Source organism: Mesorhizobium sp. BHscii, assembly GCF_053848065.1.
On record NZ_JBSPKW010000008.1, the window covers coordinates 1 to 111,365 of the forward strand.

A 111,365-nucleotide genomic window follows, 5' to 3' on the forward strand; every position below is an offset into this window, starting at 1 on the left:
CCGAGTGCTCACACTACTTCAAAAACTCCGGCTATGACCGAAACTAATCTCATCCCGCTCTAGACCACTTTACCAAGCGCCAGCACAGCGGGTTCGGAACCTGCATCGGCTTCCAGCCCGGATTGGTGCTCGCATGCAAGATGTGACCAGCCGCGCCCGGCGGTCTAGTTTTCGGGTCTCTGGCTAAAATCCGGCACGATGTGCGGGATGTCGTCGATGCCGAGGCCGAGCCCCCTCGTAATGCCATAGAAGATGCCAAGAAGAACCATCGTGACGATTGTCGTCCGCAGCACGGCGCGCAGCATATGCGATCCGCGCGGCGCGCTGGGTACAGTGCCCAGCGTCACGTCCTCATCCTCGTCCTGCGTCCTCAGACTGAACGGCAGGATGGCGAACAGCACTACCCACCATGTGATGAAGAACAGGGCGAGAAACGAAACCCAGCTCATGCTTGCTCCAGTTCGACCAGCGTGCCGAAGAAATCCTTGGGATGCAGGAACAGCACCGGCTTGCCATGCGCGCCGATCTTCGGGTCGGCGTCGCCAAGGACGCGTGCGCCGCTGGCCTTGAGATGATCACGCGCGGCAAGAATGTCGTCGACCTCGTAGCAGACATGATGCATGCCGCCCGAGGGGTTCTTCTCGAGGAATGCCGCGATCGGCGAATCCTCGCCGAGCGGCTCCAGCAATTCGATCTTGGTGTTGCCGACATCGACGAACACCACCGTCACGCCATGCTCCGGCAACGCCTGCGGCGGGCTCACCTGAGCGCCGAGCGTATCGCGATAGGCCGCTGTCGCCGCGGCCAGATCCGGCACAGCAAGCGCGACATGGTTCAGGCGTCCGAGCATAGGTTTTCCTCAGGGCAGTAAGGCAATAGGGCAGTATGGGAGTAGGGAAAAACTACTTTCTTCCCCTACTGCCGTACTGCCCTCCCCTATTCCCTTACCTTGTGACGAACACCGTCACCAGCGGCTTCTTGCCCCACGCTTCATTGGCGGCGCCGCGGACGGCGCGGCGCACTGCCTCCTGCACGAGGTCGAGATCTCTTCGGCGCTGACGGGGGATGGAGTCCACGGCGCCGATTGCCGCATCGATCATCAGGTCTTCCAGGCTCTCGCCGCGGGCGTCGGCCTCGGCGACGCCGATGGCGACCAGATCGGGATCGCCGGCGAGCTCATACTTGTCGTCGAGCACGACATTGACCGCGACATGGCCGGCAAAGGACAGTTTGCGCCGGTCGCGAATGCCCATCGCCTGGTCGGTGCCGATCAGCCTGCCGTCCTTGTAGATACGGCCGAACGGCACCTGGTCGATGATCGTCGCCGCACCGGGATAGAGCCGCAGCATGTCGCCGTCGCGGACCTGCGCCACCTGGCCGATGCCCGACACCGACATCAGCGACCCCTGCGCTACAAGATGCGCCGCCTCGCCATGCACCGGCACGCCGATCTGCGGGCGCACCCATTGATACATCTTGCGCAATTCGCTGCGGCGCGGATGGCCGGAGACGTGCACCAGCGCATCGCCGTCCTCGATGATCTTGATGCCGAGATCGATCAGCCGGTTCTTGATCTCGAGGATACCCTTCTCGTTGCCGGGAATAGTGCGCGAGGAAAACACCACCGTGTCGCCTGCTGTCAGCGACACCGATTTCATCTCCTCGCGCGACAGTTTTGCCAATGCCGCAAGCGGCTCGCCCTGGCTGCCGGTGCAGATGATGACGAGGTTTTCGCGCGGGATGAACCCAAAATCCTCCTCGGCGATGAATTCGGGCAGCCCGTCCATATAGCCGAGCTCGCCGGCAACATCGATGACGCGCTTCAGCGAGCGGCCGAGCACCAGGCACTGGCGGCCGGCGTCGCGTGCCGCCTTGGCAATGGAGACGATGCGCCCGACATTGGAGGAAAAAGTGGTGACCGCGACACGGCCCTTGGCGCTCTGGATGACGCCCTTGAGGCCCTCGCCCACCGCCACTTCCGACGGCGACTCCCCTTCCCGCAGCGCATTGGTGGAATCGCAGATCAGCGCCAGCACGCCGTTGTCGCCATAGGCGCGGAAGCGGGCCTCGTCGGTCATCGGCCCGATCGTCGGCGCCGGATCGATCTTCCAGTCGCCGGTGTGGATGACGGTGCCGGCCGGCGAGGTGATCGCCAGCGACATCGGTTCGGGGATCGAATGCGCGACAGGGATGGCCTCGATCTCGAACGGGCCGACACTGAATGTTTCGCCGGCGCGGTAGATCGTCACCGGGATCTTCGGTGCGCCCTGCTCGCCCTGCCGCTTGGCTTCCAGCAATCCGGCCCCGAACGGCGTCATCCAGACCGGCGCCTTGAGCTTCGGCCATGTATCGAGCAGCGCGCCGTAATGGTCCTCATGCGCGTGCGTGATGATGATGCCGCGCAGATTGGCGACGTTCTCCTCGATGAAGCGCGTGTCGGGCAGCACCAGGTCGACGCCAGGCAGGCTGGCATCGGGAAAGGTGACCCCGACATCGACAACGATCCATTCGCGCGCATTGGCCGGGCCGTAGCCATAGAGAGCGAAGTTCATGCCGATCTCGCCGACGCCGCCGAGCGGCACGAAGACGAGTTCGGCGTTTTCCGCTGTCGCCATGATCTTTCCTTTCCTGGCGGTCAAGCCAGGCCCTTCAAAACTGGGGCCCGTCAAACCTGACCCGTCAAACCTGGGCCGACGCGACCGCACCGAAATGCACGTCGCCGGCGGCGATCGTCAGAACCGAACCCTTATCGTCGCGGATCACGAAACGGCAGTCCTCGTCAATGGTCTCGAACGTGCCGCGCACCACATTACCGTCAATTCTGACAGCAACCTGCCCGCCAAGCCCTGCCGCGCGCGCCAGCCAGCGCCGCCTGACGGCGGAAAGCCCACGCCCATCATTCCACAGCCGCGCATTCTCGCTCCAGGCATCCGACAGCGCCAGAAACAACGTCTCGGCATCGCAAGCAGCGCCCAGCGCGCTAAGCGATGTCGCCGGATAAGGCAAATCTTTGGGATAAGCCACAACATTGACGCCGATGCCCACCGCCACCGCGAAGCGATCGCCTTCGAGTATGGCCGTTTCCAGCAGGATGCCGGCAAGCTTGGCGCCGGAGGCGAGCACATCGTTCGGCCATTTCAGCTCGAAACGGTTCTTCCCATCGCTGCCGCCGTCGAGGCCGATTGCGATCCTGCCCTTCGGCACGACGGCGTCGAGCGCATCGGCCAGCGCCAGGCCGGCGACGAAGCCGAGCGTCGCGGCCAAGCGAAGCTCGGCATTGGTGACCACCAGCAGCGTTGCCGCCAGATTGCCCTCGGGCGTCGCCCAGACCCGGCCGCGCCGGCCACGTCCGCTTTCCTGTTTTTTTGAAACGACCCAGAGCTTGCCCGGATCTCCCGCCCGCGCATGGTCCAGCGCCAGCGCATTAGTGGAACCGACGGTGTCATGTGCCTCGAGCCGGAACCCTTCCGAGGCCGCTGTTGGAGCCAGCCGAAATGCCATCCCGTCAGAAAAACGTCTTGGCGGCGGCTTCGGCATAGGTGCCGATCGGCCCGCCGATCAGCACATAGAACAGCACGAAGGCGCCGCAGACGCCGAGCACCACGCGAAGTTCGGTCGCCATCGGCACGAAGCCGCCGACCGGTTCGTCGAACCACATGATCTTGATGATGCGCAGATAATAATAGGCGCCCACCACCGAGGCCAGCACGCCGATGATCGCCAGCGCGTAGAGGTTGGCGTTGATGGCGGCGAGGAACACGTACCACTTCCCCCAGAAGCCGGCGAGCGGCGGGATGCCGGCCAGCGAGAACATCAGGATGGTGAGGATCGTCGCCATGATCGGATTGGTCGACGACAGGCCGGCGAGATCGCTGATCTGTTCGACATTGCCTTCCTTGCGCCGCATGGCGAGGATGAAGGCGAAGGTGCCGAGCGTCATCACCAGATAGATCAGCATGTAGATGGCGACGCCGCGCACGCCGGCTTGGCTGTTGGCGGCGAGACCGACCAGCGCGTAGCCCATATGGCCGATCGAGGAATAGGCCATCAGCCGCTTGATGTTGGTCTGGCCGATGGCCGCGAAGGCGCCGAGCGCCATCGAGGCAATCGAGATGAAGACGATGATCTGCTGCCAGTCGGCGGCGATCGGCTTGAACGCGCCCATTGTGACGCGCACGATCAGCGCCATTGCCGCCATCTTCGGCGCCGCCGCGAGGAAGGCCGTCACCGGCGTCGGCGCGCCCTCATAGACGTCGGGCGTCCACATGTGGAACGGCACCGCCGATATCTTGAAGGCGAGGCCGGCCAGCACGAAGACCAGGCCAAAGACGAGGCCAAGCTGCCGCTCGCCGCCGCCCAACGCCGTGGCGATCTCCTGGAACCCGGTGTTGCCGGTGTAGCCGTAGACGAGGCTGATGCCGTAAAGCATCATGCCTGACGACAGCGCGCCGAGGACGAAATATTTCAACCCCGCCTCGGTCGAGCGCAGATTGTCCCGGTTGATCGCCGCCAGCACATAAATCGCCAGCGACTGCAATTCGAGGCCGAGATAAAGCCCGATCATGCCGTTAGCCGAGATCATCAGCATCATGCCGAGCGTGCACAGCAGGATCAGCACCGGATATTCGAACTTGTCGAAATGCTCCGCCTTGGCGAAGCGCATCGACATGACCAGCGTCACCGCCGACCCGATCAGCGCCAGCACCTTCATGAAGCGGGCGAAGGGATCCTGGACAAAGGCCTCGCCATAGGCATTGCCCTGCCCGGTGGAAAAGATCGTCCAGACGCCGGCAATCACCAGGACGGCGACGGCAAGGCCGCTCACCGTGGTGGTGGTGTTTGCGCGCGAATAGGCGCCGAGCATCAGGAGCGCCAGGGCGCCAATGGCGAGGATCAGCTCTGGTGTCGAGAGCGACAGGCTGGAGAGAAGGTCCGGCGTCATGGTTCGCAAACCTCCCAGTCAGTTCGCCGCCGCGGTCTGCGCGGTGTCGATGGATGCGGTGACATTGGTGACGAGCGCCTTGACCGATTCGGCCGTCGCATCGAAGACCGGCGCCGGGTAGACGCCGAAGAAGATGACCAGCACCACCAGCGGATAGATGATCACCTTCTCGCGCGTCGACAGGTCGAGCAGGCCTTTCAGGCTGTCCTTGGTCAGTGCGCCGAAGATCACCCGGCGATAGAGCCAGAGCGCATAGGCCGCCGACAGGATGACGCCGGTGGCGGCGAAGAACGCCACCCAGGTGTTGACCCGGAACACGCCGAGCATGGTCAGGAACTCGCCGACGAAGCCGCTGGTGCCTGGCAGGCCGACATTGGCCATGGTGAAGATCATGAACACGGTGGCGTATTTCGGCATGTTGTTGACCAGCCCGCCATAGGCGTCGATGTCGCGCGTGTGCATGCGGTCATAGATGACGCCGACACAGAGGAACAGCGCGCCGGAGACGAGGCCGTGCGACAGCATCTGGAAGATTGCCCCCTGGACGCCTTCCTGGTTCATCGCGAAGATGCCCATGGTGACGAAGCCCATATGGGCGACCGACGAATAGGCGATCAGCTTCTTCATGTCCTCCTGCATCAGCGCCACCAGCGAGGTGTAGATGATGGCGACGACGGACAGCGCGAAGACCAGCGGCGCGAACATCTCAGAGGCGATCGGAAACATCGGCAGCGAAAAGCGCAGGAAGCCGTATCCGCCCATCTTCAGCAGGATGGCGGCCAGGATCACCGAGCCGGCCGTCGGCGCCTCGACATGGGCGTCCGGCAGCCAGGTGTGCACCGGCCACATCGGCATCTTCACGGCGAAGGAGGCGAAGAAGGCGAGCCATAGCCAGGTCTGCATGTTGGCCGGGAAGTTGTGCGTCAGGAGCGTCGGGATGTCGGTGGTGCCGGACTGGAAGAACATCGCCATGATAGCGAGCAGCATTAGCACAGAGCCGGCCAGCGTATAGAGGAAGAACTTGAACGAGGCGTAGACGCGCCGCTTGCCGCCCCACACGCCGATGATGATGAACATCGGGATCAGGCCGGCTTCGAAGAAGACATAGAACAAAACGATGTCGAGCGCGCAGAACACACCGATCATGAGCGTCTCCAGCAGCAGGAAGGCGATCATGTAGGCCTTGACGCGTTTCTCGATCGATTCCCACGAAGCCAGGATGCAAAGCGGCATCAGGAAGGTGGTCAGGATGACGAACAGCATGGAGATGCCGTCGACGCCCATATGGTAGGAAATGCCGGAATCCAGCCAGGCAAACTTCTCGACGAACTGGAAGCCAGGCTCCGAATTGTCGAACCCGGTCCAGATGAACAGCGAGATGATGAAGGTGATGCTCGTCGTCCACAACGCGATGGCGCGGATGTTGCGGCGGGCATTCTCGCTGTCGTCATTGATCAGCAGAATGAACAGCACACCAACCAGCGGCAGGAAGGTGACCAGCGAGAGGATCGGCCAGGCGGTCATCAGAGCATCATCCAGGTGACGAGTGCGGCAACGCCGATCAGCATGGCGAAGGCGTAGTGATAGAGGTAGCCGGTCTGCAGCTTGACGACCCGGTTGGTGACATCGACGACGCGCGCCGAAACGCCGTCCGGACCGAGCCCGTCGATGACAGTGCCGTCACCGGTCTTCCACAGAAAGTGGCCGAGGCGTTTTGCCGGCCGCACGAACAGGAGGTCGTAAAGTTCGTCGAAATACCACTTGTTGAGCAGGAAGGCGTAGAGCCCGCGATGCTGCGCCGCCAAATTCTTCGGCATTTCCGGCGCGCGGATGTAGAATTGCCAGGCAATAGCAAAGCCGATCAGCATGGCGACAAACGGCGCCAGCTTCACCCATAATGGCACTTCGTGCATGTCGTGCAGGATGTGGTTTTCCGGGAGCGTAAACAGCGACGCCTTCCAGAACTCGGCATATCCCTCGCCGATGAACGCGCCATGGAAGATCACGCCGGCGAACAGCGCGCCCGCCGCCAGGATGTACAGCGGCACCAGCATGACCGGCGGCGATTCATGGACATGGTGCATGACCTCGTGGCTCGCCCGCGGCTGGCCGTGGAAGGTCATGAAGATCAGCCGCCAGGAATAGAAGCTGGTGAAGCAGGCGGCGACGACCAGCAGCACGAAGGCAAGGCCGGCAACCGGATTGTGCGCGGCAAAGGCGCTTTCGATGATCGCGTCCTTGGAGAAGAAGCCGGCGGTGCCGATGACCGTCACCGGAATGCCGACGCCGGTCAGCGCCAGCGTGCCGATCACCATCATCCAGTAGGTCTTCGGAATGAGCGCCCTGAGGCCGCCCATCCTGCGCATGTCCTGTTCGTCGGAGACAGCGTGGATCACCGAGCCGGAGCCGAGGAACAACAGCGCCTTGAAGAAGGCATGCGTGAACAGATGGAAGATCGCCGCGCCATAGGCGCCGACGCCGAGCGCTACGAACATATAGCCGAGCTGCGAGCAGGTCGAATAGGCGATGACGCGTTTGATGTCGTTCTGGACGAGGCCGACGGTCGCCGCGAAGAAGGCGGTGAAGGCGCCGATGAAGGTGACCACGATCAGCGCCGAATGCGACAGTTCGAACAGCGGCGACAGCCGCGCCAGCATGAACACGCCGGCGGTCACCATTGTGGCGGCATGGATAAGCGCAGAGACCGGCGTCGGGCCTTCCATGGCGTCCGGCAGCCAGGTGTGCAGCGGCACCTGGGCCGACTTGCCCATGGCGCCCATGAACAAAAGCAGGCAGACGACGGTCATCGCGGCCTGCTTGTCGAGCGCATAGCCGAGGAAGGTCAATACTGCAGCGCCGTCGGGGGCGCCTTCGGCCGGAATGAATGTCGCGGCATTAGCGAATATGGTGCCGAGATTGACCGAGCCGAACAGCACGAACACACCGAAGATGCCGAGCGCAAAGCCGAAATCGCCGACGCGGTTGACGACGAAGGCCTTGATCGCGGCGGCATTGGCCGACGGCTTTTTGTACCAGAAGCCGATCAGCAGGTAGGAGGCGAGACCGACGCCTTCCCAGCCGAAGAACATCTGCACGAGGTTGTCGGCGGTCACCAGCATCAGCATGGCGAAGGTGAACAGCGACAGATAGGCGAAGAAACGAGGCCGGTTCGGGTCGTGATGCATGTAGCCGATCGAGTAGATGTGGACCAGCGCCGACACCGTGTTGACCACGACCAGCATCACCACCGTCAGCGTATCGATGCGCAGCGCCCATGCGGCCTCTAACCCGCCCGACTGGATCCAGCGCAGCACCGGCACGGTGAACACCTCGCCCTCGCCGAAACCGACGGCGAAGAAGGCGACCCACGACAGCACGGCTGATATCACCAGGAAGCCGGAGGTGATGTATTCGGACGCCTTGGCGCCGAGCGACGTGCCGAACAGGCCGACGATCAGGAAGCCGAGCAGAGGAAGGAAGACGATGGCCTGATACATGGTGGTTTCCGTCAACCCTTCATCATGTTCACGTCTTCGACCGCGATCGAACCGCGGTTGCGGAAGAAGACGACGAGAATGGCGAGGCCGATCGCCGCTTCAGCCGCTGCGACCGTCAGCACGAACAGCGCAAACACCTGTCCGACGAGATCGCCGAGTGCTGCCGAGAAGGCGACGAAATTGATGTTGACCGCGAGCAGGATCAGCTCGATCGACATCAGGATGACGATGATGTTCCTGCGGTTGAGAAAAATGCCGAACACGCCGAGCGTGAACAGGATCGCCGATACGGTCAGATAGTGCGCGATGCCGACGATCATCTCAGATCCCCTCGCCCGTCTTGACCTTGCGGATTTCCATTCCCGTTGCCGGCGTGCGGCCAACCTGGGCTGAGATCGACTGCCGCTTGATCCCCGGCTTGTGGCGTAGCGTCAGCACGATAGCGCCGATCATGGCGACCAGCAGCACAAGGCCTGCAATCTGGAAATAGTAGAGGTAGTCCGTGTAGAGGATGTCGCCGAGCGCTGCCGTGTTCGAGCGCGCGGCAAGGTCCGGAATGGGCTTCGAAACCGTCGCGGCCAGTTGCGGCGCGAACGTATAGCCGCCGAGCACCACGATCAGCTCAGCCGCCAGGATCAGCCCGACCAGCGCGCCGATCGGCGCATATTGCAGGGCGCCTTCCTTCATTTCGGCGAAATCGACGTCGAGCATCATGACGACGAACAGGAACAGCACCATGACCGCGCCGACATAGACGACGAGCAGGATCATCGCCAGGAACTCGGCGCCGGTCAGCATGAACAGGCCCGCAGCGTTGAAGAAGGTCAGGATCAGGAACAGCACCGAATGCACGGGATTGCGCGCCGAAATGACCATGAACGCCGACGCCACCGCGACAAAGGCGAAGAGGTAGAAAAAGGCCGCCTCTAGTCCATTTAGCATGGGTTCCCCCGGGGTTCCTGTCGGACCGGCTTTCGCCCTGTCCGTTGTGTGCTTCGTTCCGCCTCCGGTGCCGAAGCCGCGTGTTCCTAGCGCATGTTCCGATCGGGTTGAAAGACCCGATCGAAAGAAACATGCGCCACTCTCTTACTTCGGAGGATGATCTTTGTCCGAAAAGTCTGCAACTTTTCGGGATCATCCTCTGAACGAGGCCTCTCGCCCCGTCCATGCGTCAAAGGTCAGCGATACGGCGCATCCAGCGAGATGTTGCGCGCCAGTTCGCGCTCCCAGCGGTCGCCATTGGCCAGCAGCTTGTCCTTGTCGTAATAAAGTTCCTCGCGCGTCTCGGTGGCGAATTCGAAATTCGGCCCCTCGACGATGGCGTCGACCGGGCAGGCCTCCTGGCAGAAGCCGCAATAGATGCACTTCACCATATCGATATCGTAACGCACCGTGCGGCGCGTGCCGTCGTTGCGGCGCGGGCCGGCCTCGATGGTGATGGCCTGCGCCGGGCAGATCGCCTCGCACAATTTGCAGGCGATGCAGCGTTCCTCGCCGTTCGGATAGCGGCGCAGCGCATGCTCGCCGCGGAAGCGCGGGCTGGTCGGCCCCTTCTCGTGCGGATAGTTGATCGTCTCCTTCGGCGCGAAGAACTGGCGCATCGACAGGAAGAAGGCGCTGACGAAGTCCTGCAAGAGCAGAGACTTGGCGGCTTGGGCTAGAGCGGACATCACGCAAACCCCGTGATCTTGAGGAACGCGGCGACAATCACCACCATCGCCAGCGAAATCGGCAGGAAGACCTTCCAGCCGAGCCGCATCAGCTGGTCGTAGCGGTAGCGCGGCACGAAGGCCTTCACCATGGAGATCATGAAGAACACCAGGCAGACCTTGAGCACGAACCAGATCAGACCCGGCACCCAGGTGAAAGGAGCGAAGTCGAAGGGCGGCAGCCAGCCGCCGAGGAACAGGATGGTGGCCAGCGCGCACATCAGCACGATGGCGACATACTCGCCGAGGAAGAACAGCAGGAACGGCGTCGACGAATATTCGACCATATGGCCGGCGACGAGTTCCGATTCGGCTTCGACAAGGTCAAAAGGCGGGCGGTTCGTTTCGGCCAGCGCCGAGATGAAGAAGATGACGAACATCGGGAACAGCGACAGCCAATGCCAGTCGAGGAAGGTGTTGGGCAGGCCAACCCGCGTGCCCAGCCCATCCTGCTGCGACAGCACGATGTCGGACAGGTTGAGAGAGCCGACGCAAAGCAGCACGGTGACAATGACGAAGCCGATCGAGACCTCGTAGGACACCATCTGCGCCGCCGAGCGCAGCGCGCCGAGGAACGGATATTTCGAGTTGGACGCCCAGCCGCCCATGATCACGCCATAGACCTCGAGCGAGGAGATGGCGAAGACATAGAGGATGCCGACATTGACGTTGGCGATCGCCCAGCCCTCGTTGACCGGGATCACCGCCCAGGCCGAGATCGCCAGCACTGCCGAAACCAAAGGCGCCAGCAGAAAAACGCCCTTGTTGGCGCCGGACGGAATCACCGGCTCCTTGAACACGAACTTCAGAAGGTCGGCGAAAGCCTGCAGCGTGCCCCATGGACCGACGACGTTCGGGCCGCGGCGCAGCTGCACCGCCGCCCAGATCTTGCGGTCCGCGTACAGGATGTAGGCGACGAAGATCAACAGCACGACGATCAGCACGACCGACTTCAACAGGATGAGCAGCGCCGGCAGCACGTAGAAGGAGAAGAAGGTGTCCATGCTTATTCCGCCGCCTGCCTGAAGCCGTTTTTCGCCAGCGCCGAGCATTCCGCCATCACGGCGGAAGCCCGCGCGATCGGGTTAGTCAGGTAGAAATCCTTGACCGGCGAGGTGAAGGCGCCCTTGTTCAGCCGCCCGCCGAGCTTCGCCACTTTGGCGACATCGTCAACGTTGCCGGCCGCCACCTGGTCGATGCGGGCAAGATGCGGGTATTCCGAATAGAGTTTCGCGCGAAGCTGCGGCAGCGAATCGAACGGCAGCTTCTTGCCCAGCACATCCGACAGCGCTCGCAAGATCGCCCAGTCCTCGCGCGCATCGCCCGGCGCGAAGCCGGCACGGTTGGTCTGCTGCACGCGGCCCTCGGTGTTGACGTAGGTGCCCGATTTTTCGGTATAGGCGGCGCCCGGCAGGATAACGTTGGCGCGGTGCGCGCCCTGATCGCCATGCGTGCCGATATAAACGACGAAGGCGCCGCCGGTCTTGGCCATGTCGATCTCGTCGGCGCCGAGCAGGAACAGCACGTCCATATCGCCCAGCATTCCGGCGACGTTTTTGCCGCCCTCACCCGGCACGAAGCCGACATCGAGCCCGCCGACACGCGCCGCCGCAGTGTGCATCACGGCAAACCCGTTCCAGTCGGCTCTCGCGGCATTGACGGCGGTGGCGAGCTTCGCCGCCTGGCCGAGCACGGCCGCGCCATCCGAGCGTGCCAGCGCACCCTGGCCGACGATAACAAGCGGATGCGTCGCTTTCTTCAGCACCTGGAAGAACTTGCCGTTGCCGTCGGCCAGATCCTTCAGCGATTCCGTTCCGGCGCCGAGCTGCTCATAGTCGTAGCGCGTGTCGCCGACATCGCCGATAACGCCGACCGGCAGGTTGCCGACCCGCCAGCGCTTGCGGATGCGGGCGTTGAGCAAGGACGCCTCGAAGCGCGGATTGGCGCCGATGATCAGCACCGCGTCGGCCTGCTCGATGCCCTCGATGGTCGGGTTGAAGATATAGCTTGCCCGGCCGAGCGACGGATCGAGCGCGGCACCGTCTTGGCGGCAGTCGGTGTTCTTCGAGCCGAGCGAGGCCATCAGCAGCTTAAGCGCATAGATCTCCTCGACGGCGGCGAGATCACCTGCAATGGCGCCGATCTTGTCGGGTGCAGTGCTCGACACCGCTTCCTTGATCGCGGAGAAAGCCTCGGCCCAGCTTGCCGGGGCCAGCTTGCCGTTCTTGCGGACGTATGGCCGGTCGAGGCGCTGGGTGCGCAGGCCGTCCCAGATGAAGCGGGTCTTGTCGGAAATCCACTCCTCGTTCACCGCCTCGTTGGTGCGCGGCAGGATGCGCATCACTTCGCGGCCTCTGGAATCGACGCGGATCGCCGAGCCGACAGCATCCATCACGTCGATGGATTCGGTCTTGGTCAGCTCCCACGGCCGTGCCTGGAAGGCGTAGGGTTTGGAGGTCAGCGCGCCGACCGGGCAAAGGTCGATGACGTTGCCCTGCAGTTCCGAGGTCATCGCGCTTTCGAGATAGGTGGTGATCTCGGCGTCCTCGCCGCGGCCGATCAGGCCGAGCTCGGAAATACCGGCAATTTCGGTGGTGAAGCGAACGCAGCGCGTGCAATGGATGCAGCGGTTCATGATCGTTTTGACCAGCGGCCCGATATACTTGTCTTCGACCGCCCGCTTGTTCTCGTGATAGCGCGAGGAATCGACGCCGAACGCCATCGCCTGGTCCTGCAGGTCGCACTCGCCGCCCTGGTCGCAGATCGGGCAATCCAGCGGATGGTTGATCAGCAGGAATTCCATCACGCCTTCCCTGGCCTTCTTGACCATCGGCGTGTTGGTAAAAATTTCCGGCGTTTCGCCATTCGGTCCGGGGCGCAGGTCGCGCACGCCCATGGCGCAGGACGCCTGCGGCTTGGGCGGACCGCCCTTCACCTCGATCAGGCACATGCGGCAGTTGCCGGCGATCGACAGCCGCTCATGGAAGCAGAAGCGCGGCACTTCCGCGCCGGCGTCCTCGGCTGCCTGCAGCAGCGTGTAGTGGTCGGGTACAGTAATCTCTTTCCCGTCGACCTTGAGCTTTGCCATGTCGTCTCAAACCCCTGCGGACATTCCGCAATCTTTCTTTCCGGGGCGCAACCAAACCGCGCCCGGCATTGAATTCAATGTTTGGCCGCGGCCAGCACCGCCGCCTGGCCAAGCCAGTCGTCGCGCTCGATGCGGCCCTTGAACGACAGATAATCGTCGACCCAGGCGATCTCTTCCGGCGTCCATGCCGCAATCTGGCCGTAGGTCCAGATCCCCAAGCCGTTCAGCACCTCTTCCAGCTTCGGCCCGATCCCCGATATCGCCTTGAGGTCGGCCGGATTTGCCGGACGATCCATGGCCTTGGGCTGCTTGAAGTCCTCGGGCATCAACCCGGTCGGAGCGGCAGCCGCATCCACCACGCTCCGTGTATTATCCAAGCCGCTCGCCGCTATGTCATTCACGTTCCTGGCGAAGGACTGCGCATCGGCGATCAGGGTTTTCGTCGCCGCGCGCGCCTTGGTCGAGGAGCTTGTCCCTGTCCCGGAAAAGCGTTCGACCCTGGCATCGAAATCGTCGACGATCGGCTGGAAAAGCCGCTGCGAGGCCTCGGCGGCGCCCGAGAGCACGCCCATCCACACCCCAAAGGCATGATTGGCAAGCCCGAAGCCGAGCGCCGACAGCGCCGCCGCACCCGCAACAGGGTGCGCCAGGAGATTGACGGCGCTGGCCATCTCCTTCGGCATAATCCTGGTCAGGTCCTGGTTCATCTTCTCGAACGGGTCCAAATCTGGCGTCAAATGATCGGGTCTCGAATTCAGCGACATAGGTGGTCTCCTGGTCGTTTCTTCCGTATGCCCCGGCCTGTTTCCTCAAATCGGGCACTTGCCCGTATTTCAAATCGGGCGTTTGCCCGTATTTCAAATCGGGCGTTTGCCCGTATTTCATTTGGGCGTTCGCCCGTATTTTCTTGTTTATTCCGCCGCAACCATCACCGGCTCTGCGCGGTGCGCGTTGCGCGAAAACTCGTCGATGCGCCGCTCCACCTCGCCGCGGAAATGCCGCATCAGGCCTTGGATCGGCCACGCCGCCGCGTCGCCCAGCGCGCAGATCGTGTGGCCTTCGACCTGTTTGGTCACGTCGAGCAGCATATCGATCTCACGCTTCTGCGCCTCGCCGCGCACCAGCCGCTCCATCACCCGCCACATCCAGCCGGTGCCTTCGCGGCAAGGCGTGCATTGGCCGCAGCTCTCGTGCTTGTAGAAGTAGGAAAGCCGCGCGATCGCCTTCACGATATCGGTCGACTTGTCCATGACGATGACAGCCGCCGTGCCGAGGCCCGATTTCAGGTCGCGCAGCGCATCGAAATCCATCGGCGCGTCGATGATCTGCTCCGCCGGCACCAGCGGCACCGAAGCGCCGCCCGGAATGACCGCCAGCAGATTGTCCCAGCCGCCGCGAATACCGCCGCAATGCGTCTCGATCAGCTCGCGGAACGGGATCGACATCGCCTCTTCGACGGTGCACGGATTGTTGACGTGGCCGGAGATGCAGAACAGCTTGGTGCCGACATTGTTGGGCCGGCCGAAGGACGAGAACCAAGCAGCGCCGCGGCGCAAAATGGTCGGCGCAACCGCGATCGACTCGACATTGTTGACCGTCGTCGGGCAGCCATAGAGGCCGACATTGGCTGGAAATGGCGGCTTCAGCCGCGGCTGGCCCTTCTTGCCTTCGAGGCTTTCGAGCAGCGCCGTTTCCTCGCCACAGATATAGGCGCCGGCGCCATGGTGCATGTAGATGTCGAAGTCGTAGCCGGACGTGTTATTCTTGCCGATCAGCTTGGCCTCATAGGCCTCGTCGATGGCGCGCTGCAGCGCCTCGCGCTCGCGGATGAACTCGCCGCGCACATAGATGTAGGCGGCGACCGCGCCCATGGCGAAGCCGGCGATCAGGCAGCCCTCGACCAGCGTGTGCGGGTCGTGGCGCAATATGTCACGGTCCTTGCACGTGCCGGGTTCGGATTCGTCGGCATTGACGACGAGATAGCTCGGCCTCCCGTCGCTCTGCTTGGGCATGAACGACCATTTCAGCCCGGTCGGGAAGCCGGCGCCGCCGCGGCCGCGCAAGCCGGATGCCTTCATCTCGTTGACGATCCAGTCGCGCCCCTTGGCGATGATGCCAGGCGTGTTGTCCCAGGCGCCGCGCGCCATCGCGCCGGCCAGCGACTTGTCGAAGCGGCCGTAGATGTTGTTGAAGATGCGGTCTCTGTCCTGAAGCATTGTTCGTTCCTCAGACCGGTTTCTTGCCGGTGGGCCGATTCTTGTCCATGAGCGACGGCTTGGCCGGCTTGGCGGCTACCTTCTTGCCGCCAGCGCCCAACGGCGCATTCTTCAATTCCGGCGCCTTGAAAGCTGCCGCTGGCTCAGCCTTGGTCTTGGGACCGCTGCGCTGTTTCGAAACCTTTTCGACCTCCGGCGCGGCCTTGTTGGCGTTGGCCGCCGAATGCCGCGGTGCGGCGACGCTCGCCGCCTTTTCCGTCTCTGGTGCGACCTTCGTCGGGGAAGGCGACCTCAGCGCCGGGCTGGTTTCGGGCGCATCGGTCTTCGGCTTGCTGGCTTTCGATGGCGCGACAGGGGGAGCCGGTACCTGTGCGGCCGGAGCCGCCGGCGTTGCGACAATTGCCGCTGGCGCGGCCTCCCTGGCAGCCTTGGCGGCTGCCTTGGCTTCCCTGTCGCGGGTCGTCTTCAGGATCGCCTTTTCGCTCTTCAGCGTCGTCAGGCCGGTGATCGGCTCGGAGGTGATGCGGCCGTTCTGCGGACCCGGCGTCACCGAGGCGCCCTTGCCGGCGTCGTAGAGATCGATGATCTCGGCAAGCCGCTCCGGCGTCAGGTCCTCGAACGTGTCCTTGAAAATCATCACCATCGGCGCGTTGACGCAGGCGCCAAGGCATTCGACCTCCTCCCACGACAGCGTACCCTTGTCGTTGGTGTGGAACTGGTCGTGATGGATCTTCGACCGGCACACGTCCATCAGCGCTTCCGAGCCGCGCAGCATGCAGGGCGTGGTGCCGCAGACCTGGATATGCGCGCGGGTGCCGACCGGATTGAGCTGGTACTGCGTGTAGAAGGTCGCGACTTCCAGCCCACGGATGTAAGGCATGCCGAGCATATCGGAGATCGTCTCGATCGCCGCCTTGGTCACCCAGCCTTCCTGCTCCTGCGCCAGCATCAGCAAGGGAATGATCGCGGATTGCTCGCGGCCCTTCGGATATTTCTTGATCCATTGCTGGGCCGCTGCCGCATTCGCCCGGTTGAAGGCGAAGGAGGCTGGCTGGAGGCTGGCTTCTGCGAGACGGCGGACTGACATGATTTTCGCTTTGTTTGCTTCTTACTGAACCGAGCCAGAGACGCGATAGCAGTTCTCAGATTGCCCTAACACGCACACAAACTCTTCTTTCCCGCGCTTCAGGCGGATGTATTCGTCATAACGATCGTCAACCCAAGAGACACAGTAAGGCCGTGGCCGGCTGGGCACCTGGGCAAGGAACGAGTCCAACTGGCACTGCGGGAAGGAATGAAGAACAATCCCCTCATCCATCGGTGCATGTCTCTCGAACGTGCGCCCCATCAATAAGTCACCTTCCGCAACCAGCTCAAACCCAATCTTGAGCAGATCTCTCGACAATAGCCGACCATCGGGGCCCCAAGCAGGGACTTGGGCCGCCATCGTCAGGACCGCTGCGGTGACAAGCGCGTTCATTGCTAGCGGTCAACCTCCCCGAAGACGATATCGAGTGAACCCAACACGGCGGTGACGTCGGCCAGCATGTGGCCGCGGCACAAAAAGTCCATGGCCTGCAGATGGGCAAAGCCTGGCGCGCGCAGCTTGCAGCGATAGGGTTTGTTGGTGCCGTCCGAGACCAGGTAAACGCCGAACTCGCCCTTCGGCGCTTCAACGGCCGCATAGACCTCGCCCGCCGGCACGCGGTAGCCCTCGGTGTAGAGCTTGAAGTGATGGATCAGCGCTTCCATCGAGCGCTTCATCGCCGCGCGCTTTGGCGGCACCACCTTGCCGTCGAGGTTTGACACCGGCCCCGTGCCTTCTTTGCCGAGCAGCAGGTCGACACATTGGCGCATGATCTTCGCCGACTGGCGCATCTCTTCCATGCGCACGAGATAACGGTCGAAACAGTCGCCGTTCTTGCCGATCGGAATGTCGAAATCCATCTCGGCATAGCATTCGTAAGGCTGCGACTTGCGCAGATCCCAGGCGACGCCGGAGCCGCGCACCATGACGCCCGAAAAGCCCCACGCCCAGGCGTCGGCCAGCGAGACGGTGCCGATGTCGACATTGCGCTGCTTGAAGATGCGGTTGCCGGTGAGCAGTGCGTCGAGATCGTCGAGCGATTTCAGGAACGGGTCGATCCAGTTGCCGATATCCTCGACCAGCTGCTGCGGCAGGTCCTGGTGGACGCCGCCGGGTCGAAAATAGGCTGCATGCATGCGCGAACCGCTGGCCCGCTCATAGAATACCATGAGTTTTTCGCGCTCGACGAAGCCCCACAAGGGCGGCGTCAGCGCGCCGACATCCATCGCCTGCGTCGTCACATTGAGGATGTGCGACATAATGCGGCCGATCTCGCAATAAAGCACGCGGATCAGCTGGCCGCGCTTCGGCACTTCGATGCCGAGCAGTCGCTCGGCGGCAAGCGCGAAGGCATGCTCCTGGTTCATCGGCGCGCAATAGTCGAGCCGGTCGAGATATGGCACCGCCTGCAGATAGGTTTTGGCTTCGATCAGCTTTTCAGTGCCGCGATGCAACAGCCCGATATGCGGATCGACGCGATCCACGACTTCGCCATCAAGCTCCAGCACGAGGCGCAAAACGCCATGCGCCGCCGGATGCTGCGGGCCGAAATTGATGTTGAAGTTGCGAACGGAGGTTTCAGCCATTTACTGCTTTGCCTTCTCATCCCCCGGGAGCACGTAATCCGTACCTTCCCACGGAGACAGAAAATCGAAATTGCGGAATTCCTGCTTCAATTCCACCGGCTCGTAGATGACCCGCTTGGCCTCGTCGTCGTAGCGCACCTCAACGAAACCGGTCAGCGGAAAATCCTTGCGCAGCGGATGACCCTCGAAGCCGTAATCGGTCAGAATCCGCCTGAGATCGGGATGGCCCGAAAACAGCACGCCATAGAGATCGTAGGTTTCGCGTTCGAACCAGTCGGCGCCCGGAAACACACCGGTGATCGATGGCACCATCGTCTCTTCGTCCGCCTGCACCTTCAGCCGGATACGAACATTCTGCTTCGGCGACAGCAGATGATAGACGACGTCGAAGCGCTTGGCCCGCGACGGATAATCGGCGCCGCACACATCGATGATCGAAATGAACTGGCATTTTTGATCGTCGCGCAGGAAGGTTATCACCTCGATCAGATCGTGCGGCTCGACCAAGATGGTGAGTTCGCCATAGGCAAGCACCGCCTCGCCGATCCGGCCGTTCAGCTTCTCTCCGAGATAGGTCGAGAGTTCACTCAAGGACTGGCTCATGCCGCTCACCGTTCGATCGTGCCGGAGCGGCGGATCTTCTTCTGCAGGAGAAGAATGCCGTAAAGCAGCGCTTCCGCACTCGGCGGGCAGCCGGGCACGTAGATGTCGACCGGCACGACGCGGTCGCAGCCGCGCACCACCGAATAGGAATAATGATAGTAGCCGCCGCCATTGGCGCAGGAGCCCATCGAGATGACGTAGCGCGGCTCCGGCATCTGGTCGTAGACCTTGCGCAGCGCCGGCGCCATCTTGTTGGTCAGCGTGCCGGCGACGATCATGATGTCGGACTGGCGCGGAGACGCGCGAGGAGCAACACCGAACCTCTCCGAGTCATAGCGCGGCATCGACGTGTGGATCATTTCGACCGCGCAACAGGCGAGACCAAAGGTCATGAACATCAGCGAGCCGCTGCGCGCCCAGGTGATCAGCGCCTCGGTGGAGGTGACGAGAAAACCCTTGTCGGCCAGTTCGTTATTGATCTCGAGGAAGAATGGATCATTCGCCCCCACCGGCTTCCCGGTGCTGGGGTCGAGAATGCCCTTCGGCTTCGGCGCGACGAGCGTGCCGGAATTGTCGCTCAATCCCATTCCAGCGCTCCTTTCTTCCATTCATAGGCAAAGCCGATGGTCAGCACCGCCAGAAACACCATCATCGACCAGAAACCGAGCATGCCGATCTGGCTGAAAGACACGGCCCACGGGAACAGGAAGGCCACTTCCAGATCGAAGATGATGAACAGGATTGACACCAGGTAGAAGCGGATGTCGAACTTCATGCGGGCGTCGTCGAACGAATTGAAGCCGCACTCATAGGCGGAAAGCTTTTCCGGATCTGGGTTGCGGAAGGCCACCAGGAAGGGGGCGGCAAGCAGCGCCAGGCCGACGACCAGCGCCACGCCGATGAACAGGACGATGGGCAGGTACGAACTCAACAATGCGTTCATGCTGCAGCTTTCCGTTGGCGGCCAATCCACTCTGATTACAGCACCGGACCCACTTGCGGAAGCGTGACAGTTTAACCACTGAACCGTTTTAGGAGGCTCTATGCTGCAACGCGGCGAGGGTTAGCGCAGCGCTTTCGGCGAAGCAAGTCAAACCTTGTTCAAAACACGGTGCCTGGACGGCATATCCGGATAAACTGGTCCGATCCGCTCCTGTTTGATTTCTTTCGACTTTTACTCCAGTTTTCTCTCCTGACATAGATGCCGCGAAAACCCTGCTAGCATGGCGCGGAATCATCGTCCAAACCTTGGGTCGAACGCCAACAGAGTGCCGTCTGCATGAAGGAAAAAATCTCGCTCGCCATGGCCCGGCGCATCGCGCTTGCCGCACAGGGGTTTGCCGATCCTCGCCCTAACAGCACGCCTGATCGCCGCCATCTGGCCCGCGTCCTTGCCCGCACCGGCCTGCTGCAGATCGATTCCGTCAGTGCGGTGGTGCGTGCTCACTATATGCCGCTCTATTCGCGGCTTGGCCCCTACCCGCTTGCGCTGCTCGACAACGCCGCCGTGACGCGCAAGCGCAAAGTCTTCGAATATTGGGCGCATGAAGCCTCCTTTCTGCCGGTCGAGACCTATCCACTGATGCGCTGGCGCATGGAGCGGGCCGAGCGCGGCGAGGAAATGTATAACGGGCTGGCCAAGTGGGGCCGCGAACGCGCCGCCTACATTGAAGACATCTATCGCGAGGTCGTTCAACGCGGCCCGATCGCCGCTTCCGCCTTGGAAGGCCAGAAAGGCTCGGGCGGCTGGTGGGGCTGGAGCGATGCCAAGCACGCTTTCGAATGGCTGTTCTGGGCTGGCCGCATTACCACGGCGTCGCGTCGTGGCTTCGAGCGGCGCTACGATCTGCCGGAGCGAGTGCTGCCGCCTGCGATACTTGCCCTGCCAGTGCCCTCCCCTGAGGATGCGCACCGCGAATTGCTGCGCATTTCCGCCCGCGCCCACGGGGTCGCGACGGCGGGCGACCTGCGCGATTATTTCCGCCTCTCTCCAGCCGACATCAAGGGCCGGATTGAGGAACTGGTCGACGCCGGCGATCTTTTGCCCGTACGCGTCGAAGGCTGGGACAAGCCTGCCTATCTTTACAAGGACGCCCGTTTTCCGCGCAAGATCGAGGCACGCGCGCTGCTCGCTCCGTTCGATCCGGTCGTCTTCGAGCGGTCGCGCACGGAAAGACTGTTCGACTTCCGCTATCGCATCGAGATCTACACCCCCGTCGAAAAGCGCCAGTACGGCTATTATGTGCTGCCGTTCCTGCTCGGCGAAAGGATCGTGGCGCGCATCGACCTCAAGGCCGACCGCCCCGCCGGCGTGCTGCGCGTCCATGCCGCCTATGCCGAGCCCGGCGCCCCGCCGAAAACCGCCGCCGAACTCTTCGAGGAGTTGAAGCTGATGCAGGGTTGGCTGGGATTGGAGCGCATCGACGTGACTCCGGCCGGCGATTTGGGCCCCGCACTGGCCAGTTTGACAGATGGCCAATCTTGACGGCGTCTGCCATAGACACTTGGGAAGCTCCGTAGGTCGTGCAATGCCATCGCACAAAGTTCTCGACTTGATCTACGATGCGCTGATTGCGCATGGAATGAACGCGATACGCGGGCAGCAGGATGTCACGATCCAGTCAAAGCACCTTCGCTTCGAGGCGGAGGTATTCGACAAGGACCATCAAGGCCCTGACCATCGGCTGGTCCTGGAAATCTACGTTTTCTCGGCGTTGCTTAATACTCAGCCGGTCATTGAATCCTTTGCAGGCTTCGGCGACACGCGCGAACAAGCATTGAATCAGGCGTTTGCAAAATTTCTCGGTGGCGTATTCCATGTGGTCATCGAGGGACTAGCTGATCATGTCTGCGACAACATGCAGGCCGAAGTCGAAATTTGGCGGCGAAACCGTGCCAGTTGGAAGTTCTGGCGAAACAATGTCAGTTGGAAAATCTATGGCGGACCGGTCATCTCCCAAGCTACTACGGAGCTGTGCTCACTGACCCGGGGGTACCCGGCATTCTATGCCCAGTTGGAAAAGCTGTTCACGGCTTCCGTGCCCCCCGGCAGTCATTTTGTGCGGACCTTTCTGGCAGGCTTGAATGGAACGCTTATTAGCGCTGAGGTTCTTCTGGACAACGAGGTTTGGCCAGAAGGCGAAAATCTGGCTGTCCGTCAGGATTGGGACTACGGCGATGGCTACCAAGCAATCCGGCAAGTTATCCTGGCACTGCCGGAGGGCGGGGCGGGAGAACAGTTGGAAGACGAGCATAGCAGTCACGCGTTGACAGGCCCATACCCACAGGCCTAAATCCAATCCAGACGGTCTCCTCTCGGCAAAGGGAGGAGCCAAGAGGGAATGCGGTGCGAAATTCCGATTTCAAATCCGCGGCTGTCCCCGCAACTGTAAGCGACGAGCCAAGGCCGAAAACCACTGGGACGGTCCCGGGAAGGCGGCACCAAGGCGATGACCCGCGAGCCAGGAGACCTGCCGTCTAGGACATAAGAATCCGATCGCCTGGCGGGTTTTCCGGGCAAGGAGCCTGATTTGGAACGCGACAGCAGTTTTTCGGCTGAGACAGCGGACGTATTGCCCGATAGTGATCCCCTGGCCGGCATCACGGTGATTGTCTGCGCCTCCTGCCGTGACGAGACCGGCTCCGACGCCCATCCCCGCGCCGGCGAATTGTTGGCCGAAGACACGCGCCGAGCCGCTTCCGGCGAAAATGTCCGTATCCGCAGCGTCGAATGCCTCGGCAACTGCAAGCGCCGGCTGAGCGCCGCGATCCTGCGCGACGGCTGCTGGAGCTATGTCTTCGGCGACCTGACCGCGACCAGCGGCGCCGATCTCGTCACTGGCGCAAAGCTCTTCGCCACCTCGACGGACGGTCTCATTCCATGGCGCGGCCGCCCCGATAGTCTGAAGCGCGGCCTCGTCGCCCGCATCCCTCCCCTCGACCTTTTGAAGGACCTGACATGACCGCTTCCGTTTCCCGCGTGCCCTGCACCGTCGTCACCGGCTTCCTCGGCGCCGGCAAGACGACGCTGATCCGCCATCTGCTCGAAAACGCCGGGGGCAAGCGGCTGGCCATCATCGTCAACGAGTTCGGCGACATCGGCATCGACGGCGAGATCCTCAAGGGATGCGGCATCGACACCTGCCCCGAGGAGAATATCGTCGAGCTGGCCAATGGCTGCATCTGCTGCACCGTCGCCGACGACTTTGTCCCGGCGCTCGACCAGATCCTGTCGCTGACGCCGAAGGTCGACCATATCCTGATCGAAACCTCTGGGCTGGCTCTGCCCAAGCCGCTGGTCCAGGCCTTCCAGTGGCCGTCGGTGAAGAGCCGGGTGACCGTGGACGGCGTCGTCGCCGTGGTCGACGGACCGGCGCTGGCCGAAGGCCGCGTCGCCAACGACATGGACGCCCTGCAGGCGCAGCGCGCGCAGGACGAGACGCTCGACCACGACGACCCGGTCGAGGAGGTGTTCGAGGACCAACTCGCTTGCGCCGACCTGATCATATTGTCGAAGAGCGACTTGATGGACGCCGCCGGTTCGGCCCGCGCCAATGCCATCATCGGCGAGCACACCGCGCGCGCCGTCAAGATCGTGCCGACCTCGCAAGGTAAGGTCGATCCGTCTGTGCTGCTCGGCCTCGGCCTTGCCGTCGAGGACGACATCGAGAACCGCAAGACCCACCACGACGACGAACTCGACCACGAGCATGACGACTTCGATTCCTTCGTCATCAACATTCCGTCGATCGCCAATCCCGATGAGCTGGCTTTGCGTGTCGCCACGGCGGCGGAGGAAGAGAACGTGCTGCGCGTCAAGGGTTTCGTCGACGTCGGCGGCAAGCCGATGCGGCTGTTGCTGCAGGCTGTCGGTCCGCGCGTCAATCACTATTACGACCGCGCCTGGACCGCTGAGGACGACCGCCGTTCGCGTCTCGTCGTCATCGGTCTGAAAGGGCTGAACCGCCCGGCCATCGAGCGTATCCTCGCCGGCTGACCCCAGGCACGAGCCGCGATGCACATACTCACCACAACATCCGCCTCGCTCGACGATCTCGCCGAGCCCGTTGATCTCAGGCAGACGCCTGCGGATGTCGTGGCGCTGTCCTTCACCGACAGCGATCTGGCCGGGCTGGCGGCGGCGTGGAAAACAGATGCGGATCGCCTGCCGTCGATGCGCCTTGCGGCTTTACGCGACCTGCGCCATCCCATGTCCGTCGACCTCTGGATCGACAGCGTCGCCCGCCACGCCAGGGTTATTTTGGTTCGCATTCTCGGCGGCTATGACTGGTGGCGCTATGGCTGCGACCAGCTTGCCTCGACCGCCCGCGCACGCGGCATAAAACTGGCGCTGCTGCCCGGCGAGAGCCACGACGAGGATCTGCGGCTGATCGAATGCTCGACGCTGCCCCGCGAAGAGCTCGACGGACTGCTCAATTATTTTCGCGAGGGCGGCCCGGCCAACATGACGGCGCTGGTGCAGAGGCTGGCCCGGCTGGCGGGATCGGACATGGCGGTCGCGGAGCCGGTCAGCGTGCCGAAGGCGGGCTATTATGAGCCGGGACGCGGTGTCGTCCCCCTCCCCCTTGAGGGGAGGGTCCGGCCGCAGGCCGGGGGTGGGGTCCGCTCTGAAGTGCGCCGACACCCTGAAGCGCTTCGACAGAAAGAAACGTCGCGCACTGCCGCAACGACCCCACCCGGCCCTGCGGGCCACCCTCCCCTCGAGGGGGAGGGATACGCCGCGCCTGTCATTCCCATCCTGTTCTATCGCTCGATGCTGCTCGCCGCCGATGTCGCGCCCATCGACGCTCTTTTTGAGGCGCTGAGCGCGCGCGGAATGGCCCCCGTCCCCATCTTCGTCTCCAGCCTCAAGGACCCAGCATCGCTCGCCTTCGTCGAAACCGCGCTCGCAGCGCTGAACCCTGCCGCGATCATCACCGCGACGGCTTTCGCCTCCGGCGCCGAGCCCGGCGTCGAAACCCTGTTCGACCGCGCCGGCGTGCCGGTCTTCCAGGTCATCGTCGCGACGACTCGTCGTGACATCTGGCAAAACAATCAGCGCGGGCTGGCGCCCGCCGACCTCGCCATGCATATCGTATTGCCGGAGCTCGACGGCCGCATTCTGGCCGGCGCCATTTCCTTCAAAGGCGAGAGCGAAACCGACCCGGCACTGGCCTTCCGCGCCTTCGCCAACCGGCCGGAGCCGGACCGCGTCGCGCAGGTGGCGAACCGTGTCCAAGCCTTCATCCGCCTGCAGCGCACGCCGCGCGCGGAACGCAAGCTCGCCATCCTGATCCCCGACTATCCGAGCGCACCCGGCCGCACCGGCTACGCCGTCGGCCTCGACGTGCCGTCCAGCGTGCTGGCAATGCTGCACGACCTGAGCGAACAGGGCTACGCCGTTGAAGGGATTCCGCAAACGCCGCGTGAGTTGCTGGATGAACTGGAGCGCAGCGAAGGTGGATTGGGACTAGGGGACTATCTCGACCTTTCGGCGGAATTGCCGGCTGAGGCAATAGCTGCCGTGACGGCCGCGTGGGGGAATGCGGCAGATGAGACAGGTTTGTGCGACGCACCCCCCTCTGTCCTGCCGGACATGCCCGGCAGGACAGAGGGGGGTGTTCAAGCGCCCACCACCGCAAATTTCCCCTTCCGCGCCGCCAGCTTCGGCAACATCACCGTGGCGCTCGCGCCTGACCGTGGGCGCTCACTCGACCGCCGCGCCGACTACCACGACCCGACATTGCCGCCGCGTCATGCGCTGATCGCCTTTGGCCTCTGGCTGCGCAAGACAGTCGGCGTCCATGCCCTCATCCATGTCGGCGCCCATGGCACGCTGGAATGGCTGCCAGGCAAGACAGTTGCACTCAGCGAAAACTGCTTCCCCGAGATCGTCACTGGCCCCCTGCCCGTCGTCTATCCGTTCATCGTCTCCAACCCGGGAGAGGCAGCACAGGCCAAGCGGCGCATTGCCGCCGTCACCCTCGGCCATTTACCGCCGCCGCTGACCGGCGCCGGGCTCGATGAGAACCAGCACCAGCTTGAACGGCTGGTCGACGAATACGCCCAGGCCGACGGGCTCGACCGCCGCCGCCGCGATCGCCTGGCGAAACTGATCGTCGAAACCGCACAAAAGACCGGCCTCGCCTCCGAAGCCGGCGTCGCCGGAACCGACGCGCCCGACGAGGCGCTGCGCCGCATCGACGCCTGGCTCTGCGACCTCAAGGATTTTGCTATCAAGGACGGCCTTCACATCTATGGCCGCTCAGCCGAGGGTGAGACCGATCCGCTGCGCGAGCAAAGTGCGGCGGCCGAGAAGGCGGCAGTCATCGCAGTGCTCGACGGCCGCCATGTCGCTGCCGGTCCGGCCGGGGCACCGGCGCGTGGCCGGCGCGATGTGCTGCCGACCGGCCGCAATCTGTTCACATCAGATCCACGCAACATGCCGACGCCGACATCCTTCGATCTCGGCAGGGTGGCGTCCGACGAGGTCTTGCGCAGCTACATGCAATCGCATGGCGACTGGCCGCGCTCGCTGGTCATCGACCTCTGGGGCTCGGCCTCGCTGCGCACCGGCGGCGAGGAGATCGCGCAAGGCCTGGCGCTGATGGGCTGCCGGCCGCAATGGGACTCTGCCACCGGCCGCGTCACCGGCATCGAGGTGCTGCCGCCGGCAACGCTTGGCCGCCCGCGCGTCGATGTCACCTGGCGCATATCAGGCCTGTTTCGTGATATGTTCCCGACCCAGATCGCGCTGATCGATGCTGCCGCCAGCGCCGTCGCCGCCCGCGACGAGGGCGCTTCGGAAAACCCGCTCGCGGCCAAGACCCGCGCCGAGGGGAAGATCAGCCCGCGCATTTTCGGCACCTCGCCCGGCACCTACGGCGCCGGCGGCGAGGATTTGCTGTCGAGCGGCGACTGGGCCGCGCGCGAAGAGATCGGTCGCGCCTATCTCGACGCCACCTCGCATGCCTATGGCGGCGCCGACGGCGAAGGTATCTCGGCGCCCGGCGCGTTCGAGGATCGTGTCGCCGAGGCCGACCTTCTCGTCCATACGGGAGATGATCCCGGCCGCGATATTTTGGAAGGCTCGGCCGACGTCGCCTTCATCGGCGGTTTTTCGGCGGCGCTTGCGGCACTCGGCAAGAATGCCGACGTGATCGTCCTCGACACCACGGATCCGCAAAAGCCGAAGCCGCGTTCGGTTGGAGAAGCCGTATCTCGGGTAGTTCGCGCCCGCGCGGTCAACCCGCGCTTCATATCAGGCCAGATGCGGCACGGGCCGCGTGGTGCTTCGGAATTCGCCGAGACGGTCGACCGGCTGGTCGGCTTCGCTGAGACCACCCATGCCATATCGGGCACGCTGATCGAGGTCGTGCACGACGCCTATCTCGGCGATCCCGTGGTTCGCGCCTTCATCTTGCGCGAGAACCCTTCCGCCGCGAAGGTGATCGCCGAGCGGTTTCTGTCGGCGCGGCGGCGCGGTCTCTGGCATCCGCTACGCAATTCCATCGATGACGACCTCGCCGCACTGATCGCAGAGGCCCAGGCGCTGGGGGTGGCCGCATGAACGCCTTCTCACGTCGCGGTGCCTGCCCCGCTTTGTCCGCGCCGATGCAGACCGGCGACGGGCGTCTGGTGCGGCTCAATCCGGTCGCCGGAGGACTCTCGCCGAAGTCCTTGCTCGGACTCGGTGAATCCGCCTTGCGGCATGGCAACGGCATCATGGAAGTGACCGCACGTGGTAGCCTGCAGATACGCGGCCTGACGCCGGCAAGCGCCCGGCTGCTGGCGGTGGAGGTCGATGCAACGGGTATCGCCGTACGCACCGGCGTGCCGGTCGAGACCGGGCCGCTTGCGGGGCTCGATCCCGAAGAGATCGCCGATCCGCGCCCGCTGGCGGAGCGGATTCGGGCGGCAATCGAGGACGCCGGGCTGGGACAGCGCCTCGGGCCGAAGGTTTCGGTCATTGTCGATGGCGGCGGGCGGCTGACCATGGATGCGGTTTCGGCCGATGTCAGGCTGGCTGCGATGCGGATTGATGCGGGTGTCCAGTGGCTGGTAGCCGTTGCCGGCGACAGGCAGAATGCGACGCCGCTCGTCATGGTCGAGGAAGATGCGGCCCGTGATATCGCCGTCGCGATTCTAAGAATGGTTGCCGAAAAAGGCCGTGAAGCCCATGCAAGGGATTTGTCGGAGAGGCAGCTAACATCTCTCGCCAGTTGGCATTCCTTCGCGCTCGCGAAGGAATGCCTTCCTCTCACGGCTGCGCCAGCTCCTTCGCCAATCGGCCTATTCCCTCTCGGCGGTGATGCAACCGCCCTCTGCATCGGCCTGCCCTTCGGCAGCATGCCGGCGCAAAAACTCATCGACCTCATACAACAGGCCCTCGCCCTTGGCGCCATCGAAGTTCGCCTGGCGCCGGGCCGCGCGCTGCTGTTCCTTGGTCTTCAGTTGTCCGGCTGCTCTTCCCTGAGAGATGCCGCCGCCACCCTCGGCTTCGTCACCGACGCTGCTGATCCGCGCACCAGGATCGCCGCTTGCCCTGGTGCGCCAGCCTGCGCCTCCGGCCGGATCGCAACGCGCGACATCGCCGAGACCATCGCTGCGGAAAACCGCGACATCCTCGATTCCTCGCTCACGCTTCATATTTCCGGCTGCGCCAAGGGCTGCGCGCATCCCGGCCCGGCGGCGCTGACGCTGATCGGCGGCGAAAACGGAGCCGGTCTTGTCGTGGACGGGACGGCAAAGGCCCTTCCTGCCGGATACAGGCCAGGCTATGACGCCGCGCGCGGCGTTGGCCGCATTGCGGCAGCGATCCGCGAAGCACGACTTCGAGGCGATACCACCGCCGCCTGCCTGACAAGGCTTGGCGCGGCCGGTGTCGCCGAACTCTATCGACAGGAATAAACATGGCCGCCTACGACTATATCCATGACGGCACGGCCATCTATGAGCGCTCCTTCGCCATCATTCGCGCCGAGGCCGACCTGTCGCGCTTTTCCGATGCCGAGGCCGATGTTGCCATCCGCATGATCCATGCCTGCGGCCAGGTCGAGGCCAGCAGGCACTTTGTTTTTTCCAGCGATTTCGTCGCCGCCGCACGCACGGCTTTGGCGGGTGGCGCGCCGATCTTCTGCGACGCGGAGATGGTCTCGCACGGTGTCACCCGCGCCCGGTTGCCGGCCGGTAACGAGGTGATCTGCACGCTGCGCGACCCGCAAACGTCTGACGTCGCGAAAAAGATCGGCAACACCCGCTCCGCTGCAGCCATAGACCTGTGGGGCGAACGCATGGCCGGTTCGGTCGTCGCCATCGGCAATGCGCCGACAGCACTTTTCTACCTGCTGGAAAGATTGCGCGACGGCGCGCCGAAACCGGCTGTTATAATCGGCATGCCGGTCGGTTTCGTCGGTGCTGCCGAATCGAAGGATGCGCTGGCCGAGAATTCCTATGGCGTGCCCTACGCGATCGTGCGCGGCAGGCTTGGCGGCAGCGCCATGACGGCCGCCGCACTCAACGCACTGGCGAGGCCGGGTCTGTGAACGCGATTGCAAAAGGCAGGCTTGTCGGCGTCGGCACCGGTCCCGGCGACCCCGAACTGCTGACGCTCAAGGCCGTGCGCGCGCTGGCCGAAGCCGATGTGGTCGCGCATTTCGCCAAGCGCGGCAACAACAGCAATGCGCGTGCCGTCGTCGGCGCGCATTTTCGTCCCGATTTGATAGAGTTGCCGCTGCTCTATCCCGTGACCACCGAAATCGACAAGGAGCACAGCGATTACCGGTTGCAGATAACGGATTTCTACGAAGAGTCGGCCGAAAAAATCGCCGAGCACCTCAGCGCCGGCAGGACGGTCGCGGTGCTTTCGGAAGGCGACCCGCTGTTCTACGGCTCCTACATGCATCTGCATGTCAGGCTGGCGCACCGCTTCCCGACCGAGGTCATTCCCGGCGTCACCGCCATGTCCGGCTGCTGGTCGGCGACCGGAACGCCGATCGTCCAGGGCGACGATGTATTGACCGTGCTGCCGGGCACGATGAGCGAATTCGAGCTGACCCGCCGCCTGGCCGACACCGATGCCGCCGTCATCATGAAGGTCGGCCGTAACCTGCCCAAGATCAGGCGTGCACTGGAAGCGACCGACAAGCTGGCGCGTGCCGTCTATGTCGAGCGCGGCACCATGCGGGGCGGCGTTTCGATGCGGCTGGCCGACAAGCAGGACGACAAGGCGCCCTACTTCGCCATCGTGCTGGTGGCCGGCTGGTCAGGCCGGCCCGCCGCATTGGGAGCCGAAACATGAGCGGCCGCCTGACGGTCATCGGCCTCGGACCAGGCAATGCCGACCAGGTGACGCCGGAGGCAAGCCGCGCCGTCGCCGAGGCAAAATTCTTCTACGGCTACAAGCCCTATCTCGACCGGCTCGATCTGCGCCCCGACCAGACCCGCGTCGCCTCGGACAATCGCGAGGAGCTGTCCCGCGCCAGGGACGCGCTGGTAAAGGCTGCGCAGGGCCACGCTGTCGCCGTCGTCTCGGGCGGCGACCCCGGCGTCTTTGCCATGGCAGCGGCCGTCTGCGAGGCGATCGAGGCCGGCCCGGCCGAATGGCGTGCCGTTGACGTCGCGATGCTGCCGGGTATCACCGCAATGCTCGCGGTCGCTGCCCGCATCGGTGCACCGCTCGGCCATGATTTCTGCGCCATCTCGTTGTCGGACAATCTAAAACCCTGGGACCTGATCGAGCTGCGGCTGCTGGCGGCGGCGGGCGCCGGCTTCGTCATCGCGCTCTACAATCCGATCAGCAAGGCGCGCCCCTGGCAGCTTGGCCGCGCCTTCGAATGCCTCACGGCGATCTTGCCCGGCACCACGCCGGTCGTCTTCGGTCGCGCCGCCGGCCGTCCCGACGAGCGCATCGAGGTGTTTTTGCTGGCGGAAGCCGATGCGGAAAAGGCCGACATGGCGACCTGCATCATCATCGGCTCGCCGGAAACCAGGATCATCAAGCGCGGCGAAAAACCGGCGCTGGTCTACACGCCGCGTTCGGCGGCGGGCCCAAGAAAATGACTGACCAGAAAATGATCGACCATCGCGGCAAGCGCTTCGACGGTTTCCGCCGACGGGACATCCGGCAGCGTCGACCTACGGATCATGACCACCTCGATGCCGAGCGCCCGCGCTGCGGCGATCTTGCCGTAGGTCGCCTCGCCGCCGCTGTTCTTGGAAACGACGACGTCGATGCGGTGTTCCAGAAGCAGTGCACGTTCGTCGGCTTCCCGGAACGGCCCGCGCGCCAAGAGATAGGTCGCATCGGGCACAGCGAGCCTTGGCTCGACCGGATCGACGCTGCGGATAAGATAGTGATGTTGGGGTGCGGCCTCAAAAGCGGCGACCTCCTGCCGCCCGAGCGCCAGGAAAACGTGGCGTGGAGCCGACCCCAGCGCCGTCACCGCGCTGGCAACACTGTCGACCAGCGTCCACCGGTCGCCTTCGGCAGGCTCCCAGCCCGGGCGCCTGAGCGCAATGATCGGCACGCCGGCCTCATGCGCCGCTTCCGTGGCATTGGCGGAGATTTGCGCCGCATAGGGATGCGTGGCGTCGATCAGCAGGTCGATGTGGGTCTCGCGCAGATATGCCGCCAGCCCGGCGGCACCACCGAAACCACCCGTACGGGTGGGCACGTCTTGCGCGACAGGATTTTCGGTGCGGCCGGCCAGCGACAGCGTGAGCGACACATCGTTGCGCGCGACCAGCTTTCCCGCCAGTTGCCGGGCTTCGGTGGTTCCGCCGAGGATCAGAATACGGTGGGTCATCATGCCTGCTGACGGTCCGCGCGGCGCCAAGCTCAACTCAAGATGGCTAACAATTGTCGGCATCGGCGAGGACGGTGTAGCGGGTCTCGGCGAAGAGGCCAAGCGGTTGATCGCCGAGGCCGAATTCGTCTTCGGCGGCACGCGCCACCTTGCCCTTGTCGCATCGCTCACCAAAGGCGAAGCACGCGCCTGGCCGACCCCTTTCGATGCAGAAATGGGCGACGTGCTGGCACTTGCGGGTAAAAAGGTCTGTGTGCTGGCCTCCGGCGATCCGTTCTTCCATGGTGTCGGCGTCACCCTTGCTCGCAAGATTCCTTCGCAAGAGATGCAGGTGATTCCCGCCCCTTCGGCCACATCGCTGGCCGCCGCCCGCCTCGGCTGGGCGCTGCAGGATATCGAGACCATTTCGCTGCACGGCCGCTCGCTCGACCTGATCCGGCCACTGCTGCATCCGGGCACCCGCATCCTTGCGCTGACCTCGGACGGCGATGCACCAGCCGCGATTGCGCGCCTGCTGACCGAACTCGACTTCGGCGCGTCGCGTCTAACGATTCTGGAGGCACTGGGCGGCCCGAACGAAAGGCTGCGTTCGACGCGTGCGGACGCCTTCGACCTCGAAAAGATCAACCCGCTCAACGTGCTGGCAATCGAAGTTGGATCGACTTCAGAAGGACGCATCCTGCCGCTGACGTCAGGCCTTGGCGATCATTTGTTCGAGCATGACGGCCAGATCACCAAGCGCGAGGTGCGCGCCATCACCCTGTCCGCCCTCGCCCCCAGGCGCGGCGAATTGCTGTGGGACATCGGCGCCGGCTCGGGTTCGATCGGCATCGAATGGATGCTCGCCCATCCCTCCATGCGCGCCATTGCCATCGAGGCCGATCCAACCCGCGCCGCCCGCATCCGCCGCAACGCTTCACACTGTGGCGTGCCTGGCCTTGTCGTGGTCGAAGGCTCGGCACCGAAGGCGCTTGCCAGGCTAGGCACGCCCGACGCGATCTTCATCGGCGGCGGCGGCAGCGATACCGGCGTGCTGGGCGCGGCGATCAAGGCCCTGCGTGTTGGCGGCCGGCTGGTCGCCAACGCAGTGACGCTGGAGATGGAGGCGCTGCTTCTCGCCCGTCACGCCGCGGTCGGCGGCGATCTCACCCACATCTTTATCTCCCGTGCTTCACCGGTTGGTTCGATGCAGGCATGGCGGCCGGCTATGCCGGTCACCCAATGGAGCTGGGTCAAGCCATGATGATCGCGGGCATCGGCAGCCGCAAAGGCGTGAATGTGCAAGACGTTCTTGCGGCCATAGAAACCGCGCTGGAAGCGCATGGGCTGGCGATGACGGCGCTTTCGGCGCTCGCCACCGCTTCTCTGAAGCAGGACGAGCAGGCAGTCTTCTCGGCGGGGCGCGAGCTCGCCCTGCCAGTGATCGTTGTCGAGGACGATGCGCTCAGGGCCGCGTCTTCGCGCGCAATCAGCCGCTCGAGCCTGTCGCAGGAACATGCCGGCACGCCGTCGGTTTCCGAAGCCTCCGCGCTTGCCGCCGCCGGGAAAGGCGCAAAACTGCTTGGGTCCCGCATCGTGCTCGGCCCGGTCACCTGTGCCATCGCCATCAGCGGAGACGCGGTATGACCGTCCACTTCATCGGCGCCGGACCGGGCGCGGCCGACCTCATTACGTTGCGCGGCAGCCGGCTGCTGGCAAGCTGCCCGGTCTGCCTCTATGCCGGCTCGATCGTCGCCCTGGAACTGTTGCAGCACTGCGCGCCCGGCACGAAATTGATCGACACCGCGCCGATGTCGCTCGACGAGATCGAAGCGGAATATGTGGCGGCCCACCAGGCCGGCCACGACGTCGCCCGCCTGCATTCCGGCGACCTGTCAGTGTGGAGCGCCGTTGCCGAGCAGATCCGCCGGCTGGAGAGGCACGGCATCGCCTATACGCTGACGCCGGGCGTGCCGTCATTCGCGGCCGCTGCGGCAGCGCTGCGCCGCGAACTGACCATTCCCGAAATCGCACAAAGCCTGGTGCTGACCCGCATCTCCGGTCGTGCCTCGAAAATGCCGCCCGGCGAAACCCTGGCCGGCTTCGGCCGCACCGGCGCGACGCTGGCCATTCACCTTGCCATCCACGCCATCGACCGTGTCGTCGCCGAGCTGACGCCATTCTATGGCGCCGATTGCCCAGTGGCGGTTGTCTTCCGCGCCTCCTGGCCGGACGAGCGCGTGCTGACCGGCACGCTGGCCACCATCGCGGCGCAATTGGCCGCCGATCCGATGGAACGAACGGCGATTATATTCGTCGGCCGCTCGCTGGCAGCGGAGGGCTTTGGCGAGAGTTCACTTTACGACGCCCACTATCAGCGGCGTTTTCGCGGGCGGGACGGATTGTGAACGACGGCACCGGAAACAGAGGTGGAAACGCGACGATCGAACAGGCTTTGGCCCGGCTGAACTTCAAACCGCGCCAGCTGGAGCCGGGCCATGTCTGGCTGGCCGGCGCCGGCCCCGGCGATCCAGGCTGCCTGACGCTGGAAGCGCTGGCCGCGCTTGGGCAGTGCGACGCCCTCGTCTACGACGCGCTGGTATCTCCCGATGTCGTGGCAGTGGCGGCGAGTGCCGAGCTGTTCTATGCCGGCAAGCGCGGCCGCCAACCGTCGATGAAGCAGGAAGACATCACCGCCTTGCTTGTGCGGCTGGCGCGAGAAGGCCGCCGCGTCGTCAGGCTGAAAGGCGGCGACCCCTATGTTTTTGGTCGCGGCGGCGAAGAGGCCCTGGCGCTGGCGCGCGAAAACATCCCGTTCCGCATCCTGTCCGGCCTGACTTCAGGTCTCAGCGCGCTGGCTGGAGCCGGCATCCCGGCCACCATGCGCGGCGTCAACAAGGCGGTGATCCTGGCCACCGGCCACGCTGCCGGCACCGATGACGACCTCGACTGGGCGGCAATCGCCCGGACCGGCCAGCCGGTCGTCGTCTATATGGGAATGGCCAATCTGCCGCTGATATCAGCCTCGCTGCTCGAGGGCGGCCTGCCGCCTTCCACGCCTGCTGCAGTGATCGTCGCCGCGACGACGCCGCAGGAGCGCATCGTCGTCGCCACGCTCGCCACCATCGCCGAGGAGGCGGCCGCCGCCGGGTTGACCTCGCCGGCGCTGATCGTCGTCGGCGGCATCGTCGCGATGCGCGCGGCATTGGCGGGCGAGCCATGACCCGCGCGATCATCATCGGCGCGCCGCGCTCGGGCTCGGGCAAGACCAGCGTCACAATCGGTATCCTGCGCGCGCTCGCCCGGCGCGGTCTGAAAGTGCGTGGCGCCAAATCCGGGCCGGACTATATCGACCCCGGCTTCCACACCGCCGCGACAGGCCTTTCCGGCGTCAATCTCGACAGTTGGGCAATGCCGCCCGCCTTGCTCAACGCGCTAGCCGGTGACGCAACTGAAGATGCCGATTTCATCTTCCTCGAAAGCGCGATGGGCTTGTTCGACGGGATTCCCGCTGCTCCGGGCCGCACCGGCTCGGCCGCAGATCTTGCCCGGCTTTACGGCCTGCCGGTGCTGCTGGTGCTCGACGTTTCCGGACAGTCGACCACGGCGGCGGCCGTCGCCAAGGGTTTTGCCGCCTATGACCCCGATGTGCGCATGGCCGGCGTCGTGCTCAACCGGCTGGGCAGCGAGCGCCACCGCCGGCTTTGCAGCGACGCGATCGAGGCGATCGGCCTGCCTGTTGTCGGCGCGATCCTGCGCGATCCATCGCTCAACCTGCCGGAGCGCCATCTCGGCCTCGTCCAGGCCGGCGAATATGAGGATTTGATGGCCCATCTCGACCGGTTGGCCGAGATGGTCGAAAGATCGCTCGACCTCGAGGCCATCATGGCGCTGGCGGCGCCAATTGCGCCCGCGCCGGGCAACTTCAGCGACGCGCTGCCACCGCCCGGCCAGCGCATCGCACTGGCCGAGGACGCTGGCTTCGCCTTTATCTATCCGCATGTCGCGGCGTATTGGCGCAAAGCCGGGGCGGAAATCGTCCCCTTCTCGCCGCTCGCCGACGAAGCGCCCAGCGACAGTTGCGATGTCTGCTGGCTGCCCGGCGGCTATCCCGAACTTCACGCCGGCCGCCTTGCGGCGGCTGCGAATTTCCGGGCCGGCATTGAGGCGTTTTCGGCAACACGGCCGGTGCATGGTGAGTGCGGCGGCTTCATGGTGCTCGGCGAAGCGCTGGAGGACGCATCGGCAGAGACGCACAGGATGCTCGGCCTGCTCGGTCACTCGACCAGTTTTGCCAAGCGAAAGATGAATCTCGGCTACCGCGAGGCGCGGCTGCGCGCCGATTGTCCACTGGGACCCCAGGGCACGCTGATCCGTGGCCACGAATTCCACTATGCGCAGATGAGCGCAACTGGCAATGATGAGCCATTGGCCGACCTCGCTGACGGCCAGGGCAATCCGCTCGGCGCCTCCGGTTACCGCCGCGGCCATGTCAGCGGCACGTTCTTCCATGCCATTGCGAGAGGCTAGAGCATGATCCCGAACCGGAGGTCCGCGTCAGCGAAAAGTGGGAACCGGTTTTCGGAATAGATCATGCTCAAACTCAAGGACATGCCCCCTTCGCCCCGCCAAGCGCTCGATGACATCGCGCTCTGCTTCGTCTTCTTCACCCGGCTGCCGCTGCCGGTCGTCGATTTCCGGGACCGCAGCCTTGCTGCCGCGATCTGGGCAGCGCCGGTCGCCGGCCTCGCCGTCGCTCTGATTGGCGCCTTGGTTTACGCGATCGGGACCTGGCTCGGCCTTGCATCTGGCCCGGCAGCGGCACTTGCCCTTGCCGCGACCTTGCTCGCCACCGGCTGCATGCATGAAGACGGACTTTCGGATGTCGCCGACGGTTTTGGTGGCGGCAAGACACGCGAGAAAAAACTGGAGATCATGCGCGACAGCCGCATCGGCGCCTATGGCGCTTGTGCGCTCGGCATCTCGCTGCTGATCCGCTGGAGCGTGCTTTCCGAATTCGCCAGCCCGGCGCAGGTTCTCGCCGCTCTCCTTGCCGCGCATGCCGCTTCGCGCGGCCTGCTCGGCGCTTTCATGCATCTGTTGCCGCCGGCGCGCAGCGACGGTCTCTCGGTTGACGCAGGCACCGTGTCGGCCGAAACCGCCATTGCCGGCGCCGTGCTCGGCGCTGTGGCGGTGCTGACGCTAGGGTTCGGTGGCGCGGTCGCCGCGCTCATCCTGCTCGGCCTGTTGTTTGCCGCCTTCCGTATGCTGTGCCTCAACCAGATCGGCGGCCAGACCGGCGATACGGTCGGCGCGCTGCAGCAGTTTGGCGAGATCGCAATACTGCTCGTCGCTTCCGTTTGCCTTTCCTGACTCTGTTTCGGAGACTTTCCCCCCATGTCTTTCAAATCGCTTGATGAATTACGCGCGGCCTGCCTCGACCTGCCTGCCGGCAGCGACGCCGCGGCAAATGCTGTCGCCCGCCGCCAGGACACGTTGACCAAGCCGCAAGGCAGTCTCGGCCGGCTGGAAACCATAGCGGCCTGGCTTGCGCGCTGGCAGGGCCGCGACATGCCGAAGCTCGGCCGCGTCAAAGTCTTCGTCTTTGCCGGCAATCACGGCGTCACCGGACAGGGCGTGTCCGCCTTCCCGTCGGAGGTCACCGTGCAGATGGTGGCGAATTTCGCCGGCGGCGGTGCCGCCATCAACCAGATCGCCCGCATCGCCGGTGCCGAACTCGACGTCATTCCGCTCGATCTCGATCATCCGACCGGCGATTTCACGCAAGTGCCGGCAATGGACGACGAAGCCTTCCTCGCCGCCGTCTCGGCCGGGTACGGCGCGGTGACGAAAGACCTCGACCTAGTCTGTTTCGGCGAAATGGGCATCGGCAACACCACGCCGGCGGCAGCCATTTCGGCCGCCCTGTTCGGCGGCGGCGCGGAAAAATGGACCGGGCGCGGCACCGGCGTCGACGATGCCGGCCTGGTGCGCAAGATCACGGCCATCGAGGCCGGCCTCAAGCGCCACGCCGAGGCGCTTGCCGACCCGCTGAAGATCGCAGCAGCCCTTGGCGGACGCGAACTCGCCGCCATCTTTGGCTCTACGCTGGCAGCGCGTCATCTCGGCGTGCCGGTGCTGCTCGACGGCTTCGTCTGCACTGCCGCCGCGGCCCCTTTGGCCGGGCTGCACCCCACCGGCCTCGCCCACACGCTGGCAGCTCACGTCTCGGCCGAATCCGGTCACCGCCGCCTGCTCGAAGCGCTCGGCCTGCCGCCCTTGCTCGATCTCGGCATGCGGCTCGGCGAAGGCTCCGGCGCATGCCTCGCCGTCAACATTGTCCGTTCGGCGCTCGAATGTCATGCCCGCATGGCAAGCTTCGCCGAGGCTGGGGTGTCGGAGAAGTAAATGCTCGCAAACTCATGAGAGGCGACACGGCTCGATACAGGGGCGTGAGACTGAGATTTTCAGTCTCACATTCTCGCCCCGTTCTCAGGGTCTTGCCACCTAAGTCTTTGAAATCTTTGGTGGGTGCGACAGGGATCGAACCTGTGACCCGCTGATTAAGAGTCAGCTGCTCTACCAACTGAGCTACGCACCCACTCGCCGGTAAAACCAGCGTCGGCGGGCATATAGCCGCCGCCATCCGGCATGTCCAGCCCTGCCGGATTCATTTCCCGACAAATCGGCAGGAGTTACTCGCGATCAGACAAACAATCGGCCTTCCGCTACTTTGACGGCATGGCCACCGATGCGGGCGGCGGCCAGCCTGCCGCCTTCGACATTCAGTTCGAGGCGAATGCGCGAAGGCCGGCCCATCTCAAGCCCTTGCTCGATCCACAGTCGCGAGACCCCGTCTCGCGGGCCGTCGAAATGCATGATAGCGCCAGCGAAGGCGGCCGCCGCCGAACCGGTCGCCGGATCTTCATAGGAGGGACTGCCCGGCACGATCATGCGGACATGGAAGGCGCTGTCGTGGTTCACCGTCTCGCGGCAGTAGACATACGGGCTGGCGAAGGCCCAATCGCTCTTGCGGGGTGCTAATTCCGACCACGCCTGGTTATCCAGCCTTATCCGGGCGGCGGCCTCCAGATCGGCGACCGGAACGGTCACATAGGGCACTCCGGCCGACCAGAACGAGACGCGGTGATTCTCGAAGCCGATTTCGTGCGGACCCAACCCAAGTGCGGCGCCGATCGCCACCGGGTCGGCGGACAATTCCAGTTGTTCCGGCAGCTTGGCCAGGTCGAACTCGGCAAAGATGGTGCCATCATGCTTGCTGACGGCGCAGCGCACCGGGCCGATATTCTCCTCCAGGACGAAGATGCCGGCGGTGTCGCCATCGCCAGCTATTTCGGCAAGCGCGATCGCGGAACCGACAGTCGGATGGCCAGCGAACGGCATCTCATAATCGGGCGTGAAGATGCGGATGCGGGCGCGGTGCTTGGGATTGTCAGGCGGCAGCACGAAAACGGTTTCCGACAGGTTGAACTCGCGTGCGATGGCCTGCATCGCGGTCGTGTCCAGCCCCTTGCTGTCAAGCACGACGGCCAGCGGATTGCCGGCCAGCCGCTCGGTCGTGAACACGTCGTACAATAAGTAGTTCCGGGTCAGCATTGTACAAAGCCTTCTGCCTCAATCCCAACATGGGCGAAATTTAATTTGATATTTGAACCATTCGGCCTGATCTGTGCACTGATGGGATTACCACTGTTCATAGGGGTCCGGCGTGGACCAGATTGTCAATCTGCCAAAGACGGAATCCACTTCCGACATAGAGACGGCACTCGGGCTTGACCACCTGGGTCTGAAGAAGAAACGCCATCGCGGCTGGCTTTATGGCCTGCTTGTGCTGGTCGTCATCGCCGCAAGCCTCGCCGGCTATCAATGGTACGCCGCGTCTCCCGCCAGGATCGACTATACCACGGCGCCGGCCGCTGTCGCCGATCTCACGGTCGAGGTATCGGCGACCGGCACGCTGCAGCCCCTCACCCAGGTCGACATTTCGAGCGAACTGTCCGGCGTCGTCCGCTCGGTCGCGGTCAACGAGAACCAGCAGGTGAAGAAGGGCGATGTGCTGGCTGCGCTCGATACGGCCAAGCTGGAGGTGCAGATCGAGCGCGCCGAGGCTTCCGCCAAGGCGGCGGCCGCCAATGTCGAGACCGCCACCGTAACCCTCACCGAAAACGAAAGGGCGCTTGTGCGCGCGGCGGCACTCACCAAGCGCGGCATGGCGACGGACCAGTCGCTTGAAGCGGCGACCGCGACGCGCGACCGCTCCAAGGCAGCGCTCGACAGCGCCAAAGCCAGTCTTGCCATCGCCAATGCCGATCTCAAGGCGCAGCAGACGGACTTCGCCAAGAGCACCATCTATGCGCCCATCGACGGCATCGTTCTGACGCGCTCGGTCGATCCCGGCCAGACGGTTGCCTCCTCGCTGCAGGCGCCGGTGTTGTTCGTCATCGCCGCCGATCTCAGAAATATGGAATTGAAGGCAGCGGTCGACGAGGCCGACATCGGCGCGGTCAGGCCCGGCCAGCATGCGCGCTTCACCGTCGACGCCTTTCCGGAACGGCGGTTCGATGCCGAGATCCGCGACATTTCGTATGCTTCGGTCACCACCGACGGCGTCGTCACCTACGATGCACGGTTCGAGGTCGACAACAACGAGCTTCTGTTGCGGCCTGGGATGACTGCCACCGTTTCGGTCGTCACCAGGCAGGCCAAGGGCGTGCTCACAGTGCCGGCGATCGCCTTTCGCTATCGGCCGGCGCAAACAGCCGCCCGCGCGTGGAGCCTGAGCGACCTGTTCACGGGCCGCATGGGCCGTCCAGGCGGCAACCGCCAGCGCCTGGCGACGTCGCAGCCTACCGACGGCTCGCGCACGCTCTACGTGCTGGAGAACGGCCGGCCTCGGCCGGTCAGCGTCAAGGTCGGCTCCACCGATGGCGAACTGACCGAGATCACCTCCGGCCTCGAAGAAGGCGCGCACGTCATCACCGCAGCGCAGCAGCGGAGCTGAAATCATGTCAGGTTCGCTGCTCATCACCTTCGACAAGGTCTGGAAAAGCTATGGCCAGGGCGAGGCCACGGTCCATGCGCTGGCTGGTGTGGACCTTGCTATCCGCAGCAGCGAATTCGTCGCCATCATGGGACCGTCCGGCTCCGGCAAGTCGACGGCGATGAACATCATCGGCTGCCTCGACACGCCGACGGCCGGAACCTACAGCTTCATGGGCATCGATGCTGGCCGTCTCGACCGCAACCGCCGCGCCATGCTGCGCAACCTCTATGTCGGCTTCGTCTTTCAGGGCTACAATCTCCTGCCGCGCACCACGGCGGTGGAGAATGTCGAATTGCCGCTGATCTATCGCGGCGTTGCCGCCCGCGAGCGTCATGACCTCGCAATGAAAGCGCTGGCCGAGGTCGGCCTTATCGGCCGCGAGCACCACACGCCGGCCGAGCTTTCCGGCGGCCAGCAGCAGCGCGTGGCGATCGCGCGCGCCATTGTCACCAGGCCGACCCTGCTCGTGGCCGACGAGCCGACCGGCAATCTCGACACCGCCCGCACCCACGAGATCATGGAACTCTTGACCAGGCTGAACACCGAGCTTGGCCTCACCATCGCCATGGTCACGCACGAGGCCGATGTCGCCGGGTATGCCGAGCGCACAATCCGCTTCCTCGACGGACATGTCGCATCCGACACCATGAACCTTGAGGTGGTGTAACCGTGATCTGGGAAACTGTCCGCCTCTCGCTGCTGTCGGTCCGCCGCAACGTGCTGCGCTCGTTCCTGACGCTGCTCGGCATCGTCATCGGCGTCGCCGCCGTCATCGCCATGCTCACCATCGGCTCGGGCACCACCGAAAAGGTAAAGGCCGATATCTCCAAGCTCGGTAGCAATCTGCTTGTCGTCCGTTCCGGCCGCCCCGCCGGACCCGGCGGACCGGGAGGGCTCGACCAGGTGGTCCGTCCGCTTGCCCAAAAGGACCTTGCCGCGCTCGTCACCCATCTGAGCGGCGCCCGCGCCATTTCACCTGCCTCGCAAAAGCAGGTCCGCGTCATCTTCGGCACCGAGAGCCTGACATCGGGTATCACCGGCACCGATAGCGCCTATCTCGATGCGCGCGACTGGAAGCTGGTTTCAGGCCGCCCGTTCAGCGATTCGGAGACCCGCTCGGGTACCGGCGTTTGCCTGATCGGCGAAACGGTGCGCCAGCAGTTTTTCGGCGCAGGCGACCCCGAAGGCGAGTTCATTCGCGTCAATCGCACATCCTGCAAGATCATCGGCCTGCTCGAGCCGAAGGGCTATACCGGCTTCGGCCAGGACCAGGACAACGTCGTATTGATGCCGCTCGCCGCCTATCAGCGCCGCATCGCCGGCAACCGCGACATCGACTCGATTTACGTCGCCGCCGACGACCGGACGCCGACGACCGAGCTGCTGCCGCGCGTCGAGGACATCTTGCGCGACACACGCCGCATCACGCCCGACCGCGAAGACGATTTCTCGATACGCGACATGACCCAGATCGCCGACGCCATGGCGAGCGCCACCACGACGATGACTGGCATGCTGGGTGCGGTCGCCGGCGTCAGCCTGTTGGTCGGCGGCATCGGCATCATGAACATCATGCTGGTGTCGGTCACCGAGCGCACCCGCGAGATCGGCATCCGGCTGGCCATCGGCGCGCATGAAAAACACATCCTCATCCAGTTCCTGGTCGAGGCGACCGTGCTGTCGCTGCTCGGCGGCATCATCGGCATCCTGATCGGCTTGGCGCTGGCCGGCCTCGCCTCGCTGACGCTGACCATCCCCTTCGCGCCAAGCCCGGCGGTAATCCTGCTCGCCGTCGGTTTCTCGGCGCTGATCGGCATGGTGTTCGGTTTCTTCCCGGCGCTGCGTGGCGCGCGGCTCGATCCGATCGACGCGCTGAGGCATGAATAGCGCGGCGGAGCGCGCGCCGCCTTCAGATGTCCCCCAAAATTTTGACGCTGCCGTCGCCCTCCCCCTGTCGCGAAACAATCCGCGGTGATAGCAATCGCCTTGGGGATATGGGGGAATAGTGGGATGAGCAAGAAAGAGCGTGTGATTTTGGTGACGGTGATCATCGAGGCCGCATTGGCGGGCCTTTGGTGGTACTTGGCCAGCTATGGCATGGCCAACCCCGATCATGTCACCGCCGATTTCCAGCAGGTTGTCGGTCGGACGATGGGAACGGCGATGGGTGCGCTGCTGGGTATCGGCGTCATGCTGTTTTTCGTCGCCGCCCGCAACGACCGCAAAGCCATCGAAAACAAAATGCGTCGTTAGAGCGACGTGCGTCCACTTGGACGCACGTCGCTCTAACACTTTGAATCTTTGCATGGTGCTTTCCGATTTCGGGCCGATGCGTCAGTCCTTGCCGGCAAAATGCCACTCGATCAGTGGCTTCATATGCGGCATCAGCCCGTCCGGCAGGTCATCGGCATTGCGGATGATAACAGGCCCGTCGATTTCCGGCTCTGCCTCACCGGCGACAAAGGCACTGATGCGCTGCGCGACCTCGTCGGCGGATGCCGTCTCGCGATAGCGGCGAAAGATCACCGTGCCGATTGCCGTCGACAGGGCATAGTAGCGCCTGCCGCGTGTCGCGCCGGCAAGGTCGAGGCCGGTTTCTTCCCGCACCTCGCGGATCATGTTGAAGTCGACATCGACAAGGCCGTCTCGGAAATCGGTTGGCTCGAACGAGCCGGCGGCGAAGTAGACGCGGCCGGCATTGACCGTGTGCGACGCCATGCGGATCGCTACCAGCGCATTGTCGCCGGCGACCAGCATGGCATGGGCATAGGCGTGCTCGGCCCCAGCCACCTGCCGGTTGCCGCGCCAAAGCATGAAGGTCGAGTAGCGCACCGCATGGCAGCGGCCCACGAGGCTGTTATCGCGATAGCTGAGCGCCGAAAGCAGCACCACGGTGCCGTCGAACAACGCCGGATTGGCTGCGGTCTCGCGCCGCCAATTCTCGGCGATCGCTTGCGCATTATCGCGTTCGAACGGATGCGGGCCGGGGTCGAGCCTGACGTCGACGGCGTCGACCGGCAGGATGATGTTGCGCGGCAGGTCGAAGCTCAACGGAGCGACCCTCAGGCCATTTCAAGGGTGATCGCCACCGGACAATGATCCGACGCTTTCGGCCGATCCCAGCCGGCACGCGGAAAGCGGTCCACCTCCTGGCCCGCCGGAAAGATCGTGCGCCAGGGCTGGCCGTTGCGGATGATGTCGGGAACGGCCGTCGCGTTCTTGGCTGCCAGTGCCTTCGACAACAGGATGTAGTCGAGCTGGCACAGATGCCGCTCTTGCGGTCCGCGCGTATGGTATAAGGTCCAACGATCCATCTCCGGGCGCCGCTCGACCGCATTCTCGCAAAAGCCGCCGGCGGTGAGCACGTTGAGGCAGGACTGGCTCTCATCGATCACCTCGAAGCGGTAGCCGTCAAAGGCGTCGCCGGAGATCTTCACGCGCTGCCGATAATCGTTCATGTCGCCGCAGATCGCCCAGTACTTGTCGGCGGCGTGATCCCCACCGAAACGCTCCTCGATGATCCGGCGCACCGCTTGCGCCTCGGCGATGCGCAGCGGCATTGTCGCCTGGCGCCCGTCGAGACCGTTGCGGGGCGAGCCCATCGACTTGAAGTGCACCAGATAGAGCGTCAGCGGCACGCGACCGACGGTCAGGTCGATCTCCAGGCAGTCGCGCCGGAAGATGCGCTGGTTTGCGTGATGCCCAAGCGCTGCCAGTTCCGGCGTGTGCAGGCCGAATTGTTCGAACGTGACATGGGCGTGGCTTGTCATGCGCACGAATTCGATCGGCTGACCCTGAGCGGTCTCGTTGCGCATCATCACGGCGACGTCGATGCCGCGCGAATCGTTGCCGGCGGTAGTGTATTTCTGGCGGTAGCCATGCCCGACCATCTTGAACAGATAACCGTATTCGAAAGCCTTCAGCGCCTCGATATTGTCGACCTCCTGCATGCAGATGATGTCGGCGCGGGTAGCCGCGATGGCCAATGCCGTCAGCTGGCGCGTATCGTCGGATTGCGCAATCGCCCGCGCCTGCTCCAGCATCTTGTATTCGGCCTCGCTCTGGATGTCGAAGAGCGCCAGCGTGCGATCTTCGTTGAGCTGGTTGCGGTATCCGGAAAAATCGAACCTGTTCATCAGGTTTTCGACATTGAAGGTGGCGAGGCGCAGCGACATGGCGGTGACCTTTGCCCACAAGCGCGCCCGAAAACAAGGGCCTGCCCTGCCCGTCATGGTTGACGAAAACTTTCCGTTCATCCTCCGTTCAGGCGCGAAGTTCCATGAATGACATTCTTCCTCGGGGTATTCGGGCGTGGGGCCTGAAATTTCTTGGAGAGTGCAATGAAACCGCTCTTTTCTCTTTCTGTCAGATCCGGGCTGCTGGCGCTGGGTCTTCTGGCCGGCCTGACAGCTCCCTCGCTTGCCGGCCCAATTGCCAACCCTGTCCTTCCGGTGCCGGCCAACGCCGTCGCCCCCGACATTGTGCCGGTCCGCGAGAGTTGGGCCGGCGGCAACGACAGGCGGATGCTGAGCGAATGGCGCTGGCGCAATCGGCACGGCACCCGGGAGTGGCGGGGCGGCGGCGATCATCGGAGATGGCGCGGTCGCGACGAAGCCTGGAGATGGCGTGATCACGACGATGGCTGGCGCTGGCGCCACCGTCGTCATCATCGCCGTCATTTCAACGATTCCGCGATCTTTTTCGGCCTCGGCCTCGGGTTGCCCGCCTACAACTATTATAGCGGGCCGAGCTACTATGAGCCGGGCTATTACCCGCCTCGGCGTCAGTATCGCACACAAAGGCTCTCCAGCGCCCATGTCCGCTGGTGCTACGACCGCTACCGGTCGTATCGCGCCTGGGACAACACATTCCAGCCCTATGGCGGTCGGCGCCAGCAGTGCTGGTCGCCTTACAGCTGAGCGGAGCGACTGATGGACTCCAGACGGCGCCGCGCCGCGCGGCGCCGTTTTTTTTATCTGGCGCCACTTCATCTGAAGTTCTTGCCGCCCTTTTCTGAGCGATGATAACGCTATGTTTATCAGGCGGGCCTAATTATCTTGCCGATCGCACCACATGAAATGCGACGATCGCCGGGGATTGGCGCGCGATGGCTGAAGACGAAAACAGGGACAAACGCAGGCAGCGCGTCTTCAAGGGCGCGACGATCCTGACCGGCATGACCAATTCCGAGGTCACGTGCACGGTGCGCAACATGCATGACGGCGGCGCCGAACTGAAGGTCTCGATCGACGCACGCGTGCCCGACGAGTTCCTGCTCTATGTGCCGACCGACGGCATCGCCTACAAGGCAGTGGTCCGCTGGCGCCGCGAGGACCGCATCGGCATCATGTTCACCGGCACCGAGCCAAAGCCCCACTGGCACTACGGCTAAATCCTCTGCACGGGGCCCTTTAAGCAGTCGACGAAGTTAGGCGAGAGAAAAATCTCCTAGAATACCCGACGAGCAGTGCAGCCCCGGCAAGTAAGATAGAGGCGGAGGCCCACAGGACCCAAAGGCCTCGCATCCTGGGCCGGCGGATCGCTCCGCCGGCTCTTACGCAAAGATGAAATTGCGGATCAGTTCTTGGCCTTGTCGACCAGCTTGTTCTTGGAAATCCACGGCATCATCGCGCGCAGCTTGGCGCCGACTTCCTCGATCTGATGGCTGTCATTGTTGCGGCGGATGCCCTTGAAGCGCGACATGCCGGCGCGATACTCCTGCATCCATTCCGAGGTGAACTTGCCGGTCTGGATATCCTTCAGCACGCGCTTCATCTCGGCCTTGGTCTCGGCGGTGATGATGCGCGGGCCCGAAACATATTCGCCCCATTCGGCAGTGTTCGAGATCGAGTAGTTCATGTTGGCGATGCCGCCCTCATAGATCAGGTCGACGATCAGCTTGACCTCGTGCAGGCACTCGAAATAGGCCATTTCCGGCGCGTAGCCGGCTTCCACCAGCGTCTCGAAACCGGCCCGGATCAGCTCGACCAGACCGCCGCACAGCACCACCTGCTCGCCGAACAGGTCCGTCTCGCACTCCTCGCGGAAATTGGTCTCGATGATGCCCGAACGACCGCCGCCGACGCCGCAGGCATAGGACAGAGCGAGATCGAGCGCATTGCCCGAAGCGTCCTGGTTAACGGCGACCAGGCACGGCACGCCGCCGCCCTTCTGGTATTCGCCGCGCACCGTGTGGCCGGGCCCCTTCGGCGCGATCATCACGACGTCGACCGAGGCCTTTGGCTCGATCAGGCCGAAGTGCACGTTGAGGCCGTGGGCGAAGGCGATCGCCGCGCCGTCGCGGATGTTCGGCGCGATCTCGGATTTATAGATGTCGGCCTGCAGCTCGTCGGGCGTCGCCATCATCATCAGGTCGGCCCATTTGGCGGCCTCCGCCACGCTCATCACCTTGAGCCCGTCTGCCTCGACCTTCTGGGCGGTCGCCGAGCCGGCCTTCAGGCCGATTGCGATATCCTTAACGCCGGAATCCTTGAGATTGAGCGCATGCGCCCTGCCCTGGCTGCCATAGCCGATGATGGCGACCTTCTTGCCCTTGATCAGGTTGAGATCGGCATCGCGATCGTAATAGACACGCATTTTTCTTTCCTTCCCGTTGTGAATTCAGAGGCCTTGCGGCCCGGTTTTTGCTCCGTAAAGAGCGAGAAACTGCTGCGTTGCCCGGACGGCATCGCCGCCGATTGCCGCATCAGTCAATTCCAGCCGGTCGCCGAGCAGCAGGCGGATCTGCACGTCGCGGGCGACCAGCCCGAAAAAGGTACGGAATGCCGCTTCGGCATCCGAGAACTCGAGAAACCCGGCCCGCCGACCGGCTTCCAGCACCGGCTTCAGGCGCCTGGCCAGCGCGAAGCGGCCGTTCTCCAGCACGATGCCGCCGAGATCGTCCTTGCCGGATCCGGCGTGACTGACCGCAATACGGTTGAGCGCGATCGAAGTGTCGCTCGAAATCACCCTCAGCCAATCCGAGGCGAAGCGTTCTAGGCTCGCCGTCAGCGAGGCAAGGTCGAGCCCCTTGCGGTCGACCGGCACTACGCGCACCTTGGACGCTTGCCATTGCACCGTTGCCGTCAAAAGCCCGTCGCGATCGCCGAACCATTTGTAGAGCGTTTCCTTGGAACAGCTCGCCCGCCGCGCCACGGCGGTCATGGTCAACTGATCGCCCTCCTCGACCAGAAGGCGAAGTGCGGCGTCGAGCACGGCTTTCTGCCGTGCCGTCAGCGCTTCGCCGGTGTCGATGTCGACGCTTGCCTGCAACAAATCTTTTCCTGCTCGATGACGGCGGCAGCCAGGTCAGTACCGTACGTTACGGTTCGGCATGTCTATGCCGTATTGTCGGACCCGGTGCAAGCCCTATCTCGCTTTTTGAGGCCTTCCAGACTGGAACGGGGTAGCACGGAGGGAAGATGCTTGTCGGTCTGCTTGCATTGACCGTTACCGCCGCTTTCGCGGGCGCCGCCATCTATGTCAGCGTTGCCGAGCAGCCGGCGCGGCTTCGTCTCCATGACAGGGCACTGCTGCAGGAATGGCAGCCCTCCTACAAGCGCGGCGCAGCTATGCAGGCGTCGATCGCCATCGTCGCCTGTGTTCTTGGTGCCGTTGCCTGGTGGCAGACCGGCAATCTCGCCTATCTGGTCGGGGCGGTGCTGATCATCCTGCCCTGGCCATGGACGCTGATCGCAATGATGCCGACAAATCGACTGCTGGAGGCGATGGACGCGGACGCCACCAACCCGCAAGCCCGGGCGTTGATCGTCAAATGGGGCAATCTGCATCTGGTTCGCGTCGCGCTTGGCGTGCTGGCGGCACTGGCATTCCTGTGGGGAAGTGTCTGACGTCGCTGCAACGATTTTCAGCGCCAAAAGGCCACATTACTCCAAGGCGGCTGGATGGCGCAGCCGCCCAAGCAGAGCCGACAAGGTGTCGAGATCATCATCTGAAAGCCTGGCGCCGACCAGTTCCGCGATCGATCGTCCGTAGACGGCCCACATGCGGCGGCGCGTCTCGCGCCCCTTCCCCGTAATGCGGATAGTCTGTCCCCGCCCGTCATCGGCAACCCTGAGCTTCTCGACCAGCCCGTCCGCTTCGAGCCGCGCCAACAGTCGGGAGATGTTGTATTGCGCAAACAATGTGCGCTCGATCAGCTGGAATGGCCGCAAGCCGCCCTCGCCCGCTTCGGCAAGCTCATGCAGCACGTCGTACCAGGCAAGCGGCGGTAAGCTGCTGTCCTTCAGCGCGTCTTCAGCTCTTTCCATCAGCTGGCGCGAAACGCGCATCAGGCGCGCCCAGGCTTTGATGGCAGCGGGCGAAGGACTGGTTTTCTCCGTCATGATTGCAGCATAGGCGATAGATGCAATTGCATCAAGCTTGACGGTTAATGCGGATGCATCTATATAGATGCAGTTGCATCGATAATCGGAAGACACTGCCATGAAACATGAAATCTGCAAGATCGCCGATATCCCGGAGACGGGCAGACTGGTGACCGACAAGCTCGTTCTCGTCAGCCATCACCTTTGTCCCTATGTGCAGCGCGCGGCTATCTCACTCGCCGAAAAGGACGTGCCGTTCGAACGCCTCACCATCGATCTCGCCAACAAGCCGGCCTGGTTCAAGGCGATATCGCCGCTCGGCAAGGTACCGCTGCTGCGCGTGCAGCAGAATGGCGAGGAAACCGCGATCTTCGAATCGGCGGTCATCCTCGAATTTCTTGAGGAAACGCTGGCCAACCCACTCCACCCTGCCGACCCGCTGGCCCGCGCCCGGCATCGCGCCTGGATCGAGTTCGGCTCGGCCATCCTCAACGCAATCGGTCGACTCTATTCCGCACCGACCGAGGCCGCCTTCCTTGCCGAAAGCCAAGGTCTGTCGGCAATGTTCGATCGTCTCGAAATAGAACTGGCGGCTGGCCGAGCTGGGCCATGGTTTGCCGGCCAGCGCTTTTCACTGGTCGATGCTGTCTATGGACCAATCTTCCGCTATCTCGACGCGTTCGATCGGATCGACGATTTCCGCATCCTGAACGGAAAGTCGCTAGTCGAGGCCTGGCGGAAGGAGTTGCGCGAACGCAAGTCGGTGAAGAACGCTGTCGCCCCGGATTATCCACAGCGCCTTCATGCATTCCTGCAAGCGAAGGGTTCGCACCTTTCGAAACTTATCCGCCGCAACGAGGCGGCCAACGCGCTTCCTTGATACCGATCCGCCTAAACGGATCGACCACGGTTCCAGCCACCATCGAGGCAAGGATGTTTGGCACTGGTGGATTTTCGCCACTGACGCCACCAGCCTGTCGCGGACCAACGGCATCACGGTCGAATCCGACTGGTAGAACGGCGTCAGCATCAGCGACAGCGCCTGAAACACCCGGACATGCCACCGCCGCGCTCGGACGTAGGCCTCCAGCCCAGTATCGACACGATCCGTTCCTATGAGCGCGTAATTGAGCGCTGCCGCGTCGAGCAGCGCCATGTTAGCCCCTTGCCCGAGCTGCGGGCTGGTCGAATGCGCCGCATCGCCGATGACCGCCCATCGCCTTCCGGCCGGCAGATTGAGCGTGTGATGGCCGTAACGCGCCAGCGAGAGCTGGTCGAAACTGTCGATCTGGCTCGTGAACGCCATTCGGACCACAGCCAAACCCCGCTCGCCTTCCACGCGTCGAGGCCTGTCGCCCTGACCTGCTCTGCGTCCGCCGGCTTCAAGCTCCAGATGAATGCGGCCATCTTTTCGGCTCCGGGTTCCGGCCTGCCGATCGGCAGCACGCCGATCATCACGCTCGCTCTGTCGTAGCGCTGCGGCAGGGCGTGCTCGTCGAAACCGTCGCCGTGCCAGCCGAGCGACGCCCAGAACGCGCCGCAGGCGAGCGGCCGCGGTTTACCCGGATTCTGCACACGCTGCCGCAATTTGGAGCGCGAACCGCTGGCATCGACCACCAGATCGAACGGCCCTATCCTTCGCCCGCCCGGTGCACCGCCAGCCCGAAACTGCCGCCGCGCTGCGCATCATAGCGGACGTCGAGCACGGTGCGGCCGGTTTTCGCATCGGCGCCATGCAGGCGGTCGATGCGGCTGCCCAGCACCAGGATGTCGTCGAGCAGGCCGAGATCGGCAAGCACCGTCAGCCCGGTCGGCTGCAGGATCAATCCGGACCCGACTGGCTTTGGCGCGTCGAAGCGCTCGAAGATGGTGACCCGGTGCCCGGCACGCTTCAGATAGAGTGCCGCGGTCAGTCCGGCCGGGCCGGCGCCGGCAATCGCGATGTCCAGAGAAATGCCCATTGCCCGCCGAATCTTCTCGCCCAAGCCGGACAATCCTTCAGCGGTATCGCCAATCATGCCGTCGCACTTGGCGTTGCCACTCCGGCATTGATGGTTAAGTCTCGGTAGCGTCGAATGCGTTCCGCGCGTCGCGCACAGCGCCATGATTGAGCTCGGCCCACTGGAGCAGCTGGTGCAGGGGTCCGAACATCGAGCGTCCGAGATCGGTCAGACTGTATTCGACGCTCGGTGGCTTGGTCGGGAACACCTCGCGATGGACGTAACCGTCGCGCTGCAAATCGTGCAGCGTCTGGGTGAGCATGCGCTGTGAAATGTCGGGTACCAGCCGCCGCAATTCGCCGAACCGGTAGGGCTTTTCTGCCAGCGCCATCATCAGCAGCGAACTCCATTTGTTGCTGATGCCTTGGATCACATCGCGAACCGGACAGTCCGCAATGTTCCCCCCGCCGCTGCCCGCTTTGTAAATCTCGAGCTTCGATCTCAGACCGACGATTTTGCTGTCCATCGCTGGTTCCCTGCGCCTGCCTACCTCCCGCAAAACTGCCTTCTTTACGAGGGTCGGTCAATTCCTATTTTAGTGCTGGTCTCTTTTTGAGACTTATATAAGCACCCGCCGCTCCGGCGCAACGACAGGACTTCCCATGACCGAAACCCTTCTCGTCACCGGCGCCTCCGGCCAGCTCGGCCGCGGCGTCATCCATCATCTGCTGGACACGCTCAAGGTTCCGCCCGCACGGATCATCGCCGCCACCCGTAATCCGGAAAACCTCGCCGACCTCGCGACGCGCGGCGTTGCCATCAGGCAAGCCGATTTCGATGACACGGCGTCGCTCGTCGAGGCATTCAAGGGCGCCGGCAGGGTCCTGATCATCTCAACCGGCGAGATCGACCTTGGGGGCAAGCGCCTCAAGCAGCACGAGAATGCAGTCGCAGCCGCCAGGGAGGCCGGCGTTTCGCATCTGCTCTACACCTCGATGCCCAATCCTGAGCCGGTATCGCCGGTGCTGTTTGCGGACGATCACTACGAGACCGAGCAGGCGATCAAGGCGAGCGGCATCCCCTACACGATTTTCCGCAACGGCTGGTATCAGGAGAACCTGTTCATGTCGCTGCCGCATGCCATTGCTTCGGGGCAGTGGTACACATCGGCGGCCGACGGCCGCATCGCCCATGGCGCTCGCGACGACATGGCCGTGGCGATCGCCGCCGGTCTTGCCTCGGGCGATACCGAAAGCACCACATACACGCTGACGGGTCCGCAGGCCTACACGGTCGCCGAGATCGCGGCCCTGGTCACCGACGTCACCGGCAAGCCCATCGAGGTCGTTCAGCTTTCGGATGAAGCCTTGACCGAGGGTCTGACGGCCGCCGGCGTTCCCTCGGATTTTGCTCCCGTTGTCGTTTCCTTCGACACCAACACGCGCTCCGGCCGCATCGGCATGGTGACCGACGCGATCGAGACACTTTCAGGCAAAAAGCCGCAATCGCTGAAGCAATTTCTTGAAGCGAACAAGGCAGTGCTAGCCGGCTGAAGTCCGCCGTGGTCAGGGCATGTCGAGATTCAGGTCAGGCCGAGTCGAGAATGGTGGGTTCCGAGAACCGGAACGGAGCGGACATTTGGTCCGTGAGTACCCGAAGCGCAGGAACCCGCCGTTCGCAGGCCGGCCTCACCTGAATATCGGCATGCCCTAGATAGCCACCTGCGTTCCGATCTCAACCACACGTCCGGTCGGGATCTGAAAATACTCCGTCGCATCCGCTGCCGTGCGCGCCAGCCCGATGAACAGCTTGTCCTGCCACACCGGCATGCCGGAATTGGGTGACGCCTTGAGCGAGCGCCGCGACAGGAAGAAGGAGGTCGTCATGATGTCGAACTTCCAGCCCTGCTTGCGGCAGATCGCCAGCGCACGCGGGATGTTGGGCTGTTCCATGTAGCCGAAGGTCAGCGTCACCCGCATGAACAGCTCGTTGATCGTTTCCATCTTGACCCGCTCGCTGTCGGGCACCACGGGCTGCTGCGCCGTCACCACCGAGAGGATGACATTCTGTTCGTGCAGCACCTTGTAGTGCTTCAGGCTGTGCATCAGCGCCGTCGGAGCGCTGACGGGATCGCTGGTCAGGAACACGGCCGTACCGGACACCAGCTGCGGTTTCTTCTTCAACAAATTGCCGGCAAGGAAATCGAGCGGAATCTCGTTCCTGCGGGTCTTGTCGAATAGGTAGCGACTCCCGCGTATCCAGGTTCCCATGACCAGCCCCATGATGCAGGCGACAGCGATTGAAACCCATCCGCCTTCCACGAATTTCACGATATTTGCCAGGAAGAAGCCGGTGTCTATCGTGCCAAAGAGCAGCGCAAGCGCCGCAGCGAGTGCGGTCTGCCATTTCCATTGCCACCGCATCACCACGAATAGCAAAATAGTCGTCATTAGCATTTCGCCTGTCACCGAAATTCCATAGGCGGAAGCCAGGGAACTCGAACTGCCAAAGCCGACGACCAGCAGCATTACGCCGAGCGCGAGAATGAGATTCACGCGCGGCATGTAAATTTGGCCGAGTTGCATCTCGGAAGTATGCTGAACTTCGATTCTGGGCAGAAGATTGAGCTGCACCGCCTGCCTGGTCAGCGAAAACGCCCCGGAGATAACGGCTTGACTGGCGATGACAGTCGCTGCTGTGGCGAGCCCGACCATCGGTATCAGCGCCCAATCTGGCAGCATCTGGAAGAACGGATTGTCGGGCAGCCCCCCGTGAGCAAGAACGAACGCGCCTTGCCCAAAATAGCTGAGTAGCAGGCAGGGGAAGACGATCCAGAACCAGGCTAGCACGATTGGACGGCGACCGAAGTGCCCGAGATCGACGTAAAGCGCTTCAGCACCGGTAACCGCCAGAAAAACCGCACCGACTGTGAGAAATGCACCCGTTTTGGCTTCGGCAAGGTAGGCGACCGCATAGTAGGGGTTGATTGCCAAAAGCACCGACACATCGTCAAGAATATGCACCAATCCGGCAATGCCGATCGCCAGGAACCAGAGCGCCGTCACCGGCCCGAAAACGGAGGCCACTCTACCGGTCCCGAAGCGCTGCACGGCAAACAAGACGGCAAGAATCACCAATGTAATGGGAACCACGTACGGATCGAACGCCGGGGTCACGACGCTCAGGCCTTCCACCGCTGAAAGCACCGAGATGGCCGGCGTTATGATCGCGTCGCCGAAAAACAGTGCGGCTCCGCAGAGACCAATGGCAAGAATGATGCCGGAACCAGCCGGATAAGCTTTCCGGGCCAGCGCCATAAGCGACAGGGTACCGCCTTCACCCTTGTTATCCGCCCGAAGCACGAAGGCGACGTATTTGATTGTCACGATAATCGTCAGTGCCCAGACGATCAGCGACAGAATGCCCAGAACGGCACTGCGCGGATCGGTGCCGGACGAAGCATGCAGTGCTTCGCGAAGCGCATAGATCGGGCTGGTGCCGATATCGCCGTAGACCACGCCGAGAGCGCCCAGCATCAAAACCTTGGTGCTGTGCTTTTCGACCTCAGGATGGCTTGATTGTTCGACTGGTTCTGCCTCACTACCACTGTTGGTAAGGGCCATGGACGACACTCCGATAAGCGCGCGGTGCTCTACGCTTGCTGCGATGCAATATCAAGTGCCCCAACGTGATGGCTGCCATGTCCGCAAAGCGAGGCTTCCATCGCTACCACCCACAGGCCTTCAGAAATCTTTTGACCGTACCGGCCATGCCATACTCCAACGCATCGGCTGTCAACCCATGTCCGATCGACACTTCGGCCAGTGCCGGGATGCGCTTTGCCAATGCCGGCAGGTTGTTCACCACCAGATCGTGCCCGGCATTGACCTGAAGTCCGGCGGCAAGCGCGGCATCCGCGGTTTTCCCTAATCTTTCCAGCTCCTTCGCCGCTTCTGCCGAATCGGAATGATAGCTGCCATATGGACCCGTGTAGAGCTCGATCCGGTCGGCGCCGGTGTCGCGCGCGGCCTTCATGCCTGCCGGATCCGGGTCGGAAAACAACGACACGCGAAAGCCCCCCTTTTTCAGGCGTTTGACTACCAGCGTCAGGAACGCCGCCTCGGCGGCAAAGTTCCAGCCATGGTCGGAGGTGGCCTGGGCAGGGTCGTCGGGCACCAGCGTCACTTGCTCCGGCTGGTGCTTTTCCACAAGCGCCAGGAAATCCTCGCTCGGATAGCCCTCGATGTTGAACTCCGCCTGAGGGAATTCGTCGTCGATCAGCGCCCTGATCTGCGGCAGGTCGGAATGCCTGGTGTGCCGCTCGTCGGGCCGCGGATGCACTGTCAGCCCATGCGCGCCCGCGGCAAGTGCGATGCGTCCGAGCCCGGTGACGCTTGGCCACGGCAGATCGCGCCGGTTGCGCAGCATGGCGATGGCATTGAGATTGACGGAGAGTTTTGCAGGCATGGCTTCTCGGGTCCGGACGTATTTGCGGCCACCTATAACGCCTTTGGCGGGAACAGACAGGGGGTTTCCGGTGTTCCAGAGGAACGAATAATATCCAGCAAGAGGAAGGCCCGTGAATTATCTTGAAGCCGTGCCGGCGGTTCGCCGCATCGACACCGACCGCGACGACCTGTTCGCCATCGACGTCGTCGGCCATATCACGGCCGCCGACGCGGAGAATCTGTTCGGTTTGCTGGAGGCGGCTTACGCGCTGCACCCGAGAATCGACGTGCTGGTGCGTCTGGTCGATCATGACGGCGTCGACTGGGCCGATGTGTCGGACAGTACTATCGAACAGGGCACCGCCGATGCCGTGGCGCATATCGGCCGCTGTGCGGCAATCGGCGAGCCAAACTGGATACCGGGCGCACAAGGCATCTTGCCCGCCTCCGTGCCAATCGAGTTCCGGCATTTCGAGGCCGAGGACGAAGCGGCCGCCTGGGAATGGCTGGGCGCCAAGCCGCTTAGTGCGCCGGTGATGCCAGCAGGGTCATGATGGTGACGCGGGATCGATCCTATCTGACGATCGTCAGCCGTTCGGCCGCGCGCGTGATCGCGGTGTAGAGCCAGCGCTGGCGGGTTTCCTTGAACGCCCAGCTTTCGTCGAAAAGCACGATTTCGTTCCACTGCGAGCCCTGCGCCTTATGCACGGTCAGCGCGTAGCCATAGTCGAAATCGTCGAAGCGCTTTTTCTGCTGCCAGGGAATATCGGCGTCCGGGTCCTCGAACGCCGCTTTGAGCAGCTTGATCTTGGCAACGCCGCGGTCCGGATCGTCCTCCTCCGGTGAGACCAGCAAATTGATGCCGGGTTTCACCGTCTCGCGCGACGAGGTCATCACCTTCCACAGCGAGCCGTTGAGCAATCCCTTGGCCGGGTCGTTGCGCAGGCAGACGAGCTTGTCGCCGGCCTGCGGGTAGTCGGCATTGAACCCCTTCAGTTCGCGCAGCCGCTGATTATACCGACGCCGCGTCCTGTTGGTGCCGACCAGCACCTGGTCCGCCTTCAGCACCAGTTCCTGGGTGACATCTTCCTTGCCGATCACCTGCGCCGTGCCATAGTCGCCGCGCATGAATTCGCGTCCCTCGCGCACGTCGAGCGCCAGCCGGATGATCGGGTTGTCGCGCGCCTGCCGGTGGATCTCGGTGAGCAGAATATCCGGCTCATGGTCGGTGAAGAAGCCGCCGCCCGAGATCGGGGGCAACTGGCCGGGATCGCCGAGAACGAGGATCGGCGTGCCGAAACTCATCAGGTCGCGGCCGAGCTGTTCGTCGACCATCGAACATTCGTCTATGACCACGAGCTTCGCCCGCGAGATCGGGCTCTGCCGGTTGAGCGAGAAGGTCGGCGACATCGAAGTCTTGCCGGTCACCTCGTCCGCTACCGTCTCCTCGCCCTTCGGCCGGTAGATCAGCGAATGGATGGTGCGGGCATTGACCGCGCCCTTGGAACGCAGCACCTGCGCCGCCTTACCGGTGAAGGCGGCGAACTGCACCTGGCCGTCGACATGCTCGGCAAAATAGCGCGCCAGCGTCGTCTTGCCGGTACCGGCAAAGCCGAACAGCCGGAAGAGCTGCGGCTTTCCGGTCTTGAGCCAGGTGGCGACCGCTTTCAGCGCATCGTCCTGTTGAGGAGAGAATTCCATCAGCGCGAGAGACCGGATTCGCGAGGGAAAGACAAGGCCGACGACTACCGGCACTAAGCTCATCATTGGCGGGCCTACCGCCGACAATGACGCAAGTTATCAGGCAGATGTCGGAACGTAAAGGGAACAAAGTCGAGCCGCCACGACCTAACCGGTCGGGCCGCTACGACCTTCGGTCCGGCTGGGATCGTTCTCCAGCAGGATCGGCTTGCCATGGGGCGTTGCGTGCGCGGCGCGTTCCCAGGCAGCGGCAAGCGTATCGACATCGCTCTTGCCGGCGACGCCTTTGGCCGACAACAACTTTTCCAGTGCTGCCAGCCAGTGCTCGTAATAATCATGGCCATCGCTCGCGGTACCCGGCTTCTTGACCTCGGCGGACAAGGCGTCCGCCCATTCGCTCCAAGAGAACAGGCCCTTGTCGTGCAGCGCGACCGTCATGGCGAAGGCTTCCGCTTGCCATGGCTCGGCGAAAACCGGCGCATCGACGCCGTCCGGCAGCGCGGTGACTGACTTCGCCTCATGCCGGTTCAAGATAGCTCTCCCAGGCGTCGATCGACACGGTCAGCGTCGGGTCGGCGCCCTCGCCCCAGATTTCCGCGCCCTCAAAAACCACCGTATAGACCCATTGCGGGTTTTCGCCTTGCCCATGCGCGTTGGTGTCGGGAAAGACAAAACCATCGCGCACCGCCTCGACGGCGCCTTGCTTGCCGCGTGCGTAGCGCGGCAGCCGCGTATGGCCGGTCGGATGAAAATTCTTCGTCCGCACGAGGTCGCCCGCCTTGAACCGAGCCGGGGTGGCGATAGGCCGGTCGCATGGGCCGCCCTTGGCCAGCACCGCCAGCACGTTTTCCGCCTTCAGCACCCTTTTGGGCGCCGCCGCTGGATCGACCGCCTTGCCCGCGACCAAATCGCGATCGCTGACGAAGCCATGCCGCTTGAGCAAGGTTTCCAGCGCCTTGATCCAGATCTCGTAGTAGCTGGAGGCATAGTAGTCGGCTGGATGCAGCGACTCCCGCGCATGCCGGCTCTCGTCGATGTTCCACGCCCCCATCGCGCCGGCGCACAGCGTCACGCCCAGTGCACGCCTTTCCCAGGCGGCATGGAAATAGGGCTCGTCCTTCTCAGGCGCGACCGGCCCGAACCCCATCTGTCCGCCGAGATCCTGCGGCCCGTTCATTTCGGCGCCCCGGCCAGTCCGGTGCCGATCATCGCGTCGCGCGTCACCAGATCCGCCAGCCGCTCCTCGCTCCAGTCCTCGGTGCCCTTCGGCCGCGTCGGCACGACCAGATAGCGGAGCTCGGCAGTAGAGTCCCACACCCGGATTTTGGTCGTTGCCGGCAAGGTCAGCCCGAATTCTTCGAGCACGCCGCGCGGATCGATCACTGCACGCGAACGATAGGGCGGCGCCTTATACCAGACCGGCGGCAGGCCGAGCACCGACCACGGGTAGCACGAGCACAGCGTGCAGACGACGAGGTTGTGCGTGTCAACCGTGTTGAAGACGGCCTGCATATGCTCACCTTGCCGTCCGGTGTAGCCGAGCGAGCCAATCGCCACCGTCGCGTCGCGTTTCAGCAAGGCAGCAAAGTCAGGATCGACCCAGGCTTTCGCCACCACCTTGGCGCCGTTGCGCGGACCGATTTTTGTCTCGTAGGTGTCGACGATCACGTCGATGGCGGCCGGATCGATCAGCCCTTTCTGGGTAAGGATCATCTCCAGCGCGCGCACCCGGGCGGCAAAAGGATCAAGCTCGTTGTCGTGGTCGTGATCATGGGACATGGGCGTCAAATTACGATCGCGAGCCGCCGGCGGCAAGCGCCACCGCTTGGGCCAGTGAAACCCATCGGCTTTACTCTGCAGCCGCCTTTTGCGGCTCGCCCTGCAACTCTTCTCCGCCCTCGAACAGCGACGGCTGGTCGACGGTTTCGACCGGTAGCTGCTCGTCCCGACGCTGCGGCCACAGCCCGAGAAGCCAGCCGGAAAAATGCTCCATGTAGACATAGATGACCGGCGTGACAAACAGCGTCAGCGCTTGTGAAGCGACCAGGCCGCCGACCACCGCAACGCCGAGCGGCTGGCGCAGTTCCGCGCTGGCGCCGGTCCCGAGCGCGATCGGGATCGTGCCCATCAGCGCCGCCAGCGTCGTCATCATGATCGGACGAACGCGCATCAGGCAGGCCTTGTGGATGGAATCGAGCGGCGACATCCCCTCGCGCCTGAGTTCGAGCGCAACGTCGATCATCATGATGCCGTTCTTCTTGACGATGCCGATCAGCATCAGGATGCCGATGACCGCGATCACCGATAGGTCCATGCCCGTAAGCCGCAACGCCACCAGTGCGCCGAGCACGGCCGACGGCAGTCCGGTCAGGATGGTGAGGGGATGGATGAAGCTCTCGTAGAGGATGCCGAGGACGATGTAGATGGTCAGGATCGCGCCGCCGATCAGCAGGCCCTGGTTGGCAAGCGAATCCTGGAACGTTTTCGCCGTGCCCGAAAAAGTGGTCGAGATCGTCGCCGGCATGCCGATCTTTTCCTTCAGCGCATTGATGTGGGTCACGCTGTCACCGAGCGCGACGCCCTGCGGCAGGTTATAGGAGATGGTCACCGCCGGAAGCTGGCCGAGCTGATTGACGGTCAAGGCGCCGGCGGTCCGATCGACACTGGCGAAAGCGCCGAGCGGCACCAAGCTGCCGCTGGCCGTCCTCACCTTGATCGCCAGCATCCTTTCTGGCGACCACTCGATCCTCGGGTCGAGCTCCATGATCACCTCATAGCTGTCGGCCGAACCGAAGATGGTCGACACTTGCTCGGTGCCGAAACCGCCATAGAGGCTGGAGCGCAGCGTATCGGTGTCGATGCCGAGCGTCGCCGCCTTGTCGCGGTCGACCACCAAAGACGCCTGCAAGGCGTTATTCTGCAAATCATTGGTGACGTCTGTGAAGGCTGCGTGATCCGCGGCCATCGCGTCGGTGAGCTTCTGCGCCCAGCTGTCGGCCGCGCCGATGTCGAGGCCCTGCACGACGAGCTGATAGGCGCTGGCCGAAGCGCGCGCGCCGAGCCGCAGATTCTGCACCGGCTGCATGAAAGTTTCGATGCCGGGAACATTGGCCAGCTGCCACCGCAGATCCGAGAGCACCTTGTCGATATCGGGGCGCTGGTCCTTGTCCTTCAATTGCACATAGAGCCGGCCCTGGTTGAGCGCGTTGTCTCCGCCGCCTACCGACCACCCTACATGCGAGACATAGGGTGAATGGGTGAAGACATCAGCCACTTGCCCCTGCAGCTTCACCATGGCGTCGAACGAAATGTCCTGGCGCGCCGTGGTCGTCACCGAAATCTGGCCGATATCCTCCTGCGGGAAAAAACCCTTCGGCGAGGTCTGGATCAGCCAGACCGACAGTGCGGCCGTTCCGATAAAGACGAGAAAAACCAGGAAACTGTGCCGCAGGCAGAAGGTCAGCAGCCAGTCATAGCCTCGCATGAAGAAATTGTGCCTGTGACCTCCGCCCTGCGCTGCTTCGCGCTCGGCCTTCGACACCGATAAAAGCCGCGAGCACAGCATCGGCGTCAGTGTCAGCGACACGAACATCGACGCCAGGATGGCGACTGTCACCACCACCGCGAACTCGTTGAAAATGCGGCCGATCACTCCGCCCATCAAAAGCACGGGGATGAACACCGCCACCAGCGAGATCGAGATCGAAATGATGGTGAAGCCGATTTCCCGCGCACCTTTGAGCGCCGCGTCGAGGGCCGGGAGCCCATCCTCCTCCATGTGGCGGAAGATGTTCTCCAGCATGACGATCGCATCGTCGACGACAAGGCCGACCGCCAGCGTCAGCCCCATCAGCGATATGTTGTCGATGGAAAAGCCGAACAGGAACATGGCGCCGAGCGTGGCGATCAGCGAGATCGGCACCGCCACCGCCGGGATGATTGTCGCCGTTACCCGGCGCAGGAACAGGAAGATCACCATCACCACCAGTGCGATGGTGAGCAGCAGCGTGAACTGCACGTCGTCGACCGCCTCGCGGATCGAAGTCGAGCGGTCGTTGAGCAACTGGATACTGGCCGCCGCCGGCATTTGATCCTGGAAGGACGGCAGCATCGCCTTGACGCGGTCAACGACGTCGACGGTGTTGGCATCGGGCTGGCGCTGCACCGCCATGATGATCGCGCGGGTGCCGTCGTACCAGCTTGCCGTCGTCGTGGTCTCGACCGAATCGATGACGCGGGTCACCTCGCCGAGCCGCACCGGACGGCCGTTCCTGGTGGCTATAATGATGTTGGAAAATCCCGCCGCGTTGTTCAGCTGCGTATTGGCGGTGATCGTCAGCTGCTGCTTGTCGTTTTGCAGCACGCCGAGCGGCGTGTTGCTGTTGGCCGAGGCGATCGCCGTCTGCAGCTGGTCGATCGAGATGCCGCGTGCGGCGAGCGCCGTCGGATCGATCTGGACGCGCACGGCGTATTTCTGCTGCCCGAAGATCGAGACCTGCGCCACGCCTTCGATCGTCGACAGCGACGGCGAGATCACATTCTCGGCAAAGGCATCGAGATCGGTCAGCGGAACCGTGTCGCTGACCAGCGACATCAGGAGGATCGGCGCATCGGCCGGATTGACCTTGCGGTAGCTCGGCGGGCTGGTCATCTCGGGCGGCAATTGCCGCTGCGTTCGCGCGATCGCCGCCTGCACGTCGGCCGCCGCGGCGTCGATGTCGCGATTGAGCACGAACTGGATGGCGATCGAGGTGGAGCCAAGCGAATTCGTGGTCGAGATCGAATCGATGCCGGCGATGGTGGCGAACTGCTTGATCAGCGGCGTTGCCACCGAGGTCGCCATGGTTTCCGGCGAGGCGCCGGGCAGCGAGGCCGAGACGTTGACAACCGGAAACTCGGCGCTCGGCAGAGCGGCCACTGGCAGGAACTTGTAAGCGAACAGCCCGCCCAGCACGAGGGCAAAGGCCATGAGCAGGGTGGCGACGGGCCTGCGGATGCAGAATTCGGAGATCATGGGCGCGTCCCGGCCGCCTTGCCAGCCTCCGCAACCCTTGGAGACGCCTGATCGCCGGTTCCGACCTCGGCTTCGCGGATCGGCGAACCGTTCTTCAGCTTTGCCTGGCCCTCGACGACGACACGTTCGCCGCTTTTCAGCCCCTCGCCGATAGCGCTGCTGTCGCCTTCGGTCAGCGCGACCTGCACGGGCCGCATCTCCACCGTCTCGTCAGGCTTGATCACATAGACGAACGGTCCCTTCTGGCTGGGCTGGACCGCAACCGTGGGAACGGAGGTCATTTGCGGCATGATGCCGGCATCGAGAACGACATTCACATATTGGCCCGGCCACAGCGAAAGATCGGCATTGGGCACGCGGGCACGCGTTGCGATCGTGCCGGAGGCTGTGTCGACGCTGGAATCGACGAAATCGAGGGTCCCCTTGCCGATCGGCGTCGGATCGCCGTCCCTGGTCAGCGTGACTGCGCCTTCCCTTGGCTCCGTCAGCGCCTTGTGCAGCAAGGCAAGATCGCTTTCCGGATGAGTGAAGTTCACCTGCAACGGGTCCACCTGGGTGATGGTCACCAGCGGGGTCGACGTGCTGTTGCCGTTGCTGGTGGTGACGAGATCGCCGATCGCGACGTTGACCGCGCCCAGCCTGCCGGAAATCGGCGCCGTGATCGTGGCAAAGCCGAGTTGGACAGCGTCGGCATCGAGCGACGCCTTGTCGGCATCGACTGTGGCCGCAGCGGACTTCTGCGCGGCGATTGCCTGATCATAGGTTTGCTGCGTGCCAGCCTGCCTGGCGACAAGGTTCTTGGCGCGCTCAAGATCGGCCGTGGCACTGGCAAGCAGCGCCTCGTCCTTGGCGAGCGTCGCCTGGTCACGGGCCTGTTGCGCCTTCAGTGAGCGGTCGTCCAGCGAGAACAGAAGGTCGCCAGCCCTCACCATCTGCCCGTCCTTGACGGCGATCGATGTGATCTGGCTCGAGATCCGTGCGTTCACGCTGACCACGGCGGGGGAGGATACGAAGCCGATGGCGTAGCGCCGGATCGGGAAGTCGGCCGTCGAAGCGGTGGCGGCAACCACCGAGGTCGAACGTGCGGCATTTGCGGCGGCCGCCGGTTTGTCAGGAGCCGCCTCCCCCGCTGACAGCATCTGCCGGACCTTGTCCGTTGCCGCGGGCGAAAGGTAGAGCCCGGCTGCGACAAGGCAGGCGGCCGCAAGCACCGCAAGCACGATCTTCCCACGCATTGTCAAAAGCCTTCTATCCGACACGCCGTGGTTCGGTGGTCATATCTTGACGTAACTCGCAGCCTAGTGCCGCGGTTTTCACCAAGTAAGATAGCAGGCGCCGAAGGCGAAAAAGTGCCAAAACCCGGCATTACGAAGATTTAATGTGCAGTGCACAATAAAAGGCAGCTACCGAAGCATCGGCCACAGCGTCGCCGCCAGCAGAACGCCCATGGCGATGTTGAACCATTTCAGCCGTACCGGATCCGACAGATAACCGCGCAGCGCCATGCCGAAACCTGCCCACACCGAAACACTCGGCAGGTTGACGACGGTGAAGGCTATCGAGATCAACGCCACCGACAGAAACGGATGCTCCGGAATGGCATAGACGGCCATGGCAGTGATAGCCATCACCCAAGCCTTGGGATTGACCCACTGGAACGCTGCCGCATCGATGAAACGCATCGGGCGCGCATTGGCCTCGCCCTTGCCGCTGAGCGAACGCGACATGGCGATCTTCCAGGCGAGATAGAGCAGGTAGACGCCGCCAGCGACCTTCAACCCGGTGTGCAGCGCCGGAAACGCAGTCAGCACGGCGCCGAGACCGAAGCCGACGGCCAGCAGCAGCACGAGAAAGCCGATGCTGATGCCCAGCATGTGCGGAATGGTTTTGGCAAAACCGAAATTCACGCCGGAAGCCAAAAGCATGAAGTTGTTCGGGCCCGGCGTGATCGAAGTCACGAAGGCATAGACCAGCAGGGCAAGAAATGCATCGAGGGTCATGGCTTCTTCCCAAGCAGGTCAGCAATATTGTCTTTTTGGTTCAGGCGCACAAAGGCCACCCCGCGCCGGCAGCCGGCCCAGAGGATCAGCACCAAAAGCAACAGACAGGTGTAGGCGGCGCCAGCGCGTTGGAGCCATAGCGCCGGACGGTTTACATCCCTTGCGGGCCGCGATTCATCGCCGCCACGCCGGTCCGGCAGATCTCGACCAGGCCGAGCGGTTTCATGATGGCGATGAACTGGTCGATCTTGGAGCCCTTGCCGGTGATCTCGAAGATGAAATGCTCGGTATTGGCGTCGATGACGCTAGCGCGGAAGGCATCGGCCAGCCTCAGCGCCTCGACGCGACCTTCGCCGGTGCCGGCCACTTTCACCAGCGCGAGCTCCCGCTCCAGCGGCCGGTCCTGGCCGAGTTCATGCGAGCGCACGGTGAGATCGACGACACGGTGCACCGGCACGATGCGCTCGAGCTGATGCTTGATCTGCTCCAGCACATGCGGCGTACCCCGCGTTACGATGGTGATGCGCGACAGATGCTTTTCATGTTCGGTTTCGGAGACCGTCAGGCTCTCGATGTTGTAGCCGCGTCCGGAAAACAGGCCGATGACCCGGGCCAGCACGCCCGGCTCGTTGTCGACCAGCACGGAAAGCGTGTGAGTCTCCGGCTTTTCCGTTTCCTTGGCGATGAAGTAGGCGGAGCCGGTCGGTTGAAGCTGTGCGTTCATGACATGAATCTCGATTTCAAACTTTTGAGCCAATTCTCTGTTTCCGCACGGCTTCTTCCGACAGCCCTGCCCCGGCTGACAGTTACACCAGTTCCCTGCCCTTGGCGTCGATGGCGTTGGCCACCGCCTCGTCGGTCGCCTCATCCGGCAGAAGCATCTCGTTGTGCGCCTTGCCCGACGGGATCATCGGGAAGCAGTTGGCAAGTGTCGCCACCCGGCAATCGAAGATCACCGGCTTCTTCACCGAAATCATCTCCTTGATCGCGTCGTCCAGCTCGTCCGGCTTCTCGCAGCGGATGCCGTGGCCGCCATAGGCTTCGGCAAGCTTGACGAAATCCGGCATCGCTTCGGTGTAGGAATGCGACAGCCGGTTGCCGTGCAGAAGCTGCTGCCACTGCCGCACCATGCCCATATACTGGTTGTTGAGGATGAAGATCTTGATCGGCGCTTCGTGCTGCACCGCGGCACTCATCTCCTGCATCGTCATCTGCACCGAGGCGTCGCCAGCAATGTCGATGACCAGCGCATCCGGGTGCGCGATCTGGACGCCGAGCGCCGCCGGCAGGCCGTAGCCCATCGTGCCGAGCCCACCGGAGGTCATCCAGCGGTTCGGCTTCTCGAAATGGTAGTGCTGCGCCGCCCACATCTGGTGCTGGCCGACCTCGGTGGTGATGTAGGTGTCCATGTCCTTGGTCAGCGCGTAGAGCCGCTGGACGGCATATTGCGGCATGATCACGTCGTGGTTCATCTTGTAGGCAAGCGAATCCCGCGCCCGCCATTTCGCGATCTGCTCCCACCACGGGTGGAGCGCCTTCTTGTCGGCTTTGGCGGTCGCCCGCCACAGCCGCACCAGATCCTCCAGCACCCGGCCGACATCGCCGATGATGGGCACATCGGTGTGGACGTTCTTGTTGATCGACGATGGATCGATGTCGATATGGATCTTCTTCGAGTTCGGCGAGAACGCGGTGAGCCGACCGGTGATACGATCGTCGAAGCGCGCGCCGATGCAGACCATGACGTCGCAATCATGCATCGCCATATTGGCTTCATAGGTGCCGTGCATGCCGAGCATGCCCATCCAGTTCTTGCCCGACGCCGGATAGGCGCCAAGGCCCATCAGCGTCGAGGTGATCGGGAAGCCGGTCAGATCGACCAGTTCGCGCAGCAAATGGCTGGCTTCCGGGCCGGAATTGATGACACCGCCGCCCGTATAGAGGATCGGCCTTTTCGCGTTGGCCATCAATTCGACCGCCGCCTTGATCTTTTCCAGGTCGCCCTGGACCTTAGGGTGATAGCTCGTGCGCGGCGCCGTCTGTGGCGGCACGTAGATGCCCTTGGCGAACTGCACGTCCTTCGGAATATCGACGACGACCGGACCGGGACGTCCTGTCGTTGCGACGTGGAAGGCCTCGTGGATGATTGCCGCGAGCTCGTTGACGTCCTTCACCAGCCAATTGTGTTTGGTGCAGGGGCGCGTGATGCCGATCGTGTCGCACTCCTGGAACGCGTCCGAGCCGATCAGCGAGGTCGGTACCTGACCGGTCAGGCAGACCAGCGGGATCGAATCCATCAGCGCATCCTGCAAGGGCGTCACCGCGTTGGTGGCGCCCGGCCCCGATGTCACCAGCATGACGCCGGCCTTGCCGGTCGAGCGCGCATAGCCCTCCGCCGCATGACCCGCGCCTTGCTCGTGACGGACGAGGATGTGCTCGACCTCGTCCTGTTGGAAGATTTCATCATAGATCGGGAGAACCGCGCCGCCCGGATAGCCGAAAACATGTTTGACGCCGTTATCCTTCAGCGCCTGCACCACCATTTCGGCACCGGTCATTTCGCGCCGCTCGTTCTGTCCACTGCTCATCGGTCTGGTCCCGTACTGTCCGCCATGCGGCGATTGCTGGTCGTTTAGTCGTGTTTCGGGCAATAAAAAAGGCCCCCGAGGGAGCCTGTGTCTTGCGCATGGGAGGTTTTCGCCCGGCGGTTACACCGCCTTGCCCACGCGCTTTCCTACTACGAGAATGAGTGCCGTTTTCATGGTGGCGGACAATAGAATTGGTTTTGCGCCGCTGTCAACGGCGAATGTGCACGACGCCAAAAGGGTTTGAACCCGTTGGTCATATCGGACGGCCGGTTGACGATCATCGCATTGAGCCAGTTGGTTCCGCCACAAGGCACCGTTCCGGTACGATCGCCGGCAGGACCAGAGTTCACGATCGTCCCGATAAGCCATTGAAACCACGCCAAACTATTTGACGACGTGACGCGGCGCACAGTTTGCCGCGATACTCCGGTCAACCGGGCTGGGAGGGTCCGGCATAGCCACGATGACGACCAGGACTTCACGGGAGGAAATTTGATGCTCGACAAGGCCCCAGGCAAGAAACTGTCCGACCTGCTCGACCAATTCGGCGCAGCGCTTGCCGCCGGCGACATCGACAAGGCGGTCGGGTGCTTTCAGGAAGACTGCTACTGGCGCGACCTGGTGACCTTCACCTGGAATATCAAGACCACGGAAGGTCGCGAGCAGGTGCACGACATGCTGACGAGCCAGTTGGCGAAGACGAAACCTTCGAACTGGGCGCTTGCGAAAGGCGAAGAGGCCAAAGAGAGCGACGGGCTGCTCGAAGGTTGGATCAGCTTCGAAACGGAGGTTGCGCGCGGCTTCGGCCATATCAGGTTGAAGAACGGCAAGATCTGGACGCTCCTCACCACTATGGTCGAGTTGAAGGGTCATGAGGAACCCGCCGGCTTCGCCCGGCCGTTGGGCGCCAAGCATGGTCACGGAAAAAACCGGCCGACCTGGAAAGAGGAGCGTGAGAAAGAAGCCGCCGAACTTGGCTTTGTCAGTCAGCCCTACACGCTGATCATCGGCGGCGGCCAGGGCGGCATCGCGCTCGGTGCCCGGCTGAGGCAGCTCGGCGTGCCGACCATCATCGTCGAGAAGAACGAGCGTGCCGGCGATTCATGGCGCAGGCGCTACAAGTCGCTCTGCCTGCACGACCCGGTCTGGTACGATCATCTGCCCTATATCGACTTCCCCAGGAACTGGCCGGTCTTCTCGCCCAAGGACAAGATCGGCGACTGGCTGGAAATGTACACCAAGGTCATGGAGCTGAACTACTGGTCCTCCACGGAGGCCAAGAGCGCCGCCTATGACGACGAGAAAAAGGAGTGGACGGTCGTCGTCCATCGCGGTGGCAAGGACATAACGCTGAAGCCGAAGCAGCTGGTGCTGGCCACCGGCATGTCGGGCCGGCCCAACATCCCGAAGTTCAAGGGCATGGAGAATTTCAAGGGTGATCAGCACCATTCTGCGAAACATCCCGGTCCGGACAGCTACGTTGGCAAGAAGGTCGTCGTCATCGGTTCGAACAATTCCGCGCACGATATCTGCGCCGCACTCTGGGAAGCCGGCGTCGACGTCACCATGGTGCAGCGCTCGACCACGCATATCGTCAAATCCGACACGCTGATGGATGTCGGGCTCGGCGCGCTCTATTCGGAGCAGGCCGTGCAAAACGGCATGACCACGGCCAAGGCCGACCTCATCTTCGCCTCCCTGCCCTACAAGATCCTGCACGAGTTCCAGATCCCGCTCTACGAAAAGATGAAGAAGCGCGATGCCGCCTTCTATGAGGGCCTGGAAAGGGCCGGCTTCATGCTCGACTGGGGCGACGACGGTTCGGGCCTATTCATGAAATATCTCAGGCGCGGTTCCGGCTACTACATCGACATCGGCGCCTCCCAGCTGATCATCGACGGCGCCATCAAGCTGAAAAGCGGCGTCGACGTGACCGAGATCAAGGAACATTCGGTCCTGCTCAGCGACGGCACCGAGCTGTCGGCCGATGTCGTCGTCTACGCCACCGGCTACGGTTCGATGAACGGCTGGGCGGCGGAGCTGATCTCGAAAGAAGTCGCCGACAAAGTCGGGAAGTGCTGGGGTCTCGGCTCGAACACCACCAAGGACCCCGGCCCCTGGGAGGGCGAACAGCGCAACATGTGGAAGCCGACACAACAGGAAGCGCTCTGGTTCCACGGCGGCAATCTGCACCAGTCACGCCACTATTCGCAGTTCCTGTCGCTGCAGTTGAAGGCACGGCACGAAGGCATCGCAACGCCGGTCTACGGGCTGCAGCAGGTCCATCATAAAGGATAGCAGGCGGGATAAGGCATAGAGGGAGGCGCGGTGAATGCCGCGCCTCCCTCTATAATCAGGCGGCAGGTGCGTCGGGTGCGGATACCGGCTGGCTCTGTGTGGCTGCCAGCGCATCTCGCAGGGCCTGCTCCTTGGTATGGTCGAGCGATGTTTTCAACACGGTGCCGCCCGATCCCTTCAGATCCTCGAGCACCTTGTCGGCTGTCATCTTGCGCACCAGCACGAAGAGTGCCGCGCTGCCGGGCTGCAGGCTCGACCCTAGATCCTTCATGAACTTATCGTTGATGCCGAAATCGCTCAGCGCGCCGCCAAGTGCGCCCGAGGCCGCGCCAACGGCCGCCCCTACGACCGGCATCAGGAAGATCATTCCGACGAGGAGCCCCCAGAAGCTGCCGGAGACCGCTCCAGCGGCAGTTGGGTTGAAGAGTTGATTGAGCTTGACGTCGCCGCTCTCCTGTTTCACGGCGATCACTGCATCGCTGAGTTCGATCAGGTATTCCTTCTGCAATTCGAACAGCCGCTTGCGCACCTCTTCCGCTTTGGCTTCGGTTGGATAGACGATGGCGATCAAATCGGACATGGAATAGCTCCTTGTTGGCTTGCAATGCTCGGCAGGTCCGTCCAATGCAACGAAATCTTCGTGACAGCTATCGTTTGCTTCGCGTCGCTCAGGCGGCGAGGCGCGCTCGGCGCATCTTCGGACGGACACAGGCAGCACCGCGAGAGGCCGAAGGATACTCGAACCAGTACTTGACTGTCTATCTGCACGGCGATGCCATCCGGGATACTTGCCCAGCCGAATATCCGGAGAGAAGAGATAGCAAGCCGGACCTGCGACAGCGGAGCCGTCACCGAGACTGACCGATACGTTTCCAGTAGATGAGCGTGCCGGTCAGCGACTGCGCCCGACATCGGCACAACCGTACAGCCCGCGCGGCGTTTTCCACCGCGCGGGGTCTTCCGTTTCAGGCCCTGAGCACCACACCCCTCGCCTTGGCCCAGCGCTCGACGATCTTGCGCTCGTCCAGCGAGGCGAGACGATTGCCGAAACCGCGCACCTGCACCGCACGGTTTTGCGGGTCGAGCTCAATCGTCAGCAACCGCTCGATCTTGCCGAGCGCCGTGCGTCGCAGCACCCAGATCGAGGCGTTGCCGGCGATGCATTTGGCTGCATACATCGAGACGCAATGATGCATCGCCCGGCTCTCGGCGACCAGATCCTCGGCGGTCTTCAGCTGGCGGACGAAGAAACGCTCGCCATGCGCCTTCGCCTCCTTGGCCGATGGCTGCCATTCCCAGTCCTCGAGGAGCGAGCCGTCCCAGGCACGGCGTTGCGACTGCAATCCGGCAGTTGGCGGAGCCCTGCCGGCAGCGCGGCGGCGCATTGCCTCGATGCGTTCGATCGCGGCAATGTCGCGGTGCCATTCCAACATCTGCCGACGCAGCGAAGCCAGTGTGCGCCCCTTCAAGCTGTACCCTGCATCGCGCTCGTGCATGGCATCGATGTAGTCGCAGAGGTCATCGATCTCCTCCTTCGACGCTGGATGCCCGCAGAAAAATCGCGTCACCTCGCGCCAGAAGACCAGCTCCCCGCGCGGCGTGCGCGCGATTTTCGTCCGCGCAAGTCGGGCCGCCAATCCCGGATCATCCGTATAGGACCGCGCAATCGCCAACCAAAAAGCCTCGTTGAACGAGAAGTCACCGGTCACATTCAGGAAGCAATGCACCTCTTTGCGGGACAGCCAGGCATTGGCACCTGCCATGTAGAGCGAGTTGCCACCTGCGACCGCCACGTACCAAGCCATGCGAAGCGCGATCTCCTGTCCATCCAGCCCCGACCTATCCAGCCAGATGGCTTCGAGCGCGGCCGAGACCGGATAGCGAGCATAGAGATGGCGAGCGGCCGCCAGCCGCAGCCGCGCAGGGTCGCGCGTCTTCAGCTTCGGGCGCCACAACGCGCCGTCGCGGATCGCCAGGCCGGCAAGGCCTCGGCGTGCCTCGTCAAGCGCCTGCTCGAAATCCGGAGCGGGACGCGGGACGGGAGAAACGCGTCGCAGCGTTGCCTTATATGCGTCAATGCGTTCGCGCTCGGCATCCTGCCTGCGCTGGATCATGGACTTTGCCATGGCCGTTCTTCCCAATTGGACCCCTGTCAGCCGCACGCAATTCCAGCGCCGGCACGGAATGTGTCGATCTGGATTGCCGGGTCATTGACAGGTCTCCTCTGGGGATGATGGGTTGGGAATGGGCGGCGTCTCTACGCTCACAGCGAACTCGAGGCAAGAGCCATTCTTCCAATGCTTACAATGGCCTGACCGGGTGTTGCAAAGGCGCATCTCAGATCTTCAGACAGCCGCGATCGTCGGCGGGGAGCTCTCAGCGCCCACCGTTTTTAATGGAACCCACGCAGCATCGGCGCCGTTGCGGCTTGACGAATCGTGTACAGCGATGACCCGCATCGCGGCATAGCCGTTCTCAGATTGTCAGGAAGTTGGAAAACCCTGCTATGGCGCGAGTCAGCCCGTCCGAGCGCCGCGAAGGCGCAAAACGCGTGAACAAGATCTCATCGTCGCCTCCTTCAAAAGTCTGTACGGTGCGGCAAAAAAGGGCCGCATGTCGGGCGCGGCTAATACATCGGAACAAGCGCAACAGCAAGTTGTCCTCTCCGGCGCAGCACCGACTTGAACGGCACGAACTACTGCGGCGACATACCGATACGCTTCCAGTAGACAAGCGTGCTGGTCAGCCCGCCGTGAGGTTTCAACGCATAGTCCGGTATTTCGCCGGCCAGGGTGAATCCCAGCCTCTCATAGAGACCGGAAGCGCCGTCCTCTCCCGCCGTGTCCAGCACCAGCAGCGCGCGGCCTTTCTCGACCGCGAGATCCTCGGCCGCCCGCATCAGGCGGGTTGCCACGCCCTTGCCGCGATGATCGACGCGAGTCATCAGCTTGGCGATTTCGGCCCGGTGCGGCTGGTTGGGAGGACAATCGAGCAGCAAGGTAACGGTGCCGACCAGAACCTCACCGTCCCAGGCGCCGAGCACCGCTCTTTCGCCCCTTTCAGCCGCCATAAGCGACTTGCCCCAGAAGGCGCCTGCCGCGTCCGGCGCCAGCGGATGCATGAAACTGACCGATCCACCGGCCGCTACCGTCTCGATCAGCATATCGACCAGCATTGCGTGCGTTTCCGCAGCCAGGGTCAGAGTCTTGATTTCGATGGAACTCATGCGTGCAAGATCCCTAGAATAAGATGAAAATGGCTGTGAATGCGTGAGCGTCGGTCGGGCCACGAGATGCGGCCCTGCCATCAGCCGAAATGACTGAACCGCCTCCGCCTCCTGGCCCGACGGATTTCGGCAATGCGTTCGGTGTCTTCTTCCTGCAGATGGCGCCCCCGCTCCAGCAGTTCGAGCGTGTATTCCTCATAGGTCAGGCCCAGCCGCTCGGCCTTGTCCAGCCGCATCAGCATGACGTCACGGTTTGGCGCTTTCCAGGCTTTGGCGTGAGCCGCCTGCCAGGCAAGGAAGATGTAGGCGTCGCCCTCGCCCCATGGCGGGCCATCATAGTCGTCGAGAGGCGGGCCGCCATTGTCGGTACGTTTCGGACGGCGCGCCATTGCTCAGCCCCTTGCCAGCGCGACCAGATAGTCGGCGGCGTCCGGTCCAGGGGCGTGGAAGCTGCAATCCGACGGCGCGCCAAGCGCCAGGCAGTCACCCGGTTCGAGACTGTGCACGATATCGCCCTCGGTGAATTCCAGCCGTCCGGAGATCAGCCATATCTGTTGTCTGATGAAGGCATAGGACGCTGCCGGAAAGCTCACCTTGGCTCCCGCCGGCAATTGAACCCGGATCAGCTCGAGCGGCATATCCGAGACCGGCGAAAGATGCCGCCTGACATAGCCTGTTGCGGGATCGCGCCAAAGCGGTTGATCGCTTTCGCGAAGCAGCCCGCCGCCTTGCAGCTCGGCCCGCGCGATGAGGGTGGAAAGCGTCATGCCAAAGGCCGCGGCGACCCGCACGAGAAGTGCTGCGGTCGGGCTCGTCTTGCCGCGCTCTATCGTGCTTAGCATAGCTTTCGACACGTCGGACCGGTCTGCGAGCTCCGCCAGCGACCACTCCCTCAAGGCTCTTTCGGAGCGTATTCGCCTGCCGATGGTCGAGGAGATGTCGTTCGCTATATCAGTCATTCATCCGGTATATCGAAATTCTGGCCTAGAGCAAGGCGTCGATCAAATTCAATTTTCACGAATGGCTTAATTGCTCTTACACCATCCGACCTCACCCGACCTTAACCCCGTCGATGTAAGGTCGATCGCCTGGGGAAATGGGAAACAGCCTGTCCATGTTCGTCGACCGCGAAGCCTCCGTCGGAGAGCCGACATTGCAGGAGCGCCGCAAGGCGGAGCAGAACGACAAGCGCATTCTGGGCAATGTCGTCCAGTGCGACGGCGCGCGCGCCACCATCAGCGCCTATGCCGCCGATGTCGAAGGCACGGTCACCGGCCATTGGAGCGTCGGCAAGATGATCTCCATCAACCTTGGCGCCACGCGAACCGTCGGCCTGGTCTACGAGATCGGCAAGTCGGATCGCGCCTGGAGCAATGCGGGCCAGAACCCAATCGAGGTCAGTATCGAGCTCATCGGCGAGGTGCGCGACGGCGCCGAGCCCGGCACCAAACCGATTTTCGACCGCGGTATCACCACCTATCCGCATATCGGCGCCATCGCCCACCGCATCCGCAGCCGCGACTTGCAGGCGGTCTATGATCTCGCCGGACGTCATTCGATTACCATCGGAACGCTGTCACAGGATGAGGCGATCGACGCCAACATCGCCATTGACGACACGCTGGCGCGCCATTTCGCCATTGTGGGCACCACCGGCGTCGGCAAATCCACCGCCGTCTCGCTGCTTTTGCGCAAATCGATCGCCGCTCGACCCGACCTGCGCGTTCTCATCCTCGATCCGCACAACGAGTTCGCCGCGTCCTTGCCCGAGCACTGCGTCAGGGTCGATTCGACGACGCTGGACCTACCCTTCTGGATGTTCAAGCTCGAGGAATTTGCCGAAGTGCTGTTTCGCGGGCGCGAGACCGTGCCGGAAGAGGTCGATGCTTTGCGCGATCTCATTCCCGCAGCCAAGAACCTGTATCGCAACCCGAATTCCGGCACCTATCTCAGGCGTGGCAACGATACACTGACCGCCGACACCCCGGTGCCCTATCGCGTTGTCGATCTTATCAAGCAGATCGACGAGCGCATGGGACTGCTGGAAAGCAAGAACGACCGCCCCACCCTCAAATCGCTGAAGACGCGCATCGAATCGGCAGCCTCGGATCCGCGCTACCGCTTCATGTTCAATTCGCGGCTGATCGAAGATACCATCCACGAGACGATCGGCAATATTTTCCGCGTGCCGCATCACGGGCGCCCGGTGACCTGCTTCGAGATGGCCGGCATGCCGTCGGAAGTGGTCAATTCCGTCTGTTCGGTGCTGGCGCGCCTGGCCTTCGACCTTGCGCTGTGGAGCGAAGGCCGGCTGCGGCTGCTTTTGCTGTGCGAGGAAGCACACCGCTATATGCCGGCCGATCCGCGCCTTGGTTTTGCGCCGACCCGACACGCGCTGTCGCGCATCGCCAAGGAAGGCCGCAAATATGGCTGTTATCTCGGCATCGTCACCCAGCGCCCGGGCGAGCTCGATCCCACCATCCTGTCGCAGTGCTCGACCTTTTTCGCTATGCGGCTTGCCAACGAGCAGGACCAGGCGATCATCCGCTCGGCGATCGCCGATTCCTCGGCCTCGACGCTGGCATTCCTGTCTTCGATGGGCCAGCGCGAAGCCATCGCCTTCGGTGAGGGCGTGGCAACGACCATGCGGCTGAAGTTCGAGAAAATGTCCGATGACCTGATTCCAGGCACGGCCAAGCGCGAGGAAGCCTTGCCGTCCGAAACCGGCAATGATGTCGACCTCGTGGCGATAGTCGAAAGGCTGCGCAACGTGCCAAAACCACAGCAGGCGATGGCCTTCGCCGAAGTCGTGGATTCCGCCCGACAGGCCGGTGACCCCAACTACCGAAAGCCACCCGTCCCGCGCGTCCAACCCGACGACGATTTCGACATGCGTTATGGCTTGAAACCCGCAACCTTCGGCCTGCGCCCGCAGAACGATTGAGCCGGACGGCTTTAGCCTAGGAGGCCAAAGCGCTTGTCACCTAGGAAATCGAGGCAAATCCCGGAAGGGAATCTGTCAGCCATCGCTGACCCGGAAGAGGTAATCCCCCGCCTCCTAAGGACCGGGAGCCGCCAGGCCCTCAGGGCCCTGGCTTAGTGGGGCAACTGCTATAGGTGCATTTCGATCAGCCGGGCCCTTTGGACACCGCGCGAGGCGGTGACCTCGGGGGCAACGCCGCGATGAGGTTGCGGTTAGGTGCGGCGTAACAGGGCTGGTTGGCGGGCCGAGCGTGAACCCGCTGATCACAGTGTTCTCGGCATCGACACCGTGTCCCCGGCTCGCCATCGCAACCGCGTAGCCTCATGCCGAGAAGCGGAGCGCATCAACGAGCAGAGCGAAAGCGGGCGAGGTTTGACGGCGGCTTGGATAATAGAGGTGATAGCCCGGCCAAGGCGGTGACCACTCATCCAGCACCCGCACAAGGCGTCCGCTCTCGAGATGACGCTCCGCGACATCCTCCGGCACATAGGCGAGGCCGAAACCAGCCAGCGCGGCTTCGAGAATCTCGAGGGTGCCATTGAGGACGATCTGGCCGTCCACCCGCACCTTCAGTTCGCGACCGTCGCGCTCGAAATCCCACGCCCAAAGCCCCCCATTGATGGAAAAGCGCTGGTTGATGCAAACGTGGTCGGTCAGCTCCTGCGGCGTCGTTGGCGCCGGCCGCTTGGCGAAATACGACTTCGTCCCGACGACGGCGAAGCGGATGTCCGGTCCGACGCGCACCGCGATCATGTCTTTTGCAACACGCTCTCCCATTCGCACGCCCGCGTCGAACCGTTCGGCAGCAATATCCGTCAGTGCGTTGTCGAGGAAGACCTCGACGGTGACGTCGGGATAGTCCGGCAGGAGCTTCGCCAGCTTCGGCCAGATGACGGCGTTGAACGCGTGATCGCTTGCCGTGAGCCGAATGGTGCCGGCGGGCTTCTCCCGCAATTCGCTCAATGCTTCGACCTCGGCCTCGATCTCTTCAAAGCGCGGGCCGATATTGCGCAGCAGCCGCTCGCCGGCCTCCGTAGGTGAAACGCTGCGGGTCGTTCGGGTCAGCAGCCGAATGCCCAGGCGCTCTTCCAGATCGCGGATCGTGTGGCTGAGCGTGGACTGCGAAATCCCGAGCTGCGCAGCGGCGCGCGTGAAGCTGCCCTCCCGCGCAACCGCCAGGAAGGCCAGAAGCATATCGGTTCGTCCGCGCTGCATTTATCACTCCACCCCATAAGTTTGTGCGGATTATACGGGCTAATCGAGCGAACTGCACACACTCAATCGATCGCGATTGCCGAGAGCCCCGCAAATTTCCCGAACGGTGGCGCGAACCCGGCTGAGCGATGACGATGAAGGAAGAACCGGCGGCAGTTCATTCGCGTCGCTGCCATTCATGGCCCCGACCGATAGGTCCTATCGGGAAGCGGGCGCTAATCAAGGCGCCTGAAGCGCCCTAAGGTTTTAGCGTCGCACACGCACCCAGCGTGTCTTCGGGCCGGGGGCCATCCATATCTTGGGCCGCGAATTGGCGGATCATCACGAAAGCGACAATCGACATGTCTGATAGCCAAAGAACCTCGACAGCCAGTTCAGACATAACGCGCCGGGAGCTCATGCAAGCGGCTGCTGTGACTGGCGGTGCTCTTTTAGGAGAACAACTCGTGCCCGGGGCTATGTCGCCGGCGCTGGCACAGGCTGCCGGCGCCGCGACGGCGCCGCTCGATGTATCGCTGCGCATCAACGGGACGGAGCGCCGGCTTTCGCTCGATCCGCGCACGACGCTGCTGGATGCGCTACGCGAGCACCTGCATCTGACGGGCTCGAAGAAGGGCTGCGGCCTCGGCCAGTGCGGCGCCTGCACGGTGTTGATGGATGGCATGCGCGTGAAGGCGTGCCTCTCGCTCGCGGCGCTGGCTCAGGGGCGCGAAATAAAAACCATCGAAGGATTGGCGCAGGGCGAGGAGCTTCACCCGCTGCAGGCGTCCTTCATCGAGCGCGATGCCTTCCAGTGCGGCTATTGCACGTCGGGGCAGATCATGGCCGGCGTCGCCTGCATCAGCGAAGGCCATGCCGGGTCGCCGCAGGAGATCCGCGAATGGATGAGCGGCAATCTCTGCCGCTGCGGCGCCTACGACCATATCGTCGCGGCTATCCAGGACGCGGCTGCCGTGTCCAGTTCGAAGCAGGAGGGCTAAGCCATGCATCCCTTTGTGCTCGAACGTCCGCACGACCTTGCCGCTGTCTTCGCCCTCGGCGCCCAGGCCGGCCGCAATGATGCGCCGGTCGAATACATCGCCGGCGGCACCGACATGGTGCAGCTTCTGCAGGAGTATGTCCGCCGACCGGATCGGCTTGTGAGTCTCGCAGGCATTCTGGACGACGGCATCGAGATCGGTCCGCAAGGCCTGAGGCTTGGCGCCGCCGCGACGATGGCGAAGGTGGCGGCCGATCAAGATGTCGCCGAGCAGTTCCCTCTGATATCCCAGGCGCTGCTGAATTCGGCGAGCCCGCAGGTCCGCAACCAGGCGACTATGGGCGGCAATCTGCTTCAGCGCACACGCTGTCCCTACTTTCGCGATGTCGGCTACGAGGCATGCAACAAGCGCGCGCCTGGCTCCGGTTGCGCCGCCCTGGACGGCGAGAACCGCTGGCACGCAGTGCTCGGCACGAGCGACAACTGTATCGCCGTTCAACCGTCGGACCTCGCGGTTGCCCTGGTGGCGCTCGATGCGTCGGTCGAGCTGCGAGGAACTGGCGGTGACCGTTCCGTGCCGCTCTCCGATCTTCATCGCCTTCCCCGCGATACGCCCCACCTCGAAACCGTTTTGGAACCGGACGAAGTGATCACCGCGATCACGGTCCCGGCCAATGCGGCAGGACTGCGGTCTCACTATCTGAAGGTACGCGATCGCGCCTCCTTCGAGTTCGCCGTCGTCTCGGCCGCGGTCGCAATCGAGACGGACGGCGCTCGCATCCGGCAGGCCCGCGTAGCGCTCGGCGGCGTTGGAACGAAACCCTGGCGCCTGCCGAACGTCGAGCAAGCGTTAGCTGACAGAAGCCTTGAGCCCGGTGAGTTGCGCTCGGCAGCGACCCTTGCCGCCGAAGGTGCGCAAGGTCGCGGCCACAACGACTTCAAGATCGAACTCATGCAGCGCGCCATCGTGCGTGCGGTCGAAATCGCGGGAGCACGCGCATGACTGCCGCCTTGATCGGAAAATCCGTCAGCCGCGTCGATGGCCGCCTGAAAGTTACCGGCGCTGCGACCTATGCCGCCGAGTTCGAGGTGCCGAACCTCGCCCATGCCGCCGTCGTCAGGAGCATTGTCGCGAACGGCCGCATTGCATCCATCGACGCGGCGGAGGCCGAACGGGTGCCCGGCGTAATCGCGGTTGTGACACACCGCAACGCGCCCAGGCTCGCCTACCAACCGCACAAAGGCCTCCCGGACGCAGCCGTTGGCGAGCGCCTGCATGTGCTGCAGGACGACCGGGTGAACCACCAGGGCCAGCCGATCGCGCTGGTGGTCGCCGAGACGCTTGAACAGGCGGTTCACGCGGCGGAGGTCGTGCGGGTTACCTACCGGAATGAAGCGGCGGCCACCGATGTAGCCGGCGTCGATCCAGTTCTGCCTACCGGGAAACCGGCGGAGTGGGAGATACGGCGAGGCGAGCCCGACAGCGCATTCGAACAGGCGGAATTCCGGGTCGACCAGACCTATGTGATCCTGCGCGAGAACCACAATCCGATCGAGATGTTCGCCACCATCGCCGCATGGGAGGGCGACGGCCTCACCTTGTGGGACAAGACCCAATGGGTGCACAACGTTTCGGAGGAGATCGCCGCCGTGTTCGGCATTGCTGCCGAAAACGTGCGTGTCATCTCACCCTTTGTCGGCGGCGCATTCGGTTCGGGGCTGCGGTGCTGGCCGCAGGTCACGCTCGCCGCACTGGCGGCCCGTGTCGCCGGACGCCCGGTCAAGCTGATGCTCACACGACGCGACATGTATTACAGCGTCGGCTATCGTCCCCACACGGTACAGCACGTCGCGCTTGGCGCGTCCCGAGAGGGCAGGCTGACGGCCATTAGGCACGAGGGTCATCAGGAAACATCGACTTACGAGGAGTTTACCGAGGCGCTGCTCAGCGCGACGCGGTTCCTGCATTCCTGCCCCAATGTCTATACACGCCACCGCATCGCCCCCATGAACGTCCATACTCCGACTTACATGCGCGCGCCCGGTGAGGCGAGCGGTGTGTACGCGCTGGAATCGGCCATGGATGAATTGGCCCTCGCTTTGAACATCGACCCCGTCGAGCTGCGCCTGCGTAACGAGCCGGAAAAGGACGAGTTCAAGAACCTCCCGTTTTCCAGCCGATCGACCAAGGAATGCTACCGGGCCGGCGCTGAGCGCTTCGGGTGGCGTGAGCGCAATCCGGAGCCGCGCTCCATGCGCGATGGCCGCCTTCTGATCGGCTGGGGCATGGCCAGCGCCACCTATCCGATGAACTACGCACCCGCCTCGGCGATGGCCCGACTATTGCCGGATGGCACCGCCGAGGTGATGAGCGCATCGAGCGACATGGGGCCAGGCACCTGGACATCGATGACACAGGTCGCAGCGGACACGCTTGGCCTTCCCATCGATCGCGTAAAATTCACGCTCGGCGATACCCGCCTGCCGCGCGCCCCCATCCATGGCGGTTCCATGACCATGGCCAGCGTCGGCAGCGCGGTGCAGGCCGCCTGCCGAAAGGTGCGCGAGGAGGCGCTTGCGCATGCCGGCGCCAATGATCTCGAAGAGGCCATAGCCCGCCTTGACGAGCCGGTCGAGGCGACGGCCGACGTCGGACCAGGAGATGAGACGAAGCGGTTTTCCATGCACGCTTTCGGCGCCGTGTTTGTGGAAGTCGCTGTCGATCCTGATCTCGGCGAGACGCGCGTGCGGCGCATCGTCGGCGCCTATGGCGCCGGCCGCGTCGTCAACCCAAAGATCGCGCGCAGCCAGTGCATCGGCGGCATGATCGGCGGTATCGGTATGGCGCTGATGGAGCATGCTGTTGTCGACCGCCGCAACGGGCGGGTCACGAACGCCAACTTCGCCGAATACGCTGTGCCGGTGCATGCCGACGCACCGCCGGTCATGGATGTCACCTTCGTCGACGAGCACGACCCGCACGTGAACCCGCTCGGCGTGAAGGGCCTCGGCGAGATCGCCATGGTCGGCGTCGCGCCGGCCATCGCCAACGCCATCTTCCACGCTACCGGAAAGCGCGTCCGCGAACTGCCCATCACGCCGGACAAGCTGCTCTGACCGACCTTGTCGAAAACGAAGGGGCTTAAGACATGATCATCACCCGCAGAGACGTCCTTGCCGCGACAAGTGCTTTCGCCGCTGTGGCTGCAGCAGGCCAGGTTGGCGCAGCGGCTGTACAAGGAAGGAATGAGACAATGAAGATCACTCGAGTTGGATCACAGCCGTCCGGCCCCGGGCCGGCCGATTACTTTACCGGCGAGGTGCGCATCGATCCGCTCTTCCGGGCGCCCGAGCCGGCGCGCGTCGGTGGCGCCAGCGTCACGTTCGAGCCTGGCGCCCGCACCGCGTGGCACACGCATCCACTCGGCCAGACGCTGATCATCACGGCCGGTCTCGGCTGGGTCCAGCGCGAAGGCGGGCCAGTCGAAGAAATCCGGCCAGGCGATGTGGTCTGGATTCCGCCTGGCATGAAGCATTGGCATGGCGCGTCTCCCACCACGGCGATGACGCATCTCGCTATCCAGGAATCGCTTGATGGCAAGCCGGTGGAATGGCTGGATCATGTCAATGACCAGCAGTATCGCAAGTGAGCCGCGCCGGTGCCCAGCCCAGCTGTCGCTTGACTACGATATCAACATGATCGCCGATGTCTTTTGTTCCCGGCGATTCGATTCATCAGGCCGGATCGAATGACGTGGCTTTCGAAAACCCGGAGCGGAGTAGACGTTTGAGTCCATGAGCACCGGAAGTCGAGAAAGCTGCGTCAGTCGGCCGGCCTCATGAATTCTCTCCGGGATTTTAGGCGCAGACGCGGTTTCGGCCTTGCCTCTTGGCCTCATACAGCTGGCGGTCGGCGCGGCGGTAGAACTCTTCGGCGGTTTCCTTACGGTCCCAGACGGCAAGGCCGACGCTCGTGGTGATCTTTAGACGGACATTGCCTGACAGTATCGACATGTTGGCAATCGCCTTGCGGATGCGCTCGGCGAATTTGGACAGAAGTTCGGCGTCCATGTTGGGCGTGACCACTGCGAACTCCTCGCCACCCAGACGCGCCACCACATCGTGATAGCGTGTCATGTCCTTGAGACAGTTGGCGACCGCCCGCAACACCTCGTCACCAACATCATGGCCGTGGGTGTCGTTGACCTGCTTGAAATGGTCGAGATCAAGGATCATCAGCCCGACCGGCTTCTCGATGCGGCGGAATTCCTCGAGATATTCCTTCAGTGCGTCATCGAAATAGCGCCGGTTCTGCATACCGGTCAGGCTGTCGGTCAGCGCCGCATGTTCCAGCGTTTCCGAACGGGCGCTGAGCGAAACCGTCATGGCGCGCAGCTTGCCTTCTTCTGTCGCCTGCTTGCGGATCAGCGGATAGATGAAGAAAATGCCGAAGAACAGGGCAGTCGCCAAAAGAACGCCGGTCCCAAACAGCAGCTTGTTGAGATAGATGATCTTGTCGACCCTTGCGGGTGTATGAACGTCTTCGGCGAAGGCCTGCAGAAGCCCATAGGCGTGAAGCGTCACTAGGCCGGCGGCCAGGATCACGAATATAAACACGAAAAAGGCTGATTCCGCCTTGTGAAAACGCATCTGCTCCCCGTTGGAAAATTCCCAAAGACGTTATGGCATGGACGGGCTTACGGAGGGTTAATTAGGACAACTTCGACGGGAAGTCTCCCCTCAAAATCAACTTTTCAGGTTGCACTAGAAAGGGGATCCGAGATCGTGGATTCCACAGGATCACCAGGGCGCAATCTCATCCATTCCGGACCCAACTGATGCCTGAACCAGGTCGCCTGGCGCTTGGCATATTGTCGCGTCGCGATCTTCGCGCGCTCGATCGCTTCGGGGAAACTCAACTCGCCGGCCATTGCGGCCTGGAGTTCGCGAACGCCGATCGCTTTCATCGCCGGCAAGTCGGGATCGAGGCCAAGGTCGGTCAGCCGCCTGACCTCGTCGAGAGCGCCCTTCTCCAGCATGCGGTCGAACCGCGCCTCGATCCGTTCCACCAGCTCCGCTCGGTCCGGTTCGATCACAAAGAAACGCGTGCTGGCCCTGTCGATCAGTGGACGGCCGCGCGCCGCCTGCCATTCCAGGATGGAACGGCCCGATGCGTCGAGCACCTCCAGCGCCCGCACGATGCGCTGGCCGTCGGTCGGCTTCAGCATCATGCCGGTTGCGGAATCCTCGCGCAGCAGGATGCGGTGCAGCTTGGCTGCGCCCTGCTCCTGGAGTTCGTAGCGCCAGCGATCACGGATCGACTGCGGAATGTCGGGCATTTCCGAAATGCCTTCCGCAAGCGCCCGAAAATAAAGCCCCGTACCACCGACGAAAATCACCGGCCGTTCGAAGAACGTGCCGACCCGCCGTTCCAAGAACGCACCGTTGTCGATGAGCTTCATCACATCGCGCAGCCAGGCGCCGGTGGAATATGCGGTGGAGGGATGGACATGTCCGTAGAGGAAATGCGGGACGCGAGCGAGTTCGGCAGCAGTCGGCCGCGCCGTCAGCACGTCGAGCACCGAATAGCCTTGCATGGAATCGGTGTTGACGATGACGCCGCCATTGCGCTCGGCGAGGTCGACCGCAAGGGCGGACTTGCCGCTGGCGGTCGGCCCGGCTATCAGGATCGCGTTCTTAACGCGGCCCTCGCCCGCCTGCCTGCCGGAATTTTCGATGCCCCCGCTTGCCACGCCCTTGGTCGCCACGCTTGTGTCCCATCCCGCCGGCCGCGCATTGTCGCCGGCGCTTGCGAATATGGTGTCACGGTCGGTTGGCGCAAGCACTGTTCGCTGGCTGGCCGAAGGCATCGCCTGCGAATTCGCTTTGCCCGAGGCGGCCGAAGCCGTTGAAACGACCGCCGGCCTGCGCGCCGTGCTCGCACCCGAACCGGTCGACGTGATCGTCCAGCAGGCCGAGGGAAGGCGGAAGAAAATCCTCATCGCCGATATGGATTCGACTGTTATCGACCAGGAGTGCATCGACGAGCTTGCCGACGAGATCGGCGTCAAGGATTACGTCGCCGCCATCACGGCGCGATCGATGAATGGCGAGATCGCATTCGAGCCGGCCTTGCGCGAGCGGGTGGCGCTGCTGAAAGGCCTCGACGCTGCCGTGGTCGACCGCGTCATCGCCAACCGCTTGACGCTGGCCTCCGGCGGCCGCGCACTTGTCCAGACCATGCGGGCCAATGGCGCATGGACTGCACTCGTGTCGGGTGGCTTCAACGTCTTCACCTCACGCATCGCCGCCATGCTCGGCTTTCAGGAGAACCGCGCCAACCGCCTGATCGAGCAGGACGGCCGCTTCACCGGGCTGGTGGCCGAGCCGATCCTGGGGCGTGCCGCCAAGGCCGATGCGCTGCTCGAGATTTCGGCGCGACTCGGGCTGACGACCGCCGACGCCATGGCTGTCGGCGATGGCGCCAACGACCTCGACATGATCCGCCTAGCCGGCACCGGTGTGGCACTTCATGCCAAGCAGGTCGTGGCGGCGGAGGCAAAATTCCGCATTGACCACGGCGACCTGACGGCGCTGCTCTATCTGCAGGGCTACCGGCGGGAGGAATTTGTGGAGTGACGCCGATCCGCACCGAGCGCCTGATCCTGCGCAACTGGGAGGATCGCGACCGTGAGCTCTTCTACCGCATCAATTCCGACGAACGCGTCATGGAATTCTTTCCATTTCGCCGCGACCGCGCTGCTGCGGACGCCAAAATGGACGAGTTCCGCGCCTGGATCGCCGAGGATGGCTACGGTTTCGCTGCCGCCGAGATAATTGAAACGCGCCAATGCATCGGCTTCGTCGGCCTCCTCGACACCGATCATTTGCCCTTCCTGCCTGCCGGCACAGTCGAGATCGGCTGGCGACTGGCGCCCGAATTCTGGGGCCATGGCTATGTCACCGAGGCAGCCGAAGCGTGGCTCGCCTATGGCTTCGAAACGCTTGGCCTCGACGAAATCGTGTCCTTCGCCGTTAGGGATAACAACCGTTCCACAGCCGTCATGAAGCGCCTGGGCATGATCGCCGACCCGGCCAGCGATTTCGACCACCCCGGCATTCCGGACAGCCATGCCATGCTCAAGCGGCATGTGTTCTACAGGTTGACAGCCAAGGATTGGCAAAAAAACCGGCCCTGATCAGTGCTTGTCAAACGGAAGCTCGTCGCCGGGTTGCGGCGGTTTGACGCCGACGCGATCGAGCACTTTAGCGAAATCATCGCCTGATGCATCACCAGCCCATCGACGTAGAAAATCGGCCGCTGTCTCCATGGCTCCAACCTTTGCGCCACGGCTGAAGCGATCCACTGGTTCAGCGACACCCCATCAGCCTTTGCCAGACGTGCAGCCGCCTCCTTGATCGACAAGGGAAGCTTCAACGGATAGGTCGCCTTGCTCGTGTTCGAAATCCTTCCAACAATTCGGCGGGACTGATCACTGGAACTTCAAAACGGCCTGCCGCAGTCACAAAATCGCGGCGATTGTGAGTGACCAATGCGTCTGCCCGACCATTGATCGCTGCCTCAAGCACCATCTCATCCTTCGGATCATTCAATTGCGGGCGCCAGAGAAAGTGCAGTTCGACCGGTTCTGCCAAGACAGCAAAGCCGGCCGGACTCAGTCCATCCGGATCGTCACAAACCGCAATTCGCCGGTCTTCGACGCCAGCATCAGCAGCGCGTTCTTGCGTCCCTGCTCCTTCAACGCAGCAATCCGGTCCATGACATCCTTGGGCGTGGCGACCGATTCCTGAGCGATCTCGGTGATCACCTCGCCGGCCTGGATGCCACGTTCGGCAGCGGCCGAATCCTTGGTGACTTCGGTGATGACGACGCCGGAGACTTCGGCGGCGATGCCGAATTTCGTCCGCGTCTCATCGTTGAGCTCGCCAACGGTCATGCCGAGCACGGAAGCCGTCGAAACGGCGGGCGCCTCGTCGCCATTATCCTTGTCGGCGGTGCCATTCTCGCCGCTGGCAAGCTTTTCGCCATCTTCGAGCCGGCCGAGCGTCACCTTCACGGTCTGCTCGACACCCTTGCGCACGATGACCACGTCGACAGCCTTGCCGACCGTGCTTTCCGCGACGACGCGCGGCAGGTCGCGCATTTCATTGACGTCCCTGCCGTCGAACTTGATGATGACGTCGCCCGCCAGGATGGTGCCGTTGTCGACAGGCCCGCCCTTGATGACGCCGGCGACCAGGGCGCCCTTAGCGGTGGCCATGCCGAGGCTTTCGGCAATGTCGTCCGTCACCGGCTGGATGCGCACGCCGAGCCAGCCGCGCCGCGTCTCGCCGAACTGGCGGAGTTGGTCGACGACGCCCAACGCAAGCTGCGAGGGAATGGAAAAGCCGATGCCGATCGAGCCGCCGGACGGCGAGATGATCGCCGTGTTGATGCCGATCACCTCGCCGTCGCTGTTGAACAGCGGTCCGCCGGAGTTGCCTCGGTTGATCGCGGCATCGGTCTGGATGAAGTCGTCATAGGGACCGGAATTGATGTCGCGGTTGCGGGCCGAGACGATACCAACCGTCACGGTGCCGCCGAGGCCGAACGGATTGCCGATCGCCATCACCCAGTCCCCGACACGCATCTTGCTGGAATCGCCGAATTTCACCGCCGTCAGTTTGTGCCCTTTCGGATCGACCTTCAGCACCGCCACGTCGGTCTTGGTGTCGGTGCCGACCAGCGTCGCCTTTAGCGTCACGCCGTCGGAGAAATTCACCTCGATGTCGTCGGCATCGGCGATCACGTGATTATTCGTCACCACGATGCCCTGCTCGGCGTCGACCACGAAGCCGGAGCCCAGCGACTGCACCTTTTGCGAGGGGTTGCCCTGTTCGCCGGGGCGGTTCTTGAAGAAATCGTCGAAGAAATCCTGGAAGGGCGAGCCCTCCGGAAGCTGCGGCATCGGTACCGCGCCCGGGCCTTCCGTGCCCTTCACCCTCTGCGAGGTCGATATGTTGACCACGGCGCCGAGCAGGCCCTGCGCGAGATCGGCGACCGAAGCCGGGCCGTCGGCGGCGGCCGCAGGCGTCACCAGCGACGGGACGGTAGCGGCGCCGATAAGAAGTGCTGCAGCACCCGCGGTGAACGTCCGCCTCGCCGCGCGCAAAAACCTGTTGGATGTCATCGAGAAGTCTCCCGGTGTCTCTGAGAAGAAAAGCGCTCGCCGAAAACGCTGCGTCGAACCATGTTGGCAAGAAATACGGCACGTTTGCGGCTATGGCTATCGGCGGAGGATAAAACCTCCGTTATCCCGAAATCATAGACCGTCATCCACCTCGCACCAGCCAGACGATGCCGACGCCAACGGCGATGGCAATCAGCCCGGCGACCCGCAGCGCATTCTCCGGCATCGACAGAACTTCGCCGGCAAGTTTCTTGGCGAGGCCGGGAAAGCCGCCATAGACCAGGCCCTCTACCACGAGAACCAAGCCTATTGCCGCCAGAAAATCCTGCACCGGCCGTTACTGGCCGATGCCTGGCTGCGCTGCCGGTGCAGCAGGTGCTGCGGGCGGCGCTGCCGGCGTGTCCGCGCCGGCGGGCGCCGGTGCAGCAGGTGCTGCGGGCGACGCTGCCGGCGCAGCCGCGCCGGCGGGGTTGCGGAAGAAACGGAAGAATTCCGAATTCGGCGACAGCACCATCGTCGTCCCGGTATTGTCCAGCGCCGTGCCGTAGGCATTCATCGACCGGTAAAAGTCGAAGAAGGCTGGATCGCGCTGGTAGGCATTCGCGAAGGTGGCGCTGCGTTGAGCTTCGCCTTCACCGCGCAGGATTTCAGACTCTCTCCGTGCCTCGGCGACGATCTCCACCACTTCGCGGTCGGCGCGCGCCCTGATGCGTTGCGCCGCCTCGTTGCCGCGCGCCCTCAGCCGCTCGGCTTCGGCCAGACGCTCAGCCTTCATGCGGTCATATGTTTGTTGCGAGACTTCCGCCGTCAAATCGGTTCGGCGAATGCGGACATCCTCGATTTGCAGGCCGAGCGACGTGGCGTCGGGCCTCAGCTGGTCGCGCACTTCACGCATCATCACGGCTCGCTCTTCCGAGAGCGCTGCCTCGAAGTCGCGCAAACCGTAAACCCGACGCAAGGCGGCGTCGAGACGCGTTCTCAACCGTGCCTCGGCCAGTTCGATCTGGCCGGATACCGCGGAGCGGAACACGCGCGGATCGGAGATCCGATAAGCGATGAAGGCGTCGACCTCATAGAACTTGCCGCCTGAAACCTGGACGCGGATGTTGTCGAGGTCGAAGCGAAGCACCCTGTTTTCGATCAACTGCACGCTGTCGGCGTCGAAGAAGGCGAACGGCGCCTTGAAATAGATGCCCGGCTGACTCTTGACGTCTACGATTTCGCCGAACCTGAGCACCAGCGCCTGCTGGCGCGCATTGACAACGAAGACCGATGAATAGAGCAGGAACAGGATAACCGCGGCGATGACGGCGATGATGGGAAGACGGTTGGCCATCACTGGGTTCCTCCGAGGACCGGCGCCGGCGCTTTCTGCTGCAGTGCAGGCAGCGGCAGATAGGGAACTACCCCTGGTCCGCTGCCTTGCTCGATAATGACCTTGCTGGAATCCTTCAGAACCCTCTCCATCGTTTCCAGATAAAGCCGCTGGCGTGTCACATCCGGCGCCTTGGCGTATTCGTCATAGACCGAGATGAAGCGCTGCGCCTCGCCTTCGGCCTCCTGCACGACCCGATTCTTGTAGCCGGCCGCCTCCTCGCGGATCTGTGCGGCCTCGCCGCGTGCCTGGCCGAGCTTCTGGTTGGAATACTGGTTGGCCTGTTCGACGAACTTGTCCTCGTCCTGTTCGGCGCGTTGCACCTCGTCGAAGGCGTCGGCCACTTCGCGCGGCGGTGCGGCATCCTCGATCGAAATCGCGTTGACGTTCAGGCCGGCCCTGTAGCCGTCAAGCGTCGTCTGGATGATTTCGCGCACGGACGCCGCAATGCCCTCGCGATCGTCGCGGAAGATGTCCTGCGCCGGCCGCCGACCGACCGCTTCGCGCATGGCGCTTTCGGCGACCTGCCGCAGCATGCCGTCTGGATCGGACACGTCGAACAGATAGGCCCTCGGATCGGAGACCTGATAGGCCACAGAGAACTGGACGTTGACGATGTTCTGGTCGCCCGAAAGCATCAGACCTGAACCGTTGCCGGCGGCCGTGCCGCCGCCGATGTTGACGAGTTGTTCGGCGATGTTGGCCGTCTCGACCGTTTCGATGGGCCACCAATGGAAATGCAGGCCTGGCTGCGAGAACTCCGCCTTTGGCACGCCGAATCTGAGTTCGACCGCAACCTCATCGGGCTGCACGGTATAGACCGCCTTGAACGCCCACAGCACGACAAGCGCCGCCGCGATCAGCCCGAACACGGCAGGGCTGGCGCCGCCGCCACCCGGCAAAGCACGCCGCAACCTGTCCTGGCCGCGCCGGATGATATCTTCGAGATCGGGAGGCGAGCCCTGCGGACCGCTAGGCCCCTTCGGCCCCTGCCCCCAGGGTCCTGGATTGTTGCCGCCGCCCCATGGGCCGCCGCCTCCGCCGCTTTTGTCATTCCAGGGCATGAATGTCCTTTCGCTCCCTCACGCGCCGGCCTGACGACGCAAAAATCCAGTATCGTCCTTCTATAGGGACGCGACGGCACGCTTTCAACGCGATCGGTCGTCGTCACCGCCCGTTTTGGACCGTCGCGACCCTTTATCGCCTCTCAATGCACGTCGCGGCGTCGCTCGTAAACCGAATAGCGTGTCGCATGGGTATCCTTTTCACCGGCCGGAACGTCCTGCGAGCGGACAATGCGCCACAAATCCGGGTCTATCGGCGGGAAATGCGCGTCGCCGTCGACCGCGGCAAGGATATGGGTGACATGCAAGCGATCGGCCAGCGGTAGCGCCTGGGCGTAGATCTCGCCGCCGCCGATAACGCAGATTTCGTCGGCGCCGGCCATGCAGCGCCCGCGCACCTTCGCCAGACTGATCGCCTCGTCGAGCGAATGCACGACTTCGACGCCCTCGGCGCGCCAGGCCTTGTCACGGGTCACCACGATGTTGAGCCGGCCTGGCAGAGGCCGGCCGATGCCTTCATAGGTCTTGCGACCCATGATGATAGGTTTGCCCATCGTATCGGCCTTGAACCGCTTGAGATCGCTGGAAAGCCGCCACGGCAAACCACCATCGCGCCCGATCACGCCGTTTTCGGCGATGGCGACATAGATCGCGACGTCCATCAGCCGCCGCTCCCGCCATCGCCCGAAGGCGCCAGCAGCAATATGTCGATATCGTGCTCAGGGTAGAAATTTTCTGCCGTCATCTCGAAACGGGTCGATCCGACTTTCCTGACGTTTTCGCCACAGAACGAGAGCAGGTTCTTTGGATCGCCCTTGTCGACGGTGAGCTTGAACTTGCCGATGGCGCCCGTCGCCCAGTTACCGCCCGTGGTCAGGATATAGGCGATGCGGTTCTCGAAATATTTCGGAGTGCCGTCGGGATTGTTCTTCGCTGCCTTGCGGATCGCCTTCTCGAACGTGCCGTCCATGCAGTATCGGGTCTTGTAGGCGGCGTATTGGCCCTGGAACTGGCCATCGTAGAAGAAGCTGACCGAGGACGTGCCGCCGACGCTCGGTTTGTAGCGGTGGGCGACGTGGACTGCCTTATTGGCTGGAAAGGTCGAGCGCCACCAGTAGGTCGAGCGCAATTGCCAGAACGGCACATAGACGGTCTTCATGCCCGAACCGTCGTCGGCGGTGTCCTCGATGATGAGGCCGCGATCGACCCAGTCGTGGGCAACCGCCTGCGGCAGCTTTGCCAAAGCCGCACTGGCCGCATCGCCGAACGGGTAGAGCGGCACGTTTTGCGCCTTCAAATCGGCGCTGATGTCGATGCCGAGCGCAAATGCCTTCTGCTCGAGCTGCGGCTTTGCCGCCACGCCGTCGATCGTCACCTCGAAGCCCAGGAAATTGTCGCTCTGCCCGTCGGGGATCGCCGGCATCTCGTTCGGATCGCCTTCGATGTCGGGCATCGGAAAAGCAACGATCGCGTCGACATCCTTGTCGGTGTTGTTTCGGAAGACATAATCGACCGTCACCTTTTCCGGCGAGATGTAGAGGTCCTCACTCTCCATAGCGACCGCGTCGCTGCGCGACAGGATCAGGCCGCCCGTTCCCAATTCGGCAATCGAATCATTGGCGAATACGGGCGTGGCCGAGAGCGCCAGCGCTGCGGTCAGAACATAACGGAACATGGAAGCTCCCTTGGCGAGATGCCGGTATGACTCTAGCCGTTTCAATGTGGAGTTTCAAAGCCCTTCCGCGCTGGCGCACATGCCATGGCTCTCTGGACACCGACGTTCCGATCGGGCAGGAGTTCGCCCATGCGCAAGCTTCTCGTCATCGGCATCGGCGCCGGCAATCCCGACCACATGACCGTGCAGGCCATCGGCGGCTTGAACCGCGCCGACGTACTGTTCATTCCCGACAAGGGCGAGAAGAAGAACGACCTCGCAGAACTGCGCCGCCAGATCTGCGACCGATTCGTCACCAATCCAAACTCACGTCGCGTCGAATTCGACGTGCCGGTGCGGGCCGCGCCAGCGCCCTCCTATCGCTCGACCGTCGATGACTGGCACGAGGCGATCGCCGCGATCTATGAAAGCCTGATCCGCGACGAGCTCTCGCAAGATGGCTGCGGCGCCTTCCTGATCTGGGGCGATCCCTCGCTCTACGACAGCGCGCTGCGCATACTGGAGCGTGTGCGCATGAGAGGCAATGTCGGGTTCGAGCTCGAGGTGATCCCCGGCATCACTGCCGTCCAGGCGCTCGCCGCCAGCCACAAGATGGCACTGAACCGCATCGGCGACGCGGTTCAGATCACCACCGGGCGCCGGCTTACAGAAGAAGGTTTGCCCGACAATGCCGGCAGCACCGTCGTCATGCTGGACGGCAAATGCGCCTTCGATTCGCTGGATGACAAGGATCTCCTCATCCACTGGGGCGCCTATCTCGGCACGCCCGACGAGATTCTCATTTCCGGTCGCCTTGGCGACGTCGGCGACGAGATCGTGAAGACCCGCGACGAGGCCCGCCGGAAAAAAGGCTGGATCATGGACACTTATCTGCTGCGCAAGCCCGGCGAGCCGGAGGAATAGGCTCGGCCGGTACAGAATCCATCATCGACCTCACCCGGCATCGATCTCCGCCTGTAGTGCCTCCATATGCGCCGCCGCCGCGGAAGCCGCAGCCCGTTCGATGGCGCGAAAGCGGCTGACAACCGCAAGCCCCACCGGCGTCAACTGGGCGCCGCCGCCCTTTTTCCCTCCGGTCTGCGCCGCGACCAGCGGCTTACCGAACACCCTGTTCATGTCCTCGACGAGATCCCAAGCGTGTTTGTAGGACATTTCCATGCCGCGCGCCGCCGCCGAGATCGATCCGAAGGCGGCGATCTGCTCGAGAAGCTCGATCTTGCCCGGCCCGATGCGCCCTTCTGGATCAAGGTTTATCCGCAAGCTCAGCGACGGCATTTGCTCCTCCGCAGTCGCGCCACATCCATCCTAAACAGCTCTCCCGCGATACCGCTATTTCAAAATGATATAGCGACAATCATCCGTCTGTCATCCATCCGCCTCGACAGGCGGGCCGGCGCTCGTATTCGCCTGGTCGAAGCTTACCGTCTTGACCACCGCGTATGCTTTTCGACCGAGCCGAAGTTTCAGCGTCTGTCGCGATTGCTCGGTGATCCGGGCAAGCACGGTTGCGCCATTGCAGTCTATGCCGATCTCGACCGTAGGCCCCTCGCCCGGCTCTATCGCAACGATCCTGCCCGGCAGAATGTTGAGCGCGCTGAGACCCGTCGGCTGTTCGATGGCGATCATCACATCGCGGGCACGGATGCGGATGCGCACCGGCGCACCCACCGGCACTGCCAGAAGCGGCACGCGGATGTCGCCCGCCGCCGAGCCAAGCACGGTCATGCCAAAGACTTCGTCGTGGCGCAGCACCGCAGTATCCAGCACCGCGCCCCCCTCGCCGCGCTCTTCTGCCGGCAACAGGTCGAGCCGCTGCATGATCGCTCCGGTCGGGCCGCAAGCGGCGACTTTGCCTTGCGCCAGCACAACGACGTCGCTTGCCAGCCGCGCCACTTCCGGGATCGAATGGCTGACATAGACGATCGGGATTTTCGTCTCGTCGCGCAGCCGCTCGATGTAAGGCAGGATTTCTGCCTTCCGGGCGTCGTCGAGCGAAGCCAGCGGCTCGTCCATCAGCAACAACCTTGGACTAGCGAGCAGCGCCCGGCCGATTGCCACGCGCTGTTTCTCGCCGCCGGAAAGCTTCGCCGGCCGCCGGTCGAGCAAAGGACCGATGCCGAGCAGGTCGACAACGGCAGTCATGTCCGCATAGCGTTCCGCCGCCGGCGTGAACCAGCGGCCGTAACGCAGATTGCTGGCCACGCTCATATGCGGAAACAGCCGCGCATCCTGGAACACCATGCCGATGCGGCGCTTGTGCTTCGGCACGAACAGGCCCGCATCCGTATCGACCAGCACGCGGCCGTCGGCCTCGATCCGCCCCTTCTCGGGCCGGATTAATCCGGCAATCATGTTGATCAGCGTCGTCTTACCGGAGCCCGAGGGCCCGAACAGCGCGGTCAGCCGCCCGGCGCTCCCGAAGCGGACGTCGAGCCCCAAATCGCCAAGCCGATGGGTGATATCGAGCGCTACCGTCATTCGATATCCATCCGCTTGCCGACGCGCCGCGCCAGAATCTCCGACGCGACAAGTGCTGCCATCGAGATGACGATCGAGATCAGCGTCAGCCTGAGCGCGCCGGCATCGCCGCCCGGCACCTGCGTGAACGTGTAGATCGCCGACGGCAGTGTCTGCGTCTCGTTTGGGATGTTGGAAACGAAGGTGATCGTTGCGCCGAATTCGCCCATCGCCTTGGCGAAAGACAAGATCGCGCCTGTAATCAGGCCGGGCAGGATCAGCGGCAGCGTGATCGTCCCGAACACCCACAGCGGATTGGCGCCAAGCGTTCCGGCCGCCGCCTCGATTCTGCGGTCGACCGCCTCGATCGACAGCCGGATCGCCCGCACCATCAGGGGAAAGCCCATGACGGCGCAGGCCAGTGCGGCACCTGTCCAGCGAAAGGAAAAAACGATGCCGAAATGCTCGGCCAGAAACGCCCCGGCCGGGCCGCGCCTGCCGAAGGAGAGCAGCAGCAGATAGCCGATAACCACCGGCGGCAGGATCAACGGCAGATGAACCAGCCCGTTGAGCAGCGTCTTGCCCCAGAATTGTCCACGGGCGAGCACAAGCGCGATCAATATGCCGGGCGGCAGGCTGGCGATCATCGCCACTGTCGCCACCTTGATCGACAGCCGGACCGCATTCCATTCGTCGGGAGTGAGATCCAGCAGCCAGTTCATCTTTTTGGCGTGCCTCAGTTGCTCGGCGTAAGAACCGTAAAACCTTGCGCCTTGAAGATCTCGCCTGTCTTGGCGGATTGCAGGCATTGCAAAAATGCCGGCGCATGTTTGTCCGTCGAATCCGCCATCTGGGCAACCGGGTAGACGATCGGCGGGTGCGAATCCTCCGGGAGGGTGCCGATCACCTTGACGCCGGGCTCGGCGTGCGCGTCGGTGGCGTAGACGATGCCGAGTGCTGCTTCGCCGGTCGAGACCAGCTTGAGCGCTGCGCGCACATTCTCGGCCTGTGCCACCTTGCCTTCGATCGAGGACCAGACGCCGAGCGATTCAAGTGCGGCCTTGCCATATTTGCCGGCCGGCACCGCTTTGAAATCGCCCATGGCAAGCCTGCCGTCGCCGATCAGCCCGGCAAGATCAAAACCCTTTTCGATCCTGGTTTCGACCGACGAATCCTTCGGCGCCACCAGCACGATCTCGTTGCCGAGCAACTTCACTTCGGTATCCGGCTTGGTCAGCTTTTTGTCGGACAGATATTTCATCCAGTCGAGGTCGGCTGAGATGAAGACATCGGCTGGCGCGCCGCCCTCGATCTGCTTGGCCAAGGCGGAGCTTGCCGCATAAGAAATGGTTGCCACCTCGCCGACATCGGCCTCGCAGGCGGTGTTCACGGCGTCCAGGGCGTTCTTCATGCTTGCCGCGGCGAAGACGATCAGTCTGTCATCCGCATGGGCAACCGGCATGGCGGCGATCAACATCGCTATCAGGCCGCCAATGGCAGCCGCCTTCAATCCGAAACCGTTGCGCACCAGCATGAACTCTCCTGGGACTTGAAAAATCCGATCGTCGCGAGCCTGCCAATCGATATATCCATGTGAATATAACAAGGGAAGGGCTTTTGCCAGACTTAGCCCGAACAATGGCCCAGCCAATGGCATTGCGTGTTGCCGCCACCGCCGCGATAAATAGCGGTGGATACAGCGCGACATCGCAGGGCCGACGAGGCAGGTCAAAGCATCTGATGTCGTGGTCGGCATCGCGGGCGGACGGCACAGCGCTACAGCCGAACAATTTCGAAACAAGGTAGGTAGAAGCCCGATGTTTGCGGCTCACACCGCGATCGGCGCCTTGATCGTCGCATCGGCGATGTAGTTTTCCAGCCGGAAATCCTCGAAGCGGAAGGCAAAGAGGTCCTTCACCTCCGGATTGATCCACAGCGTCGGCAGCGCCTTGGGCGTGCGCCGCAACTGCTCGCGCGCTTGCTCGAAATGGTTCGCGTAAAGATGCGCGTCGCCCAGCGTGTGGACGAAATCGCCGGGCTTCAGCTCCGTCACCTGCGCCACCATCAAGGTGAGCAGCGCATAGGAAGCGATGTTGAACGGCACGCCGAGAAAGATATCGCCGGAACGCTGATAGAGCTGGCAGGAAAGCCTGCCTTCCGAGACATAGAACTGGAACAGGCAATGACAGGGTGGCAGCGCCATGGCTTCCACTTCGGCCGGGTTCCACGCCGAAACGATCAGCCTTCGGGAATTAGGATTCTTGCGTATCTCCTTCAAGAGATTGGCAATCTGGTCGATGGTGCCACCATGGCCGTCCGGCCAGGAGCGCCATTGCTTGCCATAGACCGGGCCGAGGTTGCCATTCTCATCGGCCCATTCGTCCCAGATCGAGACGCCGTGGTCGTTGAGGTATTTGATGTTGGTGTCGCCGGCCAGAAACCACAGAAGTTCATGCACGATCGACTTCAGGTGAAGCTTCTTGGTGGTGGTGACCGGAAAGCCGCGCGCAAGATCGAAGCGCATCTGGTAGCCGAACACCGAGCGCGTTCCGGTGCCGGTGCGGTCGCCGCGATCGGCGCCGTTTTCCAGCACGTGCTTCAAGAGGTCGAGGTACTGGCGCATCGGCTTCGGCTCGATTCGGGGACTCGATTCGGGTTACCGGCCATCATAACCGACTGGCTGCTGGCCGAACATATCAAAGCGCAGAATCTTCAGACAAGACACTCGCGGCCATGCTCTGGGCTGGCGCGGGAATCGCGCCAGCATCCGCCGATGCAGGATGATTGTTCAGAGGCTGGCGAGCTTACCCAGATCCTTGGCGACTAGGTAATAGAAGGTCACGCGGCTCTTGGTGTTGTCGGCCTCCATCGCCTTGCAAGTCTTTTCGATGGCCGCGTCCGCCTTGCTGCCGTCGGCTATGCCGAGCTTTTTGGCAACCCAGTTGGCCTTGACGCGATCGAGTTCCTTGGGATCCGTGCAGGACACCAGCGAGGAATCCCGATTCCTGAGCGCAATGCCCAAGTGCTTCACGATCTTGGCGACCGCGTCGGCATCTGCCGCGGCGTCGTACTTCTTCACGTCTGCAAGATAATCGGCCATCAAAATTCCCCTCGTCAGCGCCACGGGATCCGGTCGATGAGGGTCGTGGCGCGCTGCCGCAAATGTGCGCTAAGTCGGTAACTCCTCACCGCCGCAATCTTCGGTTGAGACGGTTGACAAGTCAAGCCTTCGCGAGGCTGTTTGACACAGCGACAAAGCATCAATTGAGGCCTTTCATTTTCCACGATCGGTCCCTATATCTGTTTGGTCGGCTTGACCGACTATGGCGATAAATAGGCGATGAAATAAGCCGTTCGGACCCGGGGGCGGTACCCGGCGCCTCCACCAAAAACCGCTGCTATCGAGGAGCGGCTTTTGCTGGGGGCGAAATAGGATCGACGAAGGTGTAAAGATCGTACTTTTGCTCGGCATTGTACCACCGTTATCGGGCTAAACTTATAGTTGCCAACGACAACTATGCGGAAGCACGTCTCGCCGCGTAAGCGGTGCGATAGCTTCAATTCAAGCCCTAGTGGTTCGCACTTCTAGGCGGGGTTCGGAGGTACCTGGCAACAGAAACCTCCACTTCTCCCCTTCGATTCCACCTCTTCAATACGATAACGGCAGCAGGCTTGCTGGCCGCGCTTCTTGCGCTATGCCCCTTCGCGACGCTGTCTTGCTGTCCTGGGAGCTGCGCTCCTATCGAGCCGCCCTCGAACAGAGCGGTCCCGTCTTCTTTCGATCGCGGCGTGCCGGACACTCTTTGTTATCTGCACCTCACTGGCCTGCCGGTGCCCAACCACATCAGGAATGCCGCCAACGCTTCCGCTACGCCAGTCATGTCTTCATCGCCCCGCCATGGCGCGAGATTTTTTGGCAGGATTGCGAGCGACGAAGCCGAACGCACCTATCACGCGCTGGCCAGCATCTACACCGAATTGGGCTATGAACTGGTCCCGTTGCTCTTGGCGCCGCTCGAGGCGCGACTGCGATTATCTTGGCCGAGGCGGGCTTGCAGCTTGAGCCCAGACGTGAAAAAGGCCGGGAATGACCCGGCCTTTTCATGCTCTCGCTGGAAAGCATCTACTCTGCCGGCGCTTCGACAACCTCCCGCCCACGGCCAAGCGTCACCTTGGCCAGCACGAACGAGATCACCGCGCAAAGCGTGATGCCGGCCACCATCGGCAGCGGCGTGCCGTCGAAGAACACGCCGGCGATGCCCATGGCGACCGCACCGATCGCGAAGTGCAGCGTGCCCATCAGCGCCGAGGCCGTGCCGGCGATCGCGCCATGCTCCTCCATGGCCAGCACCGAAGTCGTCGGGATCACCAGGCCGAGGAACCCGTAGCCGACGAACAGCAGCACCGCCATCACGTCGAGCCGGTCGACGCCGGACGCCATAACCGCGAACAGCACCACCATCGTCGTCGCATAGCCGACCACCGCGACCCGCACCACGGGCCTTAGCCCGAACCGTTCGGACAGCACCCCCGTCAACTGCGACATGCCGATGAAGGCGACCGCGTTGATCGAGAAGAACACGCTGTAGACCGACGGCGACAGCCCGTAATGGTCGATCAGGATGAAGGAGGAGCTCGACAGATAGACGAAGAAGCTCGCGATCCCGAAGCCGCCGATAGACGCCAGGCCAAGGAAGTTGCGGTCGCCCATCAGGAAGCGATAGGCCGTGAGCGCAGTGCCGAACGAACTGCCTGCACGCGCGTCGACCGGCCGCGTCTCCTTGAGCGAGGTCGCCAGCAGGATGGTGGCGAGCACCGCCCCACCCGTTACCGTCCAGAACACGGCACGCCAGCCGAAATTCTCGATGATCACGCTACCGGTCAGCGGCGCCAAGATCGGCGACACCGAAAACACCAGCATCAAGAGCGACATCAGCTTGGCAGCGTCGGTGCCGGTGTGCAGGTCACGCACGATGGCGCGCGGCACCGCCATGCCTGCACTGGCGCCGAGCCCTTGCAGGAAACGGAAGGCGATCAGCCATTCGATCGAGGGAGCGAGCGCCGAGCCGATGCCGCCGACCATGAACAGTGCGAGGCCGCCATAGAGCGGCAGCTTGCGCCCGACCATGTCGGAGATCGGTCCGACGACGATCTGGCCAAACCCCATGGACAGGAAGAAGATCAGCAAACTCATCTGCACGGCAGCAGTGCTGGCCTGCAGATCCGCGCCGATCGAAGGCAGCGCCGGAAGATACATGTCGATGGCAAACGGACCGATGGCGGTCAACAGGCCGAGCACGATCGCGATGCGGAGGAATTGGGGACTCATGATAGCAGGCTTCTTTCAAATCTGGTTGCCGCCGCGGGCTGGCGTGTAATGCAAGGACGCTCCATCCCATGAAATTCCGACTTCTTATGCGGGGCGAAACCTCTTTCAGGGAAAGTCCAGAAATTTAGACACTCTTGTCTAATTCGTCAATCACCTCTATATAGTTTTCATGAAGCCCAGCGTTTCTCCTGACACCATCACGCCACGCGGCCACGAGGCCAAGCGCGTCTCCATCATGGACGCAGCCGGCGAGGTGTTCTGCCGCGAAAGCTTCGCCGGCGCCAATATCGACATGATTGCCGCCGAGGCCGGCGTTTCGCGCCAGACGATCTACAACCACCATGGCGACAAGGAGAAACTCTTCGTCGCCATCGTCCGCGACCTCACCGAGCGCTGCAATGCCGGCATCTTCGCCACCATTTCCACCTTTCCGGACCAGCCGAAGGATCTCGAGGCCGATCTGATCGCTTTTGCTGTGCGCATGAACCGCAACTGTATCTGCAACCGCGACGGAAAATTCCTGCGCAAGCTGATTCAGACCGAGGGCGAGCGCTATCCCGAGCTCTTTGCCGAATGGCGCGAACAGGGACCGGGCAGGACATGGCCGGCGATCGCCGCCCGTTTCGCCCGCCTCGCCCATGCCGGTTTCCTCGACATCGAGGACCCCGATGTCGCGGCGCGCCAGTTCCTCGCCCTTGCCAATGCCGAATTGCAGACCACCTTCATGCTTGGCGGCACGCCGACCGATGACGAGGTGCTGCAATCGGCGACACATGGCGTGCGCACATTCCTGCGCGCCTTCGGCAAGCGGCAGCCGGCGGTCGACGCGCAAAAGCACAGCGCGCTCGCTCGCGCCTGAGCGATCAAATCTGAGGCATGCCCTCTCGCATCTGCGCTGCCGGCGTCTATATCCGGTTTACGCCGCGCTCAAGCTTGATTACAGCTATGCGGACGATTCAACGGAACCCGACAGCCTCATGGCCGACGACCACATCCGCTACGACATTCTGGCCCAGGAGGCATTGCGCGGCGTCATGCGCAAGGTCCTGGCCGAGGTCGCGCGCACCGGCCTTCCCGGCAACCATCATTTCTTCATCACTTTCCTGACCGGCGCCCCGGGCGTGCGCGTATCTTCCCGCTTGCGCGAGCGCTATCCCGAACAGATGACCATCGTCATCCAGTTCCAGTATTGGGACCTGAAGGTGACCGACACCGGCTTCGAAGTCGGGCTGTCTTTCTCCGACGTGCCGGAAAAGCTGGAAATCCCGTTCTCGGCCGTGCGCGGCTTTTACGACCCGTCCGTCAATTTCGAGCTCGAGTTCGACGTGAGGACGGAGACCTCGGCAGAAGAGGAACTGGGCGGCCAGCCCGCTTCCGAACCGCTGGCCGTCGTCGCCGAGAAAAAGCCTGAGAAGAAGAAGACCGCAGAGGCTGAAAAGAAGCCTGCCGCGGCCGATGCCGCAAAAGGCGCCGAAGTGGTGTCGCTCGACGCCTTCCGCAAGAAGTGATCCGACGGGCCGCGCGACATGGCCGACATCGTCAATCTCCGCCAGGCCCGCAAGCAGAAGGCACGAGCCGAGAAGGGGCGCCTGGCCGAACAGAACCGGACGCTGCACGGCCGTTCCAAGGCCGACCGGGAGCGTGACCGTCTGATCGCCGACAAGGCAGAAAAGTTTATCGCCGGCCATCGCCGCGAAGCCTCGGGCGATCCGGATTCCCCGGGTATCGGACCGAAAAGTGCGCCGCGGTTTTCGGATAAATCCGATGCTTGAAGTGAAATGAGTCACGTCCGGTGAGCCCGGTCGAGAAACGCTCGGTGACCATTCGCGGCCATCGCACCAGCTATTCGCTCGAAAAGCCGTTTTTCGACGACCTCGTCGCCATCGCGGTCGCGCGCAAACTGACGCTCGCCGCCCTCGTCGCCGAAATCGACGAGGCCCGGCCGCGCGATGCCAACCTGTCCTCGGCGCTCAGGCTCTACGTCTTGGATTGGGCGAAGCGAAAGATGAAACCAGTCTAGGTGGAGCTATCCGCCGCCCAGCGACTTCAGCAGATTGTCGATCGACGAAGGTTCAAGCGTGGGTTTTGGCGCGGATTCTGCTGGCGGCGGGTTGTCATTGGCCGGCGGCTGAGGCGCGCGCTCGATTTTCTGCGCCTGCTCAGCGGCGGCCCTGCGTTCGGCGTCGAGCTTTGCCTTTTCTTCCGCAGCGATCCGCATCGCCTCTTCCATCTTCCCGCGTTGCTGTTCTTCGGCCCCCGCCGCCTCGTCCGCCGCTTTCTGCGCCGCCCTGGCTCTCGTTTCGGCGTCCGCCTTAGCCTTGGCCTCAGCATCCGCCTTGGCTTTGACCTCCGCTTCAGCCTTCGCCTGTGCATCCGCCTTGGCTCTGGCCTCCGCTTCAGCCCTGGCCTGCGCCTCGGCCTTGGCTTTAGCCTCGGCTTCAGCCCGCGCCTGCGCATCCGCTTTGGCCTTCGCCTCCGCTTCGGCTTGAGCCTTTGCCTCGGCTTCAGCCTTTGCCCTGGCATCTGCCTCGGCTTGCAGCCGCGCCGCCTCCTGCTGTTTGCGCAATTCTTCGGCTGCCCTCTCACGCTCGGCTTGCAGGGCCGCGTAGTAACGCACCTCGCGCCGCAGCCGCTGTTTTTCAAGCAGTGCCGCCTGCATGGCCTCGACCCGCTGCTGTTCCTTTTCCAGCGCGCGCTGGGTCAGGAACTGCGCCAGCGGCTCACTGTCGAATTGCCGCTTCGCGGCGCCGAGCGGCCCGTCGACGCTGAAGTTCACAGTCGGATCGGAGCCGACCAGCGCCTCGTCGCCGGGCCGATAAGTGATCGAACCGCTGGCGGCGACCGTGCTGGCGTTCAGGTCCGCCGTGATGTCGGCGGACAGCTTCGCCGCCGGATTTTCAAGATTGACCGGCGGTGCCCTCAGCGTGCCACCGGCGACTGTGAAGGCGATGTCGATATCCCCGGCCGGAAAACTGCCGTCCGCGGCGATCTGCGGCGCGAAGCGGGCAGTCTTTGCCGCATCGATATCGCGCCCGATCGCGTCGGCCTTGGCGATGAAGGCGCCAAAGGCGTCGGGATTGACACCGGCAATGGTCAAGCCCTTCAGCGCCGCCGTGCCGGAACCGGACAGCGCCGCAACCATCGCATCGACCGATTTGCCGCTGGTCGAGAGCGCCGCCGAGAAATCGCCGCTTCCGCTGATGCCGGCCTGTGGCAGTACGGTGGCCAGATCGGCGCCGGCAAGTTTCATCTGGCCGGAGAAAAGCCCGGTGCCGTCATTGTTCTTCAGCTCGAACAGCCCGGAAAGCGCACCGCCGGCGAACTTTGCCTTGAGGTCCGACACGCGGATGCCTTCCTGATCGAGCCTCAGCGAAAGCGCTGCGTCATAGGCCGTGGCCAGCGGGCCGGCGGCCAGCGATGCCGTGGTCAGGTCGAGCTCGGCGGTGAACGGCAGGCTGGACTTCTGGCTGAACGGGGCGGTCGGCCAAGCCCCGCCGGCGCCCAGGAAGGCCTGGTCGCCAAATAGAGCCACTGCCATCGGATCGAGATCCAGCTCATCGAGTGCCAGCGCGCCGGCAAGATGCGGCAGCCCGTCCTTGACGTCGACATTGACATCACCGGAAACCGCCGCCTCGTTGATAGCGCCGCTGAGCATGGACAGAACCAGAAGGCCGTTGCCGAAATCGGCGTCGGCCGCAAGCCACGTCGACATGCCTGTCCCCATCCCCGGCAAGCCAACGCCTGTCGTCATCAGCCACGGCTCGATGTCGGCGGCTTCCAGACTGACCTTGCCTTTGGCGGTGGGACCTTGTGGCGTGCCCGCGATCGTCCCGTCGAAACCGGCCTTGAAGTCGTTGCCGATGAGGTTGAAGCTCGTCGCCATGCCGCCGCCAAGCGTGCCTTTTGCCGAGACATCGGTGGTCGCCTCGCCAAGCATGCCGAGTGGCAACGCCGGCAGGCCGTAAAGCGCCAGAAGTGCGGTGGCGTCGGTATTCCTGGCGTTGAAGGTTAGCGACACCGGCGCCTCGAGAAGCCGGTCGGCCACCCCTTTGCCGGACAGCGACGCCGAAAACGCCGAACCGCCGGCCTTGCCTTGCGCGCTGACTGCCAGGCCTGTCGTGCCATCGCCATTGGCGGCGGCACTCGTCACCAGATCGACGCGCGCATCCTGGAACAGTTCGGGATAGGCCGCCGCACGCCCCGCCAACCCCTTCAGCACGGCATTATTAGGATAGTGCTGCGCCGCGACATCGACCAACGGCTTGAGGTCGACGGCGACTACGGAGGCATCGAGCTTGCCGGTCGGGCTCACCGGGAAATCCTTGATCCGGCCGGTGGCGCTGATCGAGGCGCCGGCGAGCCCGCCAACCGAGAGCCGGTCGATTTCGAGCAGACCGTCGCGCAGCCTGAGCGCCGTATCGACGGTATCGGCGGTCAGCCCGCCGGCACTGACCGGTCCGGCCTTGATCTGGAAATCGAGGTCGCGGTCGGAAAAACGGTTGGCCCCCTTGTCGCTGATGAAGATCGAGGCGAAGGCGGCGAGGCCGTCGACATCGAGTTCGCCACCTTCGAGCCGCATCAGCACCGACGGCCTGGCCTCGTCGGGCTGGCTGGAATCGATGCGACCGGAAAATTTCGCCTTGCCGAGAACGAGTTCGAGGTCGCTGAAGGCTTGGCGCTTTCCGGTCAGGTCGACCTTGGCCTTGAAGCCGGCGGCCGGCAGCCGGCGGATCGCTTCGTCGACATCCCTCGACAGCCAGGCGGCAAAGCCGGAAGGCTGCGCCACCGCCAGAAGCAGCGAACCGGTGAAGCCGAAGTGATCCTCGACGCTGAGCATGCCATTTGCTTCCAGCCTGGCACGGCCGGGCAGTGTCGCGGCCAGCGACTTCACTGACCAGCCAGCATCGGCCGGCTCAGCGGAAAGGCGTACGTCGCGAACCGTCGTGTCGCCGGCCACCACCGCCGGCAGCTTCACCTCGACGGTGCCCGGTATGGTCGGCTTGGGCAGATCGAGCAGAGCCTGCTCCAGCGCCGCGACACGCGCCGACAGCGTCAGCCCGGCGCCGGCCGCGGCGCCGACGGCTTCATCGAACTGTACCTGAGCGCCATCGGCCTCGATCGAAAAGCTTGGGTTCGGCCCAAGCTCGACGGCAGCCTTGCCGTCGGCGGTGTATGGGTTGTCGAGCGGCCCGGTCTCGAAGCGGAATTCGTCGACCCCAAGTTTCTGGTGGTCGAGCGAAAACTTGCCGTTCAGCCTGAACCCCGGCTCCGGCTTGCCTGCGCTGGCCTTCATCATCTCACCGTCGGTGCCTTGAAGCTGCGCCGAACTCTTGTCGGCACCATTCTTGTCGGACCTTGCGACCTTGAACTGGCCCGAATAGATGGCCGCGCCGTTGACGATGCCGGCATTGCCGTCGGCTTCGATGACCAGCGGATAGGCGTCCGGATCGGCCTTGAGCCTGAGCCGCATCTGCCCGTCGCTACCGGCCTTGCCGGTGGAGGCGACGACCATGCTGCGCAGACCGTCGAGCCGCAGCGAACCATCCATCCGCCAAGGTCCGGCCAGCGATTTGGCAGAGATCGTCGAATTGATCTCGGAAAGGAGATGGCTGCGCCCGCCGGCGGCATGGCGCAGTGCGATCTCTCCGTCCGTCACCGTCAGCTTCTCGATCGAGATCTGGCTGGGATCGAAGGGCGACGACGGGCGTATCGCCCAGTCGACCGTGCCGTCGGCGGCAATGTCGATCGTAGCCTTCGGCCGCACCAGCCGCATGTCGAAGATCAGCACTTCCCCGCTCAGGAAGGGCGCCAGTTCCGCATCCATCGAAAAGGTCTCGACGGTCATTGCCGGCTGGCCGCCGGGGCCGCCGGCAACAGTGACGTTCGAGAAGGTCACCGACGGAAACGGCAGCAATTTCGCCGTCGCATCGCCCTGAACGGTTACCTTGCGGCCCAGAATGGCGCTTGCCTCGCGCTCGAAATCGGCACGGTAGCCCGTCCAGTCGATAAAATACGGCACCACCAGCGCCGCACACAGCACCAGCACGAAAAGGCCACCGAAGATCACGAACAGGCGTGCGAGCATGAGCTCCGAGCAGTTGATTGAGAAATCAGCCGCACTCTATCCGCATCGGCGTGTCGATAAAGAGGCAAATCGATCGCCCCAAGAGCAAAAAGCTCTAGTCGGCCGGCAGTATCTTCCCAGGGTTCATAATATTCAGCGGATCGAGCGCCTGCTTGATCGTGCGCATGATGTCGACGCTGTGGCCGAGTTCATGGCGCAGGAAGCCGACCTTACCTTGTCCGATGCCGTGCTCGCCGGTGCAGGTTCCGTCCATGCCGATCGCCCGCATATTCAGCCGCGCGACGAACTCTTCCGTTGCGGCGATTTCCTTCGGATCGTCCACGTCCATCAGCACCAGCACATGGAAATTGCCGTCGCCGGCATGGCCGACGATCGGCGCGATCAACCCCATCTCAGCGATGTCGGCCTCGGTTTGCGTGACGCATTCGGCAAAGCGCGAGATCGGCACGCAGACGTCGGTCGACAGCCCCTTGGCGCCGGGCCGCAGCGTCAGCGACGACCAATAGGCGTCGTGCCTGGCCTTCCACAGCTTCGTCCGTTCCTCGGCGACGCTGGTCCACAGGAATGGTCCGCCGCCATATTCTTCGGCGATCATGCCGAAAGTCTCGGCCTGCTCGGCAACGCCGGCATCACTGCCGTGGAATTCGACGAACAGGCATGGGCTTTCCGGGTAATCGAGTTTCGAATAGCTCTTCATCGCCCGCATCTGCAGCGCATTGACCAGTTCGATGCGCGCCACCGGAATACCCATCTGGATCGTCGCAATCACCGCATTGCAGGCCGCCTCGACGCTGGGAAACGGGCAGACGCCGCCGGAAATCGCCTGCGGAATGCCCTGCAGCTTCAGGGTCAGCTGGGTGATGATGCCGAGCGTGCCTTCGGAGCCGATCAGGAGCCGCGTCAGATCATAGCCGGCCGAGCTCTTTTTTGCACGCTTGCCGGTCGTCACCGTCTCGCCGTCGGCCATCACCGCCGTCAGCGACAACACATTCTCGCGCATCGTGCCGTAGCGCACGGCATTGGTGCCCGACGCCCGCGTCGCCGCCATGCCGCCGAGCGATGCATTGGCGCCCGGATCGATCGGAAAGAACAGGCCGGTGTCGCGCAAGTGCCGGTTGAGATCCTCGCGCGTCACGCCGGGCTCGACCGTGCAGTCGAGATCCTGCGGGTTGACCGCGAGGATGCGATTCATCCGCGACGTATCGACAGAGATGCCGCCACCCGGCGCGTTGGTGTGGCCTTCCAGCGAGGAGCCGACGCCGAAAGCGATCACCGGCACGCGGTGCGCGGCGCAGGCCGACACGATCTCCTGCACCTCCACCATCGTCTCCGGAAAAGCCACGCCATCCGGCGCCTGGGTCGGAATGTAGGTGGTGGTATGCGCGTGCTGGGCGCGGATCGCCTCGCCGGTCTGGAATCTCTCGCCGAGCCGCTGCTTGAGGACGCCGAGCACAGCGGCGATCCCTTCTTCGTTGCGCTCGACCGGATTGAGGTCGCTCAGAGCCATGTTTTCCTCCGCGAATGGACCAGTGCCCACCCTGTTATGGATCTATGGAGGCTTATCGCATCGGCCCGAAAATCGGAATCGATTTTCGGAAAGCACGATGAGAAGATTCAAAGTCTTGAGACGCGTACTTAGTGCGTCCAATTGGACGCACATCCGCTCTAGTCTCACCGACCACGCTCTGTCCAGCCAGAAGGAAGTTTTCGATGTCCACCCCCGCCCCGTTCGTCTCTCCTCCCATGGCCATCGAGAAGGACTGGATCGACTACAACGGCCATCTCAATATGGCCTATTACAACGTGCTGTTCGACCGCTGTTCCGACGAAGCGTTCGAGATGATGGGGATGGGGCTGGATTATGTGAAGCAGCGGCGGCTGACCATCTACACGGCGGAAGTCCATGTCTGCTATATCAGGGAGCTGCATCTCGACCACAAGGTCAATGTCTCCTTCCAACTGCTCGACCATGACGACAAGCGGCTCAGAGCCTACCAGGAAATTCGTCATGTCGACGGTTGGCTCGCTGCCACTTCCGAATCACTGTCGCTGCATGTCGACATGTCCGGTCCGAAGGTGGCGCCCTTCCCGGCCGATGTTCTGGCCAAGGTGGAAACCATGCGGGCCGCCCATGCGGCGCTGCCGATGCCTGAGCGCGCCGGCCGTTCGATCGGTATTCGTCGCAAGACGCTTGAACCGCAGTCGGACCGCCGTTAACCTTACCAAGGTTTTAACGTGAACAAGTCGAATTGAGGCGTTGAACGACTCAGCGCGGCGTTGGAAAACCCTCCGCATCGGGTTGATACGGGGGCGGAGCTGAAGCGGTTCGGGAAACGTGCATGAAAACCGACATCAAGGTCGAGGCGGACAGGCTGGCAGCCGATCCACGCATCAGCGACTATGATTTCTGGCGCTCGCTGAAGAACCTCAACAACGAGATCTTTCACATCGCCAACAACAACGAGCCGATCCCTTTCGCCATGGTCCGCTGGCGCGCCATCCTGAAGCAGGCGCGCTCGAAGCGCGGCCATGCCTGATCGGTGCGGGAAGAAATAGGCTCGTCGTTAGGTTGCATTTTTCTGGGGCGTTTGCGCCGCCCCTTATCCGGCTGCCGCCACCTTCTCCCCGTATAGTGACGGGGAGAAGGGAGCTTGCAGCCTGGCGCTTTCTCTGCAACGCTGGAGATTAACGAAATTCGCCGCAGACGCGTCCTTCTCCCCGTCACTATACGGGGAGAAGTGCCCGGCAGGGCGCTGAGGGGCGGCGCGACGTTTCTAGTTAAGCTGATGATGCGCTGACGAGCGGACCACTTCACCTCGAATATCAGGGCTGGTGCTTCACTGCCCCCAGCGGCGAGCGCGCCACCACCGGTGACGACTGGATGATCGCGGTGTTGGTCATTGCAAACGGAATGATGCGGTCGATCACCCGTTCGAGCTCGGCTACGGAGCCGACATGCGCCAGCGCGACGAAACAGTCCTCGCCGGTCACCCGGTCGCATTGCGCGATTTCCGGCAAGTCGCGGATGATCTCGGCCACCACAGCCAGTTGCCCGGGCACCGGCCTGATCCGCAGCCATGCCGACAGTTTCATGCCGAGCGCGGCCGGGTTGATCCGCACCGTATAGGCCTCGATCACGCCGCTCTCCTGCAGCCGCTTGATGCGTTCGGCTACGCTCGGCGCCGATAGGCCGACGGAACGCGCCAGTTCGGCGGTGCTGGTGCGCGCATCCTTTTCCAGCAGGCGCAGGATCTTCAGGTCAGCCGCATCCAGATCGGTATTTTCGTTTCGAAGGCGTTTCAGACAAAACTCCTTGGTTTTGGAATAGAGGTTATCTCTTCGGCCGACTATCAGCCATATAAATCCAAAAAACTGCCTGCGATAATGATCTCATGGATGATCCAGCGCAAGCTCCGGCTGCAATCCCTGCCCTCGCCGGGCCTGTCTTTGGCAAGCTGGCGACCTTCCTGCCGCCGCATGTCTGGTTCGGCGTCAGCGCCGTGTTCCACTATCTCGGGCCGGCTTTCGCCGTGCTGCTTTTCCCGCATGTCGGCGTGCTCGGCGTGGCCTGGCTGCGCATCGTCACGGCCGCCCTCGTCTTCGCGCCACTGACCCGGCCCTGGACGGTCTTCGCCGGCGCCGACCGCCCGACACGACTGCTGCTTCTCGCCTTTGGCGCCTGCCTGGGCATAATGAATTGCTCCTTCTACCTGGCACTCGACCGATTGCCGATCTCGCTGGTCGCGGCGATCGAATTCGTCGGCACCATCGGCGTCGCGCTGGTCGGCGTCAGAAGCCCGCGCAATCTCGCAGCTCTTGTCATCGCCGTCATCGGCACCTTGCTGCTGATCGACGTCAAATGGTCAAGCGACCCGATCGGCCTGTTCTGGGCCTTCCTCAACGGCGCACTGTTCGTTGGCTACATCGTGCTTGGCCATCGCGTCGCCCGCGCCGGCGCTGGCGATGGCATCGCCGGCCTGGGTGCCGCCATGGCGGTCGCCTTCCTCATCGTGCTGCCGGTCGGCTTCACCGATGCGCTGCCGGCTTTCTCGGCGCCGCCACTGCTCATCGCCGCCATCGGCGTCGGCATCTGCTCGTCGGTCATCCCCTACATCTGCGACCAGCTTGCCATGTCGCGGCTGCCGCGCTCGAGCTTCGCGCTGATGCTGTCGTTGCTGCCGGTCAGCGCCACCCTGATCGGCGTCATTGTGCTCCGCCAGATACCCGGCCCTATCGATTGCATCGGCATTGCGCTGGTGATGGCCGGGGTCGCTTTTCACAAACCGGCAAATGCCTGATCAGGCAAGCTTCTCCTTGAGAAAGGCGATCGTCCGGCCCCAGGCGAGGTCCGCCGCGTTCTTGTCGTAGCGGGCCGCCGACGTGTCATTGTTGAAGGCATGATTGGCGCCTTCATAGACATAGATCGTGTACTCGACCTTGGCGGCATCGAGTTCCTTCTTGAAGGCGTCGATACCGGCATTGATGCGTGTGTCGAGCCCGGCATAATGCAGCATAAGCGCCGCCTTGATCTTCGGCACGTCTTCGCCCTTCGGCTGCATACCGTAATAGGCGACAGCGGCAGCCAGATCCGGCGTGTTGGCAGCCAGCGTGTTCACCGTGCCGCCGCCCCAGCAGAAGCCGACCGCGCCGACCTTGCCGTTGCCATCCGCGTGTTCTTTGAGGAAAGCGACTGTTGCGACCGCATTGGCGCCGACCTGTGCCGGATCGAGCTTGGAAAACAGGTCACGCGTCCTGTTTTCATCGGCCGGCGTGCCGCCGAGCGGCGTCATGAAGTCCGGCGCAAGCGCCACGAACCCTTCCAGCGCAACGCGTCGCGCCACGTCGCGTATATGCGGGTTGAGTCCTCTGTTCTCATGCACGACAATGACCGTGCCGAGCTTGCCGGTCTGATCCGCTGGCTTGACCAGATAGCCCTTCATCCCGCCACCGCTGCCGGGATAGCTGATGTCCTCGCCTTTTACGCGAGGATCGTCGTCCGCGACGATTGCCGCCTGGGCCGAATTCGCCGCCAGCAGCGGCGCAATTGCGGCCGCCGCCGCACCTGATCCGGCAAGCCTGGTCAACTGTTCCATGAAGCGCCGCCGGTCGAGCGTCAGATGCGTGTATTCGTCATAGGCGTCTATCATCGCCTGGGTAATGGCGGGTCTCGTGACGGCTGGGCTGGCAGGGCTCGGTTTTGTCATGGCGCTCTCCTCGGCTTCGGGAAGTACTTCCGCCGCGCAACATAGGATAGAAGCCCTCATGGTCCAGTCACGGATGAGTGACGCCCTCCACAACGTCGGGTCGGCCTGCATTGGCTATGGACCGCCGGAGCGATTTTTTCAGTCTAAGGATGTGTTACTTCGGCAGCGTATAGGCCATCACGTAATCCCCCGGCTTAGTACCGACCGAGCCATGGCCGCCGGCGACGATAACTACGAACTGACGTCCGTCAGCGACCGTATAGGTCATCGGGGTCGACTGCCCGCCGGCCGGCAGCCGGGTCTGCCAGAGCTGCCTGCCGGTCGTCAGATCATAGGCGCGAAAAAAGTCGTCGACCGCAGCACCGAGGAAGGCAACGCCGCCAGCGGTGGTCGTCGGCCCGCCGATACCTGGCACGCCGACCTTGAGCGGCAGTGGCAGCGGCGTCATGTCGTAGACGGTGCCGTTGCGGTGTTTGTAGACGATCTTGCCGGTCCTGAGATCGACGCCCGCGACATAGCCCCAGGGCGGCGCCTGGCAGGGAATGCCGAGCGGCGACACAAACGGCTTCAGTATCACTGCGTAAGGCGCACCGTCATTGCGGTTTAGGCCCTGTTCGCTGCCCTTGGTGTCGCCCGGCGGCGGCACGTCCGCTGCGGGGCCAGCTTGGAGATGTGTTCTACCGGATTTGTAAGTTCCGGCCTGGATCGAGAACAAAACGGAGACACTTCTGGCCTTTCGCTGCCGAATCACTACATTCGGGGACAATGTCCGGCTTTTCGGAAGATATGCCTTTTTTTGACGAACCGAACGCGCGGCCCACGGCCCCGTCCGGCATCGCCGCGCGCGCCATGGCTGCCCGCAGCGGCCACACCAAGGCGCCCGACTATCTGAACGGGCTCAACCTCGAGCAGCGGCTGGCGGTGGAAACCACCGAAGGCCCGGTTCTTGTGCTGGCCGGCGCCGGCACCGGCAAGACGCGCGTCTTGACCACCCGCATCGCTCACATCCTCGCCACCGGCAAGGCTTTCCCCTCGCAGATCCTCGCCGTCACCTTCACCAACAAGGCGGCGCGGGAGATGAAGCAGCGCATCGGCATGCTGATCGGCGAAGGCAATATGGAGGGGATGCCGTGGCTCGGCACCTTCCATTCGATTGGTGTGAAGCTGCTGCGCAGGCACGCCGAACTTGCCGGGCTCAAATCCGACTTCACCATTCTCGACACCGACGATGTCGTGCGCCTGATCAAGCAGCTGATCCAGGCCGAAGGGCTGGACGACAAGCGCTGGCCGGCCAAGCAGTTCGCCCAGATGATCGACAGCTGGAAGAACAAGGGGCTTGGCCACGCCGACATTCCCGAGGGCGACGCCCGCGCCTTCGCCAACGGCAAGGGCCGCGAGCTCTATAAGGCCTATCAGGAGCGGCTGAAGACGCTGAACGCCTGCGACTTCGGCGATCTCCTGTGCCACCCGATCCGCATCTTCCGAGCCAATCCGGACGTGCTGAAGGAATACCATAAGCGCTTCCGCTACATCCTTGTCGACGAATATCAGGACACCAACACCGCGCAATACATGTGGCTGCGCCTGCTGGCGCAGCGGCCGGATGCCGGACGTGCTTCAACGTCGACAGATCTGCGATCGGCCGAAGGCCGCAAGCCCGACCGGGCGCCCGAGCCGTTGCGAGGCCCG

Annotated in this window: 109 protein-coding genes, 1 tRNA gene, 1 other RNA gene, 2 pseudogenes and 1 riboswitch (1 of these 114 running past the window's edge); of the genes and pseudogenes, 44 read left to right on the forward strand and 69 right to left on the reverse strand. The window is 63.2% G+C overall.

All coding sequences use genetic code 11. The annotated features are described in order from the left end of the window. Positions 1–164: 164 nt before the first annotated feature. The 20 genes from ACWTU7_RS13265 to ACWTU7_RS13360 form a co-directional block, all read right to left on the reverse strand. Positions 165–449, reverse strand: a complete 285-nt coding sequence (locus ACWTU7_RS13265) for a DUF1467 family protein (protein ID WP_029352035.1) — start codon at positions 447–449, stop codon at positions 165–167. After that, the gene (gene mce / locus ACWTU7_RS13270; RefSeq protein WP_029352037.1) at positions 446–850 is read right to left on the reverse strand and encodes a methylmalonyl-CoA epimerase; all 405 of its coding nucleotides are present in this window, start codon (positions 848–850) and stop codon (positions 446–448) included. The genes ACWTU7_RS13265 and mce overlap by 4 nt, the downstream gene beginning before the upstream one ends. Before the next feature lie 94 nt (positions 851–944). After that, a complete protein-coding gene (locus tag ACWTU7_RS13275; protein WP_455841361.1) occupies positions 945–2,615 on the reverse strand; it encodes a ribonuclease J in 1,671 nt (556 codons plus the stop codon). A 64-nt stretch (positions 2,616–2,679) separates the two neighbouring features. Beyond that, positions 2,680–3,501 carry a biotin--[acetyl-CoA-carboxylase] ligase gene (locus ACWTU7_RS13280; RefSeq protein ID WP_455841362.1) on the reverse strand — a complete coding sequence of 274 codons (822 nt, stop codon included), beginning with the start codon at positions 3,499–3,501 and terminating at the stop codon, positions 2,680–2,682. Positions 3,502–3,505: 4 nt separating this feature from the next. Then, positions 3,506–4,942: an NADH-quinone oxidoreductase subunit NuoN gene (nuoN, locus tag ACWTU7_RS13285; protein ID WP_455841363.1), complete on the reverse strand. Its 1,437-nt coding sequence runs from the start codon at positions 4,940–4,942 to the stop codon at positions 3,506–3,508. 18 nt (positions 4,943–4,960) lie between these two features. Beyond that, positions 4,961–6,466: an NADH-quinone oxidoreductase subunit M gene (locus ACWTU7_RS13290; RefSeq protein WP_287335928.1), complete on the reverse strand. Its 1,506-nt coding sequence runs from the start codon at positions 6,464–6,466 to the stop codon at positions 4,961–4,963. Further along, the gene (nuoL, locus tag ACWTU7_RS13295) at positions 6,466–8,439 is read right to left on the reverse strand and encodes an NADH-quinone oxidoreductase subunit L (protein WP_455841364.1); all 1,974 of its coding nucleotides are present in this window, start codon (positions 8,437–8,439) and stop codon (positions 6,466–6,468) included. Before nuoL ends, ACWTU7_RS13290 begins: the two co-directional genes overlap by 1 nt. Before the next feature lie 11 nt (positions 8,440–8,450). Continuing rightward, entirely contained in the window at positions 8,451–8,759 is a 309-nt protein-coding gene (gene nuoK / locus ACWTU7_RS13300; RefSeq protein ID WP_029352048.1) for an NADH-quinone oxidoreductase subunit NuoK, read from the reverse strand. Position 8,760: 1 nt separating this feature from the next. Then, positions 8,761–9,381 carry an NADH-quinone oxidoreductase subunit J gene (locus ACWTU7_RS13305; protein ID WP_029352049.1) on the reverse strand — a complete coding sequence of 207 codons (621 nt, stop codon included), beginning with the start codon at positions 9,379–9,381 and terminating at the stop codon, positions 8,761–8,763. A 236-nt stretch (positions 9,382–9,617) separates the two neighbouring features. After that, entirely contained in the window at positions 9,618–10,109 is a 492-nt protein-coding gene (gene nuoI / locus ACWTU7_RS13310; protein ID WP_023798861.1) for an NADH-quinone oxidoreductase subunit NuoI, read from the reverse strand. Further along, complete coding sequence (gene nuoH, locus ACWTU7_RS13315) at positions 10,109–11,152, reverse strand: NADH-quinone oxidoreductase subunit NuoH (protein ID WP_023798860.1); 1,044 nt, start codon at positions 11,150–11,152, stop codon at positions 10,109–10,111. The genes nuoI and nuoH overlap by 1 nt, the downstream gene beginning before the upstream one ends. Before the next feature lie 2 nt (positions 11,153–11,154). Further along, the gene (gene nuoG / locus ACWTU7_RS13320) at positions 11,155–13,236 is read right to left on the reverse strand and encodes an NADH-quinone oxidoreductase subunit NuoG (RefSeq protein ID WP_455841365.1); all 2,082 of its coding nucleotides are present in this window, start codon (positions 13,234–13,236) and stop codon (positions 11,155–11,157) included. 74 nt (positions 13,237–13,310) lie between these two features. After that, on the reverse strand, positions 13,311–14,000 hold the full coding sequence (locus ACWTU7_RS13325) for an NADH-ubiquinone dehydrogenase (protein ID WP_455841366.1): 690 nt from the start codon (positions 13,998–14,000) through the stop codon (positions 13,311–13,313). A gap of 147 nt (positions 14,001–14,147) precedes the next feature. Further along, a complete protein-coding gene (nuoF, locus tag ACWTU7_RS13330; protein WP_095518577.1) occupies positions 14,148–15,452 on the reverse strand; it encodes an NADH-quinone oxidoreductase subunit NuoF in 1,305 nt (434 codons plus the stop codon). A gap of 10 nt (positions 15,453–15,462) precedes the next feature. After that, a complete protein-coding gene (gene nuoE, locus ACWTU7_RS13335) occupies positions 15,463–16,539 on the reverse strand; it encodes an NADH-quinone oxidoreductase subunit NuoE (RefSeq protein WP_455841367.1) in 1,077 nt (358 codons plus the stop codon). A 21-nt stretch (positions 16,540–16,560) separates the two neighbouring features. Then, positions 16,561–16,932 carry a hypothetical protein gene (locus ACWTU7_RS13340; RefSeq protein ID WP_455841368.1) on the reverse strand — a complete coding sequence of 124 codons (372 nt, stop codon included), beginning with the start codon at positions 16,930–16,932 and terminating at the stop codon, positions 16,561–16,563. A gap of 2 nt (positions 16,933–16,934) precedes the next feature. Beyond that, positions 16,935–18,125 carry an NADH-quinone oxidoreductase subunit D gene (locus ACWTU7_RS13345; protein ID WP_095494650.1) on the reverse strand — a complete coding sequence of 397 codons (1,191 nt, stop codon included), beginning with the start codon at positions 18,123–18,125 and terminating at the stop codon, positions 16,935–16,937. Then, complete coding sequence (locus ACWTU7_RS13350; RefSeq protein WP_455841369.1) at positions 18,126–18,728, reverse strand: NADH-quinone oxidoreductase subunit C; 603 nt, start codon at positions 18,726–18,728, stop codon at positions 18,126–18,128. A gap of 5 nt (positions 18,729–18,733) precedes the next feature. Beyond that, positions 18,734–19,315, reverse strand: a complete 582-nt coding sequence (locus ACWTU7_RS13355) for a NuoB/complex I 20 kDa subunit family protein (RefSeq protein ID WP_455841370.1) — start codon at positions 19,313–19,315, stop codon at positions 18,734–18,736. Beyond that, positions 19,306–19,671 carry an NADH-quinone oxidoreductase subunit A gene (locus ACWTU7_RS13360; RefSeq protein ID WP_029352062.1) on the reverse strand — a complete coding sequence of 122 codons (366 nt, stop codon included), beginning with the start codon at positions 19,669–19,671 and terminating at the stop codon, positions 19,306–19,308. Before ACWTU7_RS13360 ends, ACWTU7_RS13355 begins: the two co-directional genes overlap by 10 nt. A 336-nt stretch (positions 19,672–20,007) precedes the next feature. Here ACWTU7_RS13360 and ACWTU7_RS13365 point away from each other — a divergent pair, with 336 nt between their 5' ends. From ACWTU7_RS13365 to ACWTU7_RS13405, 9 genes are all read left to right on the forward strand, one after another. Then, entirely contained in the window at positions 20,008–21,213 is a 1,206-nt protein-coding gene (locus tag ACWTU7_RS13365) for a winged helix-turn-helix domain-containing protein (protein WP_455841371.1), read from the forward strand. A 43-nt stretch (positions 21,214–21,256) separates the two neighbouring features. Continuing rightward, complete coding sequence (locus ACWTU7_RS13370) at positions 21,257–22,021, forward strand: DUF6348 family protein (RefSeq protein ID WP_455841372.1); 765 nt, start codon at positions 21,257–21,259, stop codon at positions 22,019–22,021. Beyond that, positions 22,017–22,220: riboswitch (cobalamin riboswitch) on the forward strand. (Overlaps the previous gene by 5 nt.) A 38-nt stretch (positions 22,221–22,258) precedes the next feature. Next, the gene (locus ACWTU7_RS13375; protein WP_455841373.1) at positions 22,259–22,690 is read left to right on the forward strand and encodes a DUF1636 family protein; all 432 of its coding nucleotides are present in this window, start codon (positions 22,259–22,261) and stop codon (positions 22,688–22,690) included. After that, positions 22,687–23,724: a cobalamin biosynthesis protein CobW gene (gene cobW, locus ACWTU7_RS13380; RefSeq protein ID WP_455841374.1), complete on the forward strand. Its 1,038-nt coding sequence runs from the start codon at positions 22,687–22,689 to the stop codon at positions 23,722–23,724. The genes ACWTU7_RS13375 and cobW overlap by 4 nt, the downstream gene beginning before the upstream one ends. Before the next feature lie 18 nt (positions 23,725–23,742). After that, positions 23,743–27,297: a cobaltochelatase subunit CobN gene (gene cobN, locus ACWTU7_RS13385; protein ID WP_455841375.1), complete on the forward strand. Its 3,555-nt coding sequence runs from the start codon at positions 23,743–23,745 to the stop codon at positions 27,295–27,297. Continuing rightward, positions 27,294–28,637 (forward strand): precorrin-3B synthase, encoded by a 1,344-nt coding sequence (gene cobG, locus ACWTU7_RS13390; RefSeq protein ID WP_455841376.1) that lies wholly within the window; start codon positions 27,294–27,296, stop codon positions 28,635–28,637. Before cobN ends, cobG begins: the two co-directional genes overlap by 4 nt. Positions 28,638–28,639: 2 nt before the next feature. After that, positions 28,640–29,272 carry a precorrin-8X methylmutase gene (locus tag ACWTU7_RS13395; RefSeq protein ID WP_029352070.1) on the forward strand — a complete coding sequence of 211 codons (633 nt, stop codon included), beginning with the start codon at positions 28,640–28,642 and terminating at the stop codon, positions 29,270–29,272. After that, the gene (locus ACWTU7_RS13400; RefSeq protein ID WP_455841377.1) at positions 29,269–30,027 is read left to right on the forward strand and encodes a precorrin-2 C(20)-methyltransferase; all 759 of its coding nucleotides are present in this window, start codon (positions 29,269–29,271) and stop codon (positions 30,025–30,027) included. The genes ACWTU7_RS13395 and ACWTU7_RS13400 overlap by 4 nt, the downstream gene beginning before the upstream one ends. Then, positions 30,024–30,788 (forward strand): precorrin-3B C(17)-methyltransferase, encoded by a 765-nt coding sequence (locus tag ACWTU7_RS13405; protein ID WP_029352074.1) that lies wholly within the window; start codon positions 30,024–30,026, stop codon positions 30,786–30,788. Before ACWTU7_RS13400 ends, ACWTU7_RS13405 begins: the two co-directional genes overlap by 4 nt. On the opposite strand, the gene ACWTU7_RS13410 is transcribed toward ACWTU7_RS13405, so the two are convergent. Continuing rightward, positions 30,752–31,534 carry a cobalt-precorrin-6A reductase gene (locus tag ACWTU7_RS13410; protein ID WP_455841390.1) on the reverse strand — a complete coding sequence of 261 codons (783 nt, stop codon included), beginning with the start codon at positions 31,532–31,534 and terminating at the stop codon, positions 30,752–30,754. The two genes, ACWTU7_RS13405 and ACWTU7_RS13410, sit on opposite strands and share 37 nt — an antisense overlap. 1 nt (position 31,535) lies before the next feature. Here ACWTU7_RS13410 and cbiE point away from each other — a divergent pair, with 1 nt between their 5' ends. From cbiE to cobT, 7 genes are all read left to right on the forward strand, one after another. After that, entirely contained in the window at positions 31,536–32,777 is a 1,242-nt protein-coding gene (gene cbiE, locus ACWTU7_RS13415; protein ID WP_455841378.1) for a precorrin-6y C5,15-methyltransferase (decarboxylating) subunit CbiE, read from the forward strand. Continuing rightward, on the forward strand, positions 32,774–33,160 hold the full coding sequence (locus ACWTU7_RS13420) for a cobalamin biosynthesis protein (protein WP_455841379.1): 387 nt from the start codon (positions 32,774–32,776) through the stop codon (positions 33,158–33,160). Before cbiE ends, ACWTU7_RS13420 begins: the two co-directional genes overlap by 4 nt. Then, positions 33,157–33,921 (forward strand): precorrin-4 C(11)-methyltransferase, encoded by a 765-nt coding sequence (gene cobM / locus ACWTU7_RS13425; protein ID WP_455841380.1) that lies wholly within the window; start codon positions 33,157–33,159, stop codon positions 33,919–33,921. The genes ACWTU7_RS13420 and cobM overlap by 4 nt, the downstream gene beginning before the upstream one ends. Then, a complete protein-coding gene (gene cobA / locus ACWTU7_RS13430) occupies positions 33,918–34,736 on the forward strand; it encodes a uroporphyrinogen-III C-methyltransferase (protein ID WP_455841381.1) in 819 nt (272 codons plus the stop codon). The genes cobM and cobA overlap by 4 nt, the downstream gene beginning before the upstream one ends. Further along, positions 34,733–36,043: a cobyrinate a,c-diamide synthase gene (locus tag ACWTU7_RS13435; protein WP_455841382.1), complete on the forward strand. Its 1,311-nt coding sequence runs from the start codon at positions 34,733–34,735 to the stop codon at positions 36,041–36,043. Before cobA ends, ACWTU7_RS13435 begins: the two co-directional genes overlap by 4 nt. 63 nt (positions 36,044–36,106) lie before the next feature. Continuing rightward, positions 36,107–36,886, forward strand: a complete 780-nt coding sequence (locus ACWTU7_RS13440) for an adenosylcobinamide-GDP ribazoletransferase (RefSeq protein WP_455841383.1) — start codon at positions 36,107–36,109, stop codon at positions 36,884–36,886. Between the two features lie 24 nt (positions 36,887–36,910). After that, positions 36,911–37,921, forward strand: a complete 1,011-nt coding sequence (gene cobT, locus ACWTU7_RS13445; RefSeq protein WP_455841384.1) for a nicotinate-nucleotide--dimethylbenzimidazole phosphoribosyltransferase — start codon at positions 36,911–36,913, stop codon at positions 37,919–37,921. A 117-nt stretch (positions 37,922–38,038) separates the two neighbouring features. Here cobT and ACWTU7_RS13450 read toward each other — a convergent pair. Beyond that, a tRNA-Lys gene (locus ACWTU7_RS13450) sits at positions 38,039–38,114 on the reverse strand. Positions 38,115–38,218: 104 nt separating this feature from the next. After that, positions 38,219–39,130, reverse strand: a complete 912-nt coding sequence (locus ACWTU7_RS13455; RefSeq protein ID WP_455841385.1) for a PhzF family phenazine biosynthesis protein — start codon at positions 39,128–39,130, stop codon at positions 38,219–38,221. A 112-nt stretch (positions 39,131–39,242) separates the two neighbouring features. Between ACWTU7_RS13455 and ACWTU7_RS13460 the strand changes: the two genes are divergently transcribed. The 4 genes from ACWTU7_RS13460 to ACWTU7_RS13475 all read left to right on the forward strand — a co-directional run bounded on the left by ACWTU7_RS13460 (position 39,243) and on the right by ACWTU7_RS13475 (position 42,830). Continuing rightward, positions 39,243–40,535 (forward strand): efflux RND transporter periplasmic adaptor subunit, encoded by a 1,293-nt coding sequence (locus ACWTU7_RS13460; RefSeq protein ID WP_455841386.1) that lies wholly within the window; start codon positions 39,243–39,245, stop codon positions 40,533–40,535. 4 nt (positions 40,536–40,539) lie between these two features. Further along, positions 40,540–41,244 carry an ABC transporter ATP-binding protein gene (locus ACWTU7_RS13465; protein WP_455841387.1) on the forward strand — a complete coding sequence of 235 codons (705 nt, stop codon included), beginning with the start codon at positions 40,540–40,542 and terminating at the stop codon, positions 41,242–41,244. A 2-nt stretch (positions 41,245–41,246) separates the two neighbouring features. Then, positions 41,247–42,464 (forward strand): ABC transporter permease, encoded by a 1,218-nt coding sequence (locus ACWTU7_RS13470; RefSeq protein WP_455841388.1) that lies wholly within the window; start codon positions 41,247–41,249, stop codon positions 42,462–42,464. Between the two features lie 123 nt (positions 42,465–42,587). Then, the gene (locus ACWTU7_RS13475; protein WP_455841389.1) at positions 42,588–42,830 is read left to right on the forward strand and encodes a hypothetical protein; all 243 of its coding nucleotides are present in this window, start codon (positions 42,588–42,590) and stop codon (positions 42,828–42,830) included. An 81-nt stretch (positions 42,831–42,911) separates the two neighbouring features. Here the strand turns inward: ACWTU7_RS13475 and ACWTU7_RS13480 are convergent, their stop codons facing one another. Beyond that, on the reverse strand, positions 42,912–43,628 hold the full coding sequence (locus ACWTU7_RS13480; protein WP_455840378.1) for a hypothetical protein: 717 nt from the start codon (positions 43,626–43,628) through the stop codon (positions 42,912–42,914). An 11-nt stretch (positions 43,629–43,639) separates the two neighbouring features. Continuing rightward, positions 43,640–44,752 carry an endonuclease/exonuclease/phosphatase family protein gene (locus ACWTU7_RS13485; protein WP_455840377.1) on the reverse strand — a complete coding sequence of 371 codons (1,113 nt, stop codon included), beginning with the start codon at positions 44,750–44,752 and terminating at the stop codon, positions 43,640–43,642. A 165-nt stretch (positions 44,753–44,917) separates the two neighbouring features. Here ACWTU7_RS13485 and ACWTU7_RS13490 point away from each other — a divergent pair, with 165 nt between their 5' ends. Both ACWTU7_RS13490 and ACWTU7_RS13495 read left to right on the forward strand, forming a co-directional pair. After that, the gene (locus tag ACWTU7_RS13490) at positions 44,918–45,496 is read left to right on the forward strand and encodes a BA14K family protein (protein WP_455840376.1); all 579 of its coding nucleotides are present in this window, start codon (positions 44,918–44,920) and stop codon (positions 45,494–45,496) included. 188 nt (positions 45,497–45,684) lie between these two features. Next, the gene (locus ACWTU7_RS13495; RefSeq protein WP_029352109.1) at positions 45,685–45,969 is read left to right on the forward strand and encodes a PilZ domain-containing protein; all 285 of its coding nucleotides are present in this window, start codon (positions 45,685–45,687) and stop codon (positions 45,967–45,969) included. 185 nt (positions 45,970–46,154) lie between these two features. Here the strand turns inward: ACWTU7_RS13495 and ilvC are convergent, their stop codons facing one another. After that, positions 46,155–47,174: a ketol-acid reductoisomerase gene (gene ilvC, locus ACWTU7_RS13500; RefSeq protein WP_065012330.1), complete on the reverse strand. Its 1,020-nt coding sequence runs from the start codon at positions 47,172–47,174 to the stop codon at positions 46,155–46,157. Positions 47,175–47,198: 24 nt separating this feature from the next. After that, complete coding sequence (locus ACWTU7_RS13505; protein ID WP_455840375.1) at positions 47,199–47,849, reverse strand: TetR/AcrR family transcriptional regulator; 651 nt, start codon at positions 47,847–47,849, stop codon at positions 47,199–47,201. Positions 47,850–47,998: 149 nt separating this feature from the next. Between ACWTU7_RS13505 and ACWTU7_RS13510 the strand changes: the two genes are divergently transcribed. Further along, positions 47,999–48,427: a DUF1772 domain-containing protein gene (locus ACWTU7_RS13510; protein WP_455840374.1), complete on the forward strand. Its 429-nt coding sequence runs from the start codon at positions 47,999–48,001 to the stop codon at positions 48,425–48,427. A 36-nt stretch (positions 48,428–48,463) separates the two neighbouring features. Here the strand turns inward: ACWTU7_RS13510 and ACWTU7_RS13515 are convergent, their stop codons facing one another. Continuing rightward, positions 48,464–48,922, reverse strand: a complete 459-nt coding sequence (locus ACWTU7_RS13515) for a MarR family winged helix-turn-helix transcriptional regulator (protein ID WP_455840373.1) — start codon at positions 48,920–48,922, stop codon at positions 48,464–48,466. Positions 48,923–49,022: 100 nt separating this feature from the next. Between ACWTU7_RS13515 and ACWTU7_RS13520 the strand changes: the two genes are divergently transcribed. Continuing rightward, positions 49,023–49,784, forward strand: coding sequence for a glutathione S-transferase family protein (locus tag ACWTU7_RS13520; protein WP_455840372.1), 762 nt, complete (start codon positions 49,023–49,025; stop codon positions 49,782–49,784). Here ACWTU7_RS13520 and ACWTU7_RS13525 read toward each other — a convergent pair. Together ACWTU7_RS13525 and ACWTU7_RS13530 are read right to left on the reverse strand one after the other, a co-directional pair. Then, positions 49,747–50,865 (reverse strand): annotated as a pseudogene (locus ACWTU7_RS13525) (FAD-dependent oxidoreductase). The gene ACWTU7_RS13520 and the pseudogene ACWTU7_RS13525 overlap by 38 nt on opposite strands. Before the next feature lie 94 nt (positions 50,866–50,959). Next, positions 50,960–51,370: a winged helix-turn-helix transcriptional regulator gene (locus ACWTU7_RS13530; protein ID WP_029352119.1), complete on the reverse strand. Its 411-nt coding sequence runs from the start codon at positions 51,368–51,370 to the stop codon at positions 50,960–50,962. 136 nt (positions 51,371–51,506) lie between these two features. Between ACWTU7_RS13530 and ACWTU7_RS13535 the strand changes: the two genes are divergently transcribed. Then, on the forward strand, positions 51,507–52,397 hold the full coding sequence (locus ACWTU7_RS13535; RefSeq protein WP_455840371.1) for an SDR family oxidoreductase: 891 nt from the start codon (positions 51,507–51,509) through the stop codon (positions 52,395–52,397). 156 nt (positions 52,398–52,553) lie between these two features. On the opposite strand, the gene ACWTU7_RS13540 is transcribed toward ACWTU7_RS13535, so the two are convergent. Together ACWTU7_RS13540 and ACWTU7_RS13545 are read right to left on the reverse strand one after the other, a co-directional pair. Continuing rightward, positions 52,554–54,467, reverse strand: a complete 1,914-nt coding sequence (locus ACWTU7_RS13540) for a potassium transporter Kup (protein ID WP_095518604.1) — start codon at positions 54,465–54,467, stop codon at positions 52,554–52,556. A gap of 103 nt (positions 54,468–54,570) precedes the next feature. After that, the gene (locus tag ACWTU7_RS13545) at positions 54,571–55,311 is read right to left on the reverse strand and encodes a pyridoxine 5'-phosphate synthase (protein ID WP_029352125.1); all 741 of its coding nucleotides are present in this window, start codon (positions 55,309–55,311) and stop codon (positions 54,571–54,573) included. Between the two features lie 112 nt (positions 55,312–55,423). Here ACWTU7_RS13545 and ACWTU7_RS13550 point away from each other — a divergent pair, with 112 nt between their 5' ends. Continuing rightward, a complete protein-coding gene (locus tag ACWTU7_RS13550; protein WP_095518605.1) occupies positions 55,424–55,846 on the forward strand; it encodes a SpoIIAA family protein in 423 nt (140 codons plus the stop codon). Between the two features lie 19 nt (positions 55,847–55,865). Here the strand turns inward: ACWTU7_RS13550 and ACWTU7_RS13555 are convergent, their stop codons facing one another. The 9 genes from ACWTU7_RS13555 to ACWTU7_RS13595 form a co-directional block, all read right to left on the reverse strand. Continuing rightward, the gene (locus tag ACWTU7_RS13555) at positions 55,866–56,993 is read right to left on the reverse strand and encodes an ATP-dependent DNA helicase (RefSeq protein WP_455840383.1); all 1,128 of its coding nucleotides are present in this window, start codon (positions 56,991–56,993) and stop codon (positions 55,866–55,868) included. Between the two features lie 147 nt (positions 56,994–57,140). Next, positions 57,141–57,524 (reverse strand): nitrile hydratase accessory protein, encoded by a 384-nt coding sequence (locus tag ACWTU7_RS13560; protein ID WP_455840370.1) that lies wholly within the window; start codon positions 57,522–57,524, stop codon positions 57,141–57,143. After that, positions 57,511–58,170: a nitrile hydratase subunit beta gene (nthB, locus tag ACWTU7_RS13565; protein ID WP_287093433.1), complete on the reverse strand. Its 660-nt coding sequence runs from the start codon at positions 58,168–58,170 to the stop codon at positions 57,511–57,513. Before nthB ends, ACWTU7_RS13560 begins: the two co-directional genes overlap by 14 nt. Beyond that, entirely contained in the window at positions 58,167–58,772 is a 606-nt protein-coding gene (nthA, locus tag ACWTU7_RS13570) for a nitrile hydratase subunit alpha (RefSeq protein ID WP_455840382.1), read from the reverse strand. The genes nthB and nthA overlap by 4 nt, the downstream gene beginning before the upstream one ends. A gap of 70 nt (positions 58,773–58,842) precedes the next feature. Continuing rightward, positions 58,843–62,007, reverse strand: a complete 3,165-nt coding sequence (locus tag ACWTU7_RS13575) for an efflux RND transporter permease subunit (RefSeq protein ID WP_455840369.1) — start codon at positions 62,005–62,007, stop codon at positions 58,843–58,845. Beyond that, the gene (locus tag ACWTU7_RS13580; protein WP_455840368.1) at positions 62,004–63,242 is read right to left on the reverse strand and encodes an efflux RND transporter periplasmic adaptor subunit; all 1,239 of its coding nucleotides are present in this window, start codon (positions 63,240–63,242) and stop codon (positions 62,004–62,006) included. The genes ACWTU7_RS13575 and ACWTU7_RS13580 overlap by 4 nt, the downstream gene beginning before the upstream one ends. A 168-nt stretch (positions 63,243–63,410) precedes the next feature. After that, the gene (locus ACWTU7_RS13585; RefSeq protein ID WP_455840367.1) at positions 63,411–64,007 is read right to left on the reverse strand and encodes a LysE family translocator; all 597 of its coding nucleotides are present in this window, start codon (positions 64,005–64,007) and stop codon (positions 63,411–63,413) included. 151 nt (positions 64,008–64,158) lie between these two features. Further along, positions 64,159–64,731 (reverse strand): acetolactate synthase small subunit, encoded by a 573-nt coding sequence (gene ilvN, locus ACWTU7_RS13590; protein ID WP_029351349.1) that lies wholly within the window; start codon positions 64,729–64,731, stop codon positions 64,159–64,161. Between the two features lie 82 nt (positions 64,732–64,813). Beyond that, on the reverse strand, positions 64,814–66,595 hold the full coding sequence (locus ACWTU7_RS13595) for an acetolactate synthase 3 large subunit (RefSeq protein ID WP_455840366.1): 1,782 nt from the start codon (positions 66,593–66,595) through the stop codon (positions 64,814–64,816). 495 nt (positions 66,596–67,090) lie between these two features. On the opposite strand from ACWTU7_RS13595, the gene ACWTU7_RS13600 reads away from it, so the two are divergent. Next, positions 67,091–68,893, forward strand: a complete 1,803-nt coding sequence (locus ACWTU7_RS13600) for an NAD(P)-binding domain-containing protein (protein ID WP_455840365.1) — start codon at positions 67,091–67,093, stop codon at positions 68,891–68,893. A gap of 55 nt (positions 68,894–68,948) precedes the next feature. Here the strand turns inward: ACWTU7_RS13600 and ACWTU7_RS13605 are convergent, their stop codons facing one another. The 5 genes from ACWTU7_RS13605 to ACWTU7_RS13625 form a co-directional block, all read right to left on the reverse strand. Next, positions 68,949–69,473, reverse strand: a complete 525-nt coding sequence (locus tag ACWTU7_RS13605) for a DUF1269 domain-containing protein (RefSeq protein ID WP_455840364.1) — start codon at positions 69,471–69,473, stop codon at positions 68,949–68,951. A gap of 385 nt (positions 69,474–69,858) precedes the next feature. Beyond that, a complete protein-coding gene (locus tag ACWTU7_RS13610) occupies positions 69,859–71,019 on the reverse strand; it encodes a PcfJ domain-containing protein (protein ID WP_455840363.1) in 1,161 nt (386 codons plus the stop codon). 569 nt (positions 71,020–71,588) lie between these two features. Next, positions 71,589–72,119: a GNAT family N-acetyltransferase gene (locus tag ACWTU7_RS13615; RefSeq protein ID WP_455840362.1), complete on the reverse strand. Its 531-nt coding sequence runs from the start codon at positions 72,117–72,119 to the stop codon at positions 71,589–71,591. 80 nt (positions 72,120–72,199) lie between these two features. Continuing rightward, positions 72,200–72,508, reverse strand: coding sequence for a hypothetical protein (locus tag ACWTU7_RS13620; RefSeq protein ID WP_455840361.1), 309 nt, complete (start codon positions 72,506–72,508; stop codon positions 72,200–72,202). Between the two features lie 3 nt (positions 72,509–72,511). Further along, a complete protein-coding gene (locus tag ACWTU7_RS13625; RefSeq protein ID WP_455840360.1) occupies positions 72,512–73,078 on the reverse strand; it encodes a helix-turn-helix domain-containing protein in 567 nt (188 codons plus the stop codon). A 155-nt stretch (positions 73,079–73,233) separates the two neighbouring features. Between ACWTU7_RS13625 and ACWTU7_RS13630 the strand changes: the two genes are divergently transcribed. Then, a complete protein-coding gene (locus ACWTU7_RS13630; RefSeq protein ID WP_455840359.1) occupies positions 73,234–75,063 on the forward strand; it encodes an ATP-binding protein in 1,830 nt (609 codons plus the stop codon). A gap of 360 nt (positions 75,064–75,423) precedes the next feature. On the opposite strand, the gene ACWTU7_RS13635 is transcribed toward ACWTU7_RS13630, so the two are convergent. Then, the gene (locus tag ACWTU7_RS13635; protein WP_455840358.1) at positions 75,424–76,317 is read right to left on the reverse strand and encodes a LysR family transcriptional regulator; all 894 of its coding nucleotides are present in this window, start codon (positions 76,315–76,317) and stop codon (positions 75,424–75,426) included. Between the two features lie 398 nt (positions 76,318–76,715). Between ACWTU7_RS13635 and ACWTU7_RS13640 the strand changes: the two genes are divergently transcribed. The 4 genes from ACWTU7_RS13640 to ACWTU7_RS13655 all read left to right on the forward strand — a co-directional run bounded on the left by ACWTU7_RS13640 (position 76,716) and on the right by ACWTU7_RS13655 (position 80,946). Beyond that, positions 76,716–77,297 (forward strand): (2Fe-2S)-binding protein, encoded by a 582-nt coding sequence (locus tag ACWTU7_RS13640; RefSeq protein WP_455840357.1) that lies wholly within the window; start codon positions 76,716–76,718, stop codon positions 77,295–77,297. 3 nt (positions 77,298–77,300) lie between these two features. Continuing rightward, on the forward strand, positions 77,301–78,299 hold the full coding sequence (locus ACWTU7_RS13645; RefSeq protein ID WP_455840356.1) for an FAD binding domain-containing protein: 999 nt from the start codon (positions 77,301–77,303) through the stop codon (positions 78,297–78,299). Then, positions 78,296–80,413 carry a xanthine dehydrogenase family protein molybdopterin-binding subunit gene (locus ACWTU7_RS13650; protein ID WP_455840355.1) on the forward strand — a complete coding sequence of 706 codons (2,118 nt, stop codon included), beginning with the start codon at positions 78,296–78,298 and terminating at the stop codon, positions 80,411–80,413. The genes ACWTU7_RS13645 and ACWTU7_RS13650 overlap by 4 nt, the downstream gene beginning before the upstream one ends. 137 nt (positions 80,414–80,550) lie before the next feature. Next, on the forward strand, positions 80,551–80,946 hold the full coding sequence (locus ACWTU7_RS13655; RefSeq protein ID WP_455840354.1) for a (R)-mandelonitrile lyase: 396 nt from the start codon (positions 80,551–80,553) through the stop codon (positions 80,944–80,946). Positions 80,947–81,154: 208 nt separating this feature from the next. Here ACWTU7_RS13655 and ACWTU7_RS13660 read toward each other — a convergent pair whose 3' ends face one another. Further along, entirely contained in the window at positions 81,155–81,946 is a 792-nt protein-coding gene (locus ACWTU7_RS13660) for a GGDEF domain-containing protein (protein WP_065010266.1), read from the reverse strand. 104 nt (positions 81,947–82,050) lie between these two features. Further along, the gene (gene miaA, locus ACWTU7_RS13665) at positions 82,051–83,064 is read right to left on the reverse strand and encodes a tRNA (adenosine(37)-N6)-dimethylallyltransferase MiaA (protein WP_455840353.1); all 1,014 of its coding nucleotides are present in this window, start codon (positions 83,062–83,064) and stop codon (positions 82,051–82,053) included. Here miaA and serB point away from each other — a divergent pair. Together serB and ACWTU7_RS13675 are read left to right on the forward strand one after the other, a co-directional pair. Beyond that, complete coding sequence (gene serB, locus ACWTU7_RS13670) at positions 83,033–83,935, forward strand: phosphoserine phosphatase SerB (RefSeq protein WP_455840352.1); 903 nt, start codon at positions 83,033–83,035, stop codon at positions 83,933–83,935. The two genes, miaA and serB, sit on opposite strands and share 32 nt — an antisense overlap. After that, on the forward strand, positions 83,932–84,495 hold the full coding sequence (locus ACWTU7_RS13675) for a GNAT family N-acetyltransferase (RefSeq protein ID WP_455840351.1): 564 nt from the start codon (positions 83,932–83,934) through the stop codon (positions 84,493–84,495). The genes serB and ACWTU7_RS13675 overlap by 4 nt, the downstream gene beginning before the upstream one ends. Here the strand turns inward: ACWTU7_RS13675 and ACWTU7_RS13680 are convergent. The 8 genes from ACWTU7_RS13680 to ACWTU7_RS13715 form a co-directional block, all read right to left on the reverse strand. After that, positions 84,453–84,734 (reverse strand): hypothetical protein, encoded by a 282-nt coding sequence (locus tag ACWTU7_RS13680; protein WP_455840350.1) that lies wholly within the window; start codon positions 84,732–84,734, stop codon positions 84,453–84,455. The two genes, ACWTU7_RS13675 and ACWTU7_RS13680, sit on opposite strands and share 43 nt — an antisense overlap. Then, positions 84,731–84,952 carry a PIN domain-containing protein gene (locus ACWTU7_RS13685; protein WP_455840349.1) on the reverse strand — a complete coding sequence of 74 codons (222 nt, stop codon included), beginning with the start codon at positions 84,950–84,952 and terminating at the stop codon, positions 84,731–84,733. Before ACWTU7_RS13685 ends, ACWTU7_RS13680 begins: the two co-directional genes overlap by 4 nt. Before the next feature lie 20 nt (positions 84,953–84,972). Continuing rightward, a complete protein-coding gene (locus tag ACWTU7_RS13690) occupies positions 84,973–86,487 on the reverse strand; it encodes a DegQ family serine endoprotease (RefSeq protein ID WP_287093425.1) in 1,515 nt (504 codons plus the stop codon). Between the two features lie 142 nt (positions 86,488–86,629). Then, entirely contained in the window at positions 86,630–86,818 is a 189-nt protein-coding gene (locus tag ACWTU7_RS13695) for a DUF2065 domain-containing protein (protein WP_029351362.1), read from the reverse strand. A gap of 6 nt (positions 86,819–86,824) precedes the next feature. Next, complete coding sequence (hflC, locus tag ACWTU7_RS13700; protein WP_455840348.1) at positions 86,825–87,823, reverse strand: protease modulator HflC; 999 nt, start codon at positions 87,821–87,823, stop codon at positions 86,825–86,827. After that, positions 87,823–88,926, reverse strand: coding sequence for an FtsH protease activity modulator HflK (gene hflK, locus ACWTU7_RS13705; protein ID WP_029351366.1), 1,104 nt, complete (start codon positions 88,924–88,926; stop codon positions 87,823–87,825). Before hflK ends, hflC begins: the two co-directional genes overlap by 1 nt. A gap of 143 nt (positions 88,927–89,069) precedes the next feature. Beyond that, a complete protein-coding gene (locus tag ACWTU7_RS13710) occupies positions 89,070–89,588 on the reverse strand; it encodes a dihydrofolate reductase (protein ID WP_287335897.1) in 519 nt (172 codons plus the stop codon). After that, entirely contained in the window at positions 89,588–90,601 is a 1,014-nt protein-coding gene (locus tag ACWTU7_RS13715; RefSeq protein ID WP_455840347.1) for a DUF4424 domain-containing protein, read from the reverse strand. Before ACWTU7_RS13715 ends, ACWTU7_RS13710 begins: the two co-directional genes overlap by 1 nt. Before the next feature lie 129 nt (positions 90,602–90,730). Here ACWTU7_RS13715 and cobF point away from each other — a divergent pair, with 129 nt between their 5' ends. Next, positions 90,731–91,504 (forward strand): precorrin-6A synthase (deacetylating), encoded by a 774-nt coding sequence (gene cobF / locus ACWTU7_RS13720; RefSeq protein ID WP_455840346.1) that lies wholly within the window; start codon positions 90,731–90,733, stop codon positions 91,502–91,504. A 30-nt stretch (positions 91,505–91,534) separates the two neighbouring features. Here the strand turns inward: cobF and ACWTU7_RS13725 are convergent, their stop codons facing one another. From ACWTU7_RS13725 to ACWTU7_RS13750, 6 genes are all read right to left on the reverse strand, one after another. After that, a complete protein-coding gene (locus ACWTU7_RS13725) occupies positions 91,535–91,876 on the reverse strand; it encodes a winged helix-turn-helix domain-containing protein (RefSeq protein WP_029351372.1) in 342 nt (113 codons plus the stop codon). Between the two features lie 90 nt (positions 91,877–91,966). Beyond that, positions 91,967–93,079, reverse strand: coding sequence for a molybdenum ABC transporter ATP-binding protein (gene modC / locus ACWTU7_RS13730; RefSeq protein WP_455840345.1), 1,113 nt, complete (start codon positions 93,077–93,079; stop codon positions 91,967–91,969). Next, on the reverse strand, positions 93,076–93,780 hold the full coding sequence (gene modB, locus ACWTU7_RS13735; RefSeq protein WP_455840344.1) for a molybdate ABC transporter permease subunit: 705 nt from the start codon (positions 93,778–93,780) through the stop codon (positions 93,076–93,078). Before modB ends, modC begins: the two co-directional genes overlap by 4 nt. Before the next feature lie 14 nt (positions 93,781–93,794). After that, entirely contained in the window at positions 93,795–94,592 is a 798-nt protein-coding gene (modA, locus tag ACWTU7_RS13740; protein ID WP_455840343.1) for a molybdate ABC transporter substrate-binding protein, read from the reverse strand. A gap of 294 nt (positions 94,593–94,886) precedes the next feature. Beyond that, the gene (locus ACWTU7_RS13745; protein WP_455840342.1) at positions 94,887–95,681 is read right to left on the reverse strand and encodes a thymidylate synthase; all 795 of its coding nucleotides are present in this window, start codon (positions 95,679–95,681) and stop codon (positions 94,887–94,889) included. 165 nt (positions 95,682–95,846) lie between these two features. Further along, positions 95,847–96,158: a DUF2853 family protein gene (locus tag ACWTU7_RS13750; RefSeq protein WP_095518624.1), complete on the reverse strand. Its 312-nt coding sequence runs from the start codon at positions 96,156–96,158 to the stop codon at positions 95,847–95,849. Positions 96,159–96,326: 168 nt separating this feature from the next. Between ACWTU7_RS13750 and ssrA the strand changes: the two genes are divergently transcribed. Next, positions 96,327–96,685, forward strand: a transfer-messenger RNA (tmRNA) gene (gene ssrA / locus ACWTU7_RS13755). A gap of 496 nt (positions 96,686–97,181) precedes the next feature. Here ssrA and ACWTU7_RS13760 read toward each other — a convergent pair. Beyond that, the gene (locus tag ACWTU7_RS13760; protein ID WP_455840341.1) at positions 97,182–98,387 is read right to left on the reverse strand and encodes a multidrug effflux MFS transporter; all 1,206 of its coding nucleotides are present in this window, start codon (positions 98,385–98,387) and stop codon (positions 97,182–97,184) included. 169 nt (positions 98,388–98,556) lie between these two features. Here ACWTU7_RS13760 and ACWTU7_RS13765 point away from each other — a divergent pair, with 169 nt between their 5' ends. The 4 genes from ACWTU7_RS13765 to ACWTU7_RS13780 all read left to right on the forward strand — a co-directional run bounded on the left by ACWTU7_RS13765 (position 98,557) and on the right by ACWTU7_RS13780 (position 100,407). Beyond that, positions 98,557–99,246, forward strand: a complete 690-nt coding sequence (locus tag ACWTU7_RS13765) for a TetR/AcrR family transcriptional regulator (RefSeq protein ID WP_455840340.1) — start codon at positions 98,557–98,559, stop codon at positions 99,244–99,246. A gap of 118 nt (positions 99,247–99,364) precedes the next feature. Then, positions 99,365–99,895 carry an SspB family protein gene (locus tag ACWTU7_RS13770; protein ID WP_065010458.1) on the forward strand — a complete coding sequence of 177 codons (531 nt, stop codon included), beginning with the start codon at positions 99,365–99,367 and terminating at the stop codon, positions 99,893–99,895. Between the two features lie 18 nt (positions 99,896–99,913). Continuing rightward, entirely contained in the window at positions 99,914–100,159 is a 246-nt protein-coding gene (locus ACWTU7_RS13775) for a DUF4169 family protein (RefSeq protein ID WP_455840339.1), read from the forward strand. Positions 100,160–100,179: 20 nt separating this feature from the next. Further along, a complete protein-coding gene (locus ACWTU7_RS13780; protein WP_029351392.1) occupies positions 100,180–100,407 on the forward strand; it encodes a ribbon-helix-helix domain-containing protein in 228 nt (75 codons plus the stop codon). 6 nt (positions 100,408–100,413) lie between these two features. On the opposite strand, the gene ACWTU7_RS13785 is transcribed toward ACWTU7_RS13780, so the two are convergent. Beyond that, on the reverse strand, positions 100,414–104,472 hold the full coding sequence (locus ACWTU7_RS13785) for an AsmA family protein (RefSeq protein WP_455840338.1): 4,059 nt from the start codon (positions 104,470–104,472) through the stop codon (positions 100,414–100,416). A gap of 94 nt (positions 104,473–104,566) precedes the next feature. Beyond that, positions 104,567–105,979, reverse strand: a complete 1,413-nt coding sequence (locus ACWTU7_RS13790) for an FAD-binding oxidoreductase (protein WP_455840337.1) — start codon at positions 105,977–105,979, stop codon at positions 104,567–104,569. A gap of 203 nt (positions 105,980–106,182) precedes the next feature. On the opposite strand from ACWTU7_RS13790, the gene ACWTU7_RS13795 reads away from it, so the two are divergent. Then, on the forward strand, positions 106,183–106,689 hold the full coding sequence (locus ACWTU7_RS13795; RefSeq protein ID WP_127208088.1) for a thioesterase family protein: 507 nt from the start codon (positions 106,183–106,185) through the stop codon (positions 106,687–106,689). Positions 106,690–106,811: 122 nt separating this feature from the next. After that, the gene (locus ACWTU7_RS13800; RefSeq protein WP_029351403.1) at positions 106,812–107,009 is read left to right on the forward strand and encodes a hypothetical protein; all 198 of its coding nucleotides are present in this window, start codon (positions 106,812–106,814) and stop codon (positions 107,007–107,009) included. Positions 107,010–107,295: 286 nt separating this feature from the next. Here the strand turns inward: ACWTU7_RS13800 and ACWTU7_RS13805 are convergent, their stop codons facing one another. Next, on the reverse strand, positions 107,296–107,775 hold the full coding sequence (locus tag ACWTU7_RS13805; protein ID WP_128343536.1) for an Lrp/AsnC family transcriptional regulator: 480 nt from the start codon (positions 107,773–107,775) through the stop codon (positions 107,296–107,298). Positions 107,776–107,864: 89 nt separating this feature from the next. On the opposite strand from ACWTU7_RS13805, the gene ACWTU7_RS13810 reads away from it, so the two are divergent. After that, positions 107,865–108,770, forward strand: a complete 906-nt coding sequence (locus ACWTU7_RS13810; protein WP_455840336.1) for an EamA family transporter — start codon at positions 107,865–107,867, stop codon at positions 108,768–108,770. Here ACWTU7_RS13810 and ACWTU7_RS13815 read toward each other — a convergent pair whose 3' ends face one another. Both ACWTU7_RS13815 and ACWTU7_RS13820 read right to left on the reverse strand, forming a co-directional pair. After that, complete coding sequence (locus ACWTU7_RS13815; protein ID WP_455840335.1) at positions 108,771–109,676, reverse strand: dienelactone hydrolase family protein; 906 nt, start codon at positions 109,674–109,676, stop codon at positions 108,771–108,773. Between the two features lie 154 nt (positions 109,677–109,830). Further along, a pseudogene (locus tag ACWTU7_RS13820) lies at positions 109,831–110,334 on the reverse strand (membrane-bound PQQ-dependent dehydrogenase, glucose/quinate/shikimate family); the annotation flags it as partial. Between the two features lie 107 nt (positions 110,335–110,441). On the opposite strand from ACWTU7_RS13820, the gene ACWTU7_RS13825 reads away from it, so the two are divergent. Beyond that, positions 110,442–111,365 carry the start of an ATP-dependent helicase gene (locus ACWTU7_RS13825; protein WP_455840334.1) on the forward strand. 1,746 nt of this gene lie beyond the right edge of the window, so only the first 924 of its 2,670 coding nucleotides appear in the window; its start codon is at positions 110,442–110,444; its stop codon lies off the right edge, out of view.

What these genes read in the sequence shown, in the direction of transcription:
- ACWTU7_RS13265 (WP_029352035.1), bottom strand. Translation starts at nt 449, where the DNA reads ATGAGCTGGGTTTCGTTTCTCGCCCTGTTCTTCATCACATGGTGGGTA.
- mce (WP_029352037.1), bottom strand. Translation starts at nt 850, where the DNA reads ATGCTCGGACGCCTGAACCATGTCGCGCTTGCTGTGCCGGATCTGGCC.
- ACWTU7_RS13275 (WP_455841361.1), bottom strand. Translation starts at nt 2,615, where the DNA reads ATGGCGACAGCGGAAAACGCCGAACTCGTCTTCGTGCCGCTCGGCGGC.
- ACWTU7_RS13280 (WP_455841362.1), bottom strand. Translation starts at nt 3,501, where the DNA reads ATGGCATTTCGGCTGGCTCCAACAGCGGCCTCGGAAGGGTTCCGGCTC.
- nuoN (WP_455841363.1), bottom strand. Translation starts at nt 4,942, where the DNA reads ATGACGCCGGACCTTCTCTCCAGCCTGTCGCTCTCGACACCAGAGCTG.
- ACWTU7_RS13290 (WP_287335928.1), bottom strand. Translation starts at nt 6,466, where the DNA reads ATGACCGCCTGGCCGATCCTCTCGCTGGTCACCTTCCTGCCGCTGGTT.
- nuoL (WP_455841364.1), bottom strand. Translation starts at nt 8,439, where the DNA reads ATGTATCAGGCCATCGTCTTCCTTCCTCTGCTCGGCTTCCTGATCGTC.
- nuoK (WP_029352048.1), bottom strand. Translation starts at nt 8,759, where the DNA reads ATGATCGTCGGCATCGCGCACTATCTGACCGTATCGGCGATCCTGTTC.
- ACWTU7_RS13305 (WP_029352049.1), bottom strand. Translation starts at nt 9,381, where the DNA reads ATGCTAAATGGACTAGAGGCGGCCTTTTTCTACCTCTTCGCCTTTGTC.
- nuoI (WP_023798861.1), bottom strand. Translation starts at nt 10,109, where the DNA reads ATGTCCGCTCTAGCCCAAGCCGCCAAGTCTCTGCTCTTGCAGGACTTC.
- nuoH (WP_023798860.1), bottom strand. Translation starts at nt 11,152, where the DNA reads ATGGACACCTTCTTCTCCTTCTACGTGCTGCCGGCGCTGCTCATCCTG.
- nuoG (WP_455841365.1), bottom strand. Translation starts at nt 13,236, where the DNA reads ATGGCAAAGCTCAAGGTCGACGGGAAAGAGATTACTGTACCCGACCAC.
- ACWTU7_RS13325 (WP_455841366.1), bottom strand. Translation starts at nt 14,000, where the DNA reads ATGTCGCTGAATTCGAGACCCGATCATTTGACGCCAGATTTGGACCCG.
- nuoF (WP_095518577.1), bottom strand. Translation starts at nt 15,452, where the DNA reads ATGCTTCAGGACAGAGACCGCATCTTCAACAACATCTACGGCCGCTTC.
- nuoE (WP_455841367.1), bottom strand. Translation starts at nt 16,539, where the DNA reads ATGTCAGTCCGCCGTCTCGCAGAAGCCAGCCTCCAGCCAGCCTCCTTC.
- ACWTU7_RS13340 (WP_455841368.1), bottom strand. Translation starts at nt 16,932, where the DNA reads ATGAACGCGCTTGTCACCGCAGCGGTCCTGACGATGGCGGCCCAAGTC.
- ACWTU7_RS13345 (WP_095494650.1), bottom strand. Translation starts at nt 18,125, where the DNA reads ATGGCTGAAACCTCCGTTCGCAACTTCAACATCAATTTCGGCCCGCAG.
- ACWTU7_RS13350 (WP_455841369.1), bottom strand. Translation starts at nt 18,728, where the DNA reads ATGAGCCAGTCCTTGAGTGAACTCTCGACCTATCTCGGAGAGAAGCTG.
- ACWTU7_RS13355 (WP_455841370.1), bottom strand. Translation starts at nt 19,315, where the DNA reads ATGGGATTGAGCGACAATTCCGGCACGCTCGTCGCGCCGAAGCCGAAG.
- ACWTU7_RS13360 (WP_029352062.1), bottom strand. Translation starts at nt 19,671, where the DNA reads ATGAACGCATTGTTGAGTTCGTACCTGCCCATCGTCCTGTTCATCGGC.
- ACWTU7_RS13365 (WP_455841371.1), top strand. Translation starts at nt 20,008, where the DNA reads ATGAAGGAAAAAATCTCGCTCGCCATGGCCCGGCGCATCGCGCTTGCC.
- ACWTU7_RS13370 (WP_455841372.1), top strand. Translation starts at nt 21,257, where the DNA reads ATGCCATCGCACAAAGTTCTCGACTTGATCTACGATGCGCTGATTGCG.
- cobW (WP_455841374.1), top strand. Translation starts at nt 22,687, where the DNA reads ATGACCGCTTCCGTTTCCCGCGTGCCCTGCACCGTCGTCACCGGCTTC.
- cobN (WP_455841375.1), top strand. Translation starts at nt 23,743, where the DNA reads ATGCACATACTCACCACAACATCCGCCTCGCTCGACGATCTCGCCGAG.
- cobG (WP_455841376.1), top strand. Translation starts at nt 27,294, where the DNA reads ATGAACGCCTTCTCACGTCGCGGTGCCTGCCCCGCTTTGTCCGCGCCG.
- ACWTU7_RS13395 (WP_029352070.1), top strand. Translation starts at nt 28,640, where the DNA reads ATGGCCGCCTACGACTATATCCATGACGGCACGGCCATCTATGAGCGC.
- ACWTU7_RS13405 (WP_029352074.1), top strand. Translation starts at nt 30,024, where the DNA reads ATGAGCGGCCGCCTGACGGTCATCGGCCTCGGACCAGGCAATGCCGAC.
- ACWTU7_RS13410 (WP_455841390.1), bottom strand. Translation starts at nt 31,534, where the DNA reads ATGACCCACCGTATTCTGATCCTCGGCGGAACCACCGAAGCCCGGCAA.
- cbiE (WP_455841378.1), top strand. Translation starts at nt 31,536, where the DNA reads ATGCCTGCTGACGGTCCGCGCGGCGCCAAGCTCAACTCAAGATGGCTA.
- ACWTU7_RS13420 (WP_455841379.1), top strand. Translation starts at nt 32,774, where the DNA reads ATGATGATCGCGGGCATCGGCAGCCGCAAAGGCGTGAATGTGCAAGAC.
- cobM (WP_455841380.1), top strand. Translation starts at nt 33,157, where the DNA reads ATGACCGTCCACTTCATCGGCGCCGGACCGGGCGCGGCCGACCTCATT.
- ACWTU7_RS13435 (WP_455841382.1), top strand. Translation starts at nt 34,733, where the DNA reads ATGACCCGCGCGATCATCATCGGCGCGCCGCGCTCGGGCTCGGGCAAG.
- ACWTU7_RS13440 (WP_455841383.1), top strand. Translation starts at nt 36,107, where the DNA reads ATGCTCAAACTCAAGGACATGCCCCCTTCGCCCCGCCAAGCGCTCGAT.
- cobT (WP_455841384.1), top strand. Translation starts at nt 36,911, where the DNA reads ATGTCTTTCAAATCGCTTGATGAATTACGCGCGGCCTGCCTCGACCTG.
- ACWTU7_RS13455 (WP_455841385.1), bottom strand. Translation starts at nt 39,130, where the DNA reads ATGCTGACCCGGAACTACTTATTGTACGACGTGTTCACGACCGAGCGG.
- ACWTU7_RS13465 (WP_455841387.1), top strand. Translation starts at nt 40,540, where the DNA reads ATGTCAGGTTCGCTGCTCATCACCTTCGACAAGGTCTGGAAAAGCTAT.
- ACWTU7_RS13475 (WP_455841389.1), top strand. Translation starts at nt 42,588, where the DNA reads ATGAGCAAGAAAGAGCGTGTGATTTTGGTGACGGTGATCATCGAGGCC.
- ACWTU7_RS13485 (WP_455840377.1), bottom strand. Translation starts at nt 44,752, where the DNA reads ATGTCGCTGCGCCTCGCCACCTTCAATGTCGAAAACCTGATGAACAGG.
- ACWTU7_RS13490 (WP_455840376.1), top strand. Translation starts at nt 44,918, where the DNA reads ATGAAACCGCTCTTTTCTCTTTCTGTCAGATCCGGGCTGCTGGCGCTG.
- ACWTU7_RS13495 (WP_029352109.1), top strand. Translation starts at nt 45,685, where the DNA reads ATGGCTGAAGACGAAAACAGGGACAAACGCAGGCAGCGCGTCTTCAAG.
- ilvC (WP_065012330.1), bottom strand. Translation starts at nt 47,174, where the DNA reads ATGCGTGTCTATTACGATCGCGATGCCGATCTCAACCTGATCAAGGGC.
- ACWTU7_RS13510 (WP_455840374.1), top strand. Translation starts at nt 47,999, where the DNA reads ATGCTTGTCGGTCTGCTTGCATTGACCGTTACCGCCGCTTTCGCGGGC.
- ACWTU7_RS13515 (WP_455840373.1), bottom strand. Translation starts at nt 48,922, where the DNA reads ATGACGGAGAAAACCAGTCCTTCGCCCGCTGCCATCAAAGCCTGGGCG.
- ACWTU7_RS13520 (WP_455840372.1), top strand. Translation starts at nt 49,023, where the DNA reads ATGAAACATGAAATCTGCAAGATCGCCGATATCCCGGAGACGGGCAGA.
- ACWTU7_RS13530 (WP_029352119.1), bottom strand. Translation starts at nt 51,370, where the DNA reads ATGGACAGCAAAATCGTCGGTCTGAGATCGAAGCTCGAGATTTACAAA.
- ACWTU7_RS13535 (WP_455840371.1), top strand. Translation starts at nt 51,507, where the DNA reads ATGACCGAAACCCTTCTCGTCACCGGCGCCTCCGGCCAGCTCGGCCGC.
- ACWTU7_RS13540 (WP_095518604.1), bottom strand. Translation starts at nt 54,467, where the DNA reads ATGGCCCTTACCAACAGTGGTAGTGAGGCAGAACCAGTCGAACAATCA.
- ACWTU7_RS13545 (WP_029352125.1), bottom strand. Translation starts at nt 55,311, where the DNA reads ATGCCTGCAAAACTCTCCGTCAATCTCAATGCCATCGCCATGCTGCGC.
- ACWTU7_RS13555 (WP_455840383.1), bottom strand. Translation starts at nt 56,993, where the DNA reads ATGGAATTCTCTCCTCAACAGGACGATGCGCTGAAAGCGGTCGCCACC.
- nthB (WP_287093433.1), bottom strand. Translation starts at nt 58,170, where the DNA reads ATGAACGGGCCGCAGGATCTCGGCGGACAGATGGGGTTCGGGCCGGTC.
- nthA (WP_455840382.1), bottom strand. Translation starts at nt 58,772, where the DNA reads ATGTCCCATGATCACGACCACGACAACGAGCTTGATCCTTTTGCCGCC.
- ACWTU7_RS13575 (WP_455840369.1), bottom strand. Translation starts at nt 62,007, where the DNA reads ATGATCTCCGAATTCTGCATCCGCAGGCCCGTCGCCACCCTGCTCATG.
- ACWTU7_RS13580 (WP_455840368.1), bottom strand. Translation starts at nt 63,242, where the DNA reads ATGCGTGGGAAGATCGTGCTTGCGGTGCTTGCGGCCGCCTGCCTTGTC.
- ACWTU7_RS13585 (WP_455840367.1), bottom strand. Translation starts at nt 64,007, where the DNA reads ATGACCCTCGATGCATTTCTTGCCCTGCTGGTCTATGCCTTCGTGACT.
- ilvN (WP_029351349.1), bottom strand. Translation starts at nt 64,731, where the DNA reads ATGAACGCACAGCTTCAACCGACCGGCTCCGCCTACTTCATCGCCAAG.
- ACWTU7_RS13595 (WP_455840366.1), bottom strand. Translation starts at nt 66,595, where the DNA reads ATGAGCAGTGGACAGAACGAGCGGCGCGAAATGACCGGTGCCGAAATG.
- ACWTU7_RS13600 (WP_455840365.1), top strand. Translation starts at nt 67,091, where the DNA reads ATGCTCGACAAGGCCCCAGGCAAGAAACTGTCCGACCTGCTCGACCAA.
- ACWTU7_RS13605 (WP_455840364.1), bottom strand. Translation starts at nt 69,473, where the DNA reads ATGTCCGATTTGATCGCCATCGTCTATCCAACCGAAGCCAAAGCGGAA.
- ACWTU7_RS13610 (WP_455840363.1), bottom strand. Translation starts at nt 71,019, where the DNA reads ATGGCAAAGTCCATGATCCAGCGCAGGCAGGATGCCGAGCGCGAACGC.
- ACWTU7_RS13615 (WP_455840362.1), bottom strand. Translation starts at nt 72,119, where the DNA reads ATGAGTTCCATCGAAATCAAGACTCTGACCCTGGCTGCGGAAACGCAC.
- ACWTU7_RS13620 (WP_455840361.1), bottom strand. Translation starts at nt 72,508, where the DNA reads ATGGCGCGCCGTCCGAAACGTACCGACAATGGCGGCCCGCCTCTCGAC.
- ACWTU7_RS13625 (WP_455840360.1), bottom strand. Translation starts at nt 73,078, where the DNA reads ATGACTGATATAGCGAACGACATCTCCTCGACCATCGGCAGGCGAATA.
- ACWTU7_RS13630 (WP_455840359.1), top strand. Translation starts at nt 73,234, where the DNA reads ATGTTCGTCGACCGCGAAGCCTCCGTCGGAGAGCCGACATTGCAGGAG.
- ACWTU7_RS13635 (WP_455840358.1), bottom strand. Translation starts at nt 76,317, where the DNA reads ATGCAGCGCGGACGAACCGATATGCTTCTGGCCTTCCTGGCGGTTGCG.
- ACWTU7_RS13640 (WP_455840357.1), top strand. Translation starts at nt 76,716, where the DNA reads ATGCAAGCGGCTGCTGTGACTGGCGGTGCTCTTTTAGGAGAACAACTC.
- ACWTU7_RS13645 (WP_455840356.1), top strand. Translation starts at nt 77,301, where the DNA reads ATGCATCCCTTTGTGCTCGAACGTCCGCACGACCTTGCCGCTGTCTTC.
- ACWTU7_RS13650 (WP_455840355.1), top strand. Translation starts at nt 78,296, where the DNA reads ATGACTGCCGCCTTGATCGGAAAATCCGTCAGCCGCGTCGATGGCCGC.
- ACWTU7_RS13655 (WP_455840354.1), top strand. Translation starts at nt 80,551, where the DNA reads ATGAAGATCACTCGAGTTGGATCACAGCCGTCCGGCCCCGGGCCGGCC.
- ACWTU7_RS13660 (WP_065010266.1), bottom strand. Translation starts at nt 81,946, where the DNA reads ATGCGTTTTCACAAGGCGGAATCAGCCTTTTTCGTGTTTATATTCGTG.
- serB (WP_455840352.1), top strand. Translation starts at nt 83,033, where the DNA reads ATGCCCCCGCTTGCCACGCCCTTGGTCGCCACGCTTGTGTCCCATCCC.
- ACWTU7_RS13690 (WP_287093425.1), bottom strand. Translation starts at nt 86,487, where the DNA reads ATGACATCCAACAGGTTTTTGCGCGCGGCGAGGCGGACGTTCACCGCG.
- hflC (WP_455840348.1), bottom strand. Translation starts at nt 87,823, where the DNA reads ATGGCCAACCGTCTTCCCATCATCGCCGTCATCGCCGCGGTTATCCTG.
- hflK (WP_029351366.1), bottom strand. Translation starts at nt 88,926, where the DNA reads ATGCCCTGGAATGACAAAAGCGGCGGAGGCGGCGGCCCATGGGGCGGC.
- ACWTU7_RS13710 (WP_287335897.1), bottom strand. Translation starts at nt 89,588, where the DNA reads ATGGACGTCGCGATCTATGTCGCCATCGCCGAAAACGGCGTGATCGGG.
- ACWTU7_RS13715 (WP_455840347.1), bottom strand. Translation starts at nt 90,601, where the DNA reads ATGTTCCGTTATGTTCTGACCGCAGCGCTGGCGCTCTCGGCCACGCCC.
- cobF (WP_455840346.1), top strand. Translation starts at nt 90,731, where the DNA reads ATGCGCAAGCTTCTCGTCATCGGCATCGGCGCCGGCAATCCCGACCAC.
- ACWTU7_RS13725 (WP_029351372.1), bottom strand. Translation starts at nt 91,876, where the DNA reads ATGCCGTCGCTGAGCTTGCGGATAAACCTTGATCCAGAAGGGCGCATC.
- modC (WP_455840345.1), bottom strand. Translation starts at nt 93,079, where the DNA reads ATGACGGTAGCGCTCGATATCACCCATCGGCTTGGCGATTTGGGGCTC.
- modB (WP_455840344.1), bottom strand. Translation starts at nt 93,780, where the DNA reads ATGAACTGGCTGCTGGATCTCACTCCCGACGAATGGAATGCGGTCCGG.
- modA (WP_455840343.1), bottom strand. Translation starts at nt 94,592, where the DNA reads ATGCTGGTGCGCAACGGTTTCGGATTGAAGGCGGCTGCCATTGGCGGC.
- ACWTU7_RS13745 (WP_455840342.1), bottom strand. Translation starts at nt 95,681, where the DNA reads ATGCGCCAGTACCTCGACCTCTTGAAGCACGTGCTGGAAAACGGCGCC.
- ACWTU7_RS13750 (WP_095518624.1), bottom strand. Translation starts at nt 96,158, where the DNA reads ATGGCCGATTATCTTGCAGACGTGAAGAAGTACGACGCCGCGGCAGAT.
- ACWTU7_RS13760 (WP_455840341.1), bottom strand. Translation starts at nt 98,387, where the DNA reads ATGAGTCCCCAATTCCTCCGCATCGCGATCGTGCTCGGCCTGTTGACC.
- ACWTU7_RS13765 (WP_455840340.1), top strand. Translation starts at nt 98,557, where the DNA reads ATGAAGCCCAGCGTTTCTCCTGACACCATCACGCCACGCGGCCACGAG.
- ACWTU7_RS13770 (WP_065010458.1), top strand. Translation starts at nt 99,365, where the DNA reads ATGGCCGACGACCACATCCGCTACGACATTCTGGCCCAGGAGGCATTG.
- ACWTU7_RS13775 (WP_455840339.1), top strand. Translation starts at nt 99,914, where the DNA reads ATGGCCGACATCGTCAATCTCCGCCAGGCCCGCAAGCAGAAGGCACGA.
- ACWTU7_RS13785 (WP_455840338.1), bottom strand. Translation starts at nt 104,472, where the DNA reads ATGCTCGCACGCCTGTTCGTGATCTTCGGTGGCCTTTTCGTGCTGGTG.
- ACWTU7_RS13790 (WP_455840337.1), bottom strand. Translation starts at nt 105,979, where the DNA reads ATGGCTCTGAGCGACCTCAATCCGGTCGAGCGCAACGAAGAAGGGATC.
- ACWTU7_RS13795 (WP_127208088.1), top strand. Translation starts at nt 106,183, where the DNA reads ATGTCCACCCCCGCCCCGTTCGTCTCTCCTCCCATGGCCATCGAGAAG.
- ACWTU7_RS13800 (WP_029351403.1), top strand. Translation starts at nt 106,812, where the DNA reads ATGAAAACCGACATCAAGGTCGAGGCGGACAGGCTGGCAGCCGATCCA.
- ACWTU7_RS13810 (WP_455840336.1), top strand. Translation starts at nt 107,865, where the DNA reads ATGGATGATCCAGCGCAAGCTCCGGCTGCAATCCCTGCCCTCGCCGGG.
- ACWTU7_RS13815 (WP_455840335.1), bottom strand. Translation starts at nt 109,676, where the DNA reads ATGACAAAACCGAGCCCTGCCAGCCCAGCCGTCACGAGACCCGCCATT.